This is a genomic window from Microbacterium sp. LMI13-1-1.1 (genome assembly GCF_040815625.1).
In the GTDB taxonomy this organism is placed as follows: Bacteria; Actinomycetota; Actinomycetes; order Actinomycetales; family Microbacteriaceae; genus Microbacterium; species Microbacterium forte.
The window spans coordinates 445,813-559,519 of record NZ_JBFPNL010000006.1 but is presented as its reverse complement, the minus strand read 5'-3'; the positions used below and the strand labels follow the sequence as shown (position 1 = coordinate 559,519).

General features: G+C 67.2%; 106 protein-coding genes and 1 tRNA gene (2 of these 107 running past the window's edge). 55 read left to right on the top strand and 52 right to left on the bottom strand.

Translation table 11 applies throughout. From position 1 onward, the window contains the following. Positions 1-86, top strand: the 3' end of a protein-coding gene (gene lexA, locus MRBLMI13_RS16110) for a transcriptional repressor LexA (RefSeq protein ID WP_367823192.1). Its footprint begins 601 nt before the window's first position; only the last 86 of its 687 coding nucleotides appear in the window; the start codon falls outside the window, past its left edge; it ends in the stop codon at positions 84-86. A 109-nt stretch (positions 87-195) separates the two neighbouring features. Continuing rightward, positions 196-2,055, top strand: a complete 1,860-nt coding sequence (locus MRBLMI13_RS16105; protein ID WP_367823194.1) for a S9 family peptidase — start codon at positions 196-198, stop codon at positions 2,053-2,055. Here MRBLMI13_RS16105 and smpB read toward each other — a convergent pair whose 3' ends face one another. The 3 genes from smpB to ftsE form a co-directional block, all read right to left on the bottom strand. Continuing rightward, positions 2,056-2,532 carry an SsrA-binding protein SmpB gene (gene smpB, locus MRBLMI13_RS16100; RefSeq protein ID WP_042536531.1) on the bottom strand — a complete coding sequence of 159 codons (477 nt, stop codon included), beginning with the start codon at positions 2,530-2,532 and terminating at the stop codon, positions 2,056-2,058. Between the two features lie 84 nt (positions 2,533-2,616). Continuing rightward, the gene (ftsX, locus tag MRBLMI13_RS16095) at positions 2,617-3,531 is read right to left on the bottom strand and encodes a permease-like cell division protein FtsX (RefSeq protein ID WP_042536530.1); all 915 of its coding nucleotides are present in this window, start codon (positions 3,529-3,531) and stop codon (positions 2,617-2,619) included. Next, positions 3,528-4,589 carry a cell division ATP-binding protein FtsE gene (ftsE, locus tag MRBLMI13_RS16090; RefSeq protein WP_367823197.1) on the bottom strand — a complete coding sequence of 354 codons (1,062 nt, stop codon included), beginning with the start codon at positions 4,587-4,589 and terminating at the stop codon, positions 3,528-3,530. The genes ftsX and ftsE overlap by 4 nt, the downstream gene beginning before the upstream one ends. 139 nt (positions 4,590-4,728) lie before the next feature. Here ftsE and MRBLMI13_RS16085 point away from each other — a divergent pair, with 139 nt between their 5' ends. After that, the gene (locus MRBLMI13_RS16085; protein ID WP_367823199.1) at positions 4,729-6,123 is read left to right on the top strand and encodes a DUF2510 domain-containing protein; all 1,395 of its coding nucleotides are present in this window, start codon (positions 4,729-4,731) and stop codon (positions 6,121-6,123) included. A gap of 293 nt (positions 6,124-6,416) precedes the next feature. Here MRBLMI13_RS16085 and prfB read toward each other — a convergent pair whose 3' ends face one another. Next, positions 6,417-7,526: a peptide chain release factor 2 gene (gene prfB / locus MRBLMI13_RS16080; RefSeq protein WP_042536528.1), complete on the bottom strand. Its 1,110-nt coding sequence runs from the start codon at positions 7,524-7,526 to the stop codon at positions 6,417-6,419. A 108-nt stretch (positions 7,527-7,634) separates the two neighbouring features. Here prfB and MRBLMI13_RS16075 point away from each other — a divergent pair, with 108 nt between their 5' ends. Then, positions 7,635-8,867, top strand: coding sequence for an MFS transporter (locus tag MRBLMI13_RS16075; protein WP_367823873.1), 1,233 nt, complete (start codon positions 7,635-7,637; stop codon positions 8,865-8,867). Beyond that, positions 8,864-9,418 carry an NUDIX hydrolase gene (locus MRBLMI13_RS16070; RefSeq protein ID WP_367823201.1) on the top strand — a complete coding sequence of 185 codons (555 nt, stop codon included), beginning with the start codon at positions 8,864-8,866 and terminating at the stop codon, positions 9,416-9,418. Before MRBLMI13_RS16075 ends, MRBLMI13_RS16070 begins: the two co-directional genes overlap by 4 nt. Before the next feature lie 60 nt (positions 9,419-9,478). Here the strand turns inward: MRBLMI13_RS16070 and MRBLMI13_RS16065 are convergent, their stop codons facing one another. Genes MRBLMI13_RS16065 through MRBLMI13_RS16035 form a run of 7 tightly spaced genes read right to left on the bottom strand, consistent with a single transcriptional unit; the run spans position 9,479 to position 13,311 of the window. Continuing rightward, positions 9,479-9,889 carry a hypothetical protein gene (locus MRBLMI13_RS16065; protein WP_367823203.1) on the bottom strand — a complete coding sequence of 137 codons (411 nt, stop codon included), beginning with the start codon at positions 9,887-9,889 and terminating at the stop codon, positions 9,479-9,481. Then, positions 9,886-10,320, bottom strand: coding sequence for a TadE family protein (locus MRBLMI13_RS16060; protein WP_228385536.1), 435 nt, complete (start codon positions 10,318-10,320; stop codon positions 9,886-9,888). The genes MRBLMI13_RS16065 and MRBLMI13_RS16060 overlap by 4 nt, the downstream gene beginning before the upstream one ends. Further along, entirely contained in the window at positions 10,310-10,720 is a 411-nt protein-coding gene (locus MRBLMI13_RS16055) for a TadE/TadG family type IV pilus assembly protein (RefSeq protein ID WP_042536523.1), read from the bottom strand. The genes MRBLMI13_RS16060 and MRBLMI13_RS16055 overlap by 11 nt, the downstream gene beginning before the upstream one ends. A 12-nt stretch (positions 10,721-10,732) precedes the next feature. Beyond that, complete coding sequence (locus MRBLMI13_RS16050) at positions 10,733-10,945, bottom strand: hypothetical protein (RefSeq protein WP_367823206.1); 213 nt, start codon at positions 10,943-10,945, stop codon at positions 10,733-10,735. Between the two features lie 19 nt (positions 10,946-10,964). Beyond that, positions 10,965-11,903: a type II secretion system F family protein gene (locus MRBLMI13_RS16045; RefSeq protein ID WP_367823208.1), complete on the bottom strand. Its 939-nt coding sequence runs from the start codon at positions 11,901-11,903 to the stop codon at positions 10,965-10,967. Further along, positions 11,900-12,757, bottom strand: coding sequence for a type II secretion system F family protein (locus MRBLMI13_RS16040; protein WP_367823210.1), 858 nt, complete (start codon positions 12,755-12,757; stop codon positions 11,900-11,902). Before MRBLMI13_RS16040 ends, MRBLMI13_RS16045 begins: the two co-directional genes overlap by 4 nt. Then, positions 12,754-13,311: an ATPase, T2SS/T4P/T4SS family gene (locus MRBLMI13_RS16035; protein WP_414685991.1), complete on the bottom strand. Its 558-nt coding sequence runs from the start codon at positions 13,309-13,311 to the stop codon at positions 12,754-12,756. The genes MRBLMI13_RS16040 and MRBLMI13_RS16035 overlap by 4 nt, the downstream gene beginning before the upstream one ends. Positions 13,312-13,511: 200 nt before the next feature. Between MRBLMI13_RS16035 and MRBLMI13_RS16030 the strand changes: the two genes are divergently transcribed. Continuing rightward, positions 13,512-14,972, top strand: a complete 1,461-nt coding sequence (locus tag MRBLMI13_RS16030; protein WP_367823212.1) for a hypothetical protein — start codon at positions 13,512-13,514, stop codon at positions 14,970-14,972. A 166-nt stretch (positions 14,973-15,138) separates the two neighbouring features. Here the strand turns inward: MRBLMI13_RS16030 and MRBLMI13_RS16025 are convergent, their stop codons facing one another. After that, positions 15,139-15,600: a hypothetical protein gene (locus MRBLMI13_RS16025; protein ID WP_367823214.1), complete on the bottom strand. Its 462-nt coding sequence runs from the start codon at positions 15,598-15,600 to the stop codon at positions 15,139-15,141. Between the two features lie 29 nt (positions 15,601-15,629). Here MRBLMI13_RS16025 and MRBLMI13_RS16020 point away from each other — a divergent pair, with 29 nt between their 5' ends. Continuing rightward, a complete protein-coding gene (locus MRBLMI13_RS16020; RefSeq protein ID WP_367823216.1) occupies positions 15,630-20,624 on the top strand; it encodes a hypothetical protein in 4,995 nt (1,664 codons plus the stop codon). 386 nt (positions 20,625-21,010) lie between these two features. Next, complete coding sequence (locus MRBLMI13_RS16015; RefSeq protein WP_367823218.1) at positions 21,011-21,259, top strand: hypothetical protein; 249 nt, start codon at positions 21,011-21,013, stop codon at positions 21,257-21,259. A gap of 88 nt (positions 21,260-21,347) precedes the next feature. Here MRBLMI13_RS16015 and MRBLMI13_RS16010 read toward each other — a convergent pair whose 3' ends face one another. Both MRBLMI13_RS16010 and MRBLMI13_RS16005 read right to left on the bottom strand, forming a co-directional pair. Further along, positions 21,348-23,915, bottom strand: coding sequence for a DEAD/DEAH box helicase family protein (locus tag MRBLMI13_RS16010; RefSeq protein ID WP_367823220.1), 2,568 nt, complete (start codon positions 23,913-23,915; stop codon positions 21,348-21,350). A gap of 364 nt (positions 23,916-24,279) precedes the next feature. Then, positions 24,280-25,074: a DUF6602 domain-containing protein gene (locus MRBLMI13_RS16005; protein ID WP_367823222.1), complete on the bottom strand. Its 795-nt coding sequence runs from the start codon at positions 25,072-25,074 to the stop codon at positions 24,280-24,282. A 925-nt stretch (positions 25,075-25,999) separates the two neighbouring features. On the opposite strand from MRBLMI13_RS16005, the gene MRBLMI13_RS16000 reads away from it, so the two are divergent. Together MRBLMI13_RS16000 and MRBLMI13_RS15995 are read left to right on the top strand one after the other, a co-directional pair. Next, on the top strand, positions 26,000-26,590 hold the full coding sequence (locus MRBLMI13_RS16000) for a hypothetical protein (protein WP_367823224.1): 591 nt from the start codon (positions 26,000-26,002) through the stop codon (positions 26,588-26,590). An 89-nt stretch (positions 26,591-26,679) separates the two neighbouring features. After that, positions 26,680-27,615: a hypothetical protein gene (locus MRBLMI13_RS15995; protein ID WP_367823226.1), complete on the top strand. Its 936-nt coding sequence runs from the start codon at positions 26,680-26,682 to the stop codon at positions 27,613-27,615. A 273-nt stretch (positions 27,616-27,888) separates the two neighbouring features. Here MRBLMI13_RS15995 and MRBLMI13_RS15990 read toward each other — a convergent pair whose 3' ends face one another. Both MRBLMI13_RS15990 and MRBLMI13_RS15985 read right to left on the bottom strand, forming a co-directional pair. Next, a complete protein-coding gene (locus tag MRBLMI13_RS15990) occupies positions 27,889-31,719 on the bottom strand; it encodes a hypothetical protein (RefSeq protein ID WP_367823228.1) in 3,831 nt (1,276 codons plus the stop codon). A 164-nt stretch (positions 31,720-31,883) separates the two neighbouring features. Next, positions 31,884-32,066: a hypothetical protein gene (locus MRBLMI13_RS15985; protein WP_367823230.1), complete on the bottom strand. Its 183-nt coding sequence runs from the start codon at positions 32,064-32,066 to the stop codon at positions 31,884-31,886. Between the two features lie 187 nt (positions 32,067-32,253). Here MRBLMI13_RS15985 and MRBLMI13_RS15980 point away from each other — a divergent pair, with 187 nt between their 5' ends. The 5 genes from MRBLMI13_RS15980 (at position 32,254) to MRBLMI13_RS15960 (ending at position 36,691) form a co-directional block, all read left to right on the top strand. Then, entirely contained in the window at positions 32,254-33,873 is a 1,620-nt protein-coding gene (locus tag MRBLMI13_RS15980) for a recombinase family protein (protein WP_367823232.1), read from the top strand. A 398-nt stretch (positions 33,874-34,271) separates the two neighbouring features. After that, complete coding sequence (locus MRBLMI13_RS15975) at positions 34,272-34,505, top strand: hypothetical protein (protein ID WP_367823234.1); 234 nt, start codon at positions 34,272-34,274, stop codon at positions 34,503-34,505. A 237-nt stretch (positions 34,506-34,742) separates the two neighbouring features. After that, a complete protein-coding gene (locus MRBLMI13_RS15970) occupies positions 34,743-35,735 on the top strand; it encodes a hypothetical protein (protein ID WP_367823236.1) in 993 nt (330 codons plus the stop codon). Between the two features lie 87 nt (positions 35,736-35,822). Further along, positions 35,823-36,557, top strand: coding sequence for a hypothetical protein (locus tag MRBLMI13_RS15965; protein WP_367823238.1), 735 nt, complete (start codon positions 35,823-35,825; stop codon positions 36,555-36,557). Beyond that, the gene (locus MRBLMI13_RS15960) at positions 36,554-36,691 is read left to right on the top strand and encodes a hypothetical protein (RefSeq protein ID WP_367823240.1); all 138 of its coding nucleotides are present in this window, start codon (positions 36,554-36,556) and stop codon (positions 36,689-36,691) included. The genes MRBLMI13_RS15965 and MRBLMI13_RS15960 overlap by 4 nt, the downstream gene beginning before the upstream one ends. Positions 36,692-36,760: 69 nt before the next feature. Here MRBLMI13_RS15960 and MRBLMI13_RS15955 read toward each other — a convergent pair whose 3' ends face one another. Further along, a complete protein-coding gene (locus MRBLMI13_RS15955) occupies positions 36,761-37,663 on the bottom strand; it encodes a DUF4393 domain-containing protein (RefSeq protein ID WP_367823242.1) in 903 nt (300 codons plus the stop codon). 678 nt (positions 37,664-38,341) lie between these two features. Between MRBLMI13_RS15955 and MRBLMI13_RS15950 the strand changes: the two genes are divergently transcribed. From MRBLMI13_RS15950 to MRBLMI13_RS15940, 3 genes are all read left to right on the top strand, one after another. Then, positions 38,342-40,885, top strand: a complete 2,544-nt coding sequence (locus tag MRBLMI13_RS15950) for a phage tail protein (protein WP_367823244.1) — start codon at positions 38,342-38,344, stop codon at positions 40,883-40,885. A gap of 62 nt (positions 40,886-40,947) precedes the next feature. Further along, entirely contained in the window at positions 40,948-41,148 is a 201-nt protein-coding gene (locus MRBLMI13_RS15945) for a hypothetical protein (RefSeq protein ID WP_367823246.1), read from the top strand. Positions 41,149-41,713: 565 nt separating this feature from the next. Further along, positions 41,714-42,472 (top strand): TIGR02391 family protein, encoded by a 759-nt coding sequence (locus MRBLMI13_RS15940; RefSeq protein ID WP_367823248.1) that lies wholly within the window; start codon positions 41,714-41,716, stop codon positions 42,470-42,472. Between the two features lie 48 nt (positions 42,473-42,520). On the opposite strand, the gene MRBLMI13_RS15935 is transcribed toward MRBLMI13_RS15940, so the two are convergent. Genes MRBLMI13_RS15935 through MRBLMI13_RS15925 form a run of 3 tightly spaced genes read right to left on the bottom strand, consistent with a single transcriptional unit; the run spans position 42,521 to position 43,712 of the window. After that, positions 42,521-43,045: a hypothetical protein gene (locus MRBLMI13_RS15935; RefSeq protein WP_367823250.1), complete on the bottom strand. Its 525-nt coding sequence runs from the start codon at positions 43,043-43,045 to the stop codon at positions 42,521-42,523. 8 nt (positions 43,046-43,053) lie between these two features. Continuing rightward, on the bottom strand, positions 43,054-43,302 hold the full coding sequence (locus tag MRBLMI13_RS15930; RefSeq protein ID WP_367825049.1) for a hypothetical protein: 249 nt from the start codon (positions 43,300-43,302) through the stop codon (positions 43,054-43,056). Beyond that, positions 43,302-43,712, bottom strand: a complete 411-nt coding sequence (locus MRBLMI13_RS15925; protein WP_367823254.1) for a hypothetical protein — start codon at positions 43,710-43,712, stop codon at positions 43,302-43,304. Before MRBLMI13_RS15925 ends, MRBLMI13_RS15930 begins: the two co-directional genes overlap by 1 nt. Before the next feature lie 120 nt (positions 43,713-43,832). Between MRBLMI13_RS15925 and MRBLMI13_RS15920 the strand changes: the two genes are divergently transcribed. Beyond that, positions 43,833-43,914 (top strand) — tRNA-Leu (locus MRBLMI13_RS15920). Positions 43,915-43,980: 66 nt separating this feature from the next. Further along, entirely contained in the window at positions 43,981-44,751 is a 771-nt protein-coding gene (locus tag MRBLMI13_RS15915; RefSeq protein WP_042536508.1) for a DedA family protein, read from the top strand. A gap of 32 nt (positions 44,752-44,783) precedes the next feature. Here MRBLMI13_RS15915 and MRBLMI13_RS15910 read toward each other — a convergent pair whose 3' ends face one another. Next, positions 44,784-45,638, bottom strand: coding sequence for a Ku protein (locus MRBLMI13_RS15910; protein ID WP_367823256.1), 855 nt, complete (start codon positions 45,636-45,638; stop codon positions 44,784-44,786). A 58-nt stretch (positions 45,639-45,696) separates the two neighbouring features. On the opposite strand from MRBLMI13_RS15910, the gene ligD reads away from it, so the two are divergent. Then, on the top strand, positions 45,697-47,685 hold the full coding sequence (ligD, locus tag MRBLMI13_RS15905) for a non-homologous end-joining DNA ligase (protein WP_367823258.1): 1,989 nt from the start codon (positions 45,697-45,699) through the stop codon (positions 47,683-47,685). A gap of 4 nt (positions 47,686-47,689) precedes the next feature. On the opposite strand, the gene MRBLMI13_RS15900 is transcribed toward ligD, so the two are convergent. The 5 genes from MRBLMI13_RS15900 to murI form a co-directional block, all read right to left on the bottom strand. Beyond that, positions 47,690-48,610, bottom strand: a complete 921-nt coding sequence (locus tag MRBLMI13_RS15900) for a cation diffusion facilitator family transporter (RefSeq protein WP_079113194.1) — start codon at positions 48,608-48,610, stop codon at positions 47,690-47,692. Positions 48,611-48,694: 84 nt separating this feature from the next. Beyond that, a complete protein-coding gene (locus tag MRBLMI13_RS15895; protein ID WP_367823261.1) occupies positions 48,695-49,270 on the bottom strand; it encodes a dihydrofolate reductase family protein in 576 nt (191 codons plus the stop codon). Between the two features lie 58 nt (positions 49,271-49,328). After that, positions 49,329-49,922, bottom strand: coding sequence for an RdgB/HAM1 family non-canonical purine NTP pyrophosphatase (rdgB, locus tag MRBLMI13_RS15890; protein WP_042536504.1), 594 nt, complete (start codon positions 49,920-49,922; stop codon positions 49,329-49,331). After that, positions 49,922-50,656 carry a ribonuclease PH gene (gene rph, locus MRBLMI13_RS15885; RefSeq protein WP_042536503.1) on the bottom strand — a complete coding sequence of 245 codons (735 nt, stop codon included), beginning with the start codon at positions 50,654-50,656 and terminating at the stop codon, positions 49,922-49,924. Before rph ends, rdgB begins: the two co-directional genes overlap by 1 nt. A gap of 47 nt (positions 50,657-50,703) precedes the next feature. Further along, positions 50,704-51,537: a glutamate racemase gene (gene murI / locus MRBLMI13_RS15880; protein WP_042536502.1), complete on the bottom strand. Its 834-nt coding sequence runs from the start codon at positions 51,535-51,537 to the stop codon at positions 50,704-50,706. 74 nt (positions 51,538-51,611) lie between these two features. On the opposite strand from murI, the gene MRBLMI13_RS15875 reads away from it, so the two are divergent. Then, positions 51,612-52,937, top strand: coding sequence for a nicotinate phosphoribosyltransferase (locus MRBLMI13_RS15875; RefSeq protein WP_367823264.1), 1,326 nt, complete (start codon positions 51,612-51,614; stop codon positions 52,935-52,937). 22 nt (positions 52,938-52,959) lie between these two features. On the opposite strand, the gene MRBLMI13_RS15870 is transcribed toward MRBLMI13_RS15875, so the two are convergent. From MRBLMI13_RS15870 to MRBLMI13_RS15860, 3 genes are read right to left on the bottom strand one after another with little or no spacing between them, the layout of a single operon-like run. After that, the gene (locus MRBLMI13_RS15870; RefSeq protein WP_042536500.1) at positions 52,960-53,226 is read right to left on the bottom strand and encodes a DUF3039 domain-containing protein; all 267 of its coding nucleotides are present in this window, start codon (positions 53,224-53,226) and stop codon (positions 52,960-52,962) included. Positions 53,227-53,266: 40 nt separating this feature from the next. Continuing rightward, complete coding sequence (locus MRBLMI13_RS15865) at positions 53,267-54,832, bottom strand: hypothetical protein (RefSeq protein WP_367823266.1); 1,566 nt, start codon at positions 54,830-54,832, stop codon at positions 53,267-53,269. Continuing rightward, positions 54,808-56,661: an ABC transporter ATP-binding protein gene (locus MRBLMI13_RS15860; RefSeq protein ID WP_367823269.1), complete on the bottom strand. Its 1,854-nt coding sequence runs from the start codon at positions 56,659-56,661 to the stop codon at positions 54,808-54,810. Before MRBLMI13_RS15860 ends, MRBLMI13_RS15865 begins: the two co-directional genes overlap by 25 nt. A gap of 252 nt (positions 56,662-56,913) precedes the next feature. Between MRBLMI13_RS15860 and MRBLMI13_RS15855 the strand changes: the two genes are divergently transcribed. The 4 genes from MRBLMI13_RS15855 (at position 56,914) to MRBLMI13_RS15840 (ending at position 60,622) form a co-directional block, all read left to right on the top strand. After that, entirely contained in the window at positions 56,914-57,606 is a 693-nt protein-coding gene (locus MRBLMI13_RS15855; protein ID WP_042536498.1) for an NTP transferase domain-containing protein, read from the top strand. Positions 57,607-57,686: 80 nt separating this feature from the next. Then, positions 57,687-58,673: a hypothetical protein gene (locus tag MRBLMI13_RS15850; RefSeq protein WP_367823271.1), complete on the top strand. Its 987-nt coding sequence runs from the start codon at positions 57,687-57,689 to the stop codon at positions 58,671-58,673. A 117-nt stretch (positions 58,674-58,790) separates the two neighbouring features. After that, on the top strand, positions 58,791-60,380 hold the full coding sequence (locus MRBLMI13_RS15845) for an acyl-CoA carboxylase subunit beta (RefSeq protein WP_375137374.1): 1,590 nt from the start codon (positions 58,791-58,793) through the stop codon (positions 60,378-60,380). After that, positions 60,377-60,622: an acyl-CoA carboxylase subunit epsilon gene (locus MRBLMI13_RS15840; protein WP_367823273.1), complete on the top strand. Its 246-nt coding sequence runs from the start codon at positions 60,377-60,379 to the stop codon at positions 60,620-60,622. The genes MRBLMI13_RS15845 and MRBLMI13_RS15840 overlap by 4 nt, the downstream gene beginning before the upstream one ends. 200 nt (positions 60,623-60,822) lie before the next feature. On the opposite strand, the gene MRBLMI13_RS15835 is transcribed toward MRBLMI13_RS15840, so the two are convergent. The 5 genes from MRBLMI13_RS15835 to MRBLMI13_RS15815 all read right to left on the bottom strand — a co-directional run bounded on the left by MRBLMI13_RS15835 (position 60,823) and on the right by MRBLMI13_RS15815 (position 66,488). Then, entirely contained in the window at positions 60,823-62,022 is a 1,200-nt protein-coding gene (locus tag MRBLMI13_RS15835; RefSeq protein WP_056373363.1) for an ROK family transcriptional regulator, read from the bottom strand. A gap of 303 nt (positions 62,023-62,325) precedes the next feature. Continuing rightward, positions 62,326-63,336, bottom strand: coding sequence for a hypothetical protein (locus MRBLMI13_RS15830; RefSeq protein WP_367823276.1), 1,011 nt, complete (start codon positions 63,334-63,336; stop codon positions 62,326-62,328). Next, positions 63,333-64,565, bottom strand: coding sequence for an ATP-binding protein (locus tag MRBLMI13_RS15825; protein WP_367823278.1), 1,233 nt, complete (start codon positions 64,563-64,565; stop codon positions 63,333-63,335). The genes MRBLMI13_RS15830 and MRBLMI13_RS15825 overlap by 4 nt, the downstream gene beginning before the upstream one ends. Further along, the gene (locus tag MRBLMI13_RS15820) at positions 64,555-65,217 is read right to left on the bottom strand and encodes a response regulator transcription factor (protein ID WP_042536493.1); all 663 of its coding nucleotides are present in this window, start codon (positions 65,215-65,217) and stop codon (positions 64,555-64,557) included. The genes MRBLMI13_RS15825 and MRBLMI13_RS15820 overlap by 11 nt, the downstream gene beginning before the upstream one ends. Before the next feature lie 41 nt (positions 65,218-65,258). Then, positions 65,259-66,488, bottom strand: a complete 1,230-nt coding sequence (locus MRBLMI13_RS15815; protein ID WP_311878505.1) for a class I SAM-dependent RNA methyltransferase — start codon at positions 66,486-66,488, stop codon at positions 65,259-65,261. Between the two features lie 23 nt (positions 66,489-66,511). Between MRBLMI13_RS15815 and MRBLMI13_RS15810 the strand changes: the two genes are divergently transcribed. Next, on the top strand, positions 66,512-67,150 hold the full coding sequence (locus MRBLMI13_RS15810; RefSeq protein ID WP_367823875.1) for a Maf family protein: 639 nt from the start codon (positions 66,512-66,514) through the stop codon (positions 67,148-67,150). A 78-nt stretch (positions 67,151-67,228) separates the two neighbouring features. Next, entirely contained in the window at positions 67,229-68,995 is a 1,767-nt protein-coding gene (locus tag MRBLMI13_RS15805) for an acetyl/propionyl/methylcrotonyl-CoA carboxylase subunit alpha (protein ID WP_367823281.1), read from the top strand. Between the two features lie 55 nt (positions 68,996-69,050). Here MRBLMI13_RS15805 and MRBLMI13_RS15800 read toward each other — a convergent pair whose 3' ends face one another. Then, entirely contained in the window at positions 69,051-69,932 is an 882-nt protein-coding gene (locus MRBLMI13_RS15800) for a hypothetical protein (RefSeq protein WP_367823283.1), read from the bottom strand. Positions 69,933-70,047: 115 nt separating this feature from the next. On the opposite strand from MRBLMI13_RS15800, the gene MRBLMI13_RS15795 reads away from it, so the two are divergent. From MRBLMI13_RS15795 to MRBLMI13_RS15780, 4 genes are read left to right on the top strand one after another with little or no spacing between them, the layout of a single operon-like run. After that, complete coding sequence (locus MRBLMI13_RS15795) at positions 70,048-71,112, top strand: hypothetical protein (protein WP_042536489.1); 1,065 nt, start codon at positions 70,048-70,050, stop codon at positions 71,110-71,112. Continuing rightward, positions 71,112-71,480, top strand: coding sequence for a hypothetical protein (locus MRBLMI13_RS15790; RefSeq protein ID WP_153302227.1), 369 nt, complete (start codon positions 71,112-71,114; stop codon positions 71,478-71,480). The genes MRBLMI13_RS15795 and MRBLMI13_RS15790 overlap by 1 nt, the downstream gene beginning before the upstream one ends. Next, a complete protein-coding gene (locus tag MRBLMI13_RS15785) occupies positions 71,461-71,901 on the top strand; it encodes a hypothetical protein (RefSeq protein ID WP_367823286.1) in 441 nt (146 codons plus the stop codon). Before MRBLMI13_RS15790 ends, MRBLMI13_RS15785 begins: the two co-directional genes overlap by 20 nt. 10 nt (positions 71,902-71,911) lie before the next feature. Further along, positions 71,912-72,208: a WXG100 family type VII secretion target gene (locus tag MRBLMI13_RS15780; protein WP_367823288.1), complete on the top strand. Its 297-nt coding sequence runs from the start codon at positions 71,912-71,914 to the stop codon at positions 72,206-72,208. Positions 72,209-72,283: 75 nt separating this feature from the next. Here MRBLMI13_RS15780 and MRBLMI13_RS15775 read toward each other — a convergent pair whose 3' ends face one another. Next, entirely contained in the window at positions 72,284-73,738 is a 1,455-nt protein-coding gene (locus tag MRBLMI13_RS15775; RefSeq protein ID WP_194285947.1) for an NAD(P)H-quinone dehydrogenase, read from the bottom strand. Between the two features lie 48 nt (positions 73,739-73,786). Here MRBLMI13_RS15775 and MRBLMI13_RS15770 point away from each other — a divergent pair, with 48 nt between their 5' ends. The 3 genes from MRBLMI13_RS15770 to MRBLMI13_RS15760 are packed head-to-tail and all read left to right on the top strand — an operon-like array spanning position 73,787 to position 76,556. Then, the gene (locus MRBLMI13_RS15770; RefSeq protein WP_042536486.1) at positions 73,787-74,620 is read left to right on the top strand and encodes a purine-nucleoside phosphorylase; all 834 of its coding nucleotides are present in this window, start codon (positions 73,787-73,789) and stop codon (positions 74,618-74,620) included. Next, a complete protein-coding gene (locus tag MRBLMI13_RS15765; protein ID WP_367823290.1) occupies positions 74,617-76,287 on the top strand; it encodes a phospho-sugar mutase in 1,671 nt (556 codons plus the stop codon). The genes MRBLMI13_RS15770 and MRBLMI13_RS15765 overlap by 4 nt, the downstream gene beginning before the upstream one ends. Before the next feature lie 5 nt (positions 76,288-76,292). Beyond that, on the top strand, positions 76,293-76,556 hold the full coding sequence (locus MRBLMI13_RS15760) for an HPr family phosphocarrier protein (RefSeq protein ID WP_042536484.1): 264 nt from the start codon (positions 76,293-76,295) through the stop codon (positions 76,554-76,556). Positions 76,557-76,564: 8 nt separating this feature from the next. On the opposite strand, the gene MRBLMI13_RS15755 is transcribed toward MRBLMI13_RS15760, so the two are convergent. Then, complete coding sequence (locus MRBLMI13_RS15755; RefSeq protein WP_309689997.1) at positions 76,565-78,487, bottom strand: BglG family transcription antiterminator; 1,923 nt, start codon at positions 78,485-78,487, stop codon at positions 76,565-76,567. 165 nt (positions 78,488-78,652) lie between these two features. Between MRBLMI13_RS15755 and MRBLMI13_RS15750 the strand changes: the two genes are divergently transcribed. From MRBLMI13_RS15750 to MRBLMI13_RS15715, 8 genes are all read left to right on the top strand, one after another. Further along, positions 78,653-78,970, top strand: a complete 318-nt coding sequence (locus MRBLMI13_RS15750) for a PTS sugar transporter subunit IIB (RefSeq protein WP_042536482.1) — start codon at positions 78,653-78,655, stop codon at positions 78,968-78,970. Beyond that, positions 78,967-79,248, top strand: coding sequence for an HPr family phosphocarrier protein (locus tag MRBLMI13_RS15745; protein ID WP_042536481.1), 282 nt, complete (start codon positions 78,967-78,969; stop codon positions 79,246-79,248). The genes MRBLMI13_RS15750 and MRBLMI13_RS15745 overlap by 4 nt, the downstream gene beginning before the upstream one ends. 56 nt (positions 79,249-79,304) lie before the next feature. Next, positions 79,305-80,930, top strand: coding sequence for a phosphoenolpyruvate--protein phosphotransferase (ptsP, locus tag MRBLMI13_RS15740; protein ID WP_414685989.1), 1,626 nt, complete (start codon positions 79,305-79,307; stop codon positions 80,928-80,930). Then, positions 80,927-82,561, top strand: a complete 1,635-nt coding sequence (locus MRBLMI13_RS15735; RefSeq protein WP_367823295.1) for a PTS mannitol transporter subunit IICB — start codon at positions 80,927-80,929, stop codon at positions 82,559-82,561. The genes ptsP and MRBLMI13_RS15735 overlap by 4 nt, the downstream gene beginning before the upstream one ends. Positions 82,562-82,628: 67 nt before the next feature. Next, entirely contained in the window at positions 82,629-83,060 is a 432-nt protein-coding gene (locus MRBLMI13_RS15730) for a PTS sugar transporter subunit IIA (RefSeq protein WP_367823297.1), read from the top strand. Then, on the top strand, positions 83,060-84,217 hold the full coding sequence (locus tag MRBLMI13_RS15725; protein ID WP_042536478.1) for a mannitol-1-phosphate 5-dehydrogenase: 1,158 nt from the start codon (positions 83,060-83,062) through the stop codon (positions 84,215-84,217). The genes MRBLMI13_RS15730 and MRBLMI13_RS15725 overlap by 1 nt, the downstream gene beginning before the upstream one ends. Before the next feature lie 85 nt (positions 84,218-84,302). Further along, entirely contained in the window at positions 84,303-85,607 is a 1,305-nt protein-coding gene (locus tag MRBLMI13_RS15720; protein WP_367823300.1) for a flavin-containing monooxygenase, read from the top strand. Positions 85,608-85,654: 47 nt separating this feature from the next. Beyond that, positions 85,655-86,404, top strand: a complete 750-nt coding sequence (locus MRBLMI13_RS15715; protein ID WP_367823302.1) for an alpha/beta hydrolase — start codon at positions 85,655-85,657, stop codon at positions 86,402-86,404. Positions 86,405-86,437: 33 nt separating this feature from the next. Here the strand turns inward: MRBLMI13_RS15715 and MRBLMI13_RS15710 are convergent, their stop codons facing one another. The 10 genes from MRBLMI13_RS15710 to MRBLMI13_RS15665 all read right to left on the bottom strand — a co-directional run bounded on the left by MRBLMI13_RS15710 (position 86,438) and on the right by MRBLMI13_RS15665 (position 97,946). Next, on the bottom strand, positions 86,438-87,295 hold the full coding sequence (locus MRBLMI13_RS15710) for a carbohydrate kinase family protein (RefSeq protein ID WP_367823304.1): 858 nt from the start codon (positions 87,293-87,295) through the stop codon (positions 86,438-86,440). 30 nt (positions 87,296-87,325) lie between these two features. Beyond that, entirely contained in the window at positions 87,326-88,429 is a 1,104-nt protein-coding gene (locus tag MRBLMI13_RS15705) for a polysaccharide deacetylase family protein (RefSeq protein ID WP_367823306.1), read from the bottom strand. Between the two features lie 3 nt (positions 88,430-88,432). Then, positions 88,433-89,548: an adenosine deaminase gene (locus MRBLMI13_RS15700; RefSeq protein WP_309690014.1), complete on the bottom strand. Its 1,116-nt coding sequence runs from the start codon at positions 89,546-89,548 to the stop codon at positions 88,433-88,435. A gap of 52 nt (positions 89,549-89,600) precedes the next feature. Then, complete coding sequence (locus MRBLMI13_RS15695; protein WP_042536472.1) at positions 89,601-90,893, bottom strand: thymidine phosphorylase; 1,293 nt, start codon at positions 90,891-90,893, stop codon at positions 89,601-89,603. Then, the gene (locus MRBLMI13_RS15690) at positions 90,890-91,288 is read right to left on the bottom strand and encodes a cytidine deaminase (protein WP_042536471.1); all 399 of its coding nucleotides are present in this window, start codon (positions 91,286-91,288) and stop codon (positions 90,890-90,892) included. Before MRBLMI13_RS15690 ends, MRBLMI13_RS15695 begins: the two co-directional genes overlap by 4 nt. 7 nt (positions 91,289-91,295) lie before the next feature. Then, positions 91,296-92,582 (bottom strand): ABC transporter permease, encoded by a 1,287-nt coding sequence (locus MRBLMI13_RS15685; protein ID WP_042536470.1) that lies wholly within the window; start codon positions 92,580-92,582, stop codon positions 91,296-91,298. Continuing rightward, a complete protein-coding gene (locus MRBLMI13_RS15680; RefSeq protein ID WP_042536469.1) occupies positions 92,579-93,898 on the bottom strand; it encodes an ABC transporter permease in 1,320 nt (439 codons plus the stop codon). The genes MRBLMI13_RS15685 and MRBLMI13_RS15680 overlap by 4 nt, the downstream gene beginning before the upstream one ends. Then, entirely contained in the window at positions 93,895-95,409 is a 1,515-nt protein-coding gene (locus MRBLMI13_RS15675; protein WP_042536468.1) for an ABC transporter ATP-binding protein, read from the bottom strand. Before MRBLMI13_RS15675 ends, MRBLMI13_RS15680 begins: the two co-directional genes overlap by 4 nt. Before the next feature lie 161 nt (positions 95,410-95,570). Then, positions 95,571-96,683, bottom strand: coding sequence for a BMP family lipoprotein (locus MRBLMI13_RS15670; protein ID WP_056373402.1), 1,113 nt, complete (start codon positions 96,681-96,683; stop codon positions 95,571-95,573). A 147-nt stretch (positions 96,684-96,830) separates the two neighbouring features. After that, the gene (locus MRBLMI13_RS15665; RefSeq protein WP_042540325.1) at positions 96,831-97,946 is read right to left on the bottom strand and encodes a mannose-1-phosphate guanylyltransferase; all 1,116 of its coding nucleotides are present in this window, start codon (positions 97,944-97,946) and stop codon (positions 96,831-96,833) included. Between the two features lie 179 nt (positions 97,947-98,125). On the opposite strand from MRBLMI13_RS15665, the gene sdhC reads away from it, so the two are divergent. The 6 genes from sdhC to MRBLMI13_RS15635 all read left to right on the top strand — a co-directional run bounded on the left by sdhC (position 98,126) and on the right by MRBLMI13_RS15635 (position 103,754). Next, positions 98,126-98,560 carry a succinate dehydrogenase, cytochrome b556 subunit gene (gene sdhC / locus MRBLMI13_RS15660; protein ID WP_072591539.1) on the top strand — a complete coding sequence of 145 codons (435 nt, stop codon included), beginning with the start codon at positions 98,126-98,128 and terminating at the stop codon, positions 98,558-98,560. Next, the gene (locus MRBLMI13_RS15655) at positions 98,560-99,003 is read left to right on the top strand and encodes a succinate dehydrogenase hydrophobic membrane anchor subunit (RefSeq protein ID WP_042540324.1); all 444 of its coding nucleotides are present in this window, start codon (positions 98,560-98,562) and stop codon (positions 99,001-99,003) included. The genes sdhC and MRBLMI13_RS15655 overlap by 1 nt, the downstream gene beginning before the upstream one ends. 19 nt (positions 99,004-99,022) lie before the next feature. Next, the gene (gene sdhA / locus MRBLMI13_RS15650; RefSeq protein WP_042540323.1) at positions 99,023-100,849 is read left to right on the top strand and encodes a succinate dehydrogenase flavoprotein subunit; all 1,827 of its coding nucleotides are present in this window, start codon (positions 99,023-99,025) and stop codon (positions 100,847-100,849) included. A gap of 2 nt (positions 100,850-100,851) precedes the next feature. Further along, a complete protein-coding gene (locus MRBLMI13_RS15645; protein ID WP_042540321.1) occupies positions 100,852-101,619 on the top strand; it encodes a succinate dehydrogenase iron-sulfur subunit in 768 nt (255 codons plus the stop codon). 76 nt (positions 101,620-101,695) lie between these two features. Then, positions 101,696-102,901 (top strand): YihY/virulence factor BrkB family protein, encoded by a 1,206-nt coding sequence (locus tag MRBLMI13_RS15640; protein WP_367823313.1) that lies wholly within the window; start codon positions 101,696-101,698, stop codon positions 102,899-102,901. Between the two features lie 10 nt (positions 102,902-102,911). Further along, positions 102,912-103,754, top strand: coding sequence for an exodeoxyribonuclease III (locus tag MRBLMI13_RS15635; RefSeq protein WP_367823315.1), 843 nt, complete (start codon positions 102,912-102,914; stop codon positions 103,752-103,754). A gap of 64 nt (positions 103,755-103,818) precedes the next feature. On the opposite strand, the gene MRBLMI13_RS15630 is transcribed toward MRBLMI13_RS15635, so the two are convergent. Continuing rightward, positions 103,819-104,151 (bottom strand): hypothetical protein, encoded by a 333-nt coding sequence (locus tag MRBLMI13_RS15630; protein ID WP_367823317.1) that lies wholly within the window; start codon positions 104,149-104,151, stop codon positions 103,819-103,821. 57 nt (positions 104,152-104,208) lie between these two features. On the opposite strand from MRBLMI13_RS15630, the gene trpS reads away from it, so the two are divergent. Both trpS and MRBLMI13_RS15620 read left to right on the top strand, forming a co-directional pair. Then, entirely contained in the window at positions 104,209-105,213 is a 1,005-nt protein-coding gene (trpS, locus tag MRBLMI13_RS15625) for a tryptophan--tRNA ligase (RefSeq protein ID WP_367823319.1), read from the top strand. 24 nt (positions 105,214-105,237) lie between these two features. Continuing rightward, positions 105,238-106,068 (top strand): hypothetical protein, encoded by an 831-nt coding sequence (locus MRBLMI13_RS15620; RefSeq protein WP_367823321.1) that lies wholly within the window; start codon positions 105,238-105,240, stop codon positions 106,066-106,068. 32 nt (positions 106,069-106,100) lie between these two features. On the opposite strand, the gene pth is transcribed toward MRBLMI13_RS15620, so the two are convergent. Beyond that, positions 106,101-106,682 carry an aminoacyl-tRNA hydrolase gene (gene pth / locus MRBLMI13_RS15615; RefSeq protein WP_367823323.1) on the bottom strand — a complete coding sequence of 194 codons (582 nt, stop codon included), beginning with the start codon at positions 106,680-106,682 and terminating at the stop codon, positions 106,101-106,103. 119 nt (positions 106,683-106,801) lie between these two features. After that, on the bottom strand, positions 106,802-107,410 hold the full coding sequence (locus MRBLMI13_RS15610; RefSeq protein WP_042540311.1) for a 50S ribosomal protein L25/general stress protein Ctc: 609 nt from the start codon (positions 107,408-107,410) through the stop codon (positions 106,802-106,804). Between the two features lie 222 nt (positions 107,411-107,632). Here MRBLMI13_RS15610 and MRBLMI13_RS15605 point away from each other — a divergent pair, with 222 nt between their 5' ends. Together MRBLMI13_RS15605 and gndA are read left to right on the top strand one after the other, a co-directional pair. Next, positions 107,633-107,758, top strand: a complete 126-nt coding sequence (locus MRBLMI13_RS15605) for a hypothetical protein (RefSeq protein ID WP_256381367.1) — start codon at positions 107,633-107,635, stop codon at positions 107,756-107,758. A 97-nt stretch (positions 107,759-107,855) separates the two neighbouring features. Then, complete coding sequence (gndA, locus tag MRBLMI13_RS15600; protein ID WP_042540310.1) at positions 107,856-109,304, top strand: NADP-dependent phosphogluconate dehydrogenase; 1,449 nt, start codon at positions 107,856-107,858, stop codon at positions 109,302-109,304. A 58-nt stretch (positions 109,305-109,362) separates the two neighbouring features. On the opposite strand, the gene MRBLMI13_RS15595 is transcribed toward gndA, so the two are convergent. Both MRBLMI13_RS15595 and MRBLMI13_RS15590 read right to left on the bottom strand, forming a co-directional pair. Next, on the bottom strand, positions 109,363-110,088 hold the full coding sequence (locus tag MRBLMI13_RS15595; RefSeq protein ID WP_367823326.1) for an ABC transporter ATP-binding protein: 726 nt from the start codon (positions 110,086-110,088) through the stop codon (positions 109,363-109,365). A 59-nt stretch (positions 110,089-110,147) separates the two neighbouring features. Beyond that, positions 110,148-111,611, bottom strand: coding sequence for an ABC transporter permease (locus MRBLMI13_RS15590; RefSeq protein ID WP_367823328.1), 1,464 nt, complete (start codon positions 111,609-111,611; stop codon positions 110,148-110,150). 164 nt (positions 111,612-111,775) lie between these two features. Here MRBLMI13_RS15590 and MRBLMI13_RS15585 point away from each other — a divergent pair, with 164 nt between their 5' ends. Together MRBLMI13_RS15585 and MRBLMI13_RS15580 are read left to right on the top strand one after the other, a co-directional pair. Beyond that, positions 111,776-112,504 (top strand): response regulator transcription factor, encoded by a 729-nt coding sequence (locus tag MRBLMI13_RS15585; protein ID WP_042540306.1) that lies wholly within the window; start codon positions 111,776-111,778, stop codon positions 112,502-112,504. A gap of 26 nt (positions 112,505-112,530) precedes the next feature. Continuing rightward, a protein-coding gene (locus tag MRBLMI13_RS15580) for a sensor histidine kinase (protein WP_414685986.1) crosses the window boundary here: on the top strand, positions 112,531-113,707 show its 5' portion. It continues 296 nt past the right edge of the window; the window shows 1,177 of its 1,473 coding nt (coding positions 1-1,177); its start codon is at positions 112,531-112,533; the stop codon falls past the right edge of the window.

The window sequence follows — 113,707 nt, the reverse complement described above, 5'->3', positions numbered from 1 at the left end:
TGCCTCGGAACTCCGCTTTCGAGCCGATCCTCGGCGACGAGGCCGTCGTGCTCGGCAAGATCGTCGCGGTGCTCCGCTCCGTCTGACCCTCTCCGCACACGAGCCTCCGGGATCGTGCATTCTCGGAGACCTCGTCGCCTGGCCCGAAACCCACCCTGTGTGACGCCGTGAGCCGGTGCACCATAGGCTCGAACCATGTCGTCGCCGTTCGGTACCTGGCCCTCTCCGTTCACTCCCGACCGGATCGCCGCGTCGTCTCCGAGGATCGACGGCGCCGCCTTCGTCGGCGATGACATCTGGTGGGGCGAGTCGGTGCCTGCCGAGGGCGGTCGCCTGACCGTACGAAGTTCGAGCGGCGCCGAGATCCTCCCCGCGCCCTGGAGTGCACGGTCGCGCGTGCACGAGTACGGCGGAGGGGCGTGGACGGCGGATGCCGACGGGACACTGTTCTTCGTCGAGGCCAAGGATCAGCGTGTGCATCGGATGCCCCGCGGTGGCGCCCCGATGCCCCTGACTCCCGCGGGGCCGGCACATGGCGGCCTGCGCCTGCAGAACGGGCGACTGTTCGCGGTGCGGGAGGACCTCTCGGTCGACCCGCACCAGCGCGGCATCGTCGAGATCCCGACAGACGGGTCCGCCTCCGACGATCCGACGCTGCTGAAGGTGCTCGTGGAGGGAGAGTCGTTCTACGCGCATCCTGCACTGTCTCCAGACGGGACTCGCGCCGCGTGGGTCGAATGGTCGGGCGAACGGATGCCGTGGCAGCACGCGTCGCTGGTGCTCTCCGACGGCACCGGCCGGACGGAGCTGCCCACGCGAGCCGCCCTCCAGCCGGAGTGGACGGACGACGGCGAGATCCTGTACTCGGATGACCCTTCCGGTCGCTGGGCGCTGCACCGACAGCACGTCGACGGCCGCGAAGCGGTCGGTCCCGCAGAGCGGATCGCCGACACGGACGCCGACACGGGGTACGGACTCTGGGTGCTCGGCAATCGCTGGTATCGACCGCTCGCCGACGGTCGCATCGTGGCGGTGCGCACGAACGGACGCGACGAGGTGGACGTCATCGAGCGGGACGGCGGTGCCCACCGCATCCCCGTTCCCGCCGACGGCCATGTCAGCATCGATGATGTCGCAGGCACCCGAGTGCTCCTCTCCGGCAACAGCTCGACGACCGCGCCAGGTGTCTGGTGCGTCGACGTCGACTCCGGCGACATAGAGGTGGTCGCGGGAGCGACGCCGGCCGACCCGACGTGGATGCCCGCAGCATCAGAGATCCTGGTCGATGGCGCTCACGGCCCTGTCCATGCTTTCGTCTACGAGCCCGTGAATCCGTCGGCTTCAGCCGCGGACGACGAGCTCCCGCCCTACCTCGTGCTCGTGCACGGCGGCCCGACCGCCCATGTGACGGGCGCCTCGTCCGCGGCCATCGCGTTCTGGACCAGCCGCGGCATCGGCGTGCTCGACGTCAACTACGGCGGATCGACGGGATACGGGCGCGCCTACCGAGAACGACTCGACGGCGGATGGGGCGTGGTCGACGTCGACGATGTGATCGCCGCAGCGCGCGGCCTCGCCGACGCCGGGCTCGCCGACCCCGACCGCATCGCGATCCGCGGGGGCTCGGCCGGCGGCTGGACGGTGCTCTCGTCGCTGGTGCGGGGCGGCACGTTCGCCGCGGGCATCAGCCGATACGGAGTGGCCGATCTGCGGATGCTGACCGAGCACTCGCACGACTTCGAGGCGCACTACGTCGAGGGCCTGGTGGGACCGCTGCCCGAGGCCGAGGCGCTCTACGTCGATCGTTCTCCCCTGACGCATGCCGATCGGATCGGCGTGCCCGTGCTGCTCATGCAGGGAGCGGAGGACCGTGTCGTGCCGCCGTCGCAGTCCGAAGCGATCCGCGACGCGCTGGCGCAGCGAGGCGTCGAGCACGAGTATGTGCTCTACCCGGGTGAGGGCCACGGCTTCCGTGCGAGCGAGACCATCATCGACGCACTCGAGAGGGAGCTCGGCTTTCTCGGACGCGTGTTCGGCTTCACGCCCGCGCGCTGATCACTCCCCGACGCGGTTGCGCAGGCGCATGGCGCGGTCGGCCTCGCGGGTGTCCTGACGCTCACGCAGCGTCTGACGCTTGTCGTATTCCTTCTTGCCCTTGGCGAGGGCGATCTCGACCTTGGCCCGACCGTCCGAGAAGTACAGCTTCAGCGGGATCAGCGTGTAGCCGCCGGCGGACACCGCATGCTGCAGCTTCGCGATCTCCTCGCGGTGCAGCAGCAGCTTGCGGACGCGCTTGGCGGAGTGGTTGGTCCAGTGCCCCTGCGAGTACTCCGGAATGTGCACGGAATCGAGGAAGACCTCGTTCCCCTTGACGAACGCATACCCGTCGCTGAGGTTCGCGCGTCCCTGACGCAACGACTTGACCTCGGTGCCGGTGAGCACCATCCCCGCCTCGTACGACTTCTCGATGTTGTAGTCGTGACGTGCGCGACGATTGGTCGCGATGACCTTCTCCCCGCGTTCCCTGGGCATGATTCTCTCCTGATCCGTGTCGCGCAGTGTTCCAGAGCCCGAGTCGGGCGCACGACAGCCTGTCAGTCTATACCGGCGAGCCGCTCATGTGCGAAGCCAGCGCCGGATCGCGAAGCCCGCCGAGAGCGCGGCCAGCACGACACCGATCCCGATCAGCACGGGGACGACGACGACGGCATCCTGCATCGACACCCACGTCGTGATGAACGGCACGCGTCCTCGAAGGTAGCCGTCGACACCGAAATGCACCCCGGCGACGACCGCAGCGCTCGCGAGGGCCGAGCCGAGGAACGCGGCGAACACGCCCTCCAGCACGAACGGCGTCTGGATGAAGCGGTTGGATGCACCCACCAGACGCATGATCCCGATCTCCTTGCGCCTGGCGTAGGCGGAGAGTCTGATGGTCGTGCCGATCAGCAGGATGGCGGCGATCAGCATCAGCGTGGCGATCCCCACCGCGATGTATGTCGCGACCGTCAACGCGGAGAAGAGCGGCTCGAGGTACTGCAACTGGTCCTGCACCTGCTCGACGCCGGCGACGCCGTTGAACGCCTCGGAGATCACCTGAGACTGGCCGGGGTCCTTCATGGTGACGAAGAAGACCTCGAACGCCTGCTCCGGGGTGATGACGCTCGCCTGGTCCTCGCCGAGCTGCTCGACGAGCTTGGCGTAGGTGTCCTCCTTGGAGTCGAAGGTGACCTCGCTGATGAGGGGGGCGAGCGCCTCGCCCTCGAGCTGGGCCCGCACGGCGTTCACCTGCTCCTCTGAGGCACCACCGTCGACACAGGTGTCCTGCTCGGAGATGTCGGAGCACATGTACACGGCGACCTGGGCCCGCTCGGTCCAGTACCCGCGCATGGTGCCGATCTGCGCCTGCATGAGGATCGCAGCGCCGACGAATGTCAGCGACACGAACGTGACGAGAACGACGGAGATGACCATCGAGATGTTCCGTCGGAGGCCGCCGAGGGCCTCGGTGAGGATGAGTCCGATTCTCATGACGTCGGCCCCACTTCTTCGGAACCGTCATCAGACAGGCCGAGGCGATCGGCCACGCCGAGCTCGGCGACGTCGACCTGCGGCATCACGATGGGATGCGTCCGAGGCGCGACAGAGGCCTGGACGGCCACGGGCTGCTCCTCGACGACGGGCGGCTCGATCGGTGCGGCCTGCGCCTCCGGCGTCTCGGATGCGGTCGGTACGGCATCCGCGGATGCTCCCTCGGCCCTGCGCTGAGCGGTGAGCTCCTCAGCGAGCGCAGCGCGGACGAGCGAGAGGTCGGCGGTCTGGCGCTGCACCTCCTGCACCGCGGTGAGGGCGGCCGCCGCTGCCGCACCGCGCACCTCCTCCGGGACGAGGCGCGGGATGTTGGATGTGTCGCCATACCCGCCGTGCACTTCGTCTCGCACCATCTCGCCGTCGCGGAGCTCGATCACTCTGCGCTGCATCTGGTCGACGAAGCCCGCCTCGTGCGTCGCCATGAGCACGGTCGTACCGCCCGCGTTGATCCTCGCGAGAAGCTGCATGATGTCGACCGACGTCGCCGGGTCGAGGTTTCCGGTCGGCTCGTCCGCGAGCAGCACCTGGGGGCGGTTGACGAGCGCTCGAGCGATCGCGACGCGCTGCTGTTCTCCACCGGAGAGCTCGTGCGGCATTCTCTTCTGCTTGCCGTCGAGCCCGACCAGCGCGAGCGCCTCGGGGACGGCCTGCTGGATGAAACCGCGCGACGAGCCTGTCACCTGCAGGGTGAAGGCGACGTTCTGATAGACGGTCTTCGACGGAAGCAGTCGGAAGTCCTGAAACACGGATCCGATGTGGCGGCGGAAGTACGGCACCTTGCGGTTCGCCAGCGAACGCAGGTCGCGTCCGAGCACGGCGACGCGACCGGTGGTCGGCACGTCCTCTCGGAGGATCAGCCGCAGACAGGACGACTTGCCCGACCCTGAAGCGCCCACGAGGAAGACGAACTCGCCTCGCTGCACTTCGAAGTCGACATCGGACAGAGCGGGCCGTGAGGTCCCGCGGTAGCGTTTCGTGACGTTCTCGAACCGAATCATGGCGGTTCGAGCCTAAGCGCGCCCGTTCATCTGTTCGCGAGCGACACCCCGCGGGAGCCCCCTGCGTGTCACACCGCACTGCTATACATGGAGGTGCCGATCCACGCCATCAGGGTGGACGATACTCCGAGGGGGAACCATGACGACGCCTGCAGGCTGGTATGACGACGGATCCGGGCGCCAGCGCTGGTGGGACGGCACCCAGTGGACCGAGCACTTCGCTCCGATCGTCGACTCCACGGAGCCCGCAGCGGATGCGTCGACCGCCGGTTCGACCGACGACGAGGCGACGAACTCCGGTTCCGCCCAGAGCGCGCATGACGCCTCGTCCGCAAGCTCTCCGGAGTCCGCGGCCGACGCGGAGACCGCCGCGTCGATCGAATCCGTCGCTGCGGTCGAGACCCAGTCGTGGAATACCCCTGCACCCTCCGACTCCGATGCCGGTGCGCAGGCGCCTGCGGACGAGGTCGCAGCTCCCGAGCCCGAGTCCTCCTGGTCCGCCTCCGAGACTCCCGTTGAAGAACCCGGCAGCGCGCAGGCTCCCGACTTCACCGCTCCGGGCGCCGCTGCGCCGGCCGACGCCACCGTGCAGCCGTATGGCGGGGGCGCGCCCTCGTACCCCGGTGCCGCTGCTCCCGCGCAGCCCCAGGAGTACCCCGTCACCGCCGGCTACCCGGGGGCCGCAGCGCCGAGCTACCCGGGCGCCGCACCCTATGCGTCCGCAGGACAGCAGTACGGTGCTCCCACGGGCTACCCGCCCGCGTACGGAGCGACGGCCCCGGCAGCTCCGTCGGGGCCCTCGATCCTCGGCCTCGTCGGGCTCGGGCTCGCAGCTCTCGGCACCATCCTGTCGTGCATTCCCGTGATCTTCTGGCTCGGATGGCTTCTGCTGGGCGTGGGATTCATCGTCTCGCTGATCTCGCTGTTCCTCAAGGGCAAGAAGTGGCCGGGCATCTCCGGCCTCATCCTGTCGGTGATCGGTGCGATCATCGCGGTCGTCATGTTCTTCGTCATCGTCTTCGCGACGGTGTCCGAGGCCGTCCGCGACCTGCCGACGGCCCCGCCGTCGAGCGATTCGGACACGGGCACCGGAACGGAACAGGATCCCGGGACCGACGAAGAGGGCACGGGAGCTCCCGAGGTCGTCGAGGGCGAGATGGGCTCCCCCGTGCCGATCAACCAGATGGCCGCCACGAGCGAGGTCACGATCCACTCGGCCACGTGGGCGACGAGCGACGGATCGAGCATTCCCTCGACCAACGGCGGTTACGTGATCCTCGATGTCACCTTCACCGGTGTCTCGGGCACGAGCTACCTGAGCGCGTTCAACTTCGGCATCGAGACCGCTGAAGGCGTCGAAGGGACCTACGACTACTACGTCGACGGGATCGTGGCTGAAGAACTCGAGCCCGGCGACACGGTCGACGGCAAGATCACCTTCGACGTCGCGCAGAGCGAGTCCTACGACGTGATCTTCACCGACGAGGTCCTGCAGGAGGTCACGCGCATCACCGTCACCCCGTCAGCCGGCTAGAACACAGCGCAAGGCGAACCCATCCGGCGGTCACCGGCGGTTCGCGTCGCAGGTGGGCCCGTGCACGATGCTTCGGCATCCAGCACGGGCCCACTTCCGTTCCGGCCCACTTCTGCACGGGCCCATCTCGGCTCCGGTCCGCTTCGGCTCCGGCCCGCTTCTGCTCCGGCCATGTCCGCCCGTCGCCACGCGCACTCGTCGGGGTTCGGCCTCCGACACGGACACGGACCGCGAGGGGGGACGAGAAAAGCGGGCCGCCTCGAAGAGGCCGCCCGCTGAGAGTGAGCCTTCGCTCAGTCCTCGTCTTTGCGCTTGCGCCAGCGGATGCCGGCCGAGATGAACCCATCGAGATCGCCGTCGAACACGGCAGCCGGGTTGCCCGACTCGTGTCCGGTGCGGAGGTCCTTCACGAGCTGCTGGCCGTAGAGGAAGTAGGAGCGCATCTGATCGCCCCAGCTCGCCGTGATGTTGCCGGCGAGTTCCTTCTTCTTCGCGGCCTCCTCCTCCTTCTGCAGGAGCAGGAGTCGGGTCTGCAGCACTCGCATGGCCGCGGCGCGGTTCTGGATCTGCGACTTCTCGTTCTGCATCGACACCACGATGCCGGTCGGCAGGTGGGTCAGGCGCACGGCGGAGTCGGTGGTGTTGACCGACTGTCCGCCAGGGCCCGATGAACGGAAGACGTCGACACGGATGTCGTTCTCGGGGATGTCGACCTCGGTCGCCTCCTCCATGAGAGGGATGACCTCGACAGCGGCGAACGACGTCTGACGCTTGTCGGCAGAGCCGAACGGGCTGATGCGCGCGAGGCGGTGCGTTCCGGCCTCGACGGACACCGTGCCGAACGCATAGGGCGCGTCGATCTCGAACGTCGCCGACTTGATGCCGGCACCTTCGGCGTACGAGGTGTCGAGCACCTTGACGGGGTACTTGTGACGCTCGGCCCAGCGCAGGTACATGCGCATCAGCATCTCGGCGAAGTCGGTGGCATCGTCGCCGCCGGCACCCGAGCGGATCGTGACGATGGCGGAACGCTCGTCGTACTCGCCGTCCATCAGCGTCTGGACCTCGAGCTGGTTGATGATCTCGGTGAGCGCGGTGAGCTCGGCGCGAGCCTCGACGGCGGATTCCTCATCGCCCATCTCGTTCGCGAGCCCGACCAGCACTTCGAGGTCGTCGAGTCGACGACCGATGCCCTCGACCCTGGCGAGCGCCGACTGCCGGTGGCTCAGCGCGCTGGTCACCTTCTGGGCGCGTTCGGGGTCGTCCCAGAGGTCCGGCACGCCGGCTTCCTCGCTGAGGCGCGCGATATCGGAGCGGAGGGTCTCGACATCGATGACCTCGCGGATGTCACCGTAGGTGAGTCGCAGGGCCTGGATGTCGGCGGAGAGATCGAGTTCGAGCATGTCGCGTCCAGCCTAACGTGCCGCCTGCGCGGGCGGGGACGGCGTTCGAACGGGAGTAGCGTGAAACGGGTGAGCAGCGCATCCACGGTCCTGAGGCGGTTCGGGCCGATGGTGTACCTCCCGACCGTCCTCTTCTCGCTCGGCGAAGGCGCGGTGATCCCGCTCATCCCGGTGATCGCGGCGCGGATGGGCGCCGACATCGCGTTCGCCGCGCTCGTGGCCTCCGCTCTCGTGGTCGGCCAGCTCTGCGGAAACCTCCCCGCCGGCTGGGCAGTGGGCCGCATCGGCGAACGCTTCACGATGGTGATCGCGGGCGTGATCGCGATCAGTGCCGGCGTGGGCATGGTCTTCGCCCCCACGCTCGCCGTGCTCGCGGCATCCGTCTTCCTCCTGGGCTTCTGCGCGGCCGCCTTCGGTCTGGCTCGTCATGCCTTCATGACGACGAGGGTGCCGATCGCCTTCCGCGCGCGGGCCCTCTCGCTGCTCGGCGGCAGCTTCCGCCTCGGGATCTTCATCGGACCGTTCGTCGCTGCGGGTCTGCTGCAGCTGTTCGGTTCGGAGACGGCAGCGATCTGGTTCTTCCTGGGCTGCCTCGTCGTGATGGTGCTGCTCGTGCTGTTCGGCCCGGATCCTGAGAAGACGATCGCGCCGACGACTGCGGTGCGCACCGCTGCGCTTGCGGATGATTCGGGCGAGCCTGTCACGGGTTCGATTCCCACGGCGGCGCGCGCGGGTATCTTCCGCACCATGTGGCAGCAGCGCAGCGTACTCGGCCGACTGGGACTCGCCGCCGCGTCGCTGTCGGCCGTGCGGTCTGCACGGCAGGTCGTGCTGCCGCTGTGGGGGTTGTCGCTCGGCCTCGACGCCTCGACGATCGCGCTGGTCGTGGGAATCTCGGGCGCGATCGACTTCGCGCTGTTCTATGCGAGCGGCCAGGTGATGGACCGTTTCGGACGGCTCTGGGCGGCGATGCCGGCGATGGTGCTGATGGGAGCGGGATTCCTTGCGCTCTCCTTCACACATGATCTGGATGCGGCCGTGCTGTGGTTCGGCATGTTCGCCGCCGTGCTCGGGGTCGGCAACGGCCTCTCGAGCGGCATTCTGCTGACGCTGGGCGCCGACGTCGCCCCGAAGAGCGAGCCTGCCGCGTTCCTCGGCTCATGGCGCACGCTGACGGATGCCGGAGGAGCCGTCGCTCCCCTGCTGGTCTCGGCGATCGTCGCGATCGCGTCCCTGCCGATCGCGGCGGCGGCCATGGGCGTGATCGGTCTGGTCGGCGCGGGCGGGTTCATCCGCTGGATCCCCCGGTTCGTGCCCCGCACGAAAGAGGAGCCTTCATGACCGCTGGCCTCGGCGCCGATGTGCGTCTCCTGGTTCTGGGCGCCGCGGTGTCCTCCGAGCGCGAGCGCGCTGCCCAGGTCGACTTCGCGAGCTTCTTTCCCGACGACCACGGCCCCGTCTCCCGCGACGACGGCCCGCGCCACGCCACGGCATCCGCGCTCGTGTTCGATCGGACACTCACTCGAACCCTGCTCGTGTTCCACGCCAAGGGGCAGTTCTGGGTGCAACCTGGAGGACACCTCGAGGCGGGCGACCTCTCGATTGCGGATGCCGCGCTCCGTGAGCTGCGTGAAGAGACCGGAGTGGTCGTCTCGGGCCTCGCCGAGCCTCTCGTGTACGACCTCGACCACCACGCGCTTTCCTCGGCCTTCGGACGCTGCGCCTCGCACCTCGACATCGGGGTCGCCGTCGTCGTCTCAGATGACACGGCACTGATCGTGAGCGACGAGTCGGAGGACGTGCGCTGGTGGCCGATCGACGCGCTGCCCGTGCAGGTGCCGGATGGATTCCCACGGCGGGTGCGTCGACTGCGGGATCGTCTGATGAACTGACGACCTCGCGAAGGAGCGGTGTCGTGAAGGAGCGGTGTCGCGACGGGCCGGTCCGTCCGATCAACGCAGAGCCGTGCGGCTCGTCGCCGTCGCCTCCAGTCGCACTCCGTCCGGAACGAACAGCGACGCGAGCGGCGGACTCCACATGGTGGCGACGGTCACCCGCGAGGAGCGGCCGTCGGGGCTCGACGCCGATTCCAGAGTCACCGCCGCCGGAAGTGCTGCGAGCAGCGCCTCGACCTGATCTACGACGCCCTGATCGGTGAGATCCGCGTGTGCAGCCTCGCCGTCGAGCGCCAGGGTGAATCCGTCCGCGCCGGCGACCGCTGCCGCGTCGGCGATCGCATCGAGCCTCTTCTGCGAGATGTACAGGTCTGTCGCGCACACGCTCACGAAGATGAGGGCGACTGCGAGCAGTGCATAGCCGAGGGTCAGGAGCAGCACGCTTCCGTCGTCGCCCGCCTGCTTCACCCGTCACCCCACAGACGGGACATCTTCTGCACCGCCGCCCCCTCGACGTCGATCGACGCAGCCTCGTCCACTCCGAAGATCGTCGGCACGAGGGGCAGGGACACCGACGTCGCGACCGTCACGGTCACGGTCGCGCCCGCCGACGGACATGCCACCTCGATGGGTGCGCAGGTCACAGACACCTCGATGGATTCCGCATCGAGGCCGTACTGATCGGAGATGCTCGCGATCACCTGCTCGCTCCGCATGGCTGCCGTCCCGGCATCAGGCGCGAGGGCGATCGCCCGTGCCGTGTGCCGTGCGGCGGCCTCGACACCCAGCGTCTGCTCCTGGACAGCCCCCAGCGCGATGATCAGATACACGAGCGGCACGAGCAGAATGACGCCGACGGCGATGAACTCGAGGGCGGCCGAGCCGTCGTCATCCGTCATCGAACGACTCCTCCGGTGCATGCGCCTGCACCTCCAGTGCGAGCGGCACACCGAGGAGACCGATCACGGGAAGTGTGGTGCGGATGCGAACCTCGATCGTCGGCTGAGCGAGTGACATCGAACGGACGACAGTCACATCTTCGGCGTAGGTTTCGCCGACCGCGCGGGTGATGACCTCCCGTGCACGCTCGGCTCCCTGCTCTGTGCTCGTGTCCGCCAGAGCGGCGTGATAGGCCCCGTCGACCGCCGCGTCGTGCACGACGTTGCGGACGTAGACGGCGAGCGCGAGTTGCATCACGGCAAGGGTGAGAAGGGTGAGCAGCGTCCCCGCGAGCACGAACTCGACCGGGCTCGATCCGCGGTCGTCCGTGAAAGAGGGCCGTGATGATGTGACCGGCATCGAGATAGCCCCTCAGAGCCCCGACACACGCTGGATGGCCTGCTCGAACAGCGCACTGAGCGCAGGTCCGGCCACCGCCCAGATCAGCACCACGAGGCCGGCGGTCATCAACGTCACCAGCACCCATCCAGGCACGTCTCCGGATTCGTCGTCGAGGAGATTCTTGGCGGGAGCCTGAGAGAGGCAGGTCGCGAAGCGCTCCCTGTGAGGTCGAGGAGTGTTCATGTCGTCCTTTCGTGATCGCTCAGCCGATGCCGAGACGCAGGATGAAGAGGCCCGGATAGATGGCAAAGAGAACGGAGAGCGGGAGGATCAGGAACACGAGCGGGAGGAGCATGAGGATCTCCTTGCGTCCGGTCTGTTCGATGAGGACACGCTTGGCATCCACGCGCGCGTCGCCGGCCTGCGCGTGCAGGACGGCCGAGAGCGGGGCACCGTGCTCGAGAGCGGCGATGACCTGGTCGATGGCGCGTGAGAGCCCTGGAAGCTGCAGCCGCACGGCCATCTCGGTGAGGGCGTCGGCGAGCGGTGAACCTGTGCCCACGGCGATCACCACACGGCGGAACTCGGCGGTGAGCTCGCCGGATCCGACCGCGGCCACCCGGCGCAGGGAGTCGAGGAACCCCTCCCCTGCCGACAGGCACAGAGCGAGGAACTCGAGGGTCGTCGGCAGCTCGTCGGTCAGTCGAGCTCGACGAGACGAGACTCGTGCCGTGAGCTGCATGTCGTACCCGAATCCCCCGGCGGCTCCCAGAATACCGGGCAGCAGCGCGATCGGCGGACTCATGCGGCCCGCGAGGGCGAGGCCGATGACGGCGATCGCACCGGTCACGACGCCTGCCAGCACCCAGCCGAGCTGACGCCCGCGGAAGGCGCCCTGTTCCAGGGGGAGCCCGGCCTGCTCGATCCTGCGACGCAGAGTTTCTCCACCGCCGAGAAGGCGCTCGAAGATCGCCCGCGATCGCAGCCACACCGTCCGGTCGCCCGCCGAGAGCACTCCGACTCGCGGGAGTGCGCCGTCAGGCAGGTCGTCATCGGAGACAACGTCTCGCACGTACGAGGCGATCCGCTGCGAGAGGGGCGATGCTGACCAGTGCGGCATGGCGGCGAGGAGGCAGAGCACGCCCGACCCGAGCGCGACGCCGCCGAGAATCGCGATCGCGACCGCGGAGACCGGGTTCACCCGAACCACCTCCCCGGCTCGGGCAGACGACCGATGTGGATCATGATGCGGTACGCGATCACCGACACGGCAGCACCGAGGGAGATCACCAGCATCCCCTCCGCGGTGCCGTAGGCGGCAGCGCCCTCGGGGCGCAACACCAGCAGACAGAGGATCACCCAGGGCGCCACGGCGCCGAGCACGGCCGCGCCGCGGATCCATGACTGCCGGGCCTCGACCTCGCCGCGCAGCACAGCGTCTGCGCGAACCGACGACGACAGCGCGCGCAGCACGCCGGTGAGCTCGGTTCCCCCGACCTGTCTTGCCATGCGCAGCGTCTCGATGATCCGGTCGGCGATGGGATCGCCCAGCGCGGACTTCAGTCGATCGAGGCTCGTCTCGAATCGACCGGTGGCGCGCAGATCCCTGGCGAACACGATGAAGGCGGGCCGGATCATCGACGGCGACGACTCGGCCAGGCTCGCGACGGCATCAGGCAGCGACAGTCCCACGCGGATGGAGGCGATCAGGAGATCGCAGACGTCGGGCCAGAGTTGTCGCCGCTGTTTGCGCAGCCGCATCCGCCGCGATCGTACGAAAACGATCGGTGCCACCGCTGCAGCCGCGCCTGCCAACCCGGCCAGGAGGGGAATCGCCGTGAGGAGCCAGACGAGGGACGCTGCGGCGAGCGCGACCGTCGCCATCACCGACAGAAGTGTGCGCGGGCTGACGGCGGCGAGACCACCCTCTTCGAGCAACCGAGAAAGATGGCCGCGGCGTCTGACCTTCTCTTCCTCCGGACGTGGAGGCCACAGCCATGGCGACGTGCACAACAGCACGCCGGCGGCGAGCATCGCTCCGAGCAGCACCGTCATGGGGTGCCTCCGACCCTCATCAGCTCGCCGCGTCGCCATGCCGTCCCGGCAGCGACGGCGGACCCGCCACGGGTGTAGACCTCTCTCGCGACGATCCGACCGTCGATCACCTCGCCGGTGGGCGCGATGACCTCCTCCACCCGTCGGACCCCGTCGTCGCCGCGTACGCAGTGCACGACCAGATCGACGGCTCCCGCGAGTGCAGGCACGATGAACGATCGGTCGATGTTCCGTCCGGCGAGGAGCGGCAGCAGTGTGAGCTTGTCGAGCGCCTCGGCGGCGGAGTTCGCGTGCACGGTCGCTGCTCCCGGCACACCGGTGTTCAGTGCGAGGACGAGGTCGAGCGCCTCCGCGTCTCTGACCTCACCCACCACGAGGCGATCGGGCCGCATCCTCAGCGCCTCTTTCACAAGCCTGCGCAGCGTGATCTCGCCCGTTCCCTCGAGGCTCGCCTGACGGCCCTGCAAGGAGACGACATCGGGCCCCTGCACGGCGAGTTCGAATGTCTCCTCGACGGAGATTATCCGCTGATGGTCAGAGCACGAGGCGAGCAGCGCACCAAGAACGTGGTCTTCGCTGCAATCCCCCTACATTTTCGTTCGCATAAGCGACTCTTGACCGGGAATTTTGTGCGGCCGAGCGCCATGAGCCGCGACGCTCGGAAGTGGGGCTGTCAGATGTGACGCCAGCAGGTATTTTCCGCTTCTCGGGGCGCTCAAGCTGAATGTCTTCGGCAGGTTGCGATACTTGCAAGATGACGGCAAGACCTGACTCTGACTGCGGTTGCAGCCGTGCTGTCAGCGGCGAAGGTGGAGTGCAAGTCACCTTGGTCCACAAGTTGCCCGCAGCGTTGACCCACTTCTATCCTTTACCGGCGCTGGGCAGCGGAGTGATACCGCTGTATCGCGGCCAGTTCGATGGCGACGGGAAGCGATATCGCGGGACAGTGTCTCTCGCCCTTGATCCGCGGCCGGCGATCAAAGCCACGGGAGTCAAGAACGTCACCCTCGACGATCTGCTGGCGCTGGATGGGAGCCGCGGGTCAGCAAAGTGGGTTGTGCGGCCGACTGTCGAGGTTCAGTCGAGCGCGGTTCCGGCGCCGCCGAAGTCTGCACGTATCTATTCACGCGGAAGGCCAGGGACACAGCGAGTGTCTCTAGACCCCAGTCCGATCGAGGTCGGGACCCCGACCGTTGTTGACGAGATCACCTTTTTCGTCATCAACGGCTGGCGTGCCTCTGACGGCCTGAACACCTGTTACGGCGGGACGGATCGGCCCGGCAGGCTCGAAGTTCAGCTCGATGACTGGGAGCTTCGGGTCGAACCCCGCGGGGACGTGTCACCCCTGGCGATACGCGATCATATGCGGGCGACGGGGCAGTCCACCGTCACCCACGTCGGGCGCCTGCGCCGAACGGATCTGACGGACTTCAGTCCGTCAGATGCTCTCCAGGCGATCGAGACTGTGGAATCGCTGGTGTCCTTCGCGCTCGGCCGTGTTACGAGCATCCTGCTACCCGTCGGCTGGCACGAGGGGGTCGCCGTTTGGGCACAGTGGTCAGCACTACGCGCCGTCGATCGCCCGCTCGGCGCAGCGCCATGGCTGGACGGGAACGCCACGACAGCCCAGCTGGCGGAGCTGATCAGACGAGGTCATTCCGCCAGGCAAGACCCACTTCGGTGGGAGGTTTTCGAACGAGCACTCGGCTACTACTTCTCGTCCAGCTTCGAGGCAACTGTCACGACGAAAGTGATGTTGCCCATCTCCGCCTTGCAGATGCTGTCCTTCGCGCACTTCGTCGAAGTATTGCCCGCCACAGATGCAAATCATCTTTCGAAGAAGGCATGGGAGGCCCTGCCGACAGAGGAAGTCGTCAGACGTCTTCTCAACGAACTAAACGCGGACTTCTCCGTTCCCAGTCACCTCAGCCACCTCGGCAGCGTCCAGGCGACGATCGCCGCCACGGCGCAAGCGACACCCGATGGACTCCGATGCATCGTCAAGATGAGGAATGACGTCGCCCATCCCGAACGAACACGACTGGCACGCTGGAGCACCTACCAGTGGGCAGAAGCGGGATTCCTGGCGATGGAACTGTTCGATCTCGCCCTCCTCTGGTGGCTCGGCTACGAGGGTCGATACATGCCTCGAACGGCTCAACATCGCTCTCACGATGACTCAATAGCGGTTCCGTGGCTGCCCACTTCGCCGTAGCCGCGGTAAGGGGCCTCGCAGACCGAGCACGGCACCGAATCCGTGTGCCTGCTTGACCTTCGGCCGCTGGGGCATTGACCAGCACGTCGAAAAGGTGAGCGGTGTCGTTGAGCAGGATGGTGTCGTATCGTTGGTCCACGTTGCCTTGTCGCAACCGATGTACCCATTACTTTTCAGTGATAACAACGTCGCAGTAGACCGCCGCAACAGGCAGGGCGAGGACGTCGATGAAGTCGTTAGGCTCCCATTTCTGCTCACCCTGTCGCTGCTTGGCGGACCGCATGACGTTGGTGACGTACCTCGTGGGTAGATCGTCCATGAAGTCCATCAGGTCGGTAACGGTGGAGCCGGCGATGAATCCCTCCCAGGTGAGGCCGATGCGCTTGAGCGCTGCAGCGAGGGCCAGCCGGATGTCGCCGAAATCAGCAGCCCGAACGGCTTGATCGACGCGCTCGCCCGTCAGTCCATGCTGCGCGATGGACGCCGCGACTCTGTTTTCGAAGTCGACGAATCGCCGTCCATGGTCGGAGGCTGCGTCGCGGAGACCGCGGGATTTCCCCAAGAACGAGCAGTCGCTGAAGCGGACTGACCCGTCACGGGATGTCCGTCGAAAGCCAGTCGTTTCCATAACTCTGCCTGACCAGGGAAACTTGGGGTATGACGAACGGTGGCGGCAAGCACGGACACGCTGGCGCCGACGATGACGGCGAGGTTCCGGTTGTGAGTCCGTACGCCGGTGGGGGTGGGGGCAGCACTTTCGGTCATCGAGTCGCGACCAGCTACCTCGCTGACATGCTTCGCGGAGCCGGTCGACCGGAGACGGATGAGCTGCCGGTGGTCAGGCTCGCTTTCCAGACCAACCCGAAGGAACCCGTTGACGACCTGCGCGTAGAGGCGGAAAGCGGTAAAGATCGGGTTGTTGTCCACGTCGCCGCTCGACGGGCCCCGCAGTTCGTCAAGAGCCATCCGAAGACCGCGGAGCTCGTTGGAACCCTGCTGGACCAGATCGATACCTTCAGCGATGACGAGCGTGCATATGTCGCGGTAGCCGTCGCAGGCATGACAGCTGCCCAGAGAGAGGTCCAGCTTCTTGCTTCCCTCGCACGGGACAACGCGACCGAGGCCGACTTCCATGCTCAGGTGCACGAGCCGAAGCGTCACGCTGGCTACGCCAACCGATACACCCACCTGACCGGGCTGGTGAAGCGGGCGCGCCCGATGGCATCCCAGGACGAACTCAGGCGCCTTGTCTGGTCCCTTCTCAACCGACTCTGGATCCTTAACTTCCGCGTCGAGTCCGACGACGAGACGGATTGGGTCGAGATCGGCAACCGGCTGAGCCCCCTCGCGCGGGCAGAGAAGAGCGGCGCTGATGTCCGCAACGACCTCCACTCTACCCGGGCGACCCAGTTCGACCAGAAAGGCACGGTGGTCGATCTTCCCTTGCTTCGACGCAAGATCCATTCCGTCTTGTCATCCGATGCCGGGAGGTCAAGAACCGCATGGGCGCAGCTGGATGTCGAGCAGAACTCTGCGATGGTCGCCGTCCGCCACGAGTTGGCTGGCCGGGTCGACCTGCCGCGCGCGACGCTGCGGACAGCTGTCCAGGCTGAGCTCGTCGTCGCCGGTACGACCCGCGGAGCCGTCCTAGTCACCGGCGAGTCGGGCACAGGCAAGAGCGCTCTGACGTTGTCGGCGGCCGCTGCACTCGCCGCCGCCGACAACGACTTTCAGTGCGTAGTGCTGAACTTGCGAAGGACCCGCGACAGCGTGGCGGCCTTGTCTTCGGATCTCGGAATGGCACTCTCCGACGCGTTGAGCGAGATGTCGGCGCCATCCCGCGTGCTCGTCGTCGATGCAGCAGATGCAGCAGCCGAAGGACGTGCCCCGCTGCTGCGCGAGCTCGCGGCAGCCGCGCATGCGGCCGAAGTCGGTCTCGCCCTGGTCGTTGCGGACACCGCATTCAGGGACGCCGCGGACACCGTCGTCGGCATCTACCCGACCCCGCGGGAGTTCGCGGTTCCCGGGCTCGACGACGACGAGCTGCGAATCGTACGAGGACGGGTGCCGGCGATCGCCGGCACCCTCCGGAACTTGCCTACCAGGTCGCTGTATCGAAGATTGTCAATCGTCGACCTTCTGGCCAGGACCGGCACCACGGTAACCACGCCGCTCGACGACTGGGGTTGCCTTGAATTGGTCTGGAGAGACCTCATCGGCCGCGCAACAGGCGGGAGTTCAGCGGCCGCACGAACCGCAACACTCCTGGCCATGAGTGAGGCGGCGCTCGAACTGCCTCCGCCAGAGAAGGTCTACCCCCGCCCCGAGCATGCCGCTCTCGACGCGCTTAGAGCCGACCTCTTGGTCTCGCCAGAGAACCTGCGCAAGACCGAGCCCCAGTTCGCGCACGAAGAAGTCCGTCGCTTCGCGACGGCCGTGCGCCTAGCACGAGCCGATTCCGTCACCGAGACCTTGAAAGCGTCCGGGCCGAAGCGATGGGCCATGTCTGCCGCCAAGCTCGCCTGCGAAGGCAAACTCACCGGCGCGGACGACCCTGATGCTGAGCTCGCGGCACTGTTGGCCCAATTCGACACTCTCGGCGACGTGTCCACGGCCCGCTGGAAGGACGTGCCGCTCGAAGCTGTGCTCGAGATGCCGAACGCTTACGACCTACTCCGGCACACGCTTGACGCGAACGCCGCCGACTCCGACGACATTCTTGCTACGTTCGTCAGAGTGGTTTCACTCCACCAACGACACGAGAACATGATCGACGTGCCGCGCGGTGAGCCGGTCGTGCGCCTCCTGGTCGAGGAGGTCGACAAGCTGTGGCGGCAGGACGACGAGAAATCCCGTTTGGTGTGCGATTGGCTCAACTCCGCCCTGCTGGTCGGGTTGCCGGAGGGCAACCCCACTCGGGTGGCTCTGCGAGAGCTCCTGCTCGGCCACTGGCGGACCCACCGCCCCCCGGCGACTCTCGACGACGCTCCCACAGAAGACGAGGTAGTGTTCAACATCTTCGACGGCCACACGAAGAAACAACGCCGAAGGACCCTGAACTGGGAGATCACCCAGGAGCGATACATCCAGCTGTTCGCACTACTCGGCCCCGACATCGACGATGATGTGCGCGCCTGCCTGACCGAGGTCGCGGCAGACTCGCCGTCCCGTCTCCAGCCGGCAGTCGACCTCGACTGGAGCGCATGGGGCCTTGGCTCGTACGACCCGAAGTTCCTTCTCCAGCTCACCGAGGCCTACTACATCGACACCCAGAATGGTAACGACCGGAGACGCTGGAACGGCATTCGCGACCACCAACCACGCGGCTTCCGCGCCCTCACCAGCCATACCCATGGGCCGTTCTGGGTTCTGACCAGGATGTGCCAGCCCAACGACTGGGTTCCCGTCGTGAACCGAATTCTGAACCACGCCGCGAACATCCGGTGCCTTGAAAGGAGCGGCTCAGGACCTGTCGCGGCCGGGTCGAAGTTCGCGCTCGCGCTCGATAGTGCCGAGCGAATCTATGTCGGAGATGGCAATGTGTGGGGCTGGTACCGCGGCAACACCAATGGTCCGTATCCATGCATGAGCGCGCTCCAGGCCGTCGAACGGTGGGTCGACCGGATGGTGGCCGCCGGAGCAGCGATGGAAGATGTGGCGGCGACTCTCTTGAAGGGGTGCGAGAACCTAGCCATGCCTGCGCTCGTGGTCGGTGCCACCATCCGTCACCTTGGTGACGACCCGAAGGTGCTCGACCGGTACCTCGTCGAGCCGCTCGTCTGGCAGTTCGAGCACTTCCGCGTCACCCATGAGGTCATCGGCTTCATGCGCGCTGCCGATGACGACATCACAAACCCCGAACGCCGTAAATGGTACCTGCGCGACATCGTCGGGCTCCTCGTCCTGAATGCTGACACGCAGCGCCGGGCAGAGCTCAAGGATCTCGGCACGCAACTCATCGCGAACACTGCCCGTTTCGACGCCGGCGAGTCCACCGTCCGGCGCTGGGCAGCCACACTGGACGCGGACAACATGACAACCGAGCGCGTGGAGGGCGGAGTGCTCGTCTCGGTCAAGGAGCCCGAGGACATTGAAGAAGAGCTCGCTCCGATGCGAGCGGATATGGACCGCGGCAACCTCCTTCTAGGGCTCCAGAACAAGTATTGGATTCCGGCGCGTCAGCAGCAGCAAGGATGGACGCCACCAACCCCGGTCGAGATCGCGGAAGACCTCGCACGGGTGAAAGACCTGCACGACAACCCACCCGAGTTCGCGGCGTCCGACCCGTATCTCGCGCTCGCCTATGTCGCAGCGGCCTCAATCCGAAGCGCTGCCGCAGGACACCCCGAAGCATTCGGTAACAACGCCTCATTCGCGATCACCTCGATACTCGAGATCCTCCAACAGGCCGCGGACGCCGCCGCAAACAACGACGACGCACTCCGGTACGAGCAAGACATCGGAACGCGCGGAGCCGCCGCCGAAGCCCTTCCGCGCCTGCTTCTTCCTGAATTGACCGAACAACTCGCGGCGGCCGGCGCAACCCCCGACGACATCGCCGCGGCCGCCGCCGCTCTCGGGCCGCTCGCGGCGACAGCCACGTGCCTGAAGTTCGCGCGTGGGTGTGACGACATTTGGGCTCATCCGTGCTCAGGCTACCCATGCATCCATCTGATCGCTTACCAGTGGGCGCTCGACCTCGCGCGACTCTGCGAAATCGGCGAGTTCGACGACGACCTGCAGCAAGCCCCCGAGGTCGTCCTCACCAGCGACGTCATGGCCCGGATTCCGGAAATCCGGCCGGATCGTCTGGACACATCTCGCCTCAGCGCGACCATCCGGGCGCTCGGGCGCGTCGCCTCGTCGAACGCCTGTGTCGCGCAGCTCGCCCGACGCGACCTGGAGACGCTTCTCCGTGTACAGGCTCACGCCATGGTCACTCAGGAGCAGTCCGAGAACATCTACTTCATTGATGACGACGGCGCCGAGACCATTAGCGCTGCACGCGCACTGCTGCAGACCCGGTCTCGCGTGAGCACAGACGAGGGCCCGCTGCTTGAATACATCACAGCCCTCGCTCCCTCGAGCCATGTGTTCAGCGCATTCCTCCGCGACCTTGCAGCCGTTGGGTCAGAGACTGAGGAGCTCGCTCACGCGGCGAGAGAAGTCTGGCCGACCGTGTTCGCACACGTCCTGGATCAGGTGGAGGCGAACAAGGCCGTCTATGACCGGTCAGACAGCTTCAACGGCTACGCGCTGGGCCACCTGCTCCCGAACCATCCTGAGACTACCCAGTCGCTGCACGACGAGTTCGGTCGCACCACCTTCAAGTGGGTGCATCCCGACGAACTTGTAGAGTTCCTTCCGCGGTGGCTCCCATACGCAGCCGGTAGATCCTCATGTCTTCTCGAACTTATCCGGTTCCTGCGCCAGCTACCCCTCGAGACACAAGTGACCGAAGGCCTGGGCTGGCTCGACACGCTGTGCCTTTCGCGAACCGACCGTCAGCTCGTCTCCTATGCGCCCATGGACGAGTGGCTGGTCGAGATCAAACCCGAGGCCGACGCACGCGGAGCCGGAGGCAACTGGCTCGACCTCGTCGACCGTCTGGTGTACGCAGGCAACAAGACTCTCGCAGCATACTCACGCTGACTGGAGGATAACGCGGACTAACAGCGCGAAACGAATCTTCCCTTCCCTTGCTGGGCACGGACGGGTGAGTTCCTCCGGAGTCCAGGTGCCTGGTTACACGGCCCGCGGTGGCGTCATAGATTCCATGTGGTATACGCTGCACTATCCCCTATGTTTCCAGCCGACAAAAACCCCAAGAGTCGCCGGGTGATGTATCGGGATGTCACCGAGCTGGGCTCGCCGATCTGTCGGAGATTCTTCGACGGGTAGAGCAGGAAGAAGCACGTGACGCCGAGACGATTACGCGCACGCGCAGCTTCGAAGGGCGGTGTCGCGCCGTATCTGGTGGTCGCCATATCTATGCGATGTGGCGAACGTTGAGTCTGTGTTCGCATGCCACGTCCAGCGTGGCCGACGTCTACCTGGAAACCGTGCGCGAGTCCGAAGACGCCCCGCTAGGCGTGGCGATGCTGCTGAACGCAGACTGGGATCAAGGCGCAACGTGGATGCGGGTACAAGCCCTCATGTTGCTTCTGGCGCAGATCGCTGCCGACGACGCACAGGCCAAACCGACGCACCGAACACAACTCGCGTGGGCTCGGCGCCGTCTCGGCGTTACCTGGGAGATTCGTCATACCCAGTCCGCTCCGCAGTGAGGGAAGCTGGTGCGAACCGCGGCGCCGGTGTTGCCTGGGTACCAGCTGACGGAATCCCATTGGCTCCCGGCATAACGATGATCGGTGGCTATCGAGCAAAGAGACTCTCGACCTCAGCGCGTCCAATGAAGGCAAGTCCCCTGGCAGTTAGAAGTTCCGTAGTCCAGTCCCCTGCGGGCAGCCTCGGCTCGACGAGCGACCGCGCCTCACCGCGTTCCGTCGCTGACCCTGAGCCCGACGCCGACTGATACTGCACGAACCGTTGTGCCATCTCATCCCAAAGCGACAGCGCCGCGGGCACGGTGAACAAGACGATCTTGTCTTGCGCCGCACGCCCTGCGTCGTCCTCAATATCGTCAAGCGCCGTGTACAGGCAGCCCACAACGCGGGAGCGCGGATGTGCCTGTTCCTCCACTTGGACCTGACCAAGCAGCTGATTAATGTCGTCGCGCGGCACGCGCTCGCTGCCGCCCGTTTTCACCTCCCATATTCGCCGCTGTCCCTTCCGGGGCGCCGTCCAAACCCATCGTGCATCGGTCGCACTCGGGCCGGAGGGGCGATCGCCGGTTGCTCCACAGAGACGGGCGAGCATCTCCAGGGCTTCGCAGCGCTGATCATGCGTTCCCTCTAGTAGCGGCCGGGTTCGCGCTAGCCGCGCCTGAATCCGGCCTCCGCCTTCGCGAATCCACTCGTCCCAACTCAAGAACAGCGCGTCGTGAAAAGTACCCCGGACCGCATTCCCGCTCAAAGCATCGATTGTTCGCCGAAGTCGCACGAACCATGCCGTCTCTGGCGCAGCGTCAACCGCCACCTCAAGCGCGGCCCGCGCGGCTGCAAGGTCCGCAGGTCGACCTGCACCGAAGAGAGCATGCGCCTCGACGTACTTCCAGAACGCAGCGTGTTCGACCTCGCCGGCCGTTTGAAGAGTCTCAGCTGCATCGTTCGCGCTCACCGCCGCTCGTGGTCCGTCGGCGAACCACAGACGTGTCGCGGCATTGACCTCGCTCGGAGCGCTCTCTCCCCGTGCACCTATCGCCGTCGACCGGCCGGGTCGTTGTCTACCTGGAGCCGCCGCGATGGGTTCCTCGAGCACGACCGGAGCGGGCGCGCGGTGCGTTCTCCAGAAGTCGTCAGCAACGTTCTTCACGACGTCCCATGTGTCACCGTGCGTCTCTAGCGCCCGGTTGACAGCAGCACGTACGTCACGGCCCAGCGCCTGCTGGACCGACGCGTCGGCAAGCGCAGGGCCGAATGCAGGATCCAGGCCGACGTACAGTGCTGAGTCAGTAGGCGTCCGGTTGGCGCGACCTAGAGCTTGCGTCACACGTTGGCCAATGCGGTACCGCATGAAGGAAGCGTCACCGAGGTATGCGACGACGAAGCGCTCGAACTCTGTCGAAGCAGCGGGAACGCTTGGAATGATGACCAACCGGCAGACTTCGTCGGGGAAGTCCAGCCCGTCGAACCGGCCCGCTGTGACTAGCTGGGCCTCTGGCACGTTGCGCCAGCGATCGACGGCAGCGTCGTCACCCGAAGTCAACCGATAAACCGTGTAGCCCTCGCTCTCCAACTTTGTCTGGACTTGGTCTGCTTCCGTGTTACTGGCGCACAACCATGCGGCACGACCGCCTCTGTCTGCACGAGCCGCTTCGACCTGAGAGAGCACGAAGCTCCAGGCCGCTTCGGAGTCAGCAGCATCCTGCGTGGGGTTGATGACAAAGGTCCGTCGGCCGAGCTCGGTCAGCGCGGCGTCAGCATCGGTAACTGCAGTCACGACGGGACGGACGCCAAGCCTCCGCTGGATATCGCCGGTCTGGCCGAGCGTCGCCGACAGATAGACGCGCAGTCTCGACTGCGCGTAGCCGGGCACAGCTTGCGCGGGCACGTGATAAGGACGGATCTCTATCGCGTTAGGACCGACCAGGACACCGCACCGACGCAGATTGGGCCTGACCGCCCGCCACGGATAGCTGATGTCACTTTGCGCGTAGTACTCAGATTCCTCGACGACCTCGATGACGCTGGACGCCACGGCGTCCCAGTCAACGAACGATACGAGCTCAGGCGGGGTGCTCCAAGGCGCGGTGCCGTCTCGCAACGCTTGAAGCGAGGGGTATGAGTCACGTCCCTGCTGGAGAACGAGATCCGCGATCGCTTGATACAACGCCGACCCTCCGCCCGGGCCCCGCGGGATCTGGATCGTGAACAGCCCAGAGAGCGCTTGCTCAGCGAGATGCGCGTCGTCGAAAACAATCACGTCCGCGGGGTTCACCCTGGGTCGGGTGTTGAAGTAAGTCCAGTAGTTCATGATGCCGACCGCTGCGGCTTCATTGTATGCACGCAGCTGGGCGGCCGGGTAGTTACGACCCGAGAAGTGAGCAACGTCCAGCCCGGGAAGGAGCGCCGCCTGCGCGACGGCCTGCTCCGCTAGTTGCTTTGTGCCGGTTAGGTATGCAACAGATCGCCCCTCTTCGAGCGCCTGGTCAGCGATAAGCAGAGCGATCAGGGTCTTGCCGGCCCCGGTAGGAAGCTCGACACCGATGTCTGCATGGTCCGTCCGCAGACGGTCATACTCGCCCAGTGCCCGAACTTGAGCGGGCCGCAGCGTCGTGATCGCCGACGACCCGAACGACTCAAGACGCTCCTGAAATGTCACGCAATGCCTCCACAAATCCGCACCCACACTAACGAGCAGCCACAAGCGCTACCAGGTTCCTTGGCCCCTCGTCTAACGCGCCCGGAGCATTCCGTCCGAACGCGTTCGAGTTGGCCACAGGATCATTCAACAGCAGCCAGCGGCGAAGGCGGGACACACGAGCCAGTCGACAGTAATCAAAATTGCTCAGAGCTGGGTGATCGCTGCGCCACCTTGTCGGTCAGGATCCAGTTCACATCTCGCGCCGGGATCCACCACCGATCTCGAGTTCACGAACACCCTCGTGGAGCGTAACGCCCTCGAGGTCCGGCCGGCACCATCTGCATGACCATGCGTGCGGGCTTGGGGTCTGATTCTCGCAGCTCTACTCTCGTCTCCTCAAGTAGCGTCGTTTGGCACTCGAAGAGGCCTTCTTAGGCCGAGGAGCGTCTTCGAGCGCCGGGAGTTGATGGCTCCACTCGGGCGACAAGCTGCGTTCGTATAGCGACCATGGAAAGGGTGCCCTGCGGGCAGTCTCGCGTGCCAAGAAGTTCATGAGCTGGTAGAACCAAAGACCCAGGACCTGCTGCTCAGCAGAGAAGGTCGCGACTCTTCCTGCTGAGGGCAGCACAATGCCGCGCGACAGGACCACCACCCTATCTACCCATTGCGTAGGAGCCTGGAGGCCAGCACACTCCTCGCGAACACGCTTGATCTCCCCTGCCCGCCAATTCTCGGCAACGATCGTGGTCGAATAGGCGAAAACGGTGGCGAAGAAGGTGGGCAATCCATCGTCGGCATGCTTACCGCCCTGACGTGCTAACCCCCACGGAGAGGCGTAAGGACGGAGCTTGCGCAAGTTCACCAGTCCCCGGACCGAGCGGCGAATCTCCTCAGCAGTCAGGTTGCTCTTGACTTCGACGGTAGCGAGCAGGGCCTCAGCCGGCAGCAATACGAGGCCGTCGTCCCGAGTTAACAGTGGCGTTACCGAACTTCCGTCATAGATCAAGATGTCTGTCTGTCCACTTTGCAGTCCGGATGCGTCGATTACTTCGCCGCGAGCGACCTTGTATCGCGAAGGCAGCCTTTCCGACAGAAAACGAGCAAGCGCTCGCTCCCGCGCCTCTCCGATATCGCCGGTGTTATCGAACGCCCCCGCGTCACTGAACTCTGTCCACATCCGACTTTCGGCGCGGGCGAGTATCCCAGAGAGCGAACTAAGGCCGTTACCCCTCATGATCCCCTTTCTTGGCAAGGTCCAGCCGAACGGGCAGCTAAGAACCCGCCAGGATCCCAAAAACCCGAAAGCGGCCGAAATCGGCCGCCGTCACTAGACCCCCCGGCGATGTCGGAGGAACGGGAATCGCGTGCCTTGAACACTCGAGCGTCAAGGCGGCAGCCATAGCATGCTGCCCGCACATCCTAACGTGAACCCGCCAAGGATTGCGACGTTCTGCGGCACGCTAGCAACGGCGATCGTGGCGGAGCCGCGAAGACCCCGTGCTCGTGAACTCTTCGACATAAGCCCAGCGAGGCAAGCTGCTTGGGCTTGCGGAATCCGGAGTGCTGACGGGGCGGTCTGAGGCGCTTCATACGCGTAGCGCGGGCTTCAAGAGACGTTCTGCCAGCCGTCGGTTTCGGTGTTGCAGTTGACGCCCGCTCACCGGGCATTTCATCGGGCGTCGACACTTACGGGCATACCCGATTCGCGGAGTCCCACAGCCAACGATCGGGCAGCTGTGTCGCGCGCAGGGCGACCGGAGCCGGGCTCCTTTTGCGAGTCGGCAGGTCGCAAGCGGTGGACTTCGTTCGCGTCGCCAAGATGCTGGCCACGCCATGATGGGGGAATGCTCGCTGTCATCTTCGACACCACCCTCTTCGAGACCGCCCTGCGCTCCGTGAATGGACCTGGGCAGCGCCCGGGAATGGCGGTCCGCTGAGTGGCTGGCTTCGATGCGACCTTCAGGGCATCTCAACGCGACATGCCGATCGTTCGGGCGTGCTTCGTCGCCATCCGGCTTCGCGCTCGAAAGCTTGGCGCGCGCGTCAAGACTGAGGTGTACGAAGACGGCGCATACATCTGTTTCAACGCCAACACGTACGTTTTGGACATCCTCCTTGAGCGGTTGCGCCGGGACCTGCCGACGATCGCGGAGGCGACACCGAGCGAGCGCTCCCCCGCAGCGCGGCGCCGCACAGCCAACGGTCTGGTCGAGATCCTCAACCGATACCGCGGCATGATGTACGACCGGTACGACGATGACTGGGTCCCTACATTGCGCGGGCGGACGATGCCTGTCACGGGCGTCATTCATGACTTCTTCCCTCGTGACGCTCCGCATCTGATGGATCGTCTGCTCGTGACGATGGATTTGCTGGCGTCTTGGCACTTCGGCGAGGTCGCGCCCGAAGTGCTGCTGGAGGAGATGCACACTGCCGCGGAGCTGATGCTGAAGTCCTTTGGGATCCCCAGGGCGAAGCGCATGAGCTTCGCAGAGCTCGTCGATGCCGCTCACGAAGAAGGTCGGGTTCGCAGCGACCATCGCGATACCCTCCTGTCGATGAAGACGACGAGAGCGCGAGTCAAGCACCGCGGTTCGACGGACGCTCGTCAGTGGCTCGACGCGCACTTCTGGGACGGGGCACGAGCGCTGGAGGCTCTGTCCGCTGAGGTTCGAGCGCAGGAGGGGGCATGACAGCTGATGCCTCGCCGGAAGCGGCATCGTCGAGTACTCGTCGCGAAGTCGGGTCGCCTCAATGGTGCGCGCGTCTGTTGCGGACGACGATGGATGACTCGCTGCAGTGCATTACCGATGTGGTCACGGTCGCTGGCGACAGACGACCGGGCGCGCCGCGCACAGTGCTGAACGAGTACGTGCACGGTAAAGAGCACGCGGAGTTCCTGGGCTCGGTCGTGCTTCAGAGCAAGATCGACATGGAACGCTCTATCCGGGCCGTTGCTGACCTCGTGAACGGAATCATCACGATCTTCGAGTCCACTGCGTCGGCGCCGATGAGTGCGATGGTCCTCGCCAGATCGGCAGGCGAGATCGTGATGCGGTTCTGCTACATCTATGACCCTGAGGTCCCGCCGGCGCGAACACTCTTGCGGATGGCGGCGTTCCAGATCGAATCTGTCGAGGACAACCTCCGGACGGCGGAGGCGTTCGGCGTCCACGGTGAGGGCGACGCTAATGATGCACGCGAACAGATCCCCACGATGCATGAGTTCTTCACGAGCCACGGCGTCGAGCGCACGCCGGACTCGCGACGCCCCGAGTTCACGGTGAACATGCGCCTCGACGGAGCGACCGAGAACGTGAAGTTCAACGCCACCGACGCATACAGACGCTACCTGCGGGTCGGCTTCTGGGACTGGGCGCTGGGCTCGGGTGCAACCCACGGGCGAGGGTGGTTCCTGCCGAACGTCATCGGCACGTTCGACGAAGCGCCTTTCATGGACCGGAACGAGATAGCCGTGACCGTCACCCTTCAGATTCTTGAGCTCGCGACGGCATTCGCTGTCGCAGCAGGCGGTCACACGGGCGCTGACACGGAGGAGTATCTTCGCAAGGTTCATCTGCGGCGCCTTGGCGTGACTGAAGCCGATCGTGGGAACGACGGAAACGCTGTGAGTCACCGAGAGTACGGCGACCGGGTCTTGGCACCGAGCTTCCCGATGGGGACCGGGGGAGCCAGTTTCGCTGGTCCTCGCGACTGACTCGCAGGGATGTCACAGCGGCGCCCTATCCCTGGAATGGGGTTCCGCGGAACAGAGTGGCTGCGGCTCCGAAACCGATACCGCCGAAGGTCGCTGCCGGAGCTGACGTCGTTATCCGTCAGTCGGCAGCGCACCGTCATCGACGCCTTCGTGTCCAACCTGGTCGTGCAGGCTCGGCGCTCTTACCGCGGTTTCTGTTCACAGATTCAGATTGGCTCCCCTGACGATTGCGCGTTGGAGCATTCGGCTGCGCAGTCAGCGGCGAGTGACTCTTCATAAGTCGAGACCTTCGAGGTGTCGCTTGACTTCTTCGTCGTTGCGACGGCCTTCGTCTCGGTAGCCGTTTGCGACGTCACGCAGCACGGACGCCGTGCGTGGATGTGTCGCCTGCACCCCAGCTGCCCAGGAGTCGTATCGATCCGCCAAAGCGTATTCTTGGTCTCCTCCCTCCGTCATTCCACGCGACGTCACGCCCCTCTTGTTGTAAAGACCGATGCTGAATCCGCGCTCCAGCCGATCGTTGGGAGCCGCTTCGAGTGCGTCCCGGACAGGCAGAGTCGGGAACGTACCGTCAGGGTCTACAGGAGCGTGGGCGAGGACTTCTCCGATCTGAAGCTCTCCGATCTCAATCTGGCCGGCCTGAACCAGAAGCCTGCGAGCTTCGTCGAGCCACTCGTTGAATGCGCTTCCGTCCACGGTGCCATCGGGGGTGGCCCCAGGGACAACTTTCCATGCGCGGAGGAGTCGGTACGCGTTAGAAGCAACGGTGGGACTGGCTTTTCGCGGCTGACTATCGGGGTCCTCATCCGCCCGTCGGAAGATGAGTTCTATGAGCTGCACGAAGGTCTGAGGACTACGGGCAAGGAGATTTTCGAGGGACAACGTAAGGGCGTCGTCATGAAGGAGCGGGAGGTATCTCCATTCCAGGCTCGCAACAGTCTCTTCGCTAACGCCCTTCTGCTTCAGGTACTGGATCAAGCCAGAGATGTCGTAACTGGATACACGTGCCGACTCTGCGTCTTCGGCGTCTCCGAAGGTGCTCAGCGCGCGAATGACCAGGTCTGTGTCGAGGTCGGACTGACGTGTGGCGTACATACTCAGCGCATCCAGTGCCACCGCTACTCGCCCGTGCTCGATCAACTGGCGCACAGACTCATTGACGAATGGGAAGTCTGAGCCGCGTCCGTACGGCATGAACTCGGCCCAGTACGCGCGTTCGACCTCTGCGCCGTACTCTCCCAGCAGCCCCCATGCATCCCGAACATCTGCGCTCAACAAAAGCAGCCGCGCCTGCACGGAGGGATGCCCATTGAACCGATCGACCCACTCTCGGATGGGGGTGAAGTCGGAGCTGAAGCGCCCCCGAGCGTATCCGTCCGCGAACTGGAGGTGTGCTTGATTCGAACTCTCAAGAAGCGCCAACACAGCCGCATCATCGTCGTCACTCGCACGAGCGAGCGAGAAGCCGACAGTCGCGGGGAGCTTTACGCGTTCCGCGAGAGAAACAACTGCATCGCGACCTTCGCGCTGCAGAATCTCCGAGATCGCCCGCTCGCGAACCTCGCCGAGCGCGCGATCGTAGGCTTGAAGGTCGTCCTCGAAGCTCACTCCGATGTTCGGATGCCAATCGTCGAACAACCACCGATGCGTTTCGCTCGGATATGCGGGACGCAACCGGTCGCGAACGACGGCAAGACCGGTAAGAGAATCGGCGTCCATCGACCATTCAGCGTCACGGCGTTCCTGCTCCTCTTGGTGGCGCACGAGGCGATCGATGGCCTCCCAGAGCAGCAGCCCTTCCTCTCGACTGAGATCCTGCGGATCAACGGTTCCGAGGGCGCGTAGGGCATCCTGTCGTGACTCTCGTGGCATGTAGGCCAGCTTCGGAAGAACGGAAACCCACCGGCTCGGCTCCTTCGATGCGAGCGACACAAGTCGGTCAACGGTCGCCTTCACCATCTCGACAAGTTCACTTCGTGGGACGCTCGGCTCGCTGGGTCCTCCCCAGGCTCGAAATTCGGGGCGATGGCTTTGGACACCAAGCGCCGACGGTTCGGGTATCAGATCGATGAGCAGCTTCCAGACAACATTCGGGTGACGCCGGAGCAACGCATCCAGAGTCTGTAGGCGAGTAGCGACAGGTGCGGAGGTTTGCGGATACCACGGCCTGAAGATCGTTTCGAGACTGGCAGCTGGGCGATTGCTCAGTCGGCCGCCCGGATCGAGTTCTGCCAGCTGTGCCAGCACCTCAGCCGCATAGCCCAGGTACTGCTCCGACCACGCCAGTCCCTCCAAGGCCCAAAGGAATCCGGTGTGTGGACTGCCTGCGTTCCAGTGCTGATCGCCGATGTCCTGGAAGAGCCGTACAGCTGGTGGGTTCGTCCCGTTAGCGCTCTTGGCCAGCGCTCGAAGGAATGGATCGGGAGCGGCTTCCGCAAGCAACGGCACAACGTCTTCCATCGACGCCCACAGTTGAGCTGTCTCGTCCTCGGTCGCCCGCTCGAACAGATTCCAAGCCACCCGCTCTGCCCACTGACGAGCAGTCCGGCCCCCGGACAACCGGAGTTCATCTCCGTGAGCTCCAAGAAGCGCGAGCGATCGACCTAGCCCCTTACGCAGATCGCTGGAGTGGATCCGGTTTTTACCGTGAATGGATGCCATCCAGCGTTCTTCGGCGGGGAGTTCGAGCCGAGGATCGATCGCGCCCAAGACGGTCTGGATCGCATGCTCGAGCGCATCAAGATCCTTCTCGGAGATTACGTTCCGCGCCGCCCTCCACGAATCTTCCGGAGCGGTTACGGCCCACGTATTACCGACCTTTGTGAATAGCGGGTCTGGCTGCCGAACGGCCGACGTCAGCCGTTCCTCAAGGACATCAACCCCGGCTCCAACAAGCGTCTCCAAGGCTTCAACATCGCCACTGCGGGTACGGGTCCATGCACCTGCAAGCCAAGAACGGCGAAGCGATCGATCTTCGAGATCGATGCGCCATGCGTCGGGATCCCGCAACTGGGTGGATACACGCCGTAGGGCCAGAAGACTCTTATTGCCCGCCCGCATATACCGATCAAGGTTGACGTCCGGCACTCCAGCCTCGCGGAGGGCCGTCCGAAGCGCGAGGTAGTCGAGGGGCGGGAGGTCGACGTCGACATCCCCATCGAGATCAGTCGTCACGAAGACAACATGGTGGTTGCTGATCAGATGCGCGTCCCTCTGCAAGTGCTCTTCGTACGGCAGAAGGATGAGGAGGCGCGAAGTCTGCTCTAGTCGCCTCAGCGTGGCCCCATCATGCACAAGAAGGGACTTAGCCAACATGGGTTCTGAGTTTTCAGGCTCCATCATCATCATCGAGCAGACAGCGAAAGCGAGCCCATCGTCGACACTGGCCGCTCGGATGAAGGTGCGACCTACCTCACCAGTGAGACGACGCGTGAGCGCCGACGCCTGATCTTCCCTTCCGGCCAGCACAACCGCACTGGTTAGGACGGGACTGAAACCACGCGAGAACCGAGTCCACCAATCTTCAATCGACGTAGCTCCGAAGGGATCCATTCCGAGCATTTCAGATAGCCAGACCTGCACGGCGGGGCACAGCTCAAGCGCCTGCTCGATGTCATCCCCATCAAGTACCCGGACATCACGCCAGATCTTCTCGGCACGACGCCGCCGCTCCCAATCCTTCTTCTTCTCCCACCGTCGCGGCGTGACGAAGACAAAGGTGGTCTCGGACCGCTCGACCCCGCCGGCGTCCTTGAGTCGATTTCGGTAGTCATCCTGCGCCTTCTTCTCAGGATCACCACCGACACCCATCTCCCAGACGCTCAGCCCTTCAGGTACGAACGATGTCGCTCGCGACGCTTCAACAAAGCCGTCGTACCCGGTCAATCCGACTCCCTCTCCGCCTCGCATCTCCACGCGCTGGACTTGGTCGTTTTCAGCGCGGACGAGGCGACGCACCAGGACGGGGAGCTCATCCTGAGCAGCTCGAGTATCGGCCCACCGCTCGAGCTCGGTAGCACCTGCCAGGTGAGGCAAGCCACGCCCAAGTGCCATGTCGCGCTCCTCCCTGCTCCTGTTGCTAACAATAGCCAGCGGGGTGAGCATCCATATCGACTGCCGGGACTAGCCCGTCTCCCATAGACGCACGAAATCGGTGCGATTAGCGCGTCAGAAGCTACAGGTGGTATTGCCCGCATGGGTGGCGCCCGACACGACGACACTCTTGCCCGCACGCATCGCCGCGCGCAGCAGGTCGCCGAGCTCTGCGGTCAGAGCCTCGTTCTCGACCAGCGCGTCGAGGGTGCGAAAGCGCGCAGGAACTTGCGGATGTTGACCGACCACGATCCGCGGACGACATCTGCGATCGCGACATGCAGACGGGATCCGTCGGGAAGAGACGCATCCACGAACGGCTGGCTGATGTCGACGCGGCGCCCGGTCGACTGCAGCATCCGTTCGACGAGATCGCGCAGGGCCGCGTCGGTGAGACGCAGCTCGATGCGTTCGGCGATTCCGCCGCGGGCGATGTGGATGCTCTCGGGACCGTTGAGCCAGATCTCCTCGGTAACCCCGTCGATGCCCCGGGCAGAGGGTCGCCCCTAGGCGCACTCCTCCTCGACTAGATCGAAAGGGGCCATCATGACTACTACCATCGCTACCCCCACGGACCTCGTGGACCTCTACATCCGACTCAGCGTCGATGCCGAGGGCAAGGACTCCATGGAGCGCCAGGAGGCCGACCTCCGCGAGTGGGCCACGCGCGCTGGCCTCACCGTGCGCGAGGTCTGGCGCGACCGGGGTAAGTCCGGCTACAAACGCGGCGTAAAGCGCCCGGATTTCGACGCCGCTGTGGCCGCTGTCACCTCCGGGGAGGTCGCTACCCTCGCCATCTGGAAGCTGGACAGACTGAGCCGCCGAGGCGCGGGCCAGGTCGCCACGATCCTTGACGATGTCGATGCTGTCGGGGGCCGACTCCTTTTCCTCAAGGACAACCTGGACTCTTCGGTACAGAACTCCCGCATGCTCATCGTCCTGGTCTCCGAGCAGGCCCGCGCAGAGAGCGCGAACACCTCCCTACGTGTCCGCGCCAAGAAAGTCTCTCAGCGTAAACAGGGCCTCTATCTGGGCGGGCGACGCCCTTGGGGATACCTCATCGGTGACGACCGCAAGCTACGCCCTCACCCGGAGGAGGCCCCGCTTGTTCGGGAGGCCTACGACCGTCTCATGCGCGGCGAGACGATGCTGGCGGTCTGCCGCGACTTCAACGCGCGCGGCATCCCTACCCGCTTCGGCGGCACCCACTGGCGCTCGTCGGCGCTCTCCACCACCTTCCGCTCCCCGACGCTCGCGGGTCTGACCCCCGATCACCGCGAGCAGCGCGCGACGGGCTACGAGGGGGCGGATATCCACCCTTGGCGGGACCCCGACACGGGCGAAACCGTCTCGCTCATGGCTGAGGGTGTCGCCCCCATCGTCAGCGAGGGCGAGCGCCGTGCTCTCCTGACAGTCCTCGACTCACGCCTACGCCAGTACGGACGCGGGATGCGGGCCAAGAAGCAGCCCGAGACCCTTCTTGGCGGTGGTCTCGTCCTGTGCGCCGAGTGTCGCCGGACGTGCAACTCTTTCGGCGACGCCTACCGCTGCCGCAAACGAGATTACGTCGGCGAGGAGTGCAAGCACCCTCTCAACGTCACCATCAAGACCCTGGAGGACGCCGTCAAGCGTGACTGGGCCTTCTACCTCGCCCGCCTGGAGCCGGACGACGACCGCCTGGCCGAGGTCGCCGAGCGCTGGCTCGCCCGGAATGACCCCGGCACCACGCGCGAGCGCGCCGACCTGGCCGACCGCCTAAGCACGCTAGAGGCCAAGCTCGCCGACGCGGACCATGACCGCTACGTGCGCGGAGTCCTGCCCGAGGCCCGCTACTCGCTCATTGCCGCCGCACTAGGAGAGCAGATCAACCGCACCCGCGCCGAGCTGTCCACCCTGCCGCAGCCAACGGCTAACCTGGGCGCGCTCCTGGACCCCGAGATATCGCTGCCCGCCATCATGGGCGCGCCAGTGCTGGAGGCGCGAGCGCTCCTCCGTCTCACCATCGACAAGGTCATTGTCACCGCAGCGCCCAAGCCTGGCGCGCGGTTCCGCTCTCACGAGCGAGTCCGCATCGTCTGGGCGGGCGAGGACGTAGACCCCGCGACTCTCGACGTGAGCCACCTCAAGCAAGACGGCAAAGCCCGCGAGCGGCGCAAAGCCGCCTGATCGGTGACGGCCTGGCTCTCATCGTCGCGCCGGAGGAGGTGGCGGTGGCCCGTGCACAGGAAGACGAAACACTCCAGGCTTATAAGTTCCTTCTTCTAGCTCTCTCTCCCTCTCTAGTGAAGATGACGTAGAAGAAGGGCGTTACGTCTTCCTGTGCACGGCCAACCAATCCCGCCCTCCACCGCCAGCCTCACCCTGAGCGTCTCCTGTGAAACTCGGCCTCACCGCCACCTCGACATCCAACATCCGCGGAAACATGCGGGTCGCCGTGGGCAGCCAGGCCCACTTATCTGTAGAGGGGAAAACACCTTCCCCTCCCTCTACTCTTCAACGCCCTCTGGACTCGGCCCCAGGGGGCGTCCCTTTTGCCATCTCTACGTACGTACGAAGGACCCAGCATGCAGACCTCCACCTGTGAAACTTGTGGGGCATCCTCCACCTCCCGCTTCTGCACTGACGCATGCCGCCTCAAGGAGTGGCGGCAGCGTCAAGCTCGCCACCGCAAACTGACCGATCAGCTCCTCGCCCAGCGCGCCCGCCTCGCTGCCCAGGCTGACGCAGCGCTAGCTGACGGCAGCATCGACAAGCTGACTGCCGTCGCCAGACGCGCCGCCGCGCTCCTGGCCGCCTAGCGCCGCGCATCTTGCCTGGCGCTCCCCGTCTTGGGCAGTTCCCCAGCTACAGGCGCACTCCTCTGCGTCAACATGCGCCGCCTTGCGCGGCACCTCATCGTGGTCACTTTCGGAACCCTGGCGGGTTAGACCCCGACGATGGCCCTCCTCGGTTTGCTCCCGGGCGAGGGCCATCGTCATTTCCGCCACCCCTGACCACTCCACCGGCGTCCGCCAGCGCCTCCACCGAAAGCCCCAATGACCCCCATCGACTTCAAGACCTCAGCCGCCAGCTACGCCGCGCACAGCCTCGGAGTCCGGCGTGCCTACGACACCGCCGACGCCTACGTGGTCGGCAGGTTCGCCTTCTCCGATGAGCTGGACGCCTACCCATGGGGCCGCCGCATCCCTGCCGTTGCCCACGTCTGGGAGTACCTGATCCTCCCGACCCTGGACCCCGAGGCCCCGATCAACGAGGCCGCCATCCGCGCGAGCCTCGACGCTCTCCCGCGCCGCTACGACGGCGGTCAGGGCCGCCGCGCTCCTCTTCCTGGCCGCGAGCACATGGACGATGCCCGTGACGCCACACGAAAGCTCACGCCGTACTACGCGGGCCTGTATGCCGCTTTGCACATGCTTCCTCTCCCCGGCACTGACTTTGACCGTGAAGCGTTCCTCACCGACCTTTTCGCATACGGCCATGCATACCGCTCCCGCATCCTCGCCCCGGCGGCGACGAGTACCGAAAGAGTCCGGGCCTACCGCTCCCGCAAGGCCGACAGCGAGAGTCGCGCCATCCTCGATGCCTTTGACGCCGCTATTGACGCCGGAGACATCGTCCTCGGCGAACCCATCACCCGCGCAGCTCTCGCCGAAAGCATCGGCCTGGAGCTGGCCATCAACCTCAGCGACCGCCGCATCTTCGAGGTGCTCCGCTCCGCCGACGACCTCGGCGTGAACGCGCCAATCTCCGTCACCGAGCGCCAGACCGTCGTCTATGTGGACGGGGTCCGTACCCGCACGCGCGTCTTCATCTTCACCGAGGACGACGCCACCCAGACCACCGCAGACACCACTCAGGAGACCACCATGAACGCCACGACGGAAGTCATCCTCGACCGCATCGTCGCCGAACTCAAGGACGAGGTCCGCGCTGACCTGGCTGCCTACCTCGCGCAGCGGGAGACACACACGACCGCCCCCGCGCCCGTCACTGACTTGGACACCTACCGCGCCCGACGGGCAGCCTGACCGCTCCAGGCGGTCTCCTCTTCGACCCCGCTGCCACGCGCAGCACGCACCGGCCCGCCCACGGGCCACCAACCGCTAAGGAGAACCATGGCATTTGCCCCCGCCAATCCCACCGCTGCCGACTACGCCAAGCCGTTCCCAGACTTCCTGATCCGGGCCACCAACGCTACCGAGGTGGAGAAGGCCGTCCAGAACGCTCGAAAATCCCTGCATGAGGCCCGCGTCAAGGAGGGCACCGCGAGCCGCAAGTTTGCCGACATCACCGTCAATGGCAAACCGAAAGTCAATGTCAAGCGGTCCGCTTGGGAGCGTGCCGACGACGACCGGCGCGCCACCGCTCATGCCGCTGAGGCCGCCGCCCTCGCCCTCTCCCGCGCTGAGCGCGCCAGATACGAGTTCATGTACGGAACCGGCGACGAGCTAGGTGCGCTGGACCAGGAGGCCTTCGTCGCCCAGGTCGAACCATTGTTCAGCTCAGCGTCGCGCCGCGCCAAGGAGCATCTGGACGCCCTCCAGGCTGCCCTCACCGAGCGCGCCGAGTTCGCAGAGATGCTGGGCCGCGTGATCGACGTTGAGGGTGGCAACTGGGGCCTTCGTGACGCTCTGGCCAAGGCCACGGCTCACGTGGACGCCGGTCTGGTAGATGAGTCCAGCCGTGAGGTGGACCGCGCCGTGGCACTCATCAACAAGGTCCTCGGCGAGAACATCCTTACTCTGGATCGCAAGCTGGATATTCAGCAGCGTGCCAGCAAGGCCCTTCAAGAGTCCAACCCCGTAGCCGCTGTCCAGGCCATGCTCAGCTATGCAGGCCTGATCCGGTGACCAGGCCCTTCGACCTCACCCCGGAGCAGCGCGCCGAGTTGGACACTCTCCTCCGCCGCATGACGTCCGAAGCCGCCGAGGCGATCCTCCGCCACCGCATCCGCCGACGCGAGGCCGCAGACGCCCTCGGTTAGGCCCGTCCCTGCCCGCTCTCGCCGCACCGCCCAGTGAGAGCGGGCACCCCACCCAAATAATCGCGCGTCCTAGAACCCCATCGTCCAGCGGACCTCGGACATCTCTGGGCCGTCGTCCATCGTGGTCCAGTCTCCGATCTCAGCAACAGGGCCGCTCCGCGAAACGTCATTGATACCGACGGCGTCAACGAACGCCTCGCCCCACGCCGTTCTGCGAACTATCCCCTTCGACACGGACAGCCCGCCAGTGACTTCCGTCAATAGATACTCCGGTCGGCGCACGATCCACGAGTACGCTCCCGGCCTAGCAAGCGCGGACAAGTAGTTGATTTCGACCAGCCCTAGCCGCGACCAGTTGCGGAGGTACGCGCGCGCTTGCGGGGTTGCGGTAGGGACCCCCTCCACCAGCCAATCCATCAGGTCAGTCACCACGAGATTGTGCGTACCCTCGCTTGCCCCCGGCTGGACAAGCTCCACGATCGGCCAGGACGGATCATCACCCGCAATCACAGCGCGAAGAAACCCAACCTCGGTGGTGTCGATCTGCTTCAAGACTTCCACGAAAGCCGGGTGCGCGACCTCGGGAGACCGTCCATCCATTGCTCTGGCAAGCAGTGAGAGATAGAGCTGCCGCAGCTCGTCATCCTCATGCGCGTACACGAGGGCGTCCATGATCGGACCCGCCACGACGGCGCGCGGCGCGATCAGGTGCTCCTCTGGGATCGCACTCACATGTTTGGCCAGCTCCGGCTGGAACTTCGTACTCATGTAGTTACGAAACTTCTCGACACCCCAGTTGGCTGCCGCAAGCGGGAGAAGAAGATTGTTCGCGAACTTTGCCACCGTGTGCAGCGCCTTAGCTAGCTCGCCACCAGCGGCGCGCGCGTCCGGCGACTCCTTCACCACGGCCAGTATCTCGGCGGTAGCCGACGCATACTTTTGGACCTGATCCGCTGGGTCGAGGCTACTCATGCCCCGAGCATAGCCGTCGCCGCCGCCACCCTGGGGAGGGACTCCCCCGCCCCCGTGAGCTTCCCGCCCGGGGAGGCATAGCGTCTGCCTGTGCGCGCAAGTTCCAGGGTTTACACGCCCCCAGATCGCTGTGAATGACCCCCTAGTGGCCCGCTAGCAACCAACCCCGTTTACCCGCCACGTCACGAAAGACCCCACAATGCCCCCCTCAAAGGCCCCCGAGACACTCGCCATTACCTTCCGCGGCCAAGGCGCAACAATCTCCCGCACGCAAGTGCTCCAGGCCGCTCACGCCTCCTCTCTCCTGTCCTTAGTCCTCGGCGTTCTGCCCTCCCGCGCAGAGCGTCACCGCCTAGGCATCGAAAGCCAAGCCGATGCCCTTGAGTTCATGCACGCCCTCCGGGCGAGCATCGACGCGCAGCCTGACGCTGCCGATCTCCAGGCCGCCCTCCGCGACGGCCTCGGTGGCCCGCTGGCAGCCGCGGGGATGCTGGCTCTCCGCCGGCCCCACCGCCTTCCAACGCAGCCCTCACGCCGCCGACGCCGCCCCCGCACCAGCCGCTAAGACCCCACCGCACTAGCCCCGCCCTCGCGCCATCTCGGCGTCGAGCTGGCGGGGCTTTTGCGTACCCGCGCACTACCCCGCCAGACCCCGACCACCCCCGAAAGGAGGTCGCCATGTCCGCATCCGTCGGCTACGCGACCTTGAACATCATCCCCAGCGCCAAGGGCTTCGGCGCAGCCCTCCGGGGCGAAATTGACCCCGCCCTCGGCCCCGTCGGCAACGACGCGGGCAGGAAGACCGGCTCCGGCATCATCGGCGGCCTCAAGTCGATGATCGGCCCCGCCATGCTCGCGACAGGGGCGCTCGCCATGGGCCAGTTCCTGAGTGGCGCAATTTCAAGCGCATCGAACCTCCAGCAGGCGACCGGCGCGATAGACGCCATCTTCAAGTCGTCCGCCCCCGTCATGGCCGAGTTCGGCGCTTCGGCGGCGAAGCACTTCGGTCTTGCCAAGACCGAGGTGGCCGAACTCTCAGCCGTCCTCGGCGCGCAGCTCAAGAACGCGGGCGTGAGCATGGACCAGCTCGCCCCTCAGACTCAGAACCTCGTAGGCCTCGGCGCTGACCTCGCTGCCATGTTCGGAGGCACCACACGCGAGGCCGTGGAAGCCATCTCCAGCGCCCTCAAGGGCGAGCGCGACCCCATCGAAAAGTACGGCGTCAGCCTGAGCCAGGCGCGCATTGACGCCGAGGCAGCCGCCCTCGGCTTCGACAAGGTTGGCGGCTCGCTCTCCTCCGAGGCAAACGCTGCCGCGACCATGTCCCTCCTCATGAAGCAGACAGCAGACGCTCACGGCGCAGCAGCTCGCGAGTCCGATACCTTCGCCGCTCGCCAGCAGCAGCTCGCCGCGGGCTGGGAGAACATGAAGGCGGCCATCGGCACGGCTTTTCTCCCCGCCGCTGCCGGGGCTGTCGGCATCCTCGCCGACCTGGTAAACGGCGCTGGCCCGCTCATCCAGTCGATCGGCCCTGGGCTGTCGGCGACCTTCGCCGCTGTCGGCCCCGCGTTCTCGCAGCTAGGCACAGCCCTCGCGCAGCTCATCCCAAACCTGTCGCCCCTGGGTCTGGCGTTCCAGACTCTCGCCCCTGTACTGCCTCAGATCGGCCAGCTTCTCGCGCAGGTCGCGACCGTCCTCGCCGAGACGCTCACCGTCGCAGCGCAGGCGCTCCAGCCAGTCCTGGAGGCGCTGACCACGCACCTCTCCGGTGTACTGGCCACCGTCCTGCCCGTCATCGCGAACCTCCTCGGCCAGCTCGCCCCGGTCATCGGCCAGGCGGTCGCTGCCGTCGGCGGCCTGGTCGCCGCGCTCGCTCCGCTGATCGGTGCCATCCTTGGCGCGCTCATCCCCGTCATCCAGAGCCTCCTCCCGATCATCGAGAGCGTCTTCGGCGTCATCGTCACCGTGGTCACCGTTGCCCTTGACTTCGTTTCCGGGATCATCTCAGCCGTCACTCTCGCCATCTCCGGCGACTGGGGGGCGGCGTGGAGTGCGATCAGCTCCGCCTTCGAGGGCGTCTGGAACGCCATCACGGCCTTCCTCGCGCCGGTCATCGAGGGCGTCGCCACCTCCATCGGCAACACGGTCGATGGCATTAGCCAGGCGTGGAACGCGGCCTGGACCGCCGTCTCAGGCTTCTTCTCGGATGTCTGGGACGGCATCGTGAGCGCCCTCAAGCCAGTTGTGACGTTCATCTCAAGCCTCATCCAGACCCACATCGACATCTGGACCGGCATCTTCCTGATCTTCGCCGCCGTCCTCAAGGTCATCTGGGACGGCATCGTGTCGGTGGTCAAGACGGTCTGGAACGCCATCGTGGCCTTCCTGACACCCACGATCAACGCCATCTCGAGCTTCATCAAGGACACGTTCGAGAAGGTCCGGCGCGGCTGGGAAGTGGTGTGGACCGCGGTCTCCACCGTCTTCACGAACATCTGGAACGGCATCGTTTCCTTCCTCTCCCCCATCGTCAACCGGGTCTCCTCGACCATCACCGCCGCCGTAAACCTCATCTCCAGCATCTGGAACGCCGGGTGGAGCGCCATCAGCTCTTTCTTCTCCGGCATCTGGAACGGCATCGTGTCAGGCGTCACTGGGGCGGTCGGCAACGTGATGAACGTCATCGGCGGCATCCGCGACAAGGTCATGGGTGCAATCGCTGGCATTGGCGACTGGCTCCTGTCCGCGGGTGGTGACCTCATCCGCGGCCTGTGGAACGGCATCTCCAACGTCGGCAACTGGCTCAAGAGCAAGATCACCGGCTTCTTCGACGGGGCCGTGGGCTGGGCCAAGGACATCCTGGGCATCCACTCCCCGTCCCGCCGCTTCGCCGAGCTGGGCGTCTTCGTCGGCCAGGGCTTCGGCAATGGCATCGACTCGATGGCCTCCAGCGTGGCCGCGTCCGCTCGCGGGCTGGGCCAGGCAGCCATCGACGCCGTGGACGGTATGCCCGATCTCGCCATTGGCGCGCACCTGAACGGTACCAGTCGCGTCTCCCACGCCATCGAGACCGGCGACGGCGGCGCAGTTGCTCGCCGACTGGCCGCACTCGGCACGGGCAACACCCCGGCCAACCTCACCTACCACCAGCACGGCGGCGCAGGCCTCACTTCCGAGCAGGAGCTTGTGAAGGCATCCCGCCGCCTGGCTCACGCCGCCTAACCCACCGAGGGGCCGCCCTCCTGCTATCGCGCGGCAGGGCGGCCCACCCACGAAAGGACACCATGACCGATCCCACCCTTACCTTCGACCATCGCCCCGGGCGCATCGCCGCAAACCTCGGCGGCTCCCGCGCCACCGCCCGCGCACTCCTCGACATCCCGTATGAAACGCGCGTGGCACTCCTCGCCGAGGTCGCCCGCGTCGGCGCGAAGCGCGTTCTGGCCTTCACAAAAACGCAACCGACACCTGGGATTAAGCGCTGATTTCGGACTTAGCCTTGGAGATATGACCGACCTCATCCCCGCCGAAGTCATCGCCCAACTCCTTGCGCAGCGAGCCGCACGCCAACCCAAACGGCCATCCGCTGGCGCATCCCGCGCCAGCGGGCACGGGGCTGCCCCTCAACCGTTTAGCGCCCGGGTAACTAGGCTCCGCCCCGTTGAGTCACCCATCACGTGCCCCATTGACGATGAGCACGTCATGGGGATCGGCGAGGTATGCGGCTACTGCGGGTTCCATGACCTAGCCTCGGCAGCATAGCCACAACGTCCAACGCCTCGCCTACCGACTTCTAGGATGACCGCATGGGCCTTCTTGACTCGATCCGCGCGTTACTCGGCGGCGCTCCTCCGCAGCCGACCCGCCGCATCGCACCGACCTCGCCCATCCCGCCAACGCCCAAGTCGCGCGTCACCTTCCGTGCAGAGGTAGTCAGCGAGCCACATGAGAGGTCGTATCTGGGGCTGGAGGACCTCGGGCGGCCCTGGCGTTCTGCGCTCTAGGCCCCCGAGGACACCACTGTAGGTCCAGGGCGATAGCCTGCTTGCCATGGATGTCGATTGGGCGATTGAGCAGCTTCGCCGCTACTTGCACCTCACTGAGCGCGTCGCGCTGCCACCCGCGGAACAGGCGTCCAACCGGAAGACGCGTAAACGGGGCGAGCCATCAGAAATTGCTGCCGCCGCGCACGTTGTGGAGGCCATCTCCCTCGCGGTCTACGGAGAGGGTCGGCGTTGGATCGGCCGCGAGCACGCTGAGAAGCTCCTCTGGGAACTCACCGACGGGGCGACGGTGCGGCAGAAGCTCGGGTTGTCTGACCCCGGTCCCTCCATCGAAGCTGACCGCCTGCACCCCTGGGTGTGGGAGGCCGCAGAAGCCCACTGGCGGAGCGGCAACCACAGAGCCGCGGTTTGGGCCGCGTCCGTCAACGTCAACTCCCGCACGCAAGGGAAGGTCAATAACTCCAGGCTGAGCGAGAGCAAGCTTCTTCAAGAGGTCTTCGGCCTTGACGACCCTGCACCCGGTCGTCCGCGACTGAGGCTCACCGGCGGAGCCAACCCAGAACTCTTCAAGGATGTGCACCTCGGCGCAAGTGCGCTTGGACGCGGACTTTACGCCGCGGTCCGCAATCCGATCAACCACGTCACAGAAGAAGCTCATGGCCTAAGCGAGACGGAAGCGCTCGAAGCGCTCGCGGGTTTCAGCCTGCTGAGTCGATGGATCGACCGCGCCGAAGTCGTCTCTGTCGATGAAGTTGCGCACGCCGATACGGTCGAAAGCCGCACCCCGCTGCTTGACCCTCAGTAGCTCCACTTCGGGGCCTCCTTGCGTCCCGCTGCCTCGGCGTCCTCGGGATCACTCGGCGTCCTCGGTCTCGATGGCCGGAGCTGCGCCCAGGACCTCGATTTCCGTGGACGTGTAGCTCACGGTCTTGCCCTTGCGCGGTCCGTTCTTGGCGATGAAGGAGACCGGCACGAGATTGAGGCGGAGGAGCGCGGGTCCGCCGACGGCGTCGATCTGGCCCTCGATGTCCTCGGCGGCCAGGAAGTGCGCCAGGCCCCACGAGTTGGACTTGAGGACGAAGATGCCCAGGTTGGGGTCGTCGGCCAGGCGGAAGGTCAGCTCGGCGGACGGAACACAAGCCCACTCGCCGTTGGGACCCCGAAGCACCATCCGCTGGCGGATGGCCCTCGAATCAGTTACGACGACATCGATGGCGGCGACCCTGCCCGGGTACAACTCGCGCAAGCGGGCAGCCAAACACGCGTCTCCGGTCGTAACCGCCCACTCCAGACCGCCTGACTGGAGTTCCCCGACGCCGGTTTCCGAGAAGCCCACGTCCAGAGCGTCGGCCTGGATTTCGCTCGCGAAGATGCGCATACCCATCCCTACGCAGCCAGCAGCTCGCCGCCGAGTTCGACCTCTACCGCCGCCATCAGCTCGGCGAGGTGATCGGCTCCGATGCCTCCCAGCGCCGGACCCGCAAGCAACAGCGCTCCAAGCCCGTCGATCCCGTCGCGGCCAAGCGCCAGCTCCACAGTCCGGCCATCGGCCAGCGTCGCCGCCCAGCCCCACGCCACACCCTCCACCGCGCGCCAGCCGTGTGCCGCCACGAGTGCCTCAAGCTTGTCCATCATCATCCCTTCTCGGCCAGCAATGTGCCCGCCCGATGACGACAGTAACAGCGTTTAAACTCCCTGATCACCACGTAAATATCTTTGCGCGAGACGCCTCCCGGGCAGCCGACACTTGGCCCAGTTCGTGTTAATCTGAAACCCCGGTGCAACGGACGCATCTCCTCGATCTCCGGATCGTCGAGAAAGGGCTGCAGCGCTCCGAACCCGCTCACCGACGCGAGCACGTCGCGCACGCACGCGGCTTCGTCGTCGATCATCGCCGCGCCCCGTGCGAGCGCCAGATCGTTGAACCTGCGGACCTCCGCCAGCGCGATGGCGCGCGCCGCCGCGGGATCGGATGTCGGATCCGTGCCCTCAGAGCGGGGTCGCTGCCGCACGCGCTCGGCGACGAGGACGGGAGGCGGGATCACCCGAGCATCCTCGCAAGGATCGAGCGCCGCCCGTCGGAGTTATCCACAGCGACAGCGCTCGGGCTGCGGGCGGATCCCCAGCATCGACGGATCCCCCGATCAGTAGACTTATCTCACCGCGCGGGAGTGGTGGAATTGGCAGACACGCAGGATTTAGGTTCCTGTGCCCTAGGGCGTGTGGGTTCAAGTCCCACCTTCCGCACCGATCTGTCGTGTTCCCCGCGACAGGTGTCTGTACCGCCGCACACATCACTACGACGGGAAATCCATGCATCACGCCGCTCTCATCCCCTGGCTCGACCCCGCCACCATCATCGGATCGGCCGGGCCGTGGGCGCTTCTCGTGGTGTGCTTCATCGTCTTCGCCGAGACGGGCCTGCTGGTCGGGTTCCTGCTTCCGGGCGACACGCTGCTCGTGATCTCGGGCCTGCTGTCGCACCCGCTCGCGGGTTCGGAGCACGGAGTCTTCGGCATCAACGTGTGGATCGTCGCGCTGCTCATCGGCCTGTCGGCGTTCGTCGGCGGCGAGGTCGGCTACCTGATCGGCCACAAGGGCGGGCCGGCAGTCTTCGAACGCAAGGAATCAGGGCTCTTCAGCAAGAAGAACGTCGAGCGGACGAACGCCTTCTTCGAGCGCTTCGGCGGCATCACGGTCATCCTCGCCCGTTTCGTGCCGATCGTGCGCACCTTCGCCCCGGTCGCCGCCGGTGTGGGCCACATGCCGTGGCGCCGCTACACGCTGTACAACCTGATCGGCGCCATCCTCTGGGGCTTCGGTCTGACGATGTTCGGCTACGCCATCGGGTTCATCCCGCCGGTCGCGCACTTCGTCGAGAGCTACATCGACCTGATCCTGCTCGCCGCCGTCGGTGGCACCGCACTGATCACCGTCTGGCACTACTTCTCGGAGCGCCACAAGGCCAAGAAGGAGGCTGCGGCCGGCGAGGGTGAGACCGACGCCGCCGAGGCCGAAGAGCTCGCGCTCGACCCCGAGGTCTTCGACCGCGCTCCCGACTTCGACGGCGACGGCAAGCACTGATCTCGAACGACTGAGAGAGGGGGGCTGAGGACTCAGCCCGCCTTCTTCTTGCTCGGGCTCTTCTTGGTGCTCTCCTTCTTATCTGACGACTCCGAGCGCGCGGCCTTCGTGCGAGCGACGCTGGCACGCAGCGCCTCCATCAGGTCGATGACCTCGCCGCTCTTCGAGTCGTCCTCGGCCTCGCCGAAGGTCTCCGAGACGTCGAACGTGTCGCCCGCCTCGATCTTCGCGTCGATCAGAGTGCGCAGCTCCTTCTGGTACTCGTCGACGAAAGACTCGGGGTCGAAATCGGCCGAGTAGCTGTCGACGAGTGAAGCCGAGAGCTCGAGTTCCTTCTTCGAGATCCGCACATCCTCATCCAGAGCCGGGAACGCCGCCTCGCGCACCTCATCGGCCCACAGCAGCGTCTGCAGCACCAGCACCTTGCCCCGCACGCGGAGCGCAGCGAGGCGGGTCTTCTGACGGAGCGTGAACCGCACGATCGCGGTGCGGTCGGTCTGCTCGAGCGTCCTGCGCAGCAGCACGTATGCCTTGGGCGACTTCGAGTCGGGCTCGAGGTAATACGGCTTGTCGAGGGTGAGCAGGTCGACCTGGTCGGAGGGCACGAACTCGACGACATCGATCTCTCGGCTCTTCTCGGCCGGGAGCGCCGCGAGATCCTCCTTGGTGAGAACCACCGTCTGCCCCTCGTCGACGTAGGCGCGATCGATGTCGGCGTAGGCCACGGTCTCGCCGCACACCTCGCACGTGCGCTGATACCGGATGCGTCCGCCGTCCTTCTCGTGCACCTGATGCAGCGGCACGTCGTGGTCTTCAGTCGCGGAATACACCTTGACCGGCACGTTCACGAGGCCGAAGGTCAGCGCGCCCTTCCAGATCGTTCTCATGCCCCCAGTGAACACCAGCCGCCCCTTTGGGGGCCAGTACCTTGACTACGCTGGCGCTATGGCTCCGGAGGCGCAGAACGTGCAGATCGACGGGCGTCGGCTGCGCATCACGAACCTCGACAAGGTCGTCTACCCCGAGACCGGCACCACGAAGGGCGAGATCATCGCCTACTACACGGCGATCGCGCCCCACATCCTGCCGCTGCTCGACGGACGCCCGGTCACCCGCAAGCGCTGGGTCGAGGGAGTCGGAACAGCGGGTGCTCCCGCCGACGCGTTCTTCACGAAGCAGCTCGAACCGGGCGCTCCGAGCTGGATACCCCGACAGGAGATCCAGCACTCCGACGGACCCAAGGCCTATCCCCTCGTCGAGGACGTGCCGACCCTGGTCTGGCTCGCTCAGGTCGCGGCGATCGAGCTCCATGTTCCCCAATGGCGCTTCGGCTCGGATGGCCTGCCCGGCACACCCGATCGTCTCGTGCTCGACCTCGACCCTGGCCCCGGCGTCGGGCTCGCGCAGTGCGCCGAGGTCGCCCGCATCGCCCGCGCCCTGCTGACCGATATCGGTCTCGTGCCGGTGCCCGTCACGAGCGGCAGCAAGGGCATCCACCTGTACGCGGCGCTGCCGGGTCAGCAGACCAGCGACGAGATCTCGTCGGTCGTCAAGGAGATCGCCCGGCTCATCGAGACCGAGCATCCGGATCTCGCCACGAGCACCATGGCCAAGGCCGCACGCGGGGGCAAAGTCTTCCTCGACTGGAGCCAGAACAACGGCAAGAAGACCACGATCTCGCCATACTCCCTGCGAGGACGAGCGCAGCCGTGGGTGGCCGCCCCGCGCACCTGGGAGGAGCTCGACGATCCCGATCTGGCGCAGCTCGACTTCGCGAGCGTGCTCGAGCGGGCGGAATCGGGGCTGGATCCACTCGCACCTCTTCGCACCGAGCATCCCCCCGAGCGACCGCGCCGGGTCGAGGCGAAGTCAGAGCAGACGCCCGCAGATACGACAGCCACACGACCGGCTTCCCCACGCCACCGACCGCGCATCACCGGGGCAGCGAGCGCGTCCGCACCAGGGTCCCCCGCATCCGTCTCCCCCATGCTTGCCGAGAACGGCACCCCGGCCATCGCGCGCGGCCTCAGCTCGCCCTCGTGGGTCGAGGTCAAATGGGACGGCATCCGCGCGATCGGCACCTGGGCCGACGGACGGATGCTGCTGCACGCCCGCAGCGGCACAGACATCACAGCCCGGTACCCCGAGCTCACCGCCGACGGCGCGCCCTTCCTGCCGGTGGCCGACGCGATCATCGACGGCGAGATCGTGGCGTTCGACGCGCACGGCAGGCCGAGCTTCTCGATGCTGCAGAACCGCATGCACCTGACTCGGCCGCGCGAGATCGAGCGCGAGGTCGTGCGCACCCCGATCGTCTACATGGTCTTCGATCTGCTGCACCTCGACGGCCACGACCTCAGCTCGATGCCGCTCTCGCAGCGACGCACCCTGCTCGAGGACGTCATCTCCGACCTCGACGCGCCCGTGCAGGTGCCGCCCGTGTTCGACGACCTCGATGCGGCTCTCGCTGCGAGCGACGAGTTCGGCCTCGAAGGTGTCGTCGTCAAGGATCCGGCGTCGCGCTATCGTCCTGGTCAGCGCTCGCCCTCGTGGCTCAAGCTCAAGCACACGCGGATGCAGGAGGTCGTGATCGTCGGCATCCGTCCGGGCAAGGGCGACCGCGAGGGGACGTTCGGCTCACTGCTGCTCGCGGTACCCGACGAAGGTCGGCTGAGGTACGTCGGTCGCGTGGGCACGGGCTTCACCGACCGGATGCTGCGCGACCTGCTCGCTCGCCTCGCGACACTGCGCGTCGAATCGGCGCCGCTCGACGGCGTCCCGGCTCTCGATGCCTCGGACGCTCTGTGGGTCGAGCCGGAGCTCGTGGGCGAAGTCGAGTTCGCGAACTGGACGCCCGACGGAGTGCTCCGGCATTCGCGTTGGCGAGGGCTACGCCCCGACAAGACACCCGCAGAGGTCGTCGTCGAGGCCTGACGCCTCAGGCGTGATGCGGCTCGCAATCCGACTGCTCGGCCGGCTCGATCTGGAACGTCGAATGCGCGACATCGAAGTGGTGCGCCAGGCACGACTGCAGATCATTGAGCAGCTTCGTCGAGCGTCCGTCGGCCAGCAGAGCAGGGTCCACGCTGACATGTGCGCTGAACACGGGCGCCCCGCGCGTGAGCTGCCAGACATGCACGTCGTGCACTCCGATCACGCCGTCGTAGTCGAGCAGATGCTGGCGGATCTCGCTGACCGCGGTGCCCTTCGGCGCCGATTCGGAGAGCACCGAGAACACCTCGCGAAGAAGCGAGATCGCGCGGGGGATGATCAGCACCGCGATCATCAGTGAGGCGATCGCATCCGCGGGCATCCATCCGGTGGTCACGATCACGATCGCGGCGATGATCACCATCGCCGACCCGATCAGGTCGCCCATCACCTCGAGGTAGGCTCCGCGGACGTTGATGCTGGTGCGCTGTGCTCGGCTGAGCAGCCACATCGAGATCGCGTTCGCGACGAGGCCCACGACCGCGACGACCAGCATCAGCCCGCCCACGACCTCGGTCTCGCCCGGGTTCAGCAGCCGTCCCACCGCTTCGAATGCGACCCAGCCTGCAAGCAGGATCAGGATGATCGCGTTGATCAGCGCTCCGAACACCTCGGCTCGCTGATATCCGAAAGTGCGTCGGTCATCCGCCGGACGCGCGGCGACGGCGGCGGCGATGAGCGCGATCACGAGAGCCGACGCATCCGTGAACATGTGGGCGGCGTCGGCCAGCAGCGCGAGCGAACCGGTGAAGATCGCACCCACGACCTGCACGACCATGATGGTCGCGGTCAGGGTCAGCGAGATCGCCAGCAGGCGGCGATGGCTGGCCGAGCGGATGCCGCCGGCGGCGGGCGCATGATCGTGCATGTCTCCAGGCTAGACCGGCTCTCACGCGCGTCGGCGGGGATCCACCCAGTCGGGAATGGTGATGATTCTCAGTAGCCGCGCGCCTCAGCGGGACCGGGAGTACTCGAGCACGACGCAGCCGTTGTCGAACGAGCGCACCTGATCGAGTGCGAACCGCGTTGGGGAGAACGGGTGGCGCGCCATCGGGATGCCGGTGCCGGCGATCACCGGGTACTTCTTGACGATCAGCCGATCGATCTCGTCGAGGAGAACCCCCGCGAGCGACGCTCCGCCCGCGAGATAGATGCCGAGCCCGTCCTCCGCCTTGAGCTGCCGAACCCGCGCGACGGGGTCGGTGCCCACGACCTCGACGTTGGCTTCGCCCGGATCGTCGAGCGAGCGGCTGAACACGACCGTGCGCAGGTGCGCATAGGGATCGGTGATGCCGACCTCCAGAGCGGGCTCGTAGGTGCGTCGTCCCATGACGACCGTGTCGAACCGGGTCAGCGGTTCGTCTTCGTCTCCGCCCGCGGCGCGGACGTGGGCCGGTTGGATGTCGGCGAACTCCGTGCCCAGGACTTCGGCGAAGGCAGGGGTCACCGGGTAGAAATCGACCTCATCGTCGGGGCCTGCGATGAACCCGTCGAGGGTCACTCCGATGTAGTAGGTGAGATCTCTCATGCCGACCACCATAACCACTACGCGTGAAGTACGTCAAGCGTAGTGGTTACGGTTCGGCTCAGAGATCAGCGAGCAGAGGCAGCAGCTCGACGAAAGCGCGGGCGCGGTGCGACTGCGCCTGCTTCTCCTCCGCGCTGAGATCCCCGACCGTGCGCTCAGCCCCCGCGGCCTGGCCGTCGGGGATGAAGATCGGGTCGTATCCGAAGCCGCCCCCGCCCGATGCCTCGGTCGCGAGACGACCCGGCCAGTTGCCCACGACCACGTGCTCGCGCCCATCCGGCGTGACGAGTGCGATCGTCGAGTTGAAGTGAGCGACGCGATGCGGGTCGGCGATGTCATGCAGCTGGTCGAGCAGCAGTTCGAGGTTGGCCGCGGCGTCCTTCTTCTGCCCCGCCCAATAGGCCGAGAACACCCCGGGCGACCCACCGAGCACATCGACGCAGATGCCCGAGTCGTCCGCGAGGGCCGCGAGACCCGTGTGCCTCGCAGCGGCTCGTGCCTTGATGAGCGCGTTCTCGGCGAACGTGACGCCGTCCTCGACCGGCTCCGGGCCGTCATACGCGATGATCTCGAGATCAGGGCGCGCAGACGCGACGATCTGCTGGAACTCCGCGACCTTGTGCGGATTGTGAGTGGCCAGGACGACCCTCATCAGCCCGCGAGAGCCTTCAGCTGGTGGTCCTTCAGGTCGGCGCAGCCCGCGACGCCCAGATCGAGCAGGGCGTCGAGCTCGCGCTTGTCGAACGGTGCGCCCTCTGCCGTGCCCTGCACCTCGACGAAGAGCCCACGACCGGTGACGACGATGTTCATGTCGGTCTCGGCGCGGACGTCCTCGACGTATGCGAGATCGAGCATGGGCTCGCCGTCGATGATGCCGACCGAGATCGCCGCCACCGAATCGAGCAGCGGCGTCGCGTTCTTGCCGATGAACTTCTTCTCCCGGCCCCACTCGATCGCGTCTGCCAGCGCGACGTACGCTCCGGTGATCGCGGCCGTGCGCGTCCCTCCGTCAGCCTGCAGCACGTCGCAGTCGATGACGATCGTGTTCTCGCCGAGAGCCTTGGTGTCGACAACGGCGCGAAGCGCGCGACCGATCAGTCGGGAGATCTCGTGCGTGCGTCCGCCGATGCGACCCTTGACGCTCTCACGGTCGTTGCGGCTGTTCGTCGCGCGAGGAAGCATCGAGTACTCGGCCGTGACCCACCCCTTGCCCTTGCCGGTGAGCCAGCGAGGGACGCCGTTCGTGAACGACGCCGTGCACAGCACCTTGGTTCCGCCGAAGCTGATCAGGGCCGATCCCTCGGCGTGGCTGCTCCATCCGCGCTCGATCGTGATCTCGCGGAGCTGGTCGGTGGAACGGCCGTCGGCGCGGACGATGCTGGTCATGGGTTTCCTTCGGGTGGAGGTGGATGAAGCGGGTGCTGCGGGGAGAGCTACGACCCGGAGGCCGTCGCGGGGAGGGTGATGACGCCGGTCTGCACGAGCTGGACGTCGCGCACCTCCCGGCCCATCAGACGGTTGGCGAGGGCGGTGAACTCGGTCGTCGAGTCGCCGGTCGCCTCGTAGACGTACGACGCCGTGGCGTCGGGAGAGGCGAGAAGGTCGCCCCGCACGAGCTGACGGTACACATCACCGGCGGTCTCGTCGTCACTGGACACGAGCGTGACCCCCTCCCCCATCACGTAGCTGATCGCACCGCGGAGGAACGGGTAGTGCGTGCACCCGAGCACCAGCGTGTCGACGTCGGCATCCCGAAGCGGTGCGAGGTACTCCTCGGCGGTCGCGAGCACCTCCGGCGTTCCGGTGATGCCCCCTTCGACGAACTCCACGAAACGAGGGCACGCGGCGGTGAACACCTCGAGGCGCTCGTTCACCTCGAGCATGTCCTGGTAGGCACGCGACCCGATCGTGCCGACAGTGCCGATGACACCGACGCGGCCGTTGCGCGTCGTCGAGACGGCTCGGCGCACCGCCGGACCGATCACCTCGACGACAGGGATGTCATACCGCTCCCTGGCATCGCGGAGCATGGCTGAGGACGCGGTGTTGCACGCGATCACGAGCATCTTGACGCCCTGCTCGACCAGTGTGTCGAGGACTTCGAGGCCGTACCGCCGCACGTCCGCGATGGGCTTCGGACCGTACGGGGAGTGTGCCGTGTCGCCGATGTAGACGAACGATTCCCGGGGCAGCTGGGCTCGGATGGCACGTGCCACCGTGAGTCCGCCGACACCGGAGTCGAAGATTCCGATCGGGGCGTCGTTCATGACTACCCAGCCTACCTGCGCGCGAGCGCGTCATGCTCAGCAACCCGTGCGGGTGTCGTCACTAAGCTGAGCGGATGACGACGTCCACGGCGCTTCTGACCGATCGTTACGAACTCACCATGCTCGCCGCCGCGCTTCGCGACGGCACGGCATCACGACCCAGTGTGTTCGAACTGTTCTCCCGGCGATTGTCCGGAGGCCGCCGCTTCGGCGTCGTGGCCGGCACCGGCCGCCTGCTCACGCTGCTGCGCGAGTTCCGCTTCGGAGACGACGAGCTGCGCTTCCTGCGCGACAACGACGTCGTGGATGCCGAGTCGCTCACCTATCTCGAGAACTACCGCTTCACCGGCTCGATCCGGGGCTACCGCGAGGGCGAGCTGTACTTCCCGGGTTCTCCGATCCTGACGGTCGAAGGCAGCTTCGCCGACGCCGTCGTGCTCGAGACGCTGGCTCTCAGCGTCCTCAACCACGATTCGGCCGTCGCCACTGCAGCATCACGCATGAGCATCGCCGCCGGCGAGCGACCGCTCGCCGAGATGGGATCACGCCGCGCGGCAGAGCAGTCGGCGGTCGCGGCGGCCCGCGCCGCATACATCGCCGGCTTCCGCGCGACGAGCAACCTCGAGGCCGGACGTCGCTGGGGAATCCCGACGATGGGCACCGCCGCGCACTCGTGGACCCTGCTGCACGAGACCGAGGAAGAGGCCTTCCGCTCGCAGATCGACAGCCTCGGCACCGATACGACCCTGCTCGTCGACACCTACGACATCCGCACGGGCGTCGAGACGGCCATCCGCGTGGCCGGCACCGGCCTCGGCGGTGTGCGGATCGACTCGGGCGACCTGCCGATCGTCGCCGCAGAGGTACGGGCGCAGCTCGACGAGCTCGGTGCGACGAGCACACGCATCACGGTCACGAGCGATCTCGACGAGTATGCGATCGCCGCGCTGGCGGCGTCACCGGTCGACGCGTACGGTGTGGGCACCTCAGTGGTCACGGGCTCCGGATACCCCACGGCGAGCATGGTCTACAAGCTCGTGGCTCGCCAGGATCCGAGCGGAGCGTGGATCGGAGTGGCCAAGGCCTCGACCGACAAGGCATCCCACGGCGGGCGCAAGGCCGCATTCCGCACACTCGTCGACGGCGTCGCCGAGGCTGAGACGGTCGTCGTCTCAGACGGCTTCGAAGAGCTCGACACGCCGGCGGAGCACGCGGACGGGCGGGCGCTGCAGACGACCTTCGTCGAGGGCGGAGAGATCGACACGGCGTTCGAAGGTGCCGAAGGCACCGCTTCCGCGCGGGCACATCACCTTCGAGTGCGGGAGGAACTTCCTGTGCGGGCGCTCGCGCTCAGCAAGTCCGACCCGGCGATCTCCACCGTCTTCGTCGACGCGAGCTGACTGCCGGCGAGTCGGCGCAGACTCAGCCGACCATCGTCTCGTAGATCTCCTTGCACGTGGGGCAGATCGGGAACTTCTCGGGGTCGCGACCCGGCGTCCACTTCTTGCCGCACAGTGCGCGCACCGGCTTGCCGGTGATCGCCGATTCGAGGATCTTGTCCTTCTTGACGTAGTGCGAGAAGCGCTCGTGATCGCCCGGCTCGAGGTTCTCCTCGCGGAGGAGTTCTTCCAGTTCGCGATCAAGCGTTGCCACGCCGCCCTGATCGGGGCTGTCCAGCGGAGTACTCATGCCGAGAGTCTAGCCGCGCACGCGCCCCGTGGGGCGGCTGTCACGCGGTCTCGACGAACTCCATCAGCCGCTCGCCCTCATGCTCGAAGATGCGCCCGCCCACACCGACGCCGATCGCGAAGACCGCGATGCCGGTCGCGAGTCCCGCCCAGAACGTCGCGGGAGCGAACTGCGACCCCTCGAGCATCGTGAGCACGAGCAGCCAGATGGTCGGCACACTCACGACGATCGCGCCGAGGAACGCCGCGGCGGGGCCGTATGCACCGCGCGACGTCGGCCGCTGCGGCTGCTGGAACGGGCTGTCGCCCGGACGCGACACGGCGTAGGGAGCGATCACCGAGACGATGCTCGAGAATCCGAGTGCCGACAGCAGGAGGCTGGCCCCGAGGCCGGTGAGCGGAAGGAGCAGACGCCAGTCGTCGATCCACAGCAGCGTGAGGGGAACGGCGATGGCGAGCACGGGAACGGCCACGAGCATGACCGGGACGAGTCGTCCGAGACGATCGGGGATGCCGCGGACGCCGCTGGCCACGTGCGTCCACAACGCCGTGGAATCGTAGGCGACGTCGTTGTGCGGGAGCCACCCGAAGAACAGGGCCATCACCGGGACCGGAACGAGCGCAGCGATCTCGAGCGGCACTCCGGCGACGAGGAGAGGCAGCACGGTGAGCACGCCCGCGACGGGGACGACGATGAGGTTCATGATGTACCTGCGGTCGCGCAGCCAGTAGACCAGGCTGCGCGAGGCGATCGCACCGAAGGCGTTCGACGGGAGCAGGCCGAACCAGCCGAGGCCCGAGCGCTCCCGCAGGGTCACGGGCCGCTCTGTGGTGGTGAGCAGTCTGCGCACCAGCCACGACCACGCCACGCAGAGCACCAGGATGGTGACGAGGGCCACGATGCCGCTGATCCAGTTTCCGGCGACATCGTTTGTCGCGAAGGAGAAGAGGAACCGCGACGACGCCGCCAACGGGGTGAATCCGATCGTCGCCGTCAGCGACGCGACCGCCGCAGGAACCTGCCCGTCCCACTTGAGCGAGGCGAGGAACACGGCGACGGGGAACGCGATCACGATCACGGCCAGTGCGAAGAGCGCGGTGAGCTCGCGCGACCGACGCTCCGGCAGCAGCAGCGCGTTGACCGCCATGCCGATGCGCGCCGAGAGGATCGTCGACAACAGGCTGACGACGCTCATCAGCACCGCGACGAACCAGGGTGCGCCGAGCCTGATCGCCACGATGCACATGCTGATGTTCACTGCGATCAGGGCGAGGCTCGGGACGCTGACGAACGAGGCGAGGGTGAGGATCCAGGGCATCTGCCGCTCGTCGACCCCGAACACCGCGAAACGCCGGGGATCGAGCTGGTCGACGGCACCCACGAGGATCGGCCCGACCAGGAACCCGAGGAGCAGAGCGGCGCTGCCGAGCACGATGACCGTGCGCGCGACAGCGACAGGGGCGTCGTCGAGGCTGAGGACCGCCGCGCAGACCACAGCCGTCAGAACCACCACGACAGCGAGCATGACCAGGGTGCGCACCCGACGTTCGCCGCGAAGCGATCCGATCAGGAGCGCCGCCCTCAGTCGGAGAACGTGTGCAGCCACTCGAGCCCCTCCACCTCTCCGATGCCACCGGAGAGTTCGACGAACCGCGCTTCGAGCGTCTGCCCTGCGCGGACCTCATCGATCGTGCCTTCGGCGAGCACCTCTCCCCCGACGATGATCGCCACGCGCGAGCAGACGCGCTCGACGAGGTCCATGCCGTGGCTCGAGAGGACCACCGTTCCACCGTGCGAGACATAGGCGCGCAGGATGTCCAGGATCACCGCGGAGGACACCGGGTCTACGGCCTCGAAGGGCTCGTCGAGCACCAGGACGCGCGGCGAGTGGATCATCGCGCCCGCGAGCATGATCTTCTTCGTCATGCCGGCCGAGTAGTCGGAGACGACGCGGTTCAGCGCCTCTCCGAGGTCGAAGGCTCGCGCGAGATCGGCGACGCGCTTCTCGATCACCGCCGATGCGAGCCCGCGCAGCAGCCCGTAGTAGTAGAGGAGTTGCCGCCCGGTGAGCCGGTCGAACGTGCGGAGGCGATCGGGCAGCACGCCCATCATGCGCTTCGCAGCGAGCGGCTTCGCCGACTGATCGATGCCGCAGATCGCGATGTCGCCCGCGTCGGCACGAAGAAGGCCCGCCACGATCGAGAGCGTCGTGGTCTTGCCCGCGCCGTTGGGACCGACGATGCCGTAGAACGACCCTGCGGGCACAGTGAGATCGATGCCGTTGACCGCGGTGTGGTCGCCGAAGCTCTTCACGAGGCCGCGGATGCGGATGGCTTCGGAGCCGGATGCCGCCTCGATTCCGCTGACGGCCTCATCCGTCTCATCCATATCGGACACGGCGTCGACGAACTCGGATGTCGCGTTCTCGTCGACGGTCGGCTCCTCAGCGGACTCGATGACCGGCTCGGCTTCCGCCGTGGCGCCTTCGACCGGTGACGTGTCGAGGGCAGGGTCGGCCGACGCTTCCTCTGCGGATCGCGTGCTCGGAGTCGACTCGACGGGCGCGGACGTCGCATCGTCTTCGCTCTCGACGGCGAGCGCGTCGGAGGATGCCGCCGCCTCGGTCGTCAGCGGCAGCGAGGGCGTCTCGATGTGCGTCTCGACAGCGGCATTCTCTTCGAGAGCCTCGCCCGTCATTTCTGACTCAGCGACGCCGAGCTCGCGGGCATCCGCGTCGGCCGTGGTCACATCAGCCCCCGTTGCGTCCACAGCGACGGCCTGGATCGCCGCAGTGTTCTCAGCCTCGGCTGCCGACTCCTTCGTCGCAGCCGCCTTGGCAGCGGCCGCCTTCGCTGCCGCCGCCTTCGCTGCCGCAGTCTTCGCCGCTGCTGTTCTCGCGGCAGAGGTGCGCGCCGCCGACTTCGCCGCAGCGCTCTTCTCTGAGGCCGCCTTGGCGGCGGCGGTCTTCGCGGCGGCGGTCTTCGCGGCCGACGTGTTCGACGTGCCTGAGGCAGCGGTCTTCGAGGCAGCCGTCTTCTCAGCGGGGGTCTTCGCAGCGGCGGCCTTGGCAGCGGCGGTCTTGGCTGCCGTCGCCGTGCTCGCTGCGGAACGTGCCGAAGCGGACTTCGCCGCAGCCGCACGAGCCGTCGTGTCGCGCGTCGAGTTCTTGGCTGCGGCCGCGCGCGCCGCAGCGGTCGTCGTCTTCTTCGATCCTGCGGATCGCGGACCGGAGCTTGCGGAGCTCCGGTCGATCTTCAGCGCCGGCTCGGCGACCACCTCGACGGTCGGCGCGGCCTTGTCGGCTGCTGCCTTCGACGGAGCACGTGTGCCGGTCGTCTTCTTCGCGGGGGCCTTGCGGGCGGGAGTCTTCTTCGGGGCGGCGGGCGCGGCGTCAGCCACCTGATCGGTGCGGTCGTCGGAGGAAGAAGCAGTCACCGTCCTACGGTATCAACGGGTGCCGACTTTCTTCGGGTCACCGCAACAAATCGCCCTTCGGATCGTCAGACCGACCTCTCGTCGCCCCGATCTGGACGAATCTGAGTGTTGGGTGTGTACTGGATCACGAATTGGCAACAGCGACCTCAACCCCCGGGGCTTCCCAGGCTTGATCGCTAGCATGACTCTCGGCACGACGAAGTGTCTGGTCGGTGAACCGACCGTGAACACATACTTCCTTTAGGAGCACTCGTGACTCTTCAGACAGTCATCCTCGCAGCAGGCATGGGCTCGCGCCTGGGCCGTGCGCTGCCGAAGCCGCTCACGGAGCTGAGCGACGGCCGCACGATCATGGGCCAGCAGCACGACAACATCCGCGCCGCCTTCGGATCGGACGCCCGCATCACCGCCGTCGTCGGATACCGCGCCGAGACCATCATCGAAGCATTCCCGAACGTCAACTACGTGCACAACGAGCGCTACGACGAGACCAACACCTCGAAGAGCCTGCTGCGCGCCCTCAGCGCCACGGGCAAGTCCGGCGTGCTCTGGATGAACGGCGACGTGGTCTTCGACCCGATGATCCTGGGTCGGGCGGCCGCCTACATCGAGCGCGACCAGTCGTTCGTCACCGTCAACACCTCCAAGGTCAGCGACGAAGAGGTGAAGTACACGGTCACCGCCGAGGGCTTCATCAACGAGCTCTCCAAGACCGTCAAGGGCGGCCTCGGCGAGGCTGTGGGCATCAACTACATCTCGTCCGCGAACAAGAAGGCGTTCATGCGTCAGCTGCAGCGGGTCGAGGATCAGGACTATTTCGAACGCGGCCTCGAGCTCTCGATCGCGGAGGACGGACTCCTTCTCGAGCCGATGGACGTCTCCGACCTGTACGCGGTCGAGGTCGACTTCGCCGAAGACCTCGAGCGGGCGAACCTGTTCGTCTGATCGCTTCCACGAAAGCCCGGCTCCGTCAAGGGGAGCCGGGCTTTCGGCGTTTTCGCGGTCTGGGTTCCTAGGATCGTTCCATGGCCCCCAAGGTGCACAAGATCCACTCCCTCCCCGACGACGCCGCGTGGGACAAGGGGGTGCCGCCGGTGGGCTCCGCGGAGCACCCGCTGATGGTCCGAGGACTCGATCGCGTTCTCGCCATCCAGCGCCCTCTCGTGCTCGCGCATATCCGCAGCATCCGCCTGAGGAACCCGCACGCGTCGCCCGAGCAGATCATCCGCATCCTCGAGCGTCGCTACCTCGCGGCTGTCACGACCGGCGGTGCCGCCGTCGGCGCGACCGCCGTCGTTCCCGGGATCGGCACAGGCATCACCCTCGCCCTCTCAGGGGTCGAGACCGTGGGGTTCGTCGAATCGACCGCACTGTTCGCGCAGTCGGTCGCCGAGGTCCATGGGATCGCGGTCTCCAACCCCGACAGGGCCAGGGCACTGGTCATGACCCTGATGCTCGGCAAAGAGGGCGTGGCGCTGGTCGGACAGCTGGCAGGACAGGCGACGGGTCGCGGCGGCACGCGATCGTCGTACTGGGGTGAGACGGTGACCAAGTCGCTTCCTCGGGCCGCTGTCGGACCGCTGGTCGACCAGCTCAAGACCCGGTTCGTGAAGCAGTTCGCCGCGAAGGGCGGAGCATCCTTCATCGGCAAGGCGCTGCCGTTCGGAGTCGGTGCCGCCGTGGGTGGCGCGGGCAACCACATCCTCGGACGCCGCGTCCTCACGACATCGCATCATGCCTTCGGCGCCGCCCCGATGGACCTGCCCCTCGAGCTCGAGCCGGTCGACGGGGCAGAGAAGCTCGAACTGCGGATGCTGCACGGCGCGCAGTTCGTCGGCGGCGCCGTCGCGGGTGCGGCCGGATCGGCGGCACGCGGTGTGGGCTGGGCAGGACGGAAGATCGCATCCGTCGGTCGTGGCCGCAAGAGCGGCGCCGACGAGATCGGCCCGTCGGGAACTCACGATCTTCCGGGCGAGCTCGGATCCGGCAGGTCGGACGTCGTCCAGGACTGACGCGATTCGGCATCCGCCGCAGCCTGCGCCGACTGCACGACAGCAGCCAAAGGATCCGGCGACCCGTTGTGGCGAGCATCCAACGGACGAGGCCGACCCGACGATAGGGTGGAATCCGTGACGGACAAGCCCGAACTCTCGACCACCGCCGGCAGGATCGCAGACCTCCGCGCTCGCTACAACGAAGCCGTTGTCGACGCTGAGAAGGTCGCGCAGGAGAAGCAGCACGCCAAGGGCAAGATGACCGCCCGCGAGCGCATCGAACTGCTCGTCGATCCAGGGAGCTTCGTCGAGTTCGACGAGTACGTCCGACACCGCACGACCTCGTTCGGCATGGATCGCAATCGCCCGTACGGCGACTCGGTCGTCACGGGCGTCGGCACGATCCACGGACGCACCGTGGCCGTGTACTCGCAGGACTTCACCACGTTCGGCGGCTCTCTGGGCGAGGTCTCGGGCGACAAGATCATCAAGATCATGGAGTTCGCGCTGTCCGGCGGCATGCCGATCATCGGCATCCTCGATTCGGGCGGAGCCCGCATCCAGGAGGGCGTGCTCGCGCTCAGCAAGTACGGTGAGATCTTCCGTCTGAACACCCGTTCGTCGGGCGTCATCCCGCAGATCTCACTCATCATGGGCCCCGCAGCCGGCGGCGCCGTGTACGGCCCGGCGCTGACGGACTTCGTGATCATGGTCGACAAGACCAGCCAGATGTTCGTCACCGGCCCCGACGTCATCAAGACGGTGACCGGCGAGGACGTCGGCATGGAAGAGCTCGGAGGAGCCCTCACGCACAACACCCGCTCGGGTGTCGCCCACTACCTCGCCGAAGACGAGGACGACGCGATCGACTACGCTCGCACGCTGCTCGGGTTCCTCCCCGACAACAACATGGCGGAGATCCCGGCTTACGAGAGCGGCTTCGAGTGGGAGACGACGGATGCCGATCGCTCGCTGAACACGATCATCCCCGACTCCGCCAACCAGCCGTACGACATCCACACCGTGATCGAGCACGTCGTCGACGCGGGCGACTTCATCGAGGTCCAGCCGCTCTTCGCACCGAACATCGTGATCGGCTTCGGACGCGTCGAGGGCCGCTCCGTCGGCATCATCGCCAACCAGCCGTCGCAGATGGCCGGAACCCTGAACATCGAGGCGGGCGAGAAGGCCAGCCGGTTCGTGCGATTCTGCGACGCGTTCTCGATCCCGATCGTCACGCTCGTCGACGTGCCCGGGTACCTGCCGGGCACCGACCAGGAGTGGACCGGCGTCATCCGCCGCGGCGCGAAGCTCATCTACGCGTACGCCGAGGCGACGGTTCCTCTGGTCACGGTCATCCTCCGCAAGGCCTACGGCGGGGCCTACATCGTGATGGGCTCGAAGCAGCTCGGTGCGGATGTCAACCTCGCCTGGCCCACGGCGGAGATCGCCGTGATGGGCGGTCAGGGTGCGGTCAACATCCTCTACCGCGGCGAGATCAAGCGTGCCGAGGAAGCCGGCGAGGACGTCGCCGCCGTGCGCACACGCCTCGCCAACGAGTACACCTACAGCGTGACCTCGCCCTTCCTCGCCGCGGAGCGCGGCGAGATCGACGGCATCATCGAGCCCGCGAACACCCGGGTCTCGATCGCCAAGGCGCTGCGCGCCCTCCGCGGGAAGCGCGCCGAGCTGCCGCCCAAGAAGCATGGGAACATTCCGCTGTGACCATCGGGGCAACGCGGGACGCGACGCCGGCGGAACACCAGCCGCCCACGATGCAGATCACTCGGGGCGCCGCCACCGAGGAGGAGCTCGCCGCTCTCATCGCGGTGGTGAGCGACGCCTACGCCCAGGAGGCTTCCGAGGCCGTGGCAGACGAGCCTCGCGTGTCGGCATGGGCCCGCACGCAGCGACCGCTGCGACGTCCGCTGCGACGCGACATCCCGTGGGGCCGCTTCACCGGCTGACCGCAACACGGGCACGGAGTGCCTGCGAGGCCCGGAGCCCCCCAGCTACCGGGCCACGCAGACGACCCTCCGATGATGCGGGGCCGTCGCCCCTGGCACCTTGTAACCCCAGATGGCGCATCTCTTCGATAGTACATCGAATGGAGTTATAGCCCTGGGGGTCTAACCGATATACCGGTATGTGAATCGCGAGGCGGCGTTCAGTCCTCCAGGTAGAGATCCGAGGCCCGGGGTGTGAGAACGGCGTCGAGCACGACACAGGCCGCGCCCACCGCACCGACGTCGTCTCCGACGACGGCACCGTCGACGGTCAGTGTGCGCACTGCGCGAGTCGCGCTCCTCCGGTGCAACGGCTCGGGGATCTCACGAAGGTAGACATCGGAGAGCGGCCCCCAGAACGGGCCCCCGAGGACGACGCGATCGACGTCGAGCACGTTCGTGAGCACCGAGATCAGCACCGCGAGATGACCGGCAGAACGACGCAGCACGCCGAGCGCCGGCAGCTCCCCTGCCGAGGCCCGCTCGCACAGGCGCAGGAACCGCTCGTCGACCTCGTTCGCGCCTCCGCCCTGAGGCTCATCGTCGAACACTCCCGCCGCCTCGGCCTGCTCGACGATCGCCTGCGGAGTGCACACCACCTCTACGCAGCCGCGCGAGCCGCACGCGCACGGCGGCCCCTCCGGGTCGACCATGATGTGGCCGATCTCACCGAAGTTGTGGGTGCTGCCGGCAACCACGCCGCCGTCGCGCGCGGCGGCTGCTCCCAGCCCCGTGCCGAGGTACACGAAGAGAAAAGACCCCTCAGACGTCGCATCTCCCGTCCACAGCTCCCCCACCGCGGCAGCGGTGGTGTCCTTCTCAAGCGTGACCTCGAAACCCGTCGCCTCCGCGAGCACCGAGCGCAGCGGAACACGGTGCCACCCGTCGAGCTTCGGAGGGTCGATCACGGTACCCTTCGCGGCGTCGAGCGGGCCGGGAGCGGCGACTCCGACTCCCGCGACCAGATCCCGATCGATGCCCGCTTCGTCGATCAGGATCTCGATCGTCTTCGCCATCGTCTCGACGATACGGCTCGGATCTCGGTCCTGAGTGCGCACGACCCTCCGACCGACCGCCTCGCCGGTCATGTTCAGCAGCACGAACGTGATCACAGCCGGATCGAGATGCACGCCGACCGAGAAGCGACTCTCCGCCACCAGGCGCAGCGTGACGCGCGGTTTGCCCGGCCCGTTGATGGTCCGCCCTGCTTCGGCGATGAGCCCCTCGTCGAGAAGACGCCGGGTGATGTTGGTGATCGTCTGCGCGGAGAGACCGGTCGCCTCGACGAGTTCGATCCGGCTGAGTCCTTCACCCGACCGGCGGATGGCCTCGAGGATGACCGACTGATTGAAGTCGCCCATACGGGGGAGGTTTGTTCCTCGACGCATTCCCATGCCCCATCTTCTCGCACCGGGGCCGCATCCGTGTCCCCCAAAATACCTACAGACAACGACTTGACTAACCGCGAAACTGATTAGGACGCTCAGCGTTCGGCTGGTCTCTCTGTCCCAGGGTAGATAGACGCAGACCGGCCACCAGCGGACGGTTTTCGGGTAACTTGTCCGCTTGGCGAGGGGCAGGCGGATTCGCCGCCCCTCGCCCACTCTGTCTGACCTCGACTCTGACCTCCCTCCCCCGGCCAGAGCCGAGGGCAGGGCCGTGTGTCAGCCCTCCGGCGCGTCTCGGGGTATCTCGTGCCACACGTCGACGGCATCGTCGTCGCTCTGTCCGCCTGCACCTGCCCGACCGACGATCGTCACGGCGGTGAGAGGATCCTGAGCCGCCCGGATGATCCACCGCTCCGCATCGGCATCGCGCAGCACTCGCGCGAGCTCGTCGCGGATCGCCGCGCGCCTCTTCTCGTCGACATCTGCCAGGCCGCCCTCATCGAAGACCGTGACCACGGCACCCCGGCGACGCGCGTCCTCGATCGCATCACGTACCGCGTCGTTGAGCAGATCCGCGCCGCGCAGCTCGTCGCGGAGCCGTCCCTCGGCCAGGCGCGCCTGCAGACGTTCCTCGTCGTTCAGCGCGCCGCGAGAGGCGACCGTGCGGCTGAGCACGGGCCCGGCGACCGCGAGCGCGAACTGCGTGCGCAGGCGACGTTCCTTCTGGCGCACCTGCTGGGTCGCGTGCCACGCAGACACCGCCTGCTGGATTCCCGCGAGACGCTCGGTGTCGCGGACGGCTCTGTCCCAGAAGATCACGAGCAGGTGAGCGATCACGACCCACATGAGCGAGCCGACGAGACCGAGCGACAGTGCGACGAAGAAGCCCAGATACGCCGACGAGGTGGCGACGAGGACGGCCACCACCAGCCAGCCGATGACGAAGCGACGCCGCACGATGCACACGACGCCCATCAGACCGAGGGCACCGATGTACCAGGTCGCGAACGGCGCCGTGCGTGTCAGCGGATCGAGAGACAGCGTCACGAGCACCGGGATCAGGATGCTCGAGACCAGGGTCGCCAGCGCCGCCCAGAGAGGCATGCGCACCGAGATCGCCGAGTCCCAGAGGATCGCGACGTTGACGACGACGAGATAGAGGGCGATCGCCGCGACCATCAGCAGCGGTGCGGAGGGCTGCTCGATCCACCAGACGCCTCTGGCGGCGAAGTACATCGCGAAGCCGACAGCGAGTGAGGTCGCGACGCTGCGCACCGTGCGGTTCATGGACGCTCCCAGCCGAGAGTGACAGTGGTGCCGCACTCGCTCGAGTCGATCTCTGCGGTGCCGGCCACTCCGGCCATGCGCGCGAAGATCGATGCTCTGATTCCGAGGCGGTCGGCACCGATCGCCCGAAGATCGAACCCCGGCCCCGTGTCCGAGATCGTCACGGTGATGCCCTCGTCACCTCGGCCCTCCACGAGGATGTGCAGGCCGCGCCCGCCCGCGTGGGTGACGGCGTTGCCGAGCGCCTGCCTGGCAGCGAGCACGAGCGCTCTCGCGGCGCGTCCGGGGATCAGGCCGATCCCGCCTCGTTCCTCGACGATCGCATCCGCCCCGAGCTCCGAGAGCGCTCTGCGGAGCTCGACGACGATCTGTGCCGCACCCACAGGTTCATCGCTCCCCTCCTGAGCGACTGCGGCCTCCGTGTTCGCCAGCCGGGTGAGAGCCTCGCGCGCCATACCCACGGCGAGGTCCTGCGCGCGCTCTCCCTCCGCTCGCTCGGCGGCGATCAGTGCCGCGAGAACGCTGTCATGCATGAGTGCCGACATGGCCGCGCGCTCCTCTTCTGCCGCGGCCGCGGCCGCTGCCCCCGCATACGACGCGACCGCCCGCGCGCGAGCCTCGTCGACGCCGGCGGCGACCGAACGGAACATCCACCCGAGCGCGATGATGACGAAACCGAGAATCAGCGTGAACGACACGTCGAAGGCCGTCGTCACCCAGAAGTCACGCGAGAAGTCGCCCTCGACGAGACGGACGTAGCCGTAGACGAACGGCAGACACAATGCCCAGGCGAACTGGAGCCAGAGCGGGAATGCGAGCATGGCGGCCACGACGCCCACGTTGACGAGGAAGAAGATCCATGGCTGGTCGGCCGCCTCTCCCACCGGGTCGACGAAACTCGGCCACGCACCGAGCGCGACCGTGTAGACGATCGCGAACGCCCCCGACGCCGTCCTGACACCACGGCCGATGACGCACGCGATGAGCATCACGATCAGCGGAATGAAGACCACGAGCAGGATCGTGATGCGCGCAGCATCCGCCCCCGATGTGGTGGTGATGCCCGCGATCAGCGCCTGCGCTCCGAGAACGCCCGATCCGATCGCGACGACAGTGGCGAGGATGCGCTCCATGCGCTTGCCGGTGAAGCGCTCGAACTCGGTCTCCACGCTGCCGGGAGAAGGGATCTTGCTCCAGGCCTCGCGGATGCTGAGCGGATCAGCGGCCACTCGGCGCCCCGTCTGCGGCGACGATCCCATCCTCCATCGCGCGGCGCAGAAGGTCGACCTTCGTCGGTGCCGGTCGGCCGACCTCCACGTACTTGACCCGGATGCGAGTGATGTTCTCCTTCGCGGTCGAGTAGGCCACGCCGAGTCGCTCGGCCACAGCCTTCAGCGGCAGGCCGGCCGCATAGAGCCGCAAGACCTCTCGCTCTCGGGTCGACAGCTGGGCATCGGCGAAGTCGCGATCCCCGTCGACGGCGCTCGCCCACTCGACGTTGTTGAGCGCCTCGCCCTGGGCGACGGTGCGGATGGCGTCCAGCACGTCGTCGAGCGCCGAGGACTTGCTCACGACGCCCGCCGCACCGGCGGCGAGCGCCTCGCGCACGGCCGCCGGTCGATCGGCGACGCTGTGGATCACGACGCTCGCGCCGTCTGCGACGAGCGAGCGGACGTTCTCCGTCACCGTGGTGCCGTCGCCGAGAGTCAGGTCGAGCACCACCACGTCGGCCGGCTGCGATGACGTCGCCGACCTCCACTCGAGATACGACACGACCGTGCTGCCGGAGAAGACGACGGTCTGCGCTCCGTCACGAGCGCACGCCGCCTCGAGACCGAGACGGACGGATTCGTGATCGTCGATGAGTGCGACCCTGCTCATCCGCCCAGCCTACTGAGTAGTCAGCGTCCGCAGATCACCGGTCACCGAGTGAGCAGCGCGACGACCTCGAAGTGGTGCGAGTGCGGGAACAGATCGAACCCTCGCAGAGTCCCCACGTTCCACCCATGCGCACGGAAGGTGCCGAGGTCACGGGCGAGCGCGACGGGGTCGCACGCGACGTAGGCGATGGCTTCGGGGGCGAGCGTGTCGAGAGCGTCGACCACGGCGCGGCCGGCGCCCGCACGCGGCGGATCGAGGACGACGGCTCCTGCGCGCGTACCCGCGGGGACACCGGCGAGATAGCGGTCGACTCTCGCCGTCACGGCATCCACTGCGAGGGGCGCGAGGTTCTGCTGCGCGTGAAGGGTCGCTCGTCGGCTCGACTCGACCGTGACGATGTCGGTGCCGCCGAGATCCGCGAGCGACGCGGCGAAGAGCCCGACTCCCCCGTAGAGATCGAAGTGCTTCTTCTCGGGGTCGACATGGCCGTCGAGGATTCCGTAGACGGCGCCGTCGAGCACCGAGGCGGCACGGGGGTGCACCTGCCAGAATCCACCGGCGTCGACCTGGAACCGACGGTCACCCACCTGCTCGTAGACGACCTCGGGGGCGGGGCGACGATGCTGGCCCCGCGCCGGGCGCTCGTCGAGGCGGTCTCGGCGGATGACCCGCACCTCGCCGTCGCCGGGTTCGACGAGGTCGACGCTTCCTGCGTCGCCGCCGGCGAGGCGCAGCGCCGCCTTCGCGACCGCCGGGCGGGCGAGCGGGTGGGAGCTGACCGGGATCACGCGGTGGCTGCGCGCGGCATAGGGCCCGACCCGGCCCTCGTCGTCGACGTGCAGGGTGACCCTCGTGCGCCACCCGGTGCCGTCGGTGGAGTCGACGGCTTCGATCTCGGGGGCCTCGAGTCCGGGACCGGCGAAGCGATCGAGCGCCTCGGTCAGCACCTGACGCTTCAGCACGCGCTGCTGCGCGAGGTCGATGTGCCCGAGGTCGGCACCACCCGGCCGATCCTCCGGGGCGCGAGAGACGTCGGCCTCCGCCCAGACGTGCGGTCGGCGGTGCGGCGAAGCCTCGAGGACCTCGACCGTCTCCGCGCGCCAGAAGCTCTTCGACTCTCCGGTCGAATCCTCAGTCAGGCGCGCGCGGACCCGCTCACCGGGGATGGCGTCGGAGACGAAGACGACGCGACCTTCGTGTCGGGCGATGAACGTGCCGCCGTGCGCGATGCCGGTGATGTCCAGATCGAGCAGGGCTGGGGAGGAAGTCATCCTTCGAGGATACGGTGGTGAACATGCGCGTCTGCCTCGCCTCCACCTCTCCCGCCCGTCTCATGCTGCTGCGACAGGCCGGCATCGAACCGCTGACCCAGTCGCCCGGCGTGGATGAGGATGCGGTCGCCGCCACTGCCGCTGCCGAACGCGGCGCCGAGCTCGCGCCGGCCGAGCTCGTGCTGCTGCTCGCCCGTGCGAAGGCCGCGGATGTCGCCCAGCGGCTCGCGGAGGACGGGTCGTTCGACGGCATCGTGATCGGCGGGGACTCGATGTTCGAGATCGGCGGTCGTGTCTACGGCAAGCCCTACACGGCGGAGGAGGCGACGAGGCGCTGGCAGGAGATGCGCGGCGCCACCGGGATCCTGCACTCGGGCCACTCGGTCTTCCGGGTCTCCCCCGGCTCCGCTCCGGTCGAGGCCACCGCGACGGCGGAGGCTTCGGTGACCTTCGCCGAGGACATCACGGATGCCGAGATCGCGGCCTACGTCGCCTCCGGCGAGCCTCTGCTCGTCGCCGGCGCATTCACGGTCGACAGCCTGGGCGGAGCCTTCATCACGCGCGTCGACGGAGACCCGTCGACGGTGGTCGGGATGTCGCTCTCGACCGTGCGCCGCCTCGCTGCGGATCTCGACGTGACGTGGACCGACCTCTGGTCGTAGAGTCTCGTCGACGTTTCTCCCTCTTTCTTGTGGAGAGTCGTCAAAGCGAACGCCACCCTTCTCGCTAGGCTGGCAAGCATGCCTGATATCGCCAAGGTGCTCATCGCCAACCGCGGCGAGATCGCCGTCCGCATCATCCGTGCCGCTCGCGACTCGGGGATCGCCTCGGTCGCCGTGTACGCCGACCAGGACCGGGACGCTCTGCACACCCGCCTCGCCGACGAGGCTTACGCCCTCGGCGGTGCCACGAGCGCCGAGACCTACCTGCAGATCGAGAAGATCCTCTCGATCGCCCGCCGTGCCGGCGCAGATGCCGTGCACCCCGGGTACGGCTTCCTCGCCGAGAACGCCGAGTTCGCCCGCGCCATCATCGGTGCAGGCATGACCTGGATCGGCCCCTCCCCCGAGGCCATCGAGGCGCTCGGCGACAAGGTCACCGCCCGTCATGTCGCCGAGAAGGTGGGCGCTCCCCTCGCCCCCGGCACGCCGGGCCCGGTCGCCGGAGCGGACGAGGTCATCGCGTTCGCCCAGGAGTTCGGTCTGCCGATCGCGATCAAGGCCGCGTACGGCGGTGGAGGCCGCGGCCTCAAGGTCGCCCGTGAGCTCGACGAGGTCGCCGAGCTGTTCGAGTCGGCCACCCGTGAGGCCGTCGCGGCGTTCGGTCGTGGAGAGTGCTTCGTCGAGAAGTACCTCGACAAGCCCCGCCACGTCGAGACCCAGTGCCTCGCTGACGCGGAGGGCAACGTCGTCGTGATCTCGACGCGTGACTGCTCGCTGCAGCGGCGCCACCAGAAGCTCGTCGAGGAGGCACCGGCTCCGTTCCTCACGGACGAGCAGAACGACCTGCTCTACTCGGCCTCCAAAGCCATTCTCAAGGAGGTCGGCTACGTCGGCGCAGGAACCTGCGAGTTCCTGATCGGCGCCGACGGCACCGTGTCGTTCCTCGAGGTCAACACCCGCCTGCAGGTCGAGCACCCCGTCTCCGAAGAGGTCACCGGCATCGACCTGGTGCGGGAGCAGTTCCGCATCGCCGCCGGCGGCACCATCGACTACGACGACCCGAAGCCGACCGGCCACTCAATCGAGTTCCGGATCAACGGCGAAGACCCCGGTCGCGGGTTCCTCCCCCAGCCGGGTCCGATCCACGTCTTCAAGACCTTCGGCGGCCCCGGCATCCGGCTCGACTCCGGCGTCACCGCGGGCGACTCGGTCTCGGGAGCATTCGACTCGCTGCTCGCGAAGATCATCGTCACGGGCAAGGACCGCGCCGAGGCTCTGGAGCGGTCGCGCCGGGCGCTCGACGAGTTCGAGGTCGCCGGCCTCCCGACCGTGATCCCGTTCCACCGCAAGGTCGTCCGCGACCCCGCCTTCACCGCGGAGAACGGCGAGTTCGGCATCTTCACACGCTGGATCGAGACCGAGTTCGAGAACGACATCCCGGCGTGGGACGGCGAGCTCGAGTCTCCCGCGTCCGCCGAGAACCGCCACACCGTGGTGGTCGAGGTCGCAGGCAAGCGCCTCGAGGTCAGCCTTCCGGACCGCGTCGCTGTAGCCGCAGGCACCGCCGGACGACCGGCCGCCGTGCCGCCGTCCCGTCGCAGCCACGCCACCTCCGTCAGCGCCGGTGCTTCCGGCGACGCCGTGAAGTCGCCCATGCAGGCCACCGTCGTCAAGATCGCCGTCGAGGAGGGGCAGCAGGTCGTCAAGGGCGACCTCGTCGTCGTGCTCGAGGCGATGAAGATGGAGCAGCCACTGCAGGCCCACAAGGACGGCACGATCGCGAACATCAGCGCGGTCGCCGGTGCGACGGTCTCGGCCGGGCACCAGCTCCTCACGATCAGCTGACCGCACGCATCATGACGAAGGCCCCCGCCTCGAGGCGGGGGCCTTCGTCGTTCCCTCAGTCCGCAGGGGCGGTCGCGCACCACTCGTCGAACAGCCCCTGCCCCGTCGGTGTGCCGAGGGCGGCGCGTGCCGCCGGCGAATCGTGGAACTCACGCAGCGCCGACCAGACGACCTGCGGATGCGTCTTCAGCATCGCCGGGGCCACGGTGACCGTGGCGGGAACACGCATCCCGTCGGACGCGGTCACGCGACCGGGGTCCACGCGGAGTCGGATCAGCGGGAGCTCATCCATTCCTCGACGGGGTTCGGTCGTGTCCGGCTCCACGCGCCGGATCGCGCTCCACGGCACGTACAGGGTCTCGGTGGCACGCATCAGGAGCACCCCGTCATGGCCGATGCCCATCCCCATCGGTCGACGGCCGAAGGAATCGGAGCGGTATTGCGTGATGGCCGCGCGCACCGCCGTGTAGACGAACAGCGCGGCGGTCGCCGCGAGCACCGCCACGCCGAGGAAGGCCTCCGGTCGGCCGGTCAGCCCGATCCCGACCGCCACGATCGTCGCGGCCGTGAGCACGATGGCCCACACGACGCACAGCATCAGCGTGACGACGCCCGGGCGCCGCTCCGGCACGAAGTGCACGCGTGCATCAGGGCTTCCTATCCGCCCTCGCGTCAGCGTCGCCGCGTCGACCAGACGCGCGCTCCCCGCGGCGAAAGGCCTGCGGGCAGCGACGGCGAGGGCCGTGAGACCGAACAGCGCGACGAACGCCCCCGACCACAGCGGCCCGGCGGCGCCGCCGGAGAATCCGACCATGGCGGCCGCGGCGGCGAAGAGGACCACGCCGAGCCAGAGCATGCCGGTGTTGCGTCGGGGGCGACGTTCGCCCCACTTCGCCGGCCATCCCTGCAACCGTGGCGATGCGAACGAATCCGTCACGGCTGCCCCTCCGCGACGAGGAGCGGCGGTTCGACGAGGGCAGTTCGCATGGCCACCATTATCGCAGCGCATTCGAAGTAGGCTGATCGCCGGACCACCACCGAGGAAGGATCGCATGTATCGGATCGACCCCGCGCGACTCACGGCGCACGCCGGCGCACTGACCGACGATTCCGGATCGACGGCCACAGCCACGACCTACGCCTCCGACCACATCACGCTCGAGTACCTCGACACTTCTTTCGTCTATTCGAAGGCTCTGTTCGCGGCCAATGAGACGGTGGAGGCGCTCAACAGCTACTTCGGCGCACTGAACACCGCGCTGACGGCATCCGCGACCGAGCTGCAGGGCACGGCGACCCGATCACTCGAACTCGACGACGCGATCGAAGCCGACCTCGACCGGAACTATCCCGGCGGGGGCGGCAGCGGTGCCACGACATCGGCGGACGATGCGTCGTCCGGTTCGCCCCACAACGCAGTGGACGAGCTGTCCCCTCCGGCCACGGAGACTCCGGAGGATCTGGTCTCCACCATCCTCACGACCGACTGGCTGAGCCCGTCGTCGGTGCTGGCCCAGGTGCTGGACTGGATCTTCGACTGGAACTACCTCGACGTCATCTCCAAGAACTTCAGCGGCGATTGGAACAAGCTGTACGAAGTCTCGGACTCGCTCCGGAAGCTCGGCGCCTACACCGGCACCCAGGGCGACAACGTGGCCTACGAGATGGCCGTGACCGCCGGATCCTGGACTGGGGAAGCGGCGACAGCCGCGAACGCGTTCTTCACCGACCTCGCGGAGCTCCTCCGCGAGGCGGGCACCAAGATCGCCGAGCTCGGACCGGAGTTCGAGATGGTGGCGCGGGGCATGATCAGCACGGCTGCACTGGTGAGCGGCATCTTCTCGAAGATCCTCGACGCCGCACTCGTGGCCGCCGTCTGCATCGCGGCGGGCACAGTGACGATCGAGACGGTCGTCGGTGGAATCCTCGGCTACCTCTGCGGTGGCATCGAGATCGGATACGCCCTGTGGCTCGCCAAGTCCGCCTACGACACCGTGCAGTCCGTGCTGACCTTCTTCGACGCGCTGAACGCCTCGGTGGGAGTGCTGAGCTCGCTGCTCGCGGGCGGCACCGACCTCCCCCTCCCCGTCGGATACGACAATGCGCAGGTGAACTGATGATGGACGACCCCTCGATCTCTCCCGAAGGAGAAGTCCCCGGCCAGCCCCGCGTGCTCGGCACCGCTCAGGCCGGAAGTCCCCTCGACCTCCGCGCCCGCGAACTGCTCGCACGCCTGAGCCGCGATCCGCAGATGGACGAATCGGTGCGCAATCGCGCTCAGGCGGCGCTCGCCGGACGCGCGACGCTCCGCGACGTCGCCCAGACCCCGGCATTCGCCGCACGGATGGAAGAGGCGGGCCGCCTGCTCAAGGCCGCCCTCGCCGATATGGACGACGAGCAGCGAGAAGCCGTGCGAACGGCCTTCCTGTACGGACCGGGCGACCGCTCCGACACGACCGGTTCGGGTGACGACCGTGCGCGGTGAGCGCGCGCTCGCGGTCGTCGGCACGGCACTCGCCGCGATCCTGCTCAGCAGCTGCTCGTCTTCCGCGGAATCCACGCTGACCGTGCAGTTCGAAGAGGGCGAAGGACAGACCGTCTCGGTTTCAGATCTGCAGTGCGTCACCTCAGGCGATCGATTCACCGCATCCAGCGCGCAGGACCGCGTCGGCGAGCTCTCGGCGTTCACCGCGTCCATCACCGGTGCCTCGGACGCGACCACCTGGATCAGCCTCGGAGACGACCGGTGGCTGCTGACGACGGACGCGTTCGAGCATGACGGCGGGGTGACGTTCGACAACGCCGAAGCCCGAATCGGCACGTCCGCCGAGGGGTATCCGGCCGAACTCGAGACGTCGGCGACACTCGACGGCACACTGACCTGCACATCGCAGAAGGACTTCTGAGGGGAGTGAGATGGACAGTCGAATCATCTCGATCGAGCACGACCAGCTGGACGCCGCGTGCACCGAGATCTCGGAGCATGTGAGGCAGATCGACGCCGAGCTCGATCGACTCGAGGCTGCGGCGGACGCGCTGTCCTGGCAGTGGTCAGGAGAGGCACAGGTCGCCTATCGTGTGGCGCAGCGCGAATGGCACCAGTCGATGCGCGAGATGACGGCGATCGCACATGCGCTGTCCGCGATCGCCCATCGGGGCAACATCAGCTTCCGTGCGCAGGATCGCCGCGACGCGGCCGTCTGGGCACGCTGAGGCGAGCCGCCGGACTCGCGCCGGTACCGTCTTCGCAGACGACGGTACCGGCCGTGGTCCGACCGTCTCGACGAGCTACGAGATCTTCGCGTTGACGAGGTGCATCGCCCGGCTCGCGTCGGTGATGCTGCTCGACAGCGACGGGTACGCCGCGAACACACGCGAGACCTGGTCGACCGTCAGACGGCGTTCGACCGCGACGGCGATCGGGTAGATCAGCTCGGATGCCTTCGGTCCGACGATCACGCCGCCGATCACGGTGCCGGAGCCCTTGCGGGCGATGAGCTTCACGAAGCCGTCCTTGATGCCCATCATCTTGGCCCGTGGGTTCGCGGCGAGAGGCAGCTTGTAGACGAGCCCGTCAGCCACGCCGTCCTCGACGTCCTTCTCGGAGTATCCGACCGTCGCGATCTCGGGCGCGGTGAAGATGTTCGACGTGATCTTGATCAGCTCGAGCGGGATCACGATGTCGCCCAGCGCGTGGAAGACGGCCGTGCGGCCCTGCATCGACGCGACGGATGCCAACGGGAAGAAGTTCGTGCAGTCGCCGACGGCGTAGACGTTGGGAACCGAGGTGCGAGCCACGCGGTTGACGCGGACGTGTCCGCTCTCGTCGAGTTCGACTCCCGCATCCTCGAGGCCGATGCCCGCGGTGTTGGGGATCGATCCGACGGCCATGAGGCAGTGGCTGCCGTCGACCGTGCGGCCGTCCGACAGCGTCGCCGTCACGCCGTCCTTCGTGACCTCGACCTTCTCGGCGCGAGCCTTCGAGAGCACCGTCATGCCACCGCGCTTGAAGACCTTCTCGAGCACGCGCGCGGCATCCTGATCCTCGCCCGGAAGCACCTGGTCGCGGCTGGACACCAGGGTGACCTTGGCGCCGAGGTTCATGTAGGCGGAGGCGAACTCGGCACCGGTCACACCGGATCCGACGACGATGAGGTGCTCGGGCAGAGCCTTCATGTCGTACAGCTGCGTCCAGGTGAGGATGCGCTTGCCGTCGGGCTTCGCCGAGTCCAGCTCGCGCGGCGACGCGCCGACGGCGACGATGATCGTGTCGGCCTCGATGCGGTCGAAGTCCGTGCCGCCGTGACCGGTCGAGACGATGATCGCGTTCGGGCCCTCGAGGCGCCCGTGTCCCGAGAGGATGCGCACTCCGGCCTCGAGCAGGGCGGAGCGCATGTCCTCGGACTGCTGCCCGGCGAGGGCGATGAGGCGCTTGTTGACGGCGGCGAGGTTGATGGCGATCTCGGGCTTCAGCGGCTTGCCGTGCTCGCCCTTCGCGTAGAACTGCACACCCAGGTCGGATGCCTCCGAGATCGCGATGGCCGCATCGGCCGTCGCGATCAGGCTCTTCGAGGGCACGACGTCGGTGAGGACCGCCGCACCGCCGACGCCCACGCGCTCGACCAGGGTCACCTCGGCTCCGAGCTGGGCGGCGGCGAGCGCCGCCTCGTAGCCGCCGGGACCGCCGCCGAGCACGGCGACGCGCTGAGTGCGCTCAAAAGGGGTGGAAGACATGATCTCCATTCTTCCGCAATCCTGGCCCCCGAGCCTGCACCTTCCTAGAGTGGATCCATGTCCGAAACACACAGCAACCCCCTCGACGACCCGAACGCGAACCCGTTCGAGGTCGCAGCCGACGCAGCCGCCGACATCGCGCGCCTGACCGGAGTCGAGAAGCACGACATCGCCCTGACCCTCGGCAGCGGCTGGGGCAAGGCCGCCGACATCATCGGCGAGACCACAGCGACCATCCCCGCCACCGAGGTGACCGGATTCTCGAAGCCCGCTCTCGAGGGCCATGTCGGGACCCTCCGCAGCATCCGCACCCCCGACGGCAAGAACGTCCTGGTCATCGGTGCCCGCACCCACTACTACGAGGGCCACGGCGTCCGCCGTGTCGTGCACTCGGTCCGCACCGCCGCGGCAACGGGGGCGAAGATCATGGTCCTCACCAACGGTGCAGGCGGCGTCCGCGAGACGTGGACGCCCGGCCAGCCGGTGCTGATCAGCGACCACATCAACCTCACCGCCGACTCGCCTCTCGAAGGGGCGACCTTCATCGACCTCACCGACCTCTACTCCCCGCGCCTGCGTGACATCGCCCGCAGTGTCGATCCCTCGCTCGACGAGGGCGTCTACACGCAGTTCCGCGGCCCGCACTACGAGACGCCGGCCGAGGTGCAGATGGCGAAGCACATCGGCGGCCACATCGTCGGCATGTCCACCGCCCTCGAAGCGATCGCCGCACGCGAGGCAGGCATGGAGATCCTCGGGTTCTCGCTCATCACGAACCTCGCAGCAGGCATCCAGAAGACGCCTCTCAGCCACGCGGAGGTCATCGAAGCCGGCCGCGAGGCCGAGCCCGTGATCTCGGCGCTGCTGGCCCGAGTGGTCGAGGCGCTGTGAACGACGAGCGCCTGGCGCAGGCGCGCGCCTGGATGAGACAGGACCCGGATCACGAGACCCGCGACGAGCTCGCCGCGGTCATCACCCGCGCGGCCTCCGGCGACGAGGCGGCGGCCGCCGACCTCGACGACCGCTTCGGCGCCAGACTCGCGTTCGGCACGGCAGGGCTCCGCGGGGCGCTCGGCGCCGGCAGCAACCGCATGAACCGCGTGCTCGTCGCACAGGCGGCCGCGGGTTTCGCCGCCTACCTGCGCGAGAAGTCGCACGGCCGCACGCCGACGGTCGTCGTCGGCTATGACGGCCGCCGCAACTCCCGGGTGTTCGCGACCGACTCCGCCGAGCTGTTCGCCGGGGCAGGTCTGCGAGCGATCCTCCTCCCGAGGCTGCTGCCGACACCCGTGCTCGCCTTCGCGGTGCGCCACCTGGGGGCGGACGCCGGCGTCATGGTGACGGCATCGCACAACCCGCCGAACGACAACGGCTACAAGGTCTATCTGGGCGGCGCCGACCAGGGTTCGCAGATCGTCGCACCGGCGGATGCCGAGATCGCCGCGCACATCCAGCGGGTCGCCGACGCGGATGACGTCTCGGCCCTGCCTCGCTCCACCGACTACGAGACGGCGGGTGAGGACGTCGTCGAGGCGTACGTGGCAGCGACAGCCGCGATCTCGCCTGCGCCTGCGGGCGCATCGGACCTCCGCTGGGTCTACACCGCGATGCACGGGGTCGGCTGGGAGACGCTGTCGAAGATCGTGTCGGCCGCCGGATATCCGCAGCCGATGGTCGTCGAGGAGCAGCTGACGCCCGACGCGACGTTCCGCACCGTGTCGTTCCCCAACCCCGAGGAGCCGGGGGCGATGGACCTGTCGTTCGCTCGGGCGCGCCGAGTGCAGGCGGACTTCATCATCGCGAACGATCCGGATGCCGACCGCCTCGCCGTGGCCATCCCCGATGCGTCCTCCGAGAGCGGATGGCGTCGCCTCACCGGCAACGAGGTCGGACTCCTGCTCGGCGCGCGCGCGGCTCGGGCGGCTGCGGGCACTCCCGGGGCCTCGCTGGCCTGCTCGCTCGTCTCCTCCCCCGGCCTCGGCGCCGTCGCCGCGCACCACGGCCTCGACTTCCACGAGACGCTCACGGGCTTCAAATGGATCTCCCGCGCCCCCGGCATCGTGTTCGGGTTCGAGGAGGCCCTCGGGTACCTCGTGAACCCCGAGACCGTGCGCGACAAGGACGGCATCTCGGCCGCCGTCGCGGTTCTCGGTCTCGCGGCCGAGGCTCATGAGCGCGGGAAGTCGCTCGCCGACCTGCTGTCGGAGCTGGGCGACACGTACGGCCACTTCGCCAGCGGACAGGTGTCGGTGCGCGTGCAGGATCTCTCGGTCATCGGCAGTGTGATGCTGTCCCTGCGCACGATTCCGCCGCGGCAGCTCGGTGGCCACGCCATCGCCTCTGCGGAGGATCTGCTGCACGCCGATGAGGGACAGCCGTCGGGAGATGTGCTGCGGTACAGGATCGCAGACGGCTCGCGCATCATCGTGCGTCCGAGCGGCACCGAGCCGAAGCTCAAGGTCTACATCGACGCCACCGCCGACTCTGCGGAGCGGGCGAGTGCGACGGTCGCGGAGCTCGAGGCCGCGGTGCGCGTGCTCCTGGAAGAACGCTCGTAGGCCGCATGCCGAGAAGACATGTCGTGATCAGCGCCCACAACGGGGTGCACGCGCGCCCCGTCGCCGAGCTCGTCAGGCTCGTGCAGGCGCACCCGCACGTCGTGACTCTGCGCACGTCGTCGGGCGCAGTCGTGGACCTCAGCAGCGTTCTCGCGCTGATGGACCTCGCACTCGCGCCCGGCGACGCGGTGGTGCTCGAGACGGCGGAGTCGGCGGATGCCGAATCGGTCCTCGACACCCTGGCCGGCGTGCTGGATCCTCGGGCCTGACGCGGTCGTCAGCCGTCGATGACGGCGACGAGCTCGTCGAGGAATGCCTCGAAGGTCGTGCCTCGGCGGAGGATCCGCTGCACGCTGTCTCGTTCGCTGAACACCTCGACGAGCTGCTCGAACACCGTCTGGAATGCGGCGCGGTCGCTCTCGCTGAAGGCGGCGAGGGCGACCACCTGCACGCGCCCCTCACCCCAGGCCGCCGATCCGTCGGCGACGCCGATCGCGATCGCGGTGCGCGTCGCGGTCATCTGCAGCGCGTGGGGCACCGCGAGGGCATCGGTGAACGCCGTCGATGACATCCGTTCGCGGAGGATCGTGTTGTCGACGTAGTCGTCGCCGATGAGACCGGCATCGACGAGCAATCCACCCAGCCGCCGGATGATCGCCTCCTCGCCCTCATCGGGCAGCGGGTAGACGAAAGCATCGGCGACGAAGTAGCGCGCGAGCTCGGCGCGGAGCCTCGTCAGGCGCCGCGCACGCCTGACGCGCGCTGCGGCCTGCTGGATCCGATCGACATCGGCATCAGTGAGGAACGGCTGGATGCGCACGAAACGATCTCCCGACGCCCCCGGTTCGATCGTGCTGAGCACCAGATCGGTGTCGAACGATGCCCAGTCCGGGTCGACCTTGGTGATGACGCTGGTCACCTCGATCGCCGAGCCCAGGGAGCGGTCGACACTCGAACGCAGCAGCTCGTGGAGCTCGTAATAGCCGGGACACACGATGGTCGCCGTGAGGATCGACTCCGCCTTGCGGCTGCGCTCGAGGCGGCCGCCGACGTGCATGGCGATGTACGCGATCTCGTCGTCGTGGATCGGCGTGCCGAGTCGGTCGTGCAGGCCGCTGGCTATCGAGACGGCCACCTCGAAGATCATCGGATACGAGGTCTTGAGCGAACGGGTCAGCGGATTGCGCGTCAGAGCGCTCTCCTCGGCTCGCCGCATCAGATTCTGCACGTGCAGGGCGAGGCGCAGCACGAACGTCTCGTCGACCAGATCGACCTGGAAGTCCTCCGCCGCTCTCGCGATCTCGGCTCGGACGGCGGCCTCGACCCGCGGGTCGACGCCGCTGCGGGCGACATCACCCGCAGCGTCCTCTCCCGGTGCCACGATGCGGGTGAGCACAAGGGACGCGAGATGGCCGCTGTCGCCGTCTCCGAGCGTGACAGAGAAGTGCTGCTGAGCGAGGCGGGCGATCACGGCGCCGACCCGCGGGATCTCCTCGCGTGCGCCGGCGGGCCCCGACTCGAGCGCATGCCCTGCGGCGACCCTTTCGGCGGCGATGGCGATGTGCAGCAGGACGTCGGAGATCGCGAGCTCGTTGACGTAGTAGCCCTGCTCGCCGAGCTCGCGCACCAGCTCGGATTTGAAGGGTGCGACGGCATCGGCGGCGATGACTCCTCCGGCGAGCGCTCGCCGGAACGTCTCGGGGTGGAACGACGCGGCGTCCATCTCGTCGTGCGCCAGCCGAGACAGCAGGCGCCGCTGTGCCGCCTCGTTGCCGCGCAGGCGCACGATCTCCCGGTCTCTCTCGAGGGTGAGATCGGTGCCGTCGATCAAAGCGCGCACGCGGGCGAGGTCGGCTTCGAGAGTGGCCTCACTCACGTGCAGCGCCTCGGCCGTGGTGAAGACGTCGACGCCGTCCGGCACATCCAGCAGCGTGCGCACGAGACCGTGCAGGCGGTCGCGCGGAGCGGACTCACCGCTCTGACGGGCGCGCAACGCGTTCCGCGCCCCTGACCCGGCGCGGTACCCGGCCGGGCCCGATTCGACGGCATCCGCCGCTCCGGTCCTCGCATTCAGGGCGGCGACGTACGAGCGGATGCTGCGCGGGGTGACGCCGAGCTGATCCGCGAGGTTCGCTGCCGTCACCCACTTCTCCTGTCGGAGCAGAGACGACAGGAGCTGGTCCTGGCGCTGTCGCGACATGATGCTCCCTCCTCCGTGCCGACTGCACTGTCCTGACGTGACTTCCATGATGTCAGGAAGGCGGGGGGCCCGCTCCGAAACCGATGTTCCGCAGGGGCGGAAAGGAACCTGTTGGCGACCGCACCCCGACTCTTCCCAGACTGTTCTCAGGAAAGGTGAGCATCGATGAAGATCCTCGTGGTGTGCGGCGCCGGTGCGTCGAGCACGTTCGTCGCGCAACGACTCCGCCGTGCGGCCTCGGAAGCGGGCCTCGACTGGGACGCCGCCGCCGGAATGGAGCAGTCCGTCGCCGGCAGCGACCACGACCTCATCCTCATCGGTCCTCATCTCGCCGATCGCCTCGAGGCGATCCGCCGGGCCGCACCCGCTCGGGTGGCAGTGCTCCCCGACGACGTCTTCGCCGACCGGGACGGCACCCGCACGCTCGCGCTGGCGCGGTCGATCGTCGCCGACGCCAGGAACACCCCGAAAGGAACATCATGACCGTCTCCCGCACCGTCCGCATCGGCTCATCCCATGGACTCCACGCCCGTCCGGCGAAGCTGTTCGCGCAGGCCGCCAAGGACTCGGGGATTCCCGTGACCATCGCGAAGGACTCGGGCAAGGCGGTCAACGCGGCCAGCATCCTCGGGGTGATCGCGCTCGCGATCGAGCACGGCGACTACGTCACGCTGACCGCCGAGGGCGACAGCGCCGAAGGCGTGCTCGACACGCTCACCGAGCTGCTCACGACCGACCATGACCAGGACGCCGGCGCGTGAGCGAGCTCAGAGGAGTCGGGATCGGTCTCGGGGTCGCCCAGGGCGTCGTCGTGCGGATGACCGAGGCGCTGCCCGCTCCCGAGAACACCCCCAGCACCCAGGGCATCGACGCTGAGCGCGCACGGGTGCGCGAGGCCGTCGCCGCAGTCGCCCAGGAGCTCACCGCACGCGGTGAGGCGGCCGGCGGCTCGGCGCAGGAGGTGCTCGAAGCGCAGGCGATGATCGCCGAGGACCCGACGCTGCAGGACGAGGTCGACACCCGCATCGACGACGGTGCGACCGCCGAATGGGCCGTGCACGACGCGTTCGCGGGCTTCCGCGCGACGCTCGAAGCCGTCGGGGGCTACCTCGGAGAGCGTGCAGCCGACCTCGATGACATCGCCCAGCGAGTGCTCGCCCGCCTTCGCGGCGTCGATGCGCCAGGGGTCCCCGACCCGGGGCATCCGTTCGTCCTGGTCGCCCGCGACCTCGCCCCGGCGGACACCGCGCTGCTGAACCTCGATCAGGTGCTGGCTCTGGTCACGTTCGACGGCGGACCCACCTCGCACACGGCGATCCTCGCCCGCGAGAAGGGCATCGTCGCGATCGTCGGCGCGGCATCAGCATCCGACCTCGTCACCGGCACCCGTGTCATCGTCGATGCCGCCGCGGGGATCGTGACCGTCGATCCTTCCGACGACGAGAAGACGCGCGCTGAACAGCGCGCAGCCGCCCGCCGCTCGGCGGACGCCGCACCGCTCACCCCCGGCGCCCTCGCCGACGGCACGCTGATCCCGCTGCTGGCGAATCTGGGGAAACCTGCAGACGCATCCGATGCCGTCGAACGCGGGGCCGAGGGCGTCGGGCTGTTCCGCACCGAGTTCCTGTTCCTCTCGTCGGCCCAGGCGCCGACCGTCGAGCAGCAGCGCGAGTCGTACCGCGAGCTGCTCGCGGCCTTCCCCGGCCAGAAGGTCGTCGTGCGGATGCTGGATGCCGGTGCCGACAAGCCGCTGGCCTTCCTCAACGATGCGCACGAGGAGAACCCCGCGCTCGGTCTGCGCGGACTGCGCGCACTCCGAGCGAGCGAGGACATCCTGCGCGAGCAGCTGACCGCTCTGGCAGAGGCGGATGCCGCCACCGAGGCCGACCTGTGGGTCATGGCGCCCATGGTCGCGACCGTCGAGGAGACCGAGTACTTCACCGCGCTCGCCCGCGAGTACGGCCTCAAGACCGCCGGCGTCATGGTCGAGATCCCGTCCAGCGCCCTGCTCGCCGACCGGATCCTCGCGCATGCGGACTTCGCATCGATCGGCACGAACGACCTCACGCAGTACACGATGGCCGCCGACCGCATGCTGGGTTCCGTCGCCGGATTCCAGGACCCGTGGCACCCCGCCGTGCTCAGGCTCGTGCGCGAGGTCGGCACAGCAGGAGCCCGCCTCGGCAAACCCGTCGGGATCTGCGGTGAAGCTGCCGCCGACCCGATGCTGGCCGTCGTGCTCGCGGGGCTCGGCGCCACGAGTCTCTCCATGGCGCCGTCAGCCCTCGCAGACGTGCGGCACACCCTGTCGCAGCACACTCTCGACGAAGCCCGCAACTTCGCCGAACTCGCACTGGCGGCCGACGACGCCGCCGGTGCTCGCCTCGCCGTGGCTGACGCCGCGGCATCCCTCCCCCCTCACCAGAAAGAGACGACATCATGACGACGACGTCACCGGCCGCCACGAAGGCAGGCGGCCTCCGAACGGGCGTGCAGCGCTTCGGCACGTTCCTGTCCGGAATGATCATGCCCAACATCGCCGCGTTCATCGCGTGGGGATTCATCACCATGCTGTTCATCCCGAAGGGCTTCTTCGGAGCGGAGAGCCCCTTCGGCTGGCACTGGGCCGGCGTCGCCGAGATCGTCGGAGGCGGTGGCGATTCCGCCGTCTTGGGCTGGCAGGGTGCGATGACCGCGGTCGCCGAGGGCGCCGACGGCAACGTTCTCGCGTATGTCGGCCTGGTAGGCCCCATGGTCACCTACCTGCTCCCGCTCCTCATCGCCAACACCGCAGGCCGCATGGTCTACGGCGAGCGCGGCGGTGTCGTGGCGACGATCGCCACCATGGGTGTCATCGTCGGCACGAACATCCCGATGTTCCTCGGCGCGATGATCATGGGACCGATCGCGGCCTGGATCACCAAGCGCATGGACAGGTTGTGGGACGGCAAGATCCGCCCCGGCTTCGAGATGCTGGTGAACAACTTCTCCGCCGGCATCCTGGGCATGGTCCTGGCGATCCTCGGCTTCTTCGCCTTCGGCCCGGTCATGCTCGGCATCAGTGCGGTGCTCGGCGGCGCCGTCGACTGGCTCGTCTCCCTGAACCTGCTCCCGCTGGTCTCGATCATCGTGGAGCCCGCCAAGGTGCTGTTCCTCAACAACGCCATCAACCACGGTGTGTTCACGCCGCTCGGCATCGAGCAGGCGGCTGAGACCGGAAAGTCGATCCTGTTCCTCATCGAGGCGAACCCCGGTCCCGGCCTCGGCCTGCTGCTCGCCTTCACGTTCTTCGGCGTCGGTGCGGCGAAGGCCTCTGCCCCGGGTGCAGCGATCATCCAGTTCTTCGGAGGCATCCACGAGATCTACTTCCCGTACGCGCTGAGCAAGCCGACCACCATCCTCGCGCTGATCGCAGGTGGCGCTGCCGGTGTCACGACGAACATGGTCCTGGGTGGCGGACTGGCCTTCCCGGCAGCACCCGGCAGCATCATCGCCGTCACGGCGGCGGCCGTCGGAGGCGGTGTCGGCAACCTGCTGGTCGTGTACCTGTCGGTGGTCATCGCCGCCGTCGTGACGTTCCTCATCACCGGCGTCATCCTGCGCGCATCGCGCAAGCGTGACCTCGAGGCCGAGGGAGACAGCTTCGGCGACGCGATCGCACAGACCGAGGCGAACAAGGGCAAGTCCTCCGCCGCGATGGACGCTCTCCGCGCGTCATCCGGCGCGGGTGCTGCCGCCGCAGCCGCCGGTGCGGGCGCAGGTGTCGCCACCGACCGCCGCATCGAGAACATCGTGTTCGCCTGCGACGCCGGCATGGGCTCGTCGGCCATGGGCGCGAGCGTGCTGCGCAACAAGTTCAAGAAGGCAGGGGTCGAGGGCGTCACCGTCACGAACCAGGCCATCGCGAACCTCGACGGCACCGCCGACCTGGTCATCACGCAGCAGCAGCTGACCGACCGGGCGCAGGCGCAGTCGCCGAACTCGATCCACGTGTCGGTCGACAACTTCATGAACTCTCCGAAGTACGAAGAGGTCGTCGAGATGGTGCGCGAGCAGCGCGACTCCGGCGCGTGACAGACCGGGCGGGGCGGGTGCCACGGCATCCGCCCCGCCCCCACATTCTCAGAAAGAAGGAATCACCATGAGCGTTCTCACCCTCGACCAGGTCCGCATCCACGCAGGCTCCAGCACTCAGCAGGAGGCGCTGCAGGAGGCGACCGACATCCTCGTATCCGTCGATGCCGTCACTCCCGCCTACGTCGACGCGATGCGTCAGCGCGAAGAGACCGTCTCGACCTACATGGGCAACGGTCTGGCGATTCCGCACGGCACGAACGACACCAAGGATGCGATCCTCGCCTCGGCTCTCTCGGTCGTGCGCTACGACGGCGGCGTCGACTGGGCCGGTGAGCCCGCGACCTTCGTGATCGGCATCGCCGGACGCGGCGAGGAGCACCTCGAGATCCTCTCGCAGATCGCGATCCTCTTCTCCGACGAGGACGACGTCGCCAAGCTGAATGCCGCGCAGACCCCGGACGAGCTGTACGCACTCCTCTCGGCGGTGAACGACTGATGAAGGCCGTCCACTTCGGAGCGGGCAACATCGGCCGAGGTTTCGTCGGCCTGCTGCTGCACGAGGGCGGCTACGAGGTCGTCTTCTCGGACGTCGCCGACGCCCTGGTCGATGCGATCAACGCTGTCGACTCGTACACCGTGCACGAAGCCGGTCCCGGCGGCACCGACCACGTGGTCACGGGCTTCCGCGCCGTGAACAGCAAGACCGACCCGGAGACGGTCGCCGACGAGGTCGCGACCGCCGATGTCGTCACGACGGCCGTCGGGCCGACGGTCCTCCGTTTCGTCGCTCCGACGATCGTGGCAGGGCTCGCCCGCCGCTCGGCCGGCGCCGCACCGCTGCAGGTGATGGCGTGCGAGAACGCGATCGGCGCGACCGACACCCTTCGCGCCGAGATCGAGAAGGCGGCGGGAGTGGATGCGGAAGAGCTGCTCTCCCGCGCGGTGTTCGCGAACACCGCAGTCGACCGCATCGTGCCAGGACAGCCCGCGGACGGCGGAGTGGACGTCACTGTAGAGCCGTACTTCGAGTGGGCGATCGAGTCGGAGGCCTTCGGCGGCGCGTTGCCGAAGATCCCCGGAGCGCATTTCGTCGAGAACCTCGCGCCCTACATCGAGCGCAAGCTCTTCACGGTGAACACCGGGCACGCCGCGACGGCGTACTTCGGCGCTCGTGCCGGCATCGAGCGCATCTCGGACGCGCTGGCGGATCCCGACATCGCCGCTCGCGTGTCGGCTGCGCTCGAAGAGACCTCCGCGGTCCTGGTCGCCGAGCACGGCCTCGACCCCGCCGAGCTCGCCCAGTACCGCGCGACGATCCTCGAGCGGTTCCGCAATCCCGCGCTCGTCGACACCGTGCAGCGCGTCGGACGACAGCCGCTGCGCAAGATCTCGCGGCACGAGCGGTTCATCGGCCCCGCGGCGATGGCCGCCGAGCGAGGACTCTCCACCATCGCACTGGTCGGCGCCGTCACCGCCGCGCTCGAGTTCGAATCGCCCGACGACGAACAGGCGGTCGAGATGCAGGAGGCCCTCCGCACCGAAGACGCTCTCGCCTTCACCTCGCGCACGACGGGACTGGATCCCGAGCATCCGCTGTTCCCTGCGGTTCGCGATGCCGTCGTCTCGCGTCAGACGGCTCTGAACGCCTCCTGAGCACCGCTGCACGCATCGCCTGCGCCCTCTGCCGATACGATCGGCGGAGGGCGCAGGTGCGCGCACAGCGAGGTGCGGGAGCAGCATGAACAGATACGCCGTCATCGGCGCGGGGCCGTCAGGACTCGCTGCCGCCCGCGCGCTCACGAGACGTGGGATCGGCGTCGACGGATACGAAGCCGCGGCAGGGGTCGGTGGACTCTGGGACATCGACAACCCGCGCAGCACCATGTACGAGTCGGCGCACCTGATCTCCTCACGTACCACCACCGAATTCACCGAGTTCCCCCTGCGATCGACGGTCGACTACCCGGGCCACCGCGTGCTGCGGCAGTACTTCCGCGACTATGCCGACCACTTCGGGCTCACCGACCGCTTCCGGTTCGAGACGAAGGTCACCCGTCTCGAACCGCAGGGCGGCGGCTGGGACCTCACCAGCGACGGCCCCGATGGCGAGCACACCAGGTGGTACGCCGGCGTCGTGCTCGCGAACGGCACTCTGGCCGAACCGAACATCCCCGCCTTCCCGGGCACCTTCACCGGTGAGCTGATGCACACCAGCGCCTACCGGTCCCCCGCCCAGCTCGCGGGCAGGCGCGTGCTCCTGATCGGCGCGGGCAACTCGGGCTGCGACATCGCGGTGGATGCCGTGCATCACGCCGCGTCCGTCGACATGAGTGTGCGTCGCGGCTACTACTTCGTCCCGCGGTATCTCTTCGGTCGCCCGAGCGACACCCTCAACCAGGGTCGTCCGCTGCCCGCACGCATCAAGCAGGCCGTCGACAGCCGCGTGCTGCGGGCATTCACCGGCGACCCGGTGCGCTTCGGCTTCCCGAAGCCCGACTATCGCATCTACGAATCGCATCCGATCGTCAACACCATGATCCTCAACCACCTCGGCCAGGGCGACCTGCGCATCCGCCCGGACATCGACCGGTTCGACGGCTCGACCGTGCGGTTCCGCGACGGCACGGCCGACGACTACGACCTCGTGCTCCTCGCGACCGGCTACACGCTCGACTATCCGTTCGTCGACCGCGCGCACCTGCACTGGCGCGGCGCGGCCCCTCGGCTGTTCCTGAACATCTTCCCCGCCTCGTTCAACGGCCTGTACGTCATGGGAATGATCGAGGCATCCGGCATCGGCTGGCAGGGACGATACGAGCAGGCCGACCTGCTGGCGGCCTATCTCGACGCCCTCGAGCACGACCCGGACACCGCGACCCGGTTCCGAGACCGGGTGACCTCGCAGCCGTGGCCCGATGTCACCGGTGGCTATCGCTACCTCGGACTCGACCGCATGGCCTACTACGTCAACAAGGACGCCTACCGCGGTGCCGTCCGCCGCGAGAAGCACGCGCTGGAAGACCAGACGGGGCGGCGGCCCTGATCCTCGCGGCAGAGGCCGTTCACATGCGCAGGCTCTAGCCTTGATCCGTGCAGAAGAAGCGTGGCCGTCGTGTCCTGAAAGTGATCGTCTGGGGACTCGTCGCCGTCCTCGTGCTCGGAATCGGCGGCATCGTCGCCTGGAGCCAGATCGGGGTGATGCCCGCCGAGAAGGCACCGCTGGCGAGCGTCCGGGAGAACCCGGCGATCCACGTCGAAGACGCCGAGCAGGGAATCGTCCTCACCCCCGCCGACGGCGAGTCCGAGACGGGTCTGGTGTTCATCCCCGGGGCGAAGGTGGACCCGTGGGCGTACGCCGCGATCCTGCAGAGCCTCGCCGAGGAGGGCGTGACGGTCGTGATCACCCGCCCGTGGCTGAACCTCGCGTTCTTCGACCTGCGCGGCCTGGATTCCTTCACGTCGGCGGCTCCCGACATCGACGAGTGGGCGGTCGGAGGTCACTCGCTGGGCGGCGTGCGCGCGTGCCAGCTCGCCGCAGACGCCGATGCGCTCGTGCTGTTCGGGTCGTACTGCTCGAACGATGTCTCCGACACCGACCTCGCAGTGCTGAGCATCTCGGGCAGCGAAGACGGGCTCTCGACGCCCGAGAAGATCGACGCGGCCCGCGACCTGCTCCCCGCCGACGCCGAGATGGTCGAGATCGAGGGCGCATCCCACGCGTCATTCGGCGACTACGGCCCTCAGGCCGGCGACGGGACGCCGACCATCGCGGACGACGAGATGCATGCCGAGGTCGCCGAGCTCCTGAACCCCTTCATGGCTGAGCTCTCCCAGGGCTGATCTGCTCTCGGCCCGCGTCCGAGGCCCCCGGTGTCAGACGATCACGGGATCGAGCAGCGGATGCAGGTGCCTGGTGCCGAGCACCCCCGACGCCGTCCGCGCGCCCGCGCGGAGAGCCGACGGCACGTCGGCGCCGGAGAGCCGGGCGTCGAGCACACCGGCGAGGAAGGCGTCGCCGGCGCCGTTCGTGTCGACGACGTCGACGGGCACGGCCGCGACGCGGTGCTCCACGCCGTCTGCATCGATCGCCACAGCGCCCTCCGCGCCGAGCGTGCACACTGCGAGCGACGCTCCCGCCGAGATGCGCGAACGGAGAAACGCCACCGGATCGGCGAGGCGGTCGGCGTTGCAGAACACGACGTCCGCCGCATCGAGGAACGGTGTGTGGAAGTCGGCCTCGCCGTCGTAGTCGTGCACGTCGACCCAGATCGGGCGCCCGGTGGCTCTGGCCACGGGAAGCAGCCTCAGGGGCTCCGCCGCGAGGTCGAGCACGATCGCATCGGCCTCTCGCATCGCAGAGACCAGAGCAGCGTCATCGGCACCGCCGGTCGCCGAGGGCGACGCGAGATAGAGCGACACGCGCTCGCCGCGACGGGTCATGAGGTTCAGATGGCGCTCCGTGACGTCTCCCTCACCCCACAGGGTGCGCACACCTACCCGATCGAGAGCACCCCGCACGCGCTGACCCGGCTCGTCCGCCGCACTCACCGCGTACAGCAGCGTGGGGCGTCCGAGCGCGGTGAGGCTGAGCGCCTTTCCGGCACTCGTGCCGCCTGTCGTCTCCCACGAGTCCTCGGCGAACTGCATGTGGGGCACGGGCTCCGGCAGGCGATCGAGCACGACGATCGAGTTCCACGAGACGGGGCCTGCGATGAAGACGGATGCGGTCATGGCTCCATCCTGCCCCGTGCGGCCGCCTGATCAGCCGATCCGCTTGATCAGCGAGTCCAGACCCATTCCGTAGTCGATGCGCACGACCGGCAGCGCGAGCTTGTCGGTCCCGATCTCGACGTACCCGGGTTCGATGGTGCGGGCCATCTCGAAGCCGGCCTGTGCGACACCCTGCTTCGCGGTGTCGTTGTAGTGCCCGAACGGATACGCGATCACCTCGCGCACCCCGAGCACATCCCCTGAGAGATTCAGGTCGGCCGCGATCTCGTCGGCCGTCCAGTTCGTCATCCGGCCCTTGCCGTTCTCGCCGGCCTGATGCATGTCGTGGGTGTGCGAACGGCGCAGCACGTAGATCGACGGCGGCGGATCCTGCCGGTAGGCCGTGATCATGAACGACGTCGACAGGAGCTTGTTCCGCTCGATCACCGGAACCGCCAGATCGAACCAGGTCTGGTCGGCGTCGTCGTCGGTGATGATCACCGAGCGGGCGGGCAGCGAGAGGCGCCCGTCGATGAACGCGCTGAGCTCGTCCCAGGTCGGAAGATAGAACCCCGTCGTCGCGATGTGAGTCATCTGCGCATCGAAGTCGCCGATGTACGCGTAGTTGCCGCGCAGCCACCCCGTCTCGCCGTCCGGGTTCGTCGTGAACTGGTGGTACATCAGGATCGGCACCTGCACATCGGCAGCGGCGTTCGCCTCGGGGGTCGTCCACCCGGCGAACAGTTCGGTCTGCTGATCGACGCAGGCGACGGGATCGGCGCCGTTCACCCGCGCGGCGACGGTGTATGCGGCGGCATCCGCATCGGTGGTGTACCACCCCGCGAACACCCGCCCATCCTGCACGGGGATCGGAAGCGCCGCGTAGAGGGCGTCCTGCCTCTGCAGCATGGGCTCGGCCGGGGCCCCATCGCCGAAGAAGCTCACCGCGCACGCCAGCGGATCGTCGGCATCGGCGAGCAGCTGCTGAGCGGGTGTCAGCGGACGCTCGATGACGTCCGCACCGGCGCGCGGAACGCTCTCCTCCGGCGCTCGCGTCGACCAGGCGTATGCCGCTGTCGCGCCTGCCGCGAGCACGACGACGGCGCTGATGATCAGTGCGACCCCGATGCGGCGTCGCTTCCCCCCGGAAGCCATGATCTAGATGTCGAATCCGTCGGCGATCATCTCCACGAGCTCTTCGCGCTCCTCGACCGGCAGGAAGGCTGCGGCCGCGGCGTTGAACTGGAAGGTCTCGAGATCGTCGAGGTCGTACTCGAACGTCTCGACGAGGTTGGCGAGCTCGCGCGTGAGAGACGTGGCGCTCATCGTGCGGTTGTCTACGTTCACCGTGACGGCGAAACCGAGCTGGTAGAGCAGGTCGAAGGGATGATCGGCGAGGGTGTCGCCCCACGCAGCGATCGCCCCGGTCTGCAGGTTCGATGACGGCGAGAGCTCGAGCGGGATCTCGCGGTCGCGCACCCAGCGGGCGAGGTCGCCGAACTGCACCTGCACCTCGTCGCCCTCCTGGGTGATCACCTGCAGGTCCTCGGCGATGCGCACGCCGTGGCCGAGGCGCAGCGCTCGCCCGTCGATGAGCGCCGAACGGATCGAGGCCGAACCGGCGGCTTCTCCCGCGTGCACCGTGACGGGGAAGAAGTTCTCGGCCAGGTAGTCGAAGGCGGCTCGATGGTTCGAGGCGGGGAATCCGTCCTCCGGGCCGGCGATGTCGAATCCGACGGCCCCGCGTCCGCGGAACCCGACCGCGAGCTCTGCGATCTCACGAGAGCGGTCGGTGTGACGCATCGCTGTGATCAGCTGGCCGACGCGGATGCTGTGCCCGTCGCGGTCAGCGGCGTCCTCGCCCTCCTCGATGCCCTGCTGCACGGCCTCGACGGCCTGCTCGAGCGAGAGACCGCGGGTGAGGTGCTGTTCGGGCGCCCAGCGCACCTCGCCGTAGATCACTCCGTCGGTCGCGAGGTCCTGCACGAACTCGCGTGCGACGCGGGTCAGCCCCTCCGTCGTCTGCATGACCGCGGTCGTCAGATCGAACGTCTTGAGGTACTCGACCAGAGAACCCGAGTCGCTCTTCTTCGCGATCCACTTGCCGAGAGCGGCAGGGTTCGACTCCGGCACATCGACGCCGATCGCATCCGCCAGTTCGACGATGGTCGACGGGCGCACTGCGCCGTCGAGGTGGTCGTGCAGGGACACCTTGGGCAGGCTGCGCAGAGACGCTCCCTGGATGGTGACATCGCCGTTCGCGTCGATCGACATGGGGATTCCTCTCGGTCGCGGATTCGCTGTGTTCAGGCTAGCGGTCCGCGGATCAGGCCGTGATGCGCTCGCGCACGATCGGACCGGCCGCCGGAGCCTCGTCGCCGATCGCCCATGCGCCCTCGAGGGCCTCGAGCGCGCGAGGGAACCTGGCCTCATCAGCGGCGGAGAGGGTGAACAGCGGCTGGCCGGCCACGACGCGGTCGCCGGGCTTGGCGTGCAGATCGATGCCGGCTTCGAAGATGACCGGGTCCTCGGCCCGCGCGCGTCCTGCACCGAGACGCCACGCCGCGATGCCGAACGGCAGCGCGTCCATCTGCGACACCACGCCGTCGGCGGGAGCAGTGACCACGTGCGTCTCGCGTGCCGTCGGCAGCGGTGCGTCGGGGTCGCCGTCCTGCGCGCGGATCATGGCCTTCCAGCCGTCCATCGCACGTCCGTCGTCGAGAGCGGCCTCGACATCGGCATCCGGCTGTCCTGCGAGCGCGAGCATCTCGCGCGCCAGGGCGATCGTCAGTTCGCGGACGTCGGAGGGGCCTCCGCCTGCCAGCACCTCGACGGACTCGCGAACCTCGTTGGCGTTGCCGATCGCTCGCCCGAGGGGCACGTTCATGTCGGTGAGCAGTGCCGTCGTGGCGACGCCGGAGTCGGTTCCGAGGGCGACCATCGTGCGCGCGAGTTCGCGTGCCCGATCGATGTCCTGCATGAACGCGCCCGAGCCGAACTTCACGTCGAGCACCAGCGCGTCCGTGCCTTCGGCGATCTTCTTCGACATGATGCTCGACGCGATCAGCGGGATCGCCTCGACCGTGCCGGTGACATCGCGCAGAGCATAGAGCTTCTTGTCTGCAGGAGCGAGACCCGAACCTGCGGCGCAGATCACCGCGCCCACATCTCCCTGCATCTGCGCGAAGATCTCTTCATTGCTGAGCGCGGCACGCCAGCCGGGGATCGACTCGAGCTTGTCGAGCGTGCCGCCGGTGTGGCCGAGTCCTCGGCCGGAGAGCTGCGGCACCGCCACGCCGAACACGGCGACCAACGGTGCGAGCGGCAGGGTGATCTTGTCGCCCACTCCTCCGGTCGAGTGCTTGTCGACCGTCTTCTTGCCGAGGGTCGCGAAGCTCATCCGCTCCCCCGAGGCGATCATGGCGTCGGTGAGCACGCGGATCTCGTCACGCTCCATGCCGCGCTGGAAGACGGCCATCGCGAACGAGGCCATCTGCGCGTCCGACACGTAGCCGCGCGTATAGGCGTCGACCATCCAGCGCAGTGCCTTCTCTGGCACGGCACCTCCGTCACGCTTGGCACGGATCACATCGACGGCGTCGAAGGGTTCAACGCTCATCGGGCGTCCTCCAGGTCTCGGGGGCCGAACGCATCCGGCAGTACTTCATCGATGGTCCGGATGCCGGAGACGGTCTCCAGCAGCATCCCGGGCATCGCGTGCTCGTAGAGCAGTTGGCGGCAGCGGCCGCACGGCATGATCGTCTGTCCGTCGTTGTTCACGCACACGAAGGCGACGAGCTGGCCGCCACCGGACATGTGCAGGTCACCCACCAGCGCGCACTCGGCGCACAGGGTCACCCCGTACGACGCGTTCTCGACGTTGCAGCCGGCGACGATGCGACCGTCGCCGACGAGGGCGGCGGCTCCCACCCGGTACCGCGAGTACGGCGCATAGGCCTTGGTCATGGCGTCTGTCGCGACCTGGCGAAGCTCGTCCCAGTCGATGTCGGTCATGTCTCTCCTAGGACTTTATGTACGGCTTGCCGCTGGCCGCCGGCCCGCGGATCTGACCGGCGAAACCGGCGACCGCGAGAAGCGTCACGACATACGGGAGCATCAGCATGAACTCGCCGGGGATCGGTGTCTTGAGGATCGACAGCAGGTTCTGCAGGTTCGTCGCGAAGCCGAACAGCAGGGCGGCGAGCGTCGCGCGAATCGGATCCCAGCGTCCGAAGATCACGGCGGCGAGGGCGATGAAGCCGAGACCAGCGGTCATGTCCTTGCCGAACTGCGGCACCGAGACGAGCGTGAAGTACGCGCCGCCGATGCCGGCGATCGCGCCCGCGAGCAGCACGTTCCAGAACCGCGTCGAGTTGACCTTGATGCCGACCGTGTCCGCGGCCTGCGGGTGCTCGCCGACGGCGCGGACCCGGAGGCCCCACTTCGTGCGGTACAGGCCCCAGGCGACGATGGCGACGGTGATGAACATGAGGTAGACGATGAACGTCTGGTTGAAGAGCACCGGACCGATGATGGGGATGTCGCTGAGCAGCGGGATCTCGATGCGGCTGAAGCGCACCGGGGTGTTGAGCTCTGCCTCGTTCGGTGCGAGCAGCGCGCCGTAGAGGAACCCGGTGAGACCGCTGACGAGCACGTTGAGCACGACACCGACGATGACCTGCTCGACGAGGTACTTGATCGCGAACGCGGCCAGCACGGCGGCGACGAGCACGCCGCCGAGCATCGCACCCAGCAGTCCGATGAACGGACTGCCGGTGACGCTCGAGAGCAGCGCGGCAGAGAACGCGCCGAGGAGCAGCTGGCCTTCGATCGCGACGTTGACCACGCCCGCCCGCTCGCCGATGACGCCGCCGAGGGCGCCGAACACGAGGGGAACGGAGAGGGAGACGGCTCCGAAGAGCAGGCTGCTGACGGGAACGAGGCCACCGGCGCCCGCCCACACGAGGAACCCGAAGACGGCGATCACGCTGAAGGCGATCACCAGCCAGATCGACGGCTTGCGGTACGTCCACGCCCGCAGGAACGCAAGCACCGACAGCAGCGCGAGGATCACGATGACGACCCAGCTGGTCGGCCCGGTCGGCAGCGCCACGTCGGGCAGCGCGAACGGCGACGACGGGTCGTTGAGTCGGAAGCTGCTGGTGCCGCTGCGTGGCACGAGCAGGAAGAGGAGCGCCAGCAGCACGGTGGCTGCGGCGAGGACGATCGGCGCTTTCAGGTGCCGCTCGCGCACGGTGGCGAGCTGCACGGTTCCGTCGGCGGCTTCGCTCTGGACGAGGGAGGTCATGCGGTCACCGCCTTCTTCGTGGCTTTGGCTCTCGCCTTGGCCGCCTTCTCGAGGTCGGACTTCGGCAGGAAGAACACTGCGCGCAGCAGAGGCGGCGCGGCGATGAACAGCACGACGAGCGACTGCACAACGAGCACGATGTCGACCGGGATGTCCTGCGCCTGCATCGAGAACGAGCCCGCCTTCAGGGCACCGAACAGGATGCCCGCCGCGAAGGTGCCCCATGCACGGCTGCGGCCGAGCAGGGCGACGGTGATCGCGTCGAAGCCGATCCCGGCGTCGATCGTCTCGGTGATACCGGTCGTGACCGCACCCTGCACCTGGTTCATGCCGGCCAGACCGGCGAGAGCACCGGCCAGGAGCATCGCGTAGACGTAGACGCGCTGCACGCTGATTCCGGCTGCGCGCGCGGCGTGCGGGTTCTCACCCACGGCGCGCATCCGCATTCCGAGCGACGAGCGCTCGATCAGCCACCAGACGAAGAGGGTCGCGATGATCACGATCACGAACCCGAGGTCGAGCAGCGGGAACTGCGGCCCGAGGAGCTCGGGGAACTGCGCGCTCTCAGGGGTGGCGTAGCCGAGGGCCTGATTCGTGCCGGGCTTCTGCAGCAGACCGGGTGTGCGGATCATCCACAGCAGCAGGTAGTACGCCACGTAGTTGAGCATGATCGTGAGGATGACCTCGTGCGCGCCCGTGCGCGCCTTGAGCAGACCGGCGATCGCGCCCCACAGCGCTCCGCCGGCGATGCCGGCGATCAGGGTGACCGGGATGTGCAGCCAGAACGGCAGGTCGAGCTGGAAGGTGAGGAGACCAGCGGCCGCCACGCCGATGAGCATCTGACCGCGCGCACCGATGTTGAACAGGCCGACGCGGAAGGCGAGGGCGACGCCGAGACCGGCGGCGATCAGGGGCGCCGCGAAGCCCAGCGTGTTGGTCAACGGGCGGATCTGCGCCGCGAAGTCCGCACCGCGTGCGTTGAAGATCGCTCCGCGGAAGAGCGCCTCGTAGCCGTTGTAGACCGCGTTCCAGATCGCGGCGAAGGTGTCGCTCGGACGCTGGAAGAAGTAGCCGGATGCCTCCAGCACGTCCTCGTTGGTGAAGGCGATCAGGATGCCGCCGACGACCAGAGCCAGGAAGATCGCGAGGATCGTCGTGACGGCGCTGCCGCGGAGCATCTCCTTCAGGATCACGTTGCCGCGCGGGGGCGGCGGAACCTCGCCCGTATCGCGCGGCGTCGTGGTCGTGTTCACCGAGAGCTGATCGGCGGAACCCCGTCCCACCGAGTCGCTCCCGTGTGGCGTCGTACCGCTCATGCGGCCACCTCTCCCTCGGCGGCGCCCGCCATCATCAGTCCCAGCGTCTCGCGCGGGGTGTCGCCGGGAACGATCCCGACGATCGTGCCTCTGTACATGACGGCGATGCGGTCGGCGAGAGCCGCCACCTCGTCGAGCTCGGTCGAGACGACCACGACGGGGATGCCCGCGTCTCTCGTCTCGATGATCCGCTTGTGGATGAACTCGATGGAGCCGACGTCGACTCCACGGGTCGGCTGCGCGGCGACGAGCAGTTTGAGCTCGCGGCTCATCTCGCGTGCGATCACGACCTTCTGCTGGTTTCCTCCTGAGAGGGTGCCTGCCGCGGTGTGCGGGCCCTGCGTGCGGATGTCGTACTCGCTGATCCGTGCGCGGGCGAAGTCCTCGAGCGCAGATCGCCGGATGGTCCCACCCCGGCTGAACTCCTCGTCGCCGGTGCGGTCGAGGATCAGGTTCTCCGCGACAGAGAAGCCTGCGACGAGTCCATCCTCGGTGCGGTCCTCGGGCACGAAGCCGACACCCGCGTCGAGGATCGCTCGCACGCTCTTGCCGACCAGTTCGGTGCCTCCGAGGGTGATCGATCCTTCGACCCTGGCCGCGAGGCCGACGATGGCCTCGACCAGCTCGGTCTGCCCGTTGCCCTGCACTCCGGCCACGGCGAGCACTTCGCCAGGGCGCACGGAGAAGTCGATGCCGTCGACGACGATCGCCCCCGCGGAGGTGAGCACGCGCAGTCCCTTGACCTCGAGGCCGCCCTCACCGAGGCGCGGCGGGTCCTTGTGCACGGTGAGCTCGACCGCGCGTCCGACCATCAGAGAGGCCAGCTCGGCGTTGGTCGCCGTGGGCGATGCCTCGCCGACGATGCGGCCGAGGCGGACGATCGTGATCGTGTCCGCGACCTCGCGCACCTCACGCAGCTTGTGGGTGATGAAGACGATCGCCGTGCCTTCGTCCCGCAGCTGACGCATGATGCCCATCAGCTCGTCGGTCTCCTGCGGCGTGAGCACAGCGGTGGGCTCGTCGAAGACCAGGACCTTGGCGTCGCGCGAGAGCGCCTTGATGATCTCGACCCGCTGCTGCACGCCGACGGGGAGGTCGCCGACGATGGCATCAGGGTCGATGTCGAATCCGAAGCGGGCGGCGACGGAGCGGACGTGCTCACGCGCCTTCGTGATGTCGAGGGTGCCCAGGCCCTTGGTCTGCTCGTGGCCGAGCATGACGTTCTCCGCCACCGTGAACACCGGGACGAGCATGAAGTGCTGATGCACCATTCCGATGCCGGCGTTCATCGCGTCGCCGGGGCCGCGGAACCGCTGGACGACGTCGTCCAGGAGGATCTCGCCCTCGTCGGCCTGATACAGCCCGTAGAGGACGTTCATCAGAGTGGACTTGCCTGCACCGTTCTCGCCGAGCAGCGCATGGATCTGCCCCGGCTCGACGACCAGGTCGATGTGGTCGTTGGCCACCAGGGTTCCGAACCGCTTGGTGATACCGCGAAGTTCGAGCTTCATATCTGCACCTTATCCAGAAGTGTCATCCAGAAGAGTCCGAAGAATCTCCGGCGCATCGCACGGGGATCGCCCGGATGCGCCGCGAACAGTCGTCATCGTCCGTCCACGGCGCGGGGCGAGTGGCCGCTTGCACCACTCGCCCCGCCATGGATGTGAACTGCTTACGGGGAGTTCTCCGACTCCACCGTGATGTCACCCGAGATGATCTGCTCCTGCAGAGCCGAGATCTCATCGAGCAGCCCGTCGGGCAGGTCGCCCTCGAAGGCACCGAAGCCCGAGAGCTTGACGCCCTCGTTCTCGAGCGTGCCGATGTAGGGAGCCGGGTCGAAATCGCCCTCGGATGCGGCGACGGTCGCGTCCTCGACGGCGACGTCGATGGCCTTCATGATCGAGAAGAGGGTGACATCGGCCACGCTCTCATCGGCCACCGCGAGGTCGCTGTCGACGCCGACCAGCAGCGTGTCCTTGCCGCTGTCGGCGATGGCCGCCGCAGCACTCTGGTAGATCGGTCCACCGACCGGGAGGATCACGTCGACGCCCTGGTCGAGCACGCCCTGGGCGGTCTGCTTGGCGGTGTCGTTCGCGTCGAAGCCGCCGGTGAAGGAGCCCTTCTGCGTGGCGGCGTCCCAGCCGAAGACCTCGACGGCGCCCGACTTGTCCTCGTTGTACTTCTCGACGCCGAGCTGGAAGCCGTCCATGAACACGGCGACCGACGGGATCTGCATTCCGCCGAAGGTGCCGACCTTGTTCACGCCCGATGCAGCAGACCAGCCGGCGGCGGCGTAGCCACCGAGGTAGGCGGCCTGAGCCGTGTCGAAGACGAGGGGCTTGATGTTGGGAGCATCGGTGGTGCCGTCGAAGTCGTTGTCGGCATAGTCATCGATGATCGCGTAGTCGATCTCGGGGTTGGCGAGAGCGGACTCGACGGTCGCGGCGGAGAGCTTGAAGCCGACTGCGACGATGAGCGAGCAGCCCTCCGAGACAGCGGTCTCGAGGTTGGGCGCGTAGTCGTTGTCGTTGGCGGACTCGAACTCGATCGGCTTGACGCCGAGAGTCTCCGCTGCGCGGTCCATGCCCTCCTTGGCGGACTGGTTGAACGACTTGTCGTTCCAGCCGCCCGCGTCCGAGACGAGGCAGGGGATGAAGTCGGAGTCAGCCTCGCCGCCGCCGGTTCCGCCCGATTCGGTGGGAGCCTGGCCGCAGCCGGCAAGTGCGAAGACGACGCCAGCGGCGATGGTCGCGCCGAGCAGCTTCTTGGTGGTGGAGATGGTCAACTCATGCCTCCTGAACGGTGCCGCGGCCCTCGCGGATCGCTCAAAGTTACCTAGTGTTTCGACTTTTGTGCATGCACGAGGGCGAAGCGCTGGCGAATGGTTACAAACCTGAAACCAAGACAGCCGATGAGCGACGGTGCGTGCTCATCAGAGCACGTCGCTCCGCCCCGTCAGCTTCAGGGACTCGACGACACCCTTCACTCGCTGCGCATGTTCTATCGTCGTGACGAGCAGAGCGTCTGGCGTGTCGACCACCACGATGTCCTTCACGCCGATCAGGCTGATCACGCGAGAGGTCTGACTGACCAGGATCCCGCTGGCAGCGTCCGACAGCACCCGGGCTTTCGGCCCGAGCACGGCGAGGTCGTTCTTCCGACCGTTGTTGATGAGCTTGGTGAGGGAGGCGAAGTCCCCCACGTCGTCCCAGTCGAAGTGCCCTGGCACGACCGCGAGGCGTCCGCGTCGCGCAGCCGGCTCCGCCACCGCGTAGTCGATCGCGATCTTCTTCAGCCCGGGCCAGATCCGATCCACGGCGGGGCCGCGGCGCTCACGGTCGTCCCATGCCTCGGCGAGCTCGAGCAGCCCGGCGTGCAGGGCCGGCTCGTTCGCGGCGAGCTCATCGAGCAGCACGCTCGCCTTGGCGATGAACATTCCGGCGTTCCAGAGGTAGCCGCGGTCGGCGAAGTAGGCCTTGGCGGTCTCGAGGTCGGGCTTCTCGACGAAGCTCTCGACCAGGGCGGCCTCGCGCGCCCCTTCGACGAGGAGCTCCGCGCCCCTCTTGATGTAGCCGAAGCCGATCGCAGGCTCGGTCGGAGAGATGCCGATCGTGCAGATGTATCCCTCGCGCGCGACCTCGACGGCGTCGCGGACGGCGAACTCGAACACACGCGTGCTGCGGATGACGTGGTCGGCGCTGAACGAGCCGATGATCACGTCGGGGTCTCTCCGATGCAGGACTGCGGCCGCCAACCCGATCGCCGCCGCGGACTCGCGCGGCTCCGACTCCAGGAACACATTCAGATCCGGTATTCCGGGCAGTTCCGCCTCCACCGCCGCGCGGTGGGCCCGGCCGGTGACCACGGCGATCCGGTCGGCCCCGGCCAACGGCTCCAGCCTGTCCCACGTGTCGCGCAGCAGGGAGTGCCCGGAACCCGTGAGATCGTGCAGGAACTTCGGCGCGTCCGCGCGGGAGAGAGGCCAGAGTCGGCTGCCGATTCCGCCGGCAGGGATCACGGCGTAGAAGTTCTCGATGGGTTGGCTCACCCTGCCAGGGTATCCCCACGGAAAGTCTCGACATCGAGACACTTAGGCTCCCCTTCGTCGCCCGCAGTCGTCTCACGGGAATAGGATGGTGTCCGATCGGCCGTGCCTGATGACAGCAGGCTCACGCTTGGAAGACGCACTGCACGCGACCGAGTCACTTCGATCCAGGGAGGACGACCGTGTCCACAAGCGCTCGCTTGACACCGTCGATTTCGGAAACCACTTCCAAGACGCCACGCGGCACCCTCTACCGGGGTCGCGAAGGCATGTGGTCGTGGGTGCTTCACCGCATCACCGGAGTCGCCATCTTCTTCTTCCTGTTGGTGCATGTGCTCGACACTGCACTCATCAGGGTCTCCCCCGAGGCGTACAACGCCGTCATCGGCACGTACAAGAACCCGATCATGGCGCTCGGCGAGGTCGTGCTGGTGGCAGGCATCGTGTTCCACGCGATGAACGGCCTGCGCATCATCGCCGTCGACTTCTGGTCCAAGGGTGCCAAGTACCAGCGCCAGCTTTTCTGGGGCGTGCTTCTGGTGTGGGGCATCATCATGGCGGGCTTCGTGCCTCGTCACCTGATGCTCGCGTTCGCCGGCTTCGGAGGAGGACACTGATGACCGCTCAGACCGTCGCAGCCCCTGTCCGCCGTCAGCGCGGATTCAACCTCGAGAAGTGGGGCTGGCTCTTCATGCGCGCCTCCGGCCTCGTGCTCGTCGTGCTCATCTTCGGACACCTGTTCATCAACCTGATGGTCGGCGAGGGCATCCACGCCCTGGACTTCGCGTTCATCGCCGGAAAGTTCGCCACGCCGTTCTGGCAGTGGTGGGACGTCCTCATGCTCTGGCTCGCGCTGATCCACGGCGCCAACGGCATGCGCACGATCGTCAACGACTACGTGACGAACAACACCGCTCGCAAGGCGCTGATCTGGGCCCTCGGCCTGGCCGCGGCCCTGCTCATCATCCTCGGCACCCTGGTCGTCTTCACGTTCGACCCGTGCCTCGGCGTGACCGAGTCGAGCACACTGTGGGAACAGTGCCAGACGCTGGGCAAGTAGAAGAGAAGGCATACGAGAAGTGACTACCGAGACCCAGGATTCCGTCGTGCGCGACGGCGTGCACTACCACCAGTTCGACATCGTGATCGTGGGCGCCGGCGGCGCCGGCATGCGAGCGGCCATCGAGGCAGGCTCCGGCGCGAAGACCGCGGTCATCTCCAAGCTCTACCCGACGCGGTCGCACACCGGTGCGGCGCAGGGCGGCATGGCGGCTGCGCTCGCGAACGTCGAGGAGGACAGCTGGGAGTGGCACACCTTCGACACCGTCAAGGGCGGCGACTACCTGGTCGACCAGGACGCTGCGGAGATCCTCGCCAAAGAGGCGATCGACGCGGTCATCGACCTCGAGAACATGGGCCTCCCCTTCAACCGCACGCCCGAGGGCAAGATCGACCAGCGTCGATTCGGCGGCCACACCGCCGAGCACGGCAAGACCCCGGTGCGCCGCGCATGCTACGCCGCCGACCGCACCGGTCACATGATCCTGCAGACGCTGTTCCAGAACTGCGTCAAGCTCGGCATCAACTTCTTCAACGAGTTCTACGTCCTCGACCTGCTCACGGTGAAGGACGCCGACGGCAAGACCCAGATCTCGGGCGTCGTCGCATACGACCTCTCGACCGGTGAGCTGCACGTGTTCCAGGCCAAGGCCGTGATCTTCGCGACCGGCGGCTTCGGCAAGATCTTCAAGACGACCTCGAACGCGCACACCCTCACGGGTGACGGTGTCGGCATCGTCTGGCGAAAGGGCCTCCCCCTCGAGGACCTCGAGTTCTTCCAGTTCCACCCGACCGGACTGGCCGGACTCGGCATCCTCCTCACCGAGGGCGCCCGCGGCGAGGGAGCCATTCTGCGCAACGCCTCGGGTGAGCGCTTCATGGAGCGCTACGCACCGACGATCAAGGACCTCGCACCTCGCGACATCGTCGCCCGCTGCATGGTGCAGGAGGTGGCCGAAGGCCGCGGCGCCGGTCCTCACAAGGACTACGTGCTGCTGGACTGCACTCACCTGGGTGCCGAGGTTCTCGAGACCAAGCTGCCCGACATCACCGAGTTCGCCCGCACGTACCTGGGTGTCGACCCGGTCGTCGAGCCCGTGCCGGTGATGCCGACGGCCCACTACGCGATGGGCGGCATCCCCACGAACAACGACGCAGAGGTTCTCGCCGACAACACCACCGTCGTCCCGGGTCTCTACGCCGCCGGCGAGTGCGCCTGCGTCTCGGTGCACGGCGCCAACCGTCTCGGCACCAACTCGCTGCTCGACATCAACGTGTTCGGCAAGCGCGCAGGCCGCAATGCGGTGGAGTACGTCAAGACCGCCGAATTCGTGCCGCTTCCGGAGAACCCCGCCGGGTTCGTCTCCGGGATGCTCGAGGGCCTGCGCAACAACCAGGGCACCGAGCGCATCGCCGTGCTCCGCAAGGCGCTGCAGGACGAGATGGACAAGGGCGCGCAGGTCTTCCGCACGCACGAGTCGCTCGAGCACGTGCTCGGCGTCATCAAGGAACTGCGCGACCGCTACATGAACGTGCACGTCGACGACAAGGGCAAGCGGTTCAACACCGACCTGCTCGAGGCCGTCGAGCTGGGCTTCCTGCTCGACATCGCCGAGGTCGTCGTCTATGCCGCGCAGAACCGTGAGGAGAGCCGGGGCGGCCACATGCGCGACGACTTCCCCACCCGCAACGACGAGAAGTACATGCAGCACACGATGGCCTATCTCACGGGCGATCCGCACTCCTCCACTCCGAGCGATCACATCAAGCTCGACTGGAAGCCGGTCGTGTTCACGAAGAACGAGCAGGGCGAGTTGAACTACCCGCCGATGGAGAGGAAGTACTGAGCATGTCGAACGCCATCGCCGAAGCTCCCGCAGACACGACGCAGGACACGGGCATCCAGTCCTTCATCGTCACGTTCAACATCCGTCGATTCGACCCCGAGATCGACTCCGAGCCGCACTGGGTCGACTACGACGTGGAGCTGTACTCGACCGACCGCGTCCTCGACGCCCTGCACAAGATCAAGTGGGAGGTCGACGGCTCGCTCACGTTCCGCCGCTCGTGCGCCCACGGCATCTGCGGCTCTGACGCGATGCGCATCAACGGCCGCAACCGCCTGGCGTGCAAGACGCTGATCAAGGACCTCGACATCTCGAAGCCGATCTACGTCGAGGCGATCAAGGGCCTGCCGCTCGAGAAGGACCTCGTCGTCGACATGGAGCCGTTCTTCGCGTCGTACCGCGAGGTGCAGCCGTTCCTCGTCGCGAACTCGGTGCCGGAGAAGGGCAAGGAGCGGGTCCAGTCGATCGCGGATCGCGAGATCTTCGACGACACGACCAAGTGCATCCTCTGCGCCGCGTGCACCTCGTCGTGCCCCGTCTTCTGGACCGACGGTCAGTACTTCGGACCCGCGGCGATCGTGAACGCGCACCGCTTCATCTTCGACTCCCGCGATGACAACGCTGCGGTCCGTCTCGACATCCTCAACGACAAGGAGGGCGTCTGGCGCTGCCGCACGACCTTCAACTGCTCCGAGGCCTGCCCCCGCGGCATCGAGGTCACCAAGGCCATCGCCGAGGTCAAGCAGGCAGTGCTTCGCGGTCGTCCGTGACCCTCGCGCGCTGACGACGACGGGCGGGCTCCTTCACGGAGTCCGCCCGTTCTCTCTGTGTGGATAGGGTGAGGATGTGTCTGATCCTGCTGGCGCCGAGAGCGAGCCCCGCCGCCTCGACGCGGCCGTCGAACGGGCCACCGCACTGACCCAGCGCACGCTCGGGCTGTTCCCCGTGCGCGTGTGGCGTCACTTCCTGCAGCACAACGGGTTCCTCCTCGCAGCGGGCGTGAGCTACCAGGCGCTGTTCGCGATCTTCGCGGCGATCTATCTCGCCTTCGCCATCGCCGGTCTCTGGCTCGGAGGCAGCACCGAAGCGGTCGACGGCATGATCGACATCATCAACAGCTACATCCCCAACCTGATCCAGGACGAGGGCGGGGTGTTCACCCCGCAGCAGGTGCAGGAGATCGCTGCGAGCACGACCGGGCTGCTCAGCATCACCGGTCTGATCGCACTCGGAACCGTGATCTGGACGGCCATCGGCTGGGTGACGTTCTCGCGGCGCGCGACGCGCGACATCTTCGGCCTGCCGCCCGACCGCCGCAGCTACGTCATCCTGAAGGCGAGGGATCTGCTCGCCGCGCTGATCTTCGGAGCGTCGCTGATCGCCGGTTCGCTGCTCAGCTCCGCCAGCGCGGTCGCGATGAGCTGGATCCTGAGCCTGCTGGGATGGGGATCCGCCCTCGACGGCCTCACCAGCATCCGGATCGGCACAGTGCTCGTGTCCTTCGCGCTGCTGTCGGGCGCACTCGCGGCGATGGTGCGCTTCCTCACCGGCACATCCCTGCACTGGAGCACGATCTGGCCGGGCGCGCTCCTCGGCGGCGGGGCGATGACGATCCTCCAGTTCGGCGCGGGATTCCTGCTGAGCTACACGCCGACGAATCCGCTGCTCGCCACGTTCGCGATCTTCATCGGTCTGCTGCTGTGGTTCAGGGTGAACGGCGTGGTGATGCTGGTCGCCTCCTCGTGGATCGCCGTCGCGGCGAAGGATCGTGACCTGCCGCTGCTGGCCCAGTCCGACGCGGAGCGGCGGGCGGCTGAACACCAGACCCTGGTGGCAGCAGCCCGCATCCGCGTGCGCGAGGCGCACGAGGCTCGCGCGACGGCTCCGTGGTACCGCGCCTGGGCCGCCGCCAGGGCCGTGCATGCGACGGAGCAGGAGCTCGCCGACCTGGAGGCCTCCGCTCCCCCGCCCGTCGATGCGAGCTCCGCCTTCGCCCAGCGTCTGCTGGCCGATCTGCAGCGTCCGTCCAAGGATGTCGGCGGCCCTCGTTAGGCTGGTGAGCATGCCTCATCTGCGTATCGCCTCGGTCAATGTCAACGGAATCCGAGCGGCGGCTCGCAACGGTATGAGCAGCTGGCTCGATGCGGCCGACGTCGACATCCTGACGCTGCAGGAGGTCCGCGGGCAGGACGAGCACCTCGAGGCCGCGCTTCCCGGATGGACGTTCGTGCACGATGAGGCCACGGCCAAGGGACGCGCCGGCGTGGCGATCGCGAGCCGCGTGCCGGCCATCGCCTCCCGCACCGAGTTCGGCGACGACGACTTCGATTCGAAGGGACGCTGGATCGAAGCTGATTTCCTCATCGGAGACCGCCCGCTCACGGTGGTCAGCGCCTACGTGCACAGCGGCGAGGCCGACACTCCGAAGCAGGAGGAGAAGTGGAAGTTCCTCGATGCGTTCGGTGTGCGTCTCGCGGACCTCGGCGATGATGACGGCGCGCTCGCTCTCGTGACCGGTGACCTGAACGTCGGCCATCGCGAACTCGACATCAAGAACTGGCGGGGCAACCGCAACAAGGCCGGTTTCCTCCCCCGCGAGCGCGCGTACTTCGACCGGTTCCTCGGAGCGGCGGGCGAGACGGTCGAGTCCGCAGACGGCTCGACCGGCACCGGTCTCGGCTGGGTCGACGTCGGGCGCGTGTTCCACGGTGAGGTCGACGGGCCGTACACGTGGTGGTCGATGCGCGGTCAGGCATTCGACAACGATTCGGGGTGGCGCATCGACTACCACCTCGCGACTCCCGCGCTCGCCGAGCGGGTCACGGCCTATCACGTCGCCCGCGCGGCCGCGTACGACCAGCGCTGGAGCGACCACGCTCCGGTCGTGGTCGACTACACCTACTGACCCTTCGCACCGACTGCCCGCGGTCTCGGTCTGGGTTGCGGTCTGGGTCTTGATCTTGATGCGATCAGGCCGTGACGAGAGCGACGATCAGCCCGGCCGCGATCGCGAGGTAGCCGACCATGCTCCACAGGTAGGCCGTGCCCCTGAGTGCGCGCGGGAACACGAGCGGCACCGCGATCGCGACGAGGATCCCGGCGATGAGCGCGAGGAACGTGCCGAAGATGATCCCATAGCCGTGCGGGTCGCCGCTCGTCCATCCGAACCGGCTGCTCAGCGCCATCCACGCGAGCAGGACGAACGGTGCGCCGAACAGCACCGTGAGCACGACTCCGATGATGCGAGAGATGCCATCGCCGCGTTCCCTATCGGCGCCGGCGACATCCGGAGCAGTCGTCATGGAGGGAGTCTCCCCCGCCGGCTCGCGGACCACCACCACCCCCATAGGATTGATACCGTGACGAAACCTCGCCTCTACTCAGGAATGCAGCCCTCCGCCGACTCTCTGCAGATCGGCAACTACATCGGAGCGCTCCTGCAGTGGCGGGACCTGCAGAGCTCGTACGACGCGTATTTCTCGGTGGTCGACCTGCACGCGCTCACGGTCGCACAGGACCCCGCGGAGCTGCGTGAGAAGACCCGCCGGACCGCCGCCCAGTACATCGCCGCGGGCATCGAGCCCTCGCTGTCGACGCTGTATGTGCAGTCGCACGTCCGCGCGCACGCGGAGCTCGCCTGGATCCTCTCGACGATCACGGGTTTCGGTGAAGCCGGCCGCATGACCCAGTTCAAAGACAAGTCCGCGCGCTACGGCGCCGACGCGACGAGCGTCGGCCTGTTCACCTACCCGGTGCTGATGGCCGCCGACATCCTGCTCTACCAGACCGACGTCGTGCCTGTCGGCGATGACCAGAAGCAGCACGTCGAGCTCACGCGAGACCTGGCCGAGCGCTTCAATTCGCGGTTCGGAGAGACGTTCGTCGTGCCGCGACCCGTGATCCAGAAGGACACGGCGCGCATCTACGACCTCCAGAACCCGACGTCGAAGATGTCGAAGTCGGCAGAGAGCGACGCGGGCGTGCTGTGGATGCTCGACGACCCGGCGAAGTCGGCGAAGAAGATCATGCGCGCGGTGACCGACAACGAAGGCTCGGTCCGCTTCGATCGCGAGAGCAAGCCCGGCGTCTCGAACCTGCTGGCCATCTACGCGGCGCTCTCAGGACGACAGGTTCCCTCGATCGAAGACGAGTATGCGGGCCGCGGCTACGGCGACTTCAAGAAGGGGCTCGCCGAAGTGGTCGTGAACGAGTTCGAACCCGTGCGTGCTCGTGCACTCGAGCTTCTCGACGACCCGGCCGAGCTCGATCGGATCCTCGCGCAGAACGCTGCGCGCGCGGATGCCGTCGCCGACGCGACCCTCGGAGCGGTCTACGACCGGGTCGGACTGCTTCGTCGCGTCTGACCTCGACAGCCATAGGATGGGGGCGTGACTGATCCGCAGCAGCCCCCGTCCGGTGCCGTCCCCCCTGTGCCTCCCGTGCCCCGGTCGGACGAGGAGCAGCCGCAGTCCGCATCGCCCGTGTCGTCGCCGGCGCCGCAGATCTCGACGCCGGCGCCGCCCGCACCGCCTTCGTACTCGACGCCTCCGGCTCCGCCCGCGTACCAGGGCGCGCCTCCCGTCTACCAGGGCGCACCCCCCGCGGCTCCCGCCGCACACGGCGAACAGGCCTTCCCCGCTCCCGCCGCCCCGACCCAGCCGTTCTCCGCCGGTCAGCCCGCACCCGCATACCCGGCACCGACGGGCGCCCCCGTGTACCCGCATCCCGCGGGTCAGCAGCCCGGCGCACCGACCTACCAGGCGGCTCCTCCCGGCGCCTACCAGGTTCCGGTCGGTGGCTACTCGGCGCCCGCAGGCGCGTATCAGGCGCCGATCACCGGGGAGAAGAAGTCCGGGCTGATGGGCATCCTGGCGCTGACCCTGGCGATCGTGGCCGCTGTCGTCACGCCGATCGTCGCCGGAGTCGCCGGCTTCGACATCGGTCGTCGTCTCCCGGGCGGTCTCGACACGACCGATCCCGACTTCCTGTCGATCCTCTCGCCCGCGCGGGACCAGGTGCTGTGGGCGGAGATCTCGTTCTGGACAGGGACGATCCTCGGCATCGCCGCCATCGTCATCGGCATCATCGCGATTCGCAAGAAGCAGGCGCGCGGCGCGGGCATCACTGCACTCGTCGTCGCGGTGCTCGGCCCGATCATCTTCTGGGTCGTGCTGCTGGTCACCCTGTCGACCGGCACCGCGACCGGCTTCCTGCCGTAACGAAGCGGTGCGACGACCGCACCTCGTTCGGCTCAGCGTGGCGCGTGGTGCTTCTGCTGCGCGGAGAGCAGGCCCTCCTCGACGAGCAGCTCGACCGCGTCCGCCCCGTCTGACACGAGAATCGGCAGGTTCGCGCGCTCGTCTTTGCCGAACGGCGAGAGCACCCAATCGGCGGGGTCCTGTCGACCCACCGGGCGACCGATGCCGACGCGCACCCGCGGGAACTCCGGCGTGGTGAGGGCGCGGGCGATGTCGCGCACCCCGTTGTGTCCGCCGTGGCCTCCGCCGATCTTGAGCTTGACGGTGTCGAAGGGGATGTCGAGCTCGTCGTGGACGACGATGACCTGCTCCGGCGGCACCGAGTAGAAGCGAGCGAGAGCCGCCACCGGCGTGCCGGAGACGTTCATGAACGTGTTGGGCTTGGCCAGCACGAGCTTGTCACCGCCCGGACGCACCCAGGTCTCGACGACACGTGCCCCGCCCTTGTGCTCGCGAAAGCTCTCGCCACGACGCGAGGCGAGCTCGTCGACGACCATCTGGCCGATGTTGTGGCGCGTGGCCTCGTATCGCGGGCCGGGGTTGCCGAGCCCCACCACGAGCCAGGTGGATGCCATGTGATCGTCCTCTCGCATGCGGGCCCTTCGCGGTGCCCGGGTCAGGATACGACAGAGGGGGCGCGATCTGCTCGCGCCCCCTCTGTGATGCAGTCAGCTGTGCGCTGCGCCTGCGGAGATCACTCCGCGGCGGGAGCCTCCTCGGCGGAAGCCTCGTCGGCTCCGGCCTCGTCCTCACCCAGCGACTCCTCGGCCGGGATCGCGATCGCGACGACGAGCACCTCGGGGTCGGTCAGCAGCGTCGAGCCCTTGGGGAGCGTGACGTCGGCGGCGGTGATGTGCGCGCCCTCTTCGAGACCCTCGACCGAGACCTCGACGTTCTGCGGCAGGTGCGTGGCCTCGGCCTCGATCGAGATCGTGTTCGCGTCCTGGTTGACGATCGTGCCGGGAGCCGGCTCTCCGGTGACGATGACGGGAACGTCGATCGTGACCTTCTCGCCCTTGCGAACGACCAGCAGGTCGATGTGCTCGATGATCTGGTGCACCGGGTCGCGCTGGACATCCTTGACGAGGGCGAGCTGGTCCTTGCCGTCGATGTCGAGCTCGAGCAGCGCGTTCGCGCGGCGGATGATCAGCGAGACCTGGTGGCCGGGCAGTGCGACGTGCACGGGGTCGGTGCCGTGACCGTAGATGACGGCGGGGATCTTGCCTGCGGCGCGCAGACGACGGGCGAAGCCCTTGCCGAAGCTCTCGCGGAGCTCGGCCTTGACCTTGGTGTCTTCAGACATGGGGTTCTCCTTCGGGGCACGCAGCGACAGCTACGCGGTGGTCTTGGAATTGTTCTCGAACGCAGACACGTGAGGAAAGCCACCGGCTTGCTTCGCCGCGTCGATAACGGATGCCAGCGCACGCGCAGAAGCATCCCTCGCCGAGGTACTCCTCTCATGGTACCGGATGAGCCGATAGGCTGAGAACACCGATCCCCTCTCTGCAGAACATGGAGTTCCCACATGCTCGACGGTGTCTTCTTCTCCCACGCGATCGCCTGGCTCATCGGCGCGATGACCGTGTGCGCCGCAGGCTTCACCTTCGCGGCTCTGTTCTCGCTCGGGCGCTCGGGGTACCGCAAGGACTGATCTCCTCGCGTCCGACACCACCCGTCACACGGGAGCACCACCCCGGACGCCGCGATAATCTGGGAGCATCCCCTTCTTCTCGATCTAGGAGCCATCTGTGCCCGAAGCATCAGCGAACATCGGAGTCGTCGGACTCGCCGTCATGGGTTCGAACCTCGCCCGCAACCTCGCCAGCCGCGAGGGCAACACGGTGGCGATCTTCAACCGCAGCTACGAGAAGACCGAGACGCTCGTCTCCGAGCACCCTGAGGCCGGCTTCATCCCGGCCAAGACGTACCAGGAGTTCGCCGACTCGCTGCAGAAGCCGCGCACGGCGATCATCATGGTCAAGGCCGGCGGCCCGACCGACGCCGTGATCGACTCGCTCGTCGAGGTCTTCGAGCCGGGCGACATCATCGTCGACGGCGGCAACGCGTACTTCCCCGACACGATCCGCCGCGAGAAGGCCGTCCGCGAGACGGGCATCAACTTCGTCGGCGCCGGCATCTCGGGCGGCGAAGAGGGCGCGCTCACAGGCCCGTCGATCATGCCCGGCGGCTCGGACGAGTCCTGGATCACCCTCGGCCCGATCCTCAAGTCGATCGCCGCGATCGCCGAGGGCGAGCCGTGCGTCACGCACGTCGGCCACGACGGCGCGGGCCACTTCGTCAAGATGGTGCACAACGGCATCGAGTACGCCGACATGCAGCTGATCGCCGAGGCCTACGACCTCATCCGTCGCGGCACGGGCAAGTCCCCCGCCGAGATCGCCGAGATCTTCGCCGAGTGGAACAAGGGCGAGCTCGAGTCGTACCTGATCGAGATCACCGCAGAGGTGCTGCGCCAGGTGGATGCCGAGACCGGCAAGCCGCTCGTCGACGTCATCCTCGACCAGGCCGGGGCCAAGGGCACCGGCGCGTGGACCGTGCAGACCGCCCTGTCGCTCGGCGTTCCCGTCTCGGGTATCGCCGAGGCCACCTTCGCCCGATCGCTGTCGTCGCACCCCGAGCAGCGCGAGGTCGCAGGCTCCCTTCCCGGCCCTGACGACGCGTTCACCGTCGCCGACGAGGCCGCGTTCATCGAGGACGTGCGTCTCGCGCTCTACGCCTCGAAGATCGTCGCCTACTCGCAGGGCTTCGACGAGATCCGCGCGGGCGCGGCAGAGTACGGCTGGAACATCGACCTCGGTGCGATCAGCAAGATCTGGCGCGGCGGCTGCATCATCCGTGCGCAGTTCCTCAACCGCATCGCCGACGCCTACGCCGCAGAGCCCGGCCTGCCCGTGCTGCTGACGGCTCCCTACTTCACTGAGGCGATCACCCGCGCGCAGGCGCCGTGGCGTCGCGTCGTGGTCGCGGCGGCTCAGGCCGGCATCCCCGCTCCGGCGTTCTCGTCGTCGCTGTCGTACTACGACGGCATCCGCGCCGACCGCCTCCCGGCCGCCCTCGTGCAGGGACAGCGCGACTTCTTCGGTGCGCACACCTACAAGCGCATCGACAAGCCGGGCACGTTCCACACGCAGTGGTCGGGCGACCGCACCGAGATCGAAGCCGAAGACACGCACTGAGCGCTCTCTGACGCATGACGAAGGCCCCGGCGAGTGTCGCCGGGGCCTTCGTCTTGTCTCACCTGGTGATGTCCTGCACCGTCCCCTTTGCGAGCCGCAGCCGCCTCGTCGCCCGGCGAGCCACCGCCGAGTCGTGCGTGACGACGATCATGGTGATCCCCTCGGCGCACAGTCCCTCGAGCAGCGTGAGGATCTCGTCTCGCATGCTCTCGTCGAGGTTGCCGGTCGGTTCATCGGCCAGCAGCACCCGAGGCCGCTTCACGATCGCCCTGGCGATCGCCACGCGCTGCTGCTGACCGCCCGAGAGCTCGGTCGGCAGGTGGTCACCACGGTCGTCGAGGCCGACGTGAGCGAGCGCCTGCGCCACGCGGGCCGATCGCTCGGCGCGGCTCAGCGAGGCAGGCTCGAGCGCCATGTTCACGTTCTCGGCAGCCGTGAGGGTCGGGATGAGGTTGAACCCCTGGAAGACGAAGCCGATCTCCTGGGCCCGGATCCGAGTGAGCTCACGAGCGGATGCGGAGGCGAGCTCGATGTCGCCGAGCTTCAGCGACCCCGAAGACGGCTTGTCGAGCGCTCCCAGCAGCTGCAGCAGCGTCGATTTGCCTCCTCCAGTGGGCCCCTGGATCGTGACGAACTCGCCGGGATCGATGGTGAGATCGACACCGGTCAGCGCCTTCACCGTCCTTGCCTTCTGCCGGTAGGTGCGAGTGACGCTCTGCGCGCGGTATATCGGCGCCGCGGCATCCGTCCCGTTCGCCGTGGGGGCGATGTCTGCGATGGTCATGATGTCTCTCCTCTGTCTGTGATGTCTCGTGAACTCTGTCTGTGATGCCTCGTGAACCGTCAGGCGACGGAACGCAGTGCCTCGGCAGGGCTCAGTCGCGCCGCCCGCCATCCGCCGAACGCTCCGGCCACGAGGCCACCGAGCACGGCGAGACCGACGGCCGCGACCAGCACCCAGGGGGTGAAGGGGGCCTGCAGCACGATGTCGGCCGCCTGTTGCGTCTGGAACATGCCGCCACCTCCGGCGGGTCCGCCACCCGTTCCCCCGGGGCCGCCTTCGGCAGTGCCCGCGGCAGCAGCGGCGACCGTCGGCTTCACGAGGTTGATGACGACGATCCCGGTGATGCCGAGCACCAGGCCTACGGCGCCGCCGATGAGCCCCTGCACCATCGACTCGCCCGCGACCTGACGCACGACACGGCCGTTGGACCAGCCGATCGCTTTGAGGGTGCCGAACTCTCTCGTGCGACGTGAGACGCCAGACAGCGTCAGCAGCACCGAGAGCAGCACGGCGACAGCGAGCACGATGATCGACAGCCAGGTGCCGAGGTTCGTGATCAGCGAGGTCGCGCTCGACAGCGACCCTGAGACGGTCGATGCGAGCTCGGACTGCGACGTGACGGTGGCATCGGGAAGCTCGTCGGCGAGTGCCGTCTGCACAGCGTCGATGGACGCCGCCGACTCGGCCTGCACGTAGACGGTGGAGACGACGTCTCCGGCACCCGAGAGCTCCTGGGCCGTGTCGAGGGGCAGGTAGACGTTGGCCGCGGTGTCGGCGGAGTCGGAGGTGGATGCCACGATGCCGACGATCTCGACATCGGAACCGGCGACGTCGATCGTGTCACCGACGGCGATCTCGTTCGTGCTCGCGTAGGTGGCGTCGACGAGGGCGACGAACGCACCCGCATCATCGCTGTCGAGAGCGCGGCCGTCGCTGATCTCGACCGAGGCGAGCGGACCCACCGACGTCACGGCCGGATCGATGCCGAGCACCGTGAACGACTCGACGCCGAAGGAGCCGCCACCGCCGCCGCCCTGGGGCGGTGCGTCGCCCTCGGTGGGAGCGGTGCCTTCAGCGGTTCCGTCCTGCGCTCCGAAGCCGCCGCTGGGCAGCTCACCCGAGAAGGTCGAGTTCGTGAGGCTGAGCGCGGCGGATGCCGCCGTCACGCCGTCCGTCGCCGTCACCGTGTCGAGCACGGTCGCGTCGAGAGTTCCGCGCATGAAGTCCGTCATCAGGGTCGACTGACTCAACGTCGTCGTGTCGCCTTCGGTGGCTCCGTCCTCCGATCCGAAGTCGAAGCGCTGACCACCGCCCTCCCCCGGCTCAGCCGCGGCCCCGGTGACCGTGAGGTCGGTTCCGACGCCGTAGACCGACTCCAGTGCCTGGGCCTGCGCATCGCGCACTCCCGCGGTGAGCGCGTTGACGACGATGACCAGGGCGATCGCGATGGCGAGCCCGATCGCGACGATCATCGTCTGTCTCTTGCGGCCCGCCAACTCGCGCCGCAGATATGTCCCGTACATGTGTCTCCTTCCGCCGCGCCGTTCGCGGGCCGATGATGACGCTAGGGAGCGGACTTTTGCGAGATCGAGGGAGGAGTGATGAGAAGACTATGGCCGGCGGATCTCACAGCCCACGCATAGCGCTCTCCATAGAAACCCCATAGGTTATTCCGCAGAATGTACTCATGAGCTCCGATCTCCCCGAACTGCGCCGCCCCGACGGCTCCCCGCTGCGCATCCTCGCCGTCGACGACGAGCAGATGCTCACCGATCTCCTCGCGATGGCCCTGCGGATGGAGGGCTGGGAGGTGCGCACCGCATCATCCGGCCTGGAGGCGCTGCAGGTCGCGCGCGAATTCGAACCCGACGCGCTCGTGCTCGACATCATGATGCCCGACCTCGACGGCATGGCCGTGCTGCGGCGCCTTCGCGAATCCGGCAGCCTCGTGCCGGTGCTCTTCCTCACTGCGAAGGATGCCGTCGGCGACCGGGTCGCCGGCCTCACCGCCGGTGGTGACGACTACGTCACGAAGCCGTTCAGCCTGGAAGAGGTGATCGCCCGACTGCGCGCGATCATCCGCCGCACCGGACACGCGACGGCCGACGACGGTCAGTCGATCCTCCGCGTCGCCGACCTCACCCTCAACGAGGACAGCCACGAGGTCGTCCGCGACGGCACCGAGATCGAGCTGACCGCGACCGAGTTCGAGCTGCTCCGCTACCTGATGCGCAACGAGCGACGAGTGCTGTCGAAGGCCCAGATCCTCGACCGGGTGTGGAGCTACGACTTCGGCGGAAAGTCGTCGGTCGTCGAGCTGTACATCTCGTACCTGCGCAAGAAGATCGACGCCGGGCGCACCCCGCTGCTGCACACGGTGCGAGGTGTCGGCTACATGATCAAGGCGCCCCAGTGAGCCTGACGGGGATGGCTCGGCGACCGATGAGTCTGCAGACACGGCTGATGACAGCCGTGATCGGGTTCGTCTCGCTCATCCTCGTGATCGTCGCTGTGATCACCAGCGCTCTGCTCGGCGGGACGCTCGAGCGACAGCTCGAAGTGCGCCTGAACAGCTACTCGGTGCAGGTGACCAAGTGGGTCAGCCAAGTGCCAGCCCATTTCTCAGACATCGACACCGTCCTAGCCGAAAGAAACCCGGGTGTTCCCGGAATCCTTCTGGCAGTGTCCAGCACCGAGGGAGGCACCAGTGGGGTCGTGTTCCCCGATACGAAAGGCGAATTGAGCGGAGTCTCGCAGCCACTGACCAGCAGCGACCTCGATCGGATCAACTCGGCGCTGGGAGGCCGCGCGAGCGGCACGGTGACCCTGGAAGACTTCGGCTCCTACCTCGTCGTCGTGCAACAGGCGCCGAACGGCGTCAACGTCGTGACGGGCCTCCCCCGCACCGAGATCCAGAATCAGCTCGCGACGCTGCTCACCGTGATCGCTCTCGCGACGATCGGCGGTCTGATCCTCCTTGCCCTCACGACTGCCATCACGATACGCGTGGGGCTGAGACCGCTGCGCGCCGTCGCGGCGACCGCCACACGCGTCGCGAACCAGCCGCTCGATCGAGGTGAAGTGCAGATCACCGAGCGCGTTCCGGCGTCCGAGGCCGATCCACGCACCGAGACCGGTCTGGTCGGTTCGTCTCTGAACAAGCTTCTCGACCACGTCAACGACTCCCTCGCGTCGAGGCAGAAGAACGAGGAGCGGATGCGGCGCTTCGTCGCCGATGCGAGCCACGAGCTGCGCACCCCGCTGTCGTCGATCCGCGGGTACTCCGAGCTCTCGCTGCGCGCGCTGAAGCAGCAGGGCGGCGAGGCGGCCGTCGAGAGCACCACCACGTCGCTCGAGCGCATTCAGGCTCAGTCGCTGCGCATGACGCGCCTCGTCGAGGACCTGCTGCTGCTCGCCCGTCTCGACGAGGGACGGGAGCTGGTCTACGGCACCGTCGACCTGACCCAGCTCGCGCTCGAGGGCCTCTCCGACGCACGCCCGACTGCGGCAGACCATCACTGGAACATCGAGGCTCCTGATGAGCCCATCGTCATCGTCGGCGACGCCGGACGGATGCATCAGGTCGTCGCGAACCTTCTCGCCAACGCGCGGACGCACA

Excerpts from the sequence above, each read along its gene's own strand:
- MRBLMI13_RS16105 (WP_367823194.1), top strand. The coding sequence starts at position 196 with ATGTCGTCGCCGTTCGGTACCTGGCCCTCTCCGTTCACTCCCGACCGG.
- smpB (WP_042536531.1), bottom strand. The coding sequence starts at position 2,532 with ATGCCCAGGGAACGCGGGGAGAAGGTCATCGCGACCAATCGTCGCGCA.
- ftsX (WP_042536530.1), bottom strand. The coding sequence starts at position 3,531 with ATGAGAATCGGACTCATCCTCACCGAGGCCCTCGGCGGCCTCCGACGG.
- ftsE (WP_367823197.1), bottom strand. The coding sequence starts at position 4,589 with ATGATTCGGTTCGAGAACGTCACGAAACGCTACCGCGGGACCTCACGG.
- MRBLMI13_RS16085 (WP_367823199.1), top strand. The coding sequence starts at position 4,729 with ATGACGACGCCTGCAGGCTGGTATGACGACGGATCCGGGCGCCAGCGC.
- prfB (WP_042536528.1), bottom strand. The coding sequence starts at position 7,526 with ATGCTCGAACTCGATCTCTCCGCCGACATCCAGGCCCTGCGACTCACC.
- MRBLMI13_RS16075 (WP_367823873.1), top strand. The coding sequence starts at position 7,635 with ATGGTGTACCTCCCGACCGTCCTCTTCTCGCTCGGCGAAGGCGCGGTG.
- MRBLMI13_RS16070 (WP_367823201.1), top strand. The coding sequence starts at position 8,864 with ATGACCGCTGGCCTCGGCGCCGATGTGCGTCTCCTGGTTCTGGGCGCC.
- MRBLMI13_RS16060 (WP_228385536.1), bottom strand. The coding sequence starts at position 10,320 with ATGACGGATGACGACGGCTCGGCCGCCCTCGAGTTCATCGCCGTCGGC.
- MRBLMI13_RS16055 (WP_042536523.1), bottom strand. The coding sequence starts at position 10,720 with ATGCCGGTCACATCATCACGGCCCTCTTTCACGGACGACCGCGGATCG.
- MRBLMI13_RS16050 (WP_367823206.1), bottom strand. The coding sequence starts at position 10,945 with ATGAACACTCCTCGACCTCACAGGGAGCGCTTCGCGACCTGCCTCTCT.
- MRBLMI13_RS16040 (WP_367823210.1), bottom strand. The coding sequence starts at position 12,757 with ATGACGGTGCTGCTCGGAGCGATGCTCGCCGCCGGCGTGCTGTTGTGC.
- MRBLMI13_RS16030 (WP_367823212.1), top strand. The coding sequence starts at position 13,512 with ATGACGGCAAGACCTGACTCTGACTGCGGTTGCAGCCGTGCTGTCAGC.
- MRBLMI13_RS16025 (WP_367823214.1), bottom strand. The coding sequence starts at position 15,600 with ATGGAAACGACTGGCTTTCGACGGACATCCCGTGACGGGTCAGTCCGC.
- MRBLMI13_RS16020 (WP_367823216.1), top strand. The coding sequence starts at position 15,630 with ATGACGAACGGTGGCGGCAAGCACGGACACGCTGGCGCCGACGATGAC.
- MRBLMI13_RS16005 (WP_367823222.1), bottom strand. The coding sequence starts at position 25,074 with ATGTGGACAGAGTTCAGTGACGCGGGGGCGTTCGATAACACCGGCGAT.
- MRBLMI13_RS15995 (WP_367823226.1), top strand. The coding sequence starts at position 26,680 with ATGGATGACTCGCTGCAGTGCATTACCGATGTGGTCACGGTCGCTGGC.
- MRBLMI13_RS15990 (WP_367823228.1), bottom strand. The coding sequence starts at position 31,719 with ATGCTCACCCCGCTGGCTATTGTTAGCAACAGGAGCAGGGAGGAGCGC.
- MRBLMI13_RS15985 (WP_367823230.1), bottom strand. The coding sequence starts at position 32,066 with ATGCTGCAGTCGACCGGGCGCCGCGTCGACATCAGCCAGCCGTTCGTG.
- MRBLMI13_RS15980 (WP_367823232.1), top strand. The coding sequence starts at position 32,254 with ATGACTACTACCATCGCTACCCCCACGGACCTCGTGGACCTCTACATC.
- MRBLMI13_RS15975 (WP_367823234.1), top strand. The coding sequence starts at position 34,272 with ATGCAGACCTCCACCTGTGAAACTTGTGGGGCATCCTCCACCTCCCGC.
- MRBLMI13_RS15970 (WP_367823236.1), top strand. The coding sequence starts at position 34,743 with ATGACCCCCATCGACTTCAAGACCTCAGCCGCCAGCTACGCCGCGCAC.
- MRBLMI13_RS15965 (WP_367823238.1), top strand. The coding sequence starts at position 35,823 with ATGGCATTTGCCCCCGCCAATCCCACCGCTGCCGACTACGCCAAGCCG.
- MRBLMI13_RS15955 (WP_367823242.1), bottom strand. The coding sequence starts at position 37,663 with ATGAGTAGCCTCGACCCAGCGGATCAGGTCCAAAAGTATGCGTCGGCT.
- MRBLMI13_RS15950 (WP_367823244.1), top strand. The coding sequence starts at position 38,342 with ATGTCCGCATCCGTCGGCTACGCGACCTTGAACATCATCCCCAGCGCC.
- MRBLMI13_RS15945 (WP_367823246.1), top strand. The coding sequence starts at position 40,948 with ATGACCGATCCCACCCTTACCTTCGACCATCGCCCCGGGCGCATCGCC.
- MRBLMI13_RS15940 (WP_367823248.1), top strand. The coding sequence starts at position 41,714 with ATGGATGTCGATTGGGCGATTGAGCAGCTTCGCCGCTACTTGCACCTC.
- MRBLMI13_RS15935 (WP_367823250.1), bottom strand. The coding sequence starts at position 43,045 with ATGCGCATCTTCGCGAGCGAAATCCAGGCCGACGCTCTGGACGTGGGC.
- MRBLMI13_RS15930 (WP_367825049.1), bottom strand. The coding sequence starts at position 43,302 with ATGATGGACAAGCTTGAGGCACTCGTGGCGGCACACGGCTGGCGCGCG.
- MRBLMI13_RS15915 (WP_042536508.1), top strand. The coding sequence starts at position 43,981 with ATGCATCACGCCGCTCTCATCCCCTGGCTCGACCCCGCCACCATCATC.
- MRBLMI13_RS15910 (WP_367823256.1), bottom strand. The coding sequence starts at position 45,638 with ATGAGAACGATCTGGAAGGGCGCGCTGACCTTCGGCCTCGTGAACGTG.
- ligD (WP_367823258.1), top strand. The coding sequence starts at position 45,697 with ATGGCTCCGGAGGCGCAGAACGTGCAGATCGACGGGCGTCGGCTGCGC.
- MRBLMI13_RS15900 (WP_079113194.1), bottom strand. The coding sequence starts at position 48,610 with ATGCACGATCATGCGCCCGCCGCCGGCGGCATCCGCTCGGCCAGCCAT.
- MRBLMI13_RS15895 (WP_367823261.1), bottom strand. The coding sequence starts at position 49,270 with ATGAGAGATCTCACCTACTACATCGGAGTGACCCTCGACGGGTTCATC.
- rdgB (WP_042536504.1), bottom strand. The coding sequence starts at position 49,922 with ATGAGGGTCGTCCTGGCCACTCACAATCCGCACAAGGTCGCGGAGTTC.
- rph (WP_042536503.1), bottom strand. The coding sequence starts at position 50,656 with ATGACCAGCATCGTCCGCGCCGACGGCCGTTCCACCGACCAGCTCCGC.
- murI (WP_042536502.1), bottom strand. The coding sequence starts at position 51,537 with ATGAACGACGCCCCGATCGGAATCTTCGACTCCGGTGTCGGCGGACTC.
- MRBLMI13_RS15875 (WP_367823264.1), top strand. The coding sequence starts at position 51,612 with ATGACGACGTCCACGGCGCTTCTGACCGATCGTTACGAACTCACCATG.
- MRBLMI13_RS15870 (WP_042536500.1), bottom strand. The coding sequence starts at position 53,226 with ATGAGTACTCCGCTGGACAGCCCCGATCAGGGCGGCGTGGCAACGCTT.
- MRBLMI13_RS15850 (WP_367823271.1), top strand. The coding sequence starts at position 57,687 with ATGGCCCCCAAGGTGCACAAGATCCACTCCCTCCCCGACGACGCCGCG.
- MRBLMI13_RS15835 (WP_056373363.1), bottom strand. The coding sequence starts at position 62,022 with ATGGGCGACTTCAATCAGTCGGTCATCCTCGAGGCCATCCGCCGGTCG.
- MRBLMI13_RS15830 (WP_367823276.1), bottom strand. The coding sequence starts at position 63,336 with ATGAACCGCACGGTGCGCAGCGTCGCGACCTCACTCGCTGTCGGCTTC.
- MRBLMI13_RS15820 (WP_042536493.1), bottom strand. The coding sequence starts at position 65,217 with ATGAGCAGGGTCGCACTCATCGACGATCACGAATCCGTCCGTCTCGGT.
- MRBLMI13_RS15815 (WP_311878505.1), bottom strand. The coding sequence starts at position 66,488 with ATGACTTCCTCCCCAGCCCTGCTCGATCTGGACATCACCGGCATCGCG.
- MRBLMI13_RS15810 (WP_367823875.1), top strand. The coding sequence starts at position 66,512 with ATGCGCGTCTGCCTCGCCTCCACCTCTCCCGCCCGTCTCATGCTGCTG.
- MRBLMI13_RS15805 (WP_367823281.1), top strand. The coding sequence starts at position 67,229 with ATGCCTGATATCGCCAAGGTGCTCATCGCCAACCGCGGCGAGATCGCC.
- MRBLMI13_RS15795 (WP_042536489.1), top strand. The coding sequence starts at position 70,048 with ATGTATCGGATCGACCCCGCGCGACTCACGGCGCACGCCGGCGCACTG.
- MRBLMI13_RS15790 (WP_153302227.1), top strand. The coding sequence starts at position 71,112 with ATGATGGACGACCCCTCGATCTCTCCCGAAGGAGAAGTCCCCGGCCAG.
- MRBLMI13_RS15780 (WP_367823288.1), top strand. The coding sequence starts at position 71,912 with ATGGACAGTCGAATCATCTCGATCGAGCACGACCAGCTGGACGCCGCG.
- MRBLMI13_RS15775 (WP_194285947.1), bottom strand. The coding sequence starts at position 73,738 with ATGGAGATCATGTCTTCCACCCCTTTTGAGCGCACTCAGCGCGTCGCC.
- MRBLMI13_RS15770 (WP_042536486.1), top strand. The coding sequence starts at position 73,787 with ATGTCCGAAACACACAGCAACCCCCTCGACGACCCGAACGCGAACCCG.
- MRBLMI13_RS15760 (WP_042536484.1), top strand. The coding sequence starts at position 76,293 with ATGCCGAGAAGACATGTCGTGATCAGCGCCCACAACGGGGTGCACGCG.
- MRBLMI13_RS15755 (WP_309689997.1), bottom strand. The coding sequence starts at position 78,487 with ATGTCGCGACAGCGCCAGGACCAGCTCCTGTCGTCTCTGCTCCGACAG.
- MRBLMI13_RS15750 (WP_042536482.1), top strand. The coding sequence starts at position 78,653 with ATGAAGATCCTCGTGGTGTGCGGCGCCGGTGCGTCGAGCACGTTCGTC.
- MRBLMI13_RS15745 (WP_042536481.1), top strand. The coding sequence starts at position 78,967 with ATGACCGTCTCCCGCACCGTCCGCATCGGCTCATCCCATGGACTCCAC.
- ptsP (WP_414685989.1), top strand. The coding sequence starts at position 79,305 with ATGACCGAGGCGCTGCCCGCTCCCGAGAACACCCCCAGCACCCAGGGC.
- MRBLMI13_RS15735 (WP_367823295.1), top strand. The coding sequence starts at position 80,927 with ATGACGACGACGTCACCGGCCGCCACGAAGGCAGGCGGCCTCCGAACG.
- MRBLMI13_RS15730 (WP_367823297.1), top strand. The coding sequence starts at position 82,629 with ATGAGCGTTCTCACCCTCGACCAGGTCCGCATCCACGCAGGCTCCAGC.
- MRBLMI13_RS15725 (WP_042536478.1), top strand. The coding sequence starts at position 83,060 with ATGAAGGCCGTCCACTTCGGAGCGGGCAACATCGGCCGAGGTTTCGTC.
- MRBLMI13_RS15720 (WP_367823300.1), top strand. The coding sequence starts at position 84,303 with ATGAACAGATACGCCGTCATCGGCGCGGGGCCGTCAGGACTCGCTGCC.
- MRBLMI13_RS15710 (WP_367823304.1), bottom strand. The coding sequence starts at position 87,295 with ATGACCGCATCCGTCTTCATCGCAGGCCCCGTCTCGTGGAACTCGATC.
- MRBLMI13_RS15705 (WP_367823306.1), bottom strand. The coding sequence starts at position 88,429 with ATGGCTTCCGGGGGGAAGCGACGCCGCATCGGGGTCGCACTGATCATC.
- MRBLMI13_RS15700 (WP_309690014.1), bottom strand. The coding sequence starts at position 89,548 with ATGTCGATCGACGCGAACGGCGATGTCACCATCCAGGGAGCGTCTCTG.
- MRBLMI13_RS15695 (WP_042536472.1), bottom strand. The coding sequence starts at position 90,893 with ATGAGCGTTGAACCCTTCGACGCCGTCGATGTGATCCGTGCCAAGCGT.
- MRBLMI13_RS15690 (WP_042536471.1), bottom strand. The coding sequence starts at position 91,288 with ATGACCGACATCGACTGGGACGAGCTTCGCCAGGTCGCGACAGACGCC.
- MRBLMI13_RS15685 (WP_042536470.1), bottom strand. The coding sequence starts at position 92,582 with ATGACCTCCCTCGTCCAGAGCGAAGCCGCCGACGGAACCGTGCAGCTC.
- MRBLMI13_RS15680 (WP_042536469.1), bottom strand. The coding sequence starts at position 93,898 with ATGAGCGGTACGACGCCACACGGGAGCGACTCGGTGGGACGGGGTTCC.
- MRBLMI13_RS15675 (WP_042536468.1), bottom strand. The coding sequence starts at position 95,409 with ATGAAGCTCGAACTTCGCGGTATCACCAAGCGGTTCGGAACCCTGGTG.
- MRBLMI13_RS15655 (WP_042540324.1), top strand. The coding sequence starts at position 98,560 with ATGACCGCTCAGACCGTCGCAGCCCCTGTCCGCCGTCAGCGCGGATTC.
- MRBLMI13_RS15645 (WP_042540321.1), top strand. The coding sequence starts at position 100,852 with ATGTCGAACGCCATCGCCGAAGCTCCCGCAGACACGACGCAGGACACG.
- MRBLMI13_RS15635 (WP_367823315.1), top strand. The coding sequence starts at position 102,912 with ATGCCTCATCTGCGTATCGCCTCGGTCAATGTCAACGGAATCCGAGCG.
- MRBLMI13_RS15630 (WP_367823317.1), bottom strand. The coding sequence starts at position 104,151 with ATGACGACTGCTCCGGATGTCGCCGGCGCCGATAGGGAACGCGGCGAT.
- pth (WP_367823323.1), bottom strand. The coding sequence starts at position 106,682 with ATGGCATCCACCTGGCTCGTGGTGGGGCTCGGCAACCCCGGCCCGCGA.
- MRBLMI13_RS15610 (WP_042540311.1), bottom strand. The coding sequence starts at position 107,410 with ATGTCTGAAGACACCAAGGTCAAGGCCGAGCTCCGCGAGAGCTTCGGC.
- MRBLMI13_RS15605 (WP_256381367.1), top strand. The coding sequence starts at position 107,633 with ATGCTCGACGGTGTCTTCTTCTCCCACGCGATCGCCTGGCTCATCGGC.
- MRBLMI13_RS15595 (WP_367823326.1), bottom strand. The coding sequence starts at position 110,088 with ATGACCATCGCAGACATCGCCCCCACGGCGAACGGGACGGATGCCGCG.
- MRBLMI13_RS15590 (WP_367823328.1), bottom strand. The coding sequence starts at position 111,611 with ATGTACGGGACATATCTGCGGCGCGAGTTGGCGGGCCGCAAGAGACAG.
- MRBLMI13_RS15585 (WP_042540306.1), top strand. The coding sequence starts at position 111,776 with ATGAGCTCCGATCTCCCCGAACTGCGCCGCCCCGACGGCTCCCCGCTG.